The sequence below is a fragment of the Pseudorhodoferax sp. genome, from assembly GCF_047601025.1.
Classification (GTDB): Bacteria; Pseudomonadota; Gammaproteobacteria; order Burkholderiales; family Burkholderiaceae_C; genus Pseudorhodoferax.
The window spans coordinates 2,340,842-2,450,934 of the sequence record NZ_JASGJZ010000001.1 but is presented as its reverse complement, the minus strand read 5'-3'; the positions used below and the strand labels follow the sequence as shown (position 1 = coordinate 2,450,934).

At 68.5% G+C, this 110,093-nt stretch carries 111 protein-coding genes and 2 pseudogenes (2 of these 113 running past the window's edge); 43 read left to right on the top strand and 70 right to left on the bottom strand.

The features are described 5' to 3' along the window. From QM782_RS11605 to QM782_RS11595, 3 genes are all read left to right on the top strand, one after another. On the top strand, positions 1-417 hold the 3' portion of the coding sequence (locus QM782_RS11605; protein ID WP_415203067.1) for an ATP-binding protein. Its footprint begins 945 nt before the window's first position; the window shows 417 of its 1,362 coding nt (coding positions 946-1,362); its start codon lies beyond the left edge, outside the window; its stop codon occupies positions 415-417. Between the two features lie 378 nt (positions 418-795). After that, positions 796-1,167: a YgiW/YdeI family stress tolerance OB fold protein gene (locus QM782_RS11600; RefSeq protein ID WP_415203066.1), complete on the top strand. Its 372-nt coding sequence runs from the start codon at positions 796-798 to the stop codon at positions 1,165-1,167. Positions 1,168-1,227: 60 nt separating this feature from the next. Next, positions 1,228-1,668 (top strand): DUF2501 domain-containing protein, encoded by a 441-nt coding sequence (locus QM782_RS11595; protein ID WP_415203065.1) that lies wholly within the window; start codon positions 1,228-1,230, stop codon positions 1,666-1,668. A gap of 9 nt (positions 1,669-1,677) precedes the next feature. On the opposite strand, the gene QM782_RS11590 is transcribed toward QM782_RS11595, so the two are convergent. Then, the gene (locus QM782_RS11590; protein ID WP_415203064.1) at positions 1,678-2,157 is read right to left on the bottom strand and encodes a YqaA family protein; all 480 of its coding nucleotides are present in this window, start codon (positions 2,155-2,157) and stop codon (positions 1,678-1,680) included. A gap of 121 nt (positions 2,158-2,278) precedes the next feature. On the opposite strand from QM782_RS11590, the gene dusB reads away from it, so the two are divergent. From dusB to purH, 3 genes are read left to right on the top strand one after another with little or no spacing between them, the layout of a single operon-like run. Then, entirely contained in the window at positions 2,279-3,316 is a 1,038-nt protein-coding gene (dusB, locus tag QM782_RS11585) for a tRNA dihydrouridine synthase DusB (protein WP_415203063.1), read from the top strand. Continuing rightward, complete coding sequence (locus tag QM782_RS11580) at positions 3,313-3,549, top strand: Fis family transcriptional regulator (protein WP_415203062.1); 237 nt, start codon at positions 3,313-3,315, stop codon at positions 3,547-3,549. The genes dusB and QM782_RS11580 overlap by 4 nt, the downstream gene beginning before the upstream one ends. Positions 3,550-3,563: 14 nt before the next feature. Continuing rightward, complete coding sequence (purH, locus tag QM782_RS11575; protein ID WP_415203061.1) at positions 3,564-5,168, top strand: bifunctional phosphoribosylaminoimidazolecarboxamide formyltransferase/IMP cyclohydrolase; 1,605 nt, start codon at positions 3,564-3,566, stop codon at positions 5,166-5,168. 64 nt (positions 5,169-5,232) lie between these two features. On the opposite strand, the gene QM782_RS11570 is transcribed toward purH, so the two are convergent. From QM782_RS11570 to thiD, 3 genes are all read right to left on the bottom strand, one after another. Beyond that, positions 5,233-5,940, bottom strand: a complete 708-nt coding sequence (locus tag QM782_RS11570; protein WP_415203060.1) for a glycine zipper 2TM domain-containing protein — start codon at positions 5,938-5,940, stop codon at positions 5,233-5,235. 85 nt (positions 5,941-6,025) lie between these two features. Beyond that, on the bottom strand, positions 6,026-7,318 hold the full coding sequence (gene hemL, locus QM782_RS11565) for a glutamate-1-semialdehyde 2,1-aminomutase (protein ID WP_415205631.1): 1,293 nt from the start codon (positions 7,316-7,318) through the stop codon (positions 6,026-6,028). Positions 7,319-7,323: 5 nt separating this feature from the next. Next, positions 7,324-8,235 (bottom strand): bifunctional hydroxymethylpyrimidine kinase/phosphomethylpyrimidine kinase, encoded by a 912-nt coding sequence (gene thiD / locus QM782_RS11560; RefSeq protein ID WP_415203059.1) that lies wholly within the window; start codon positions 8,233-8,235, stop codon positions 7,324-7,326. A 118-nt stretch (positions 8,236-8,353) separates the two neighbouring features. Here thiD and QM782_RS11555 point away from each other — a divergent pair, with 118 nt between their 5' ends. Together QM782_RS11555 and QM782_RS11550 are read left to right on the top strand one after the other, a co-directional pair. Further along, positions 8,354-8,527 (top strand): rubredoxin, encoded by a 174-nt coding sequence (locus QM782_RS11555; protein ID WP_415203058.1) that lies wholly within the window; start codon positions 8,354-8,356, stop codon positions 8,525-8,527. Positions 8,528-8,673: 146 nt separating this feature from the next. Beyond that, positions 8,674-9,012: a PRC-barrel domain-containing protein gene (locus QM782_RS11550; RefSeq protein WP_415203057.1), complete on the top strand. Its 339-nt coding sequence runs from the start codon at positions 8,674-8,676 to the stop codon at positions 9,010-9,012. A 9-nt stretch (positions 9,013-9,021) separates the two neighbouring features. On the opposite strand, the gene QM782_RS11545 is transcribed toward QM782_RS11550, so the two are convergent. After that, a complete protein-coding gene (locus tag QM782_RS11545; protein ID WP_415203056.1) occupies positions 9,022-10,518 on the bottom strand; it encodes a cryptochrome/photolyase family protein in 1,497 nt (498 codons plus the stop codon). 42 nt (positions 10,519-10,560) lie between these two features. Here QM782_RS11545 and QM782_RS11540 point away from each other — a divergent pair, with 42 nt between their 5' ends. The 6 genes from QM782_RS11540 (at position 10,561) to QM782_RS11515 (ending at position 15,271) form a co-directional block, all read left to right on the top strand. Further along, positions 10,561-11,160: a YqgE/AlgH family protein gene (locus QM782_RS11540; protein ID WP_415203055.1), complete on the top strand. Its 600-nt coding sequence runs from the start codon at positions 10,561-10,563 to the stop codon at positions 11,158-11,160. Then, positions 11,157-11,579, top strand: coding sequence for a Holliday junction resolvase RuvX (gene ruvX, locus QM782_RS11535; RefSeq protein WP_415203054.1), 423 nt, complete (start codon positions 11,157-11,159; stop codon positions 11,577-11,579). Before QM782_RS11540 ends, ruvX begins: the two co-directional genes overlap by 4 nt. After that, positions 11,576-12,073 (top strand): bifunctional pyr operon transcriptional regulator/uracil phosphoribosyltransferase PyrR, encoded by a 498-nt coding sequence (gene pyrR, locus QM782_RS11530; protein ID WP_415203053.1) that lies wholly within the window; start codon positions 11,576-11,578, stop codon positions 12,071-12,073. The genes ruvX and pyrR overlap by 4 nt, the downstream gene beginning before the upstream one ends. A 2-nt stretch (positions 12,074-12,075) precedes the next feature. Then, entirely contained in the window at positions 12,076-13,038 is a 963-nt protein-coding gene (locus QM782_RS11525) for an aspartate carbamoyltransferase catalytic subunit (protein WP_415203052.1), read from the top strand. Between the two features lie 192 nt (positions 13,039-13,230). Then, on the top strand, positions 13,231-14,526 hold the full coding sequence (locus QM782_RS11520) for a dihydroorotase (protein WP_415203051.1): 1,296 nt from the start codon (positions 13,231-13,233) through the stop codon (positions 14,524-14,526). A 4-nt stretch (positions 14,527-14,530) separates the two neighbouring features. After that, positions 14,531-15,271: a lysophospholipid acyltransferase family protein gene (locus tag QM782_RS11515; protein ID WP_415203050.1), complete on the top strand. Its 741-nt coding sequence runs from the start codon at positions 14,531-14,533 to the stop codon at positions 15,269-15,271. An 82-nt stretch (positions 15,272-15,353) separates the two neighbouring features. Here the strand turns inward: QM782_RS11515 and QM782_RS11510 are convergent, their stop codons facing one another. After that, positions 15,354-16,214: a MurR/RpiR family transcriptional regulator gene (locus tag QM782_RS11510; protein WP_415203049.1), complete on the bottom strand. Its 861-nt coding sequence runs from the start codon at positions 16,212-16,214 to the stop codon at positions 15,354-15,356. A 134-nt stretch (positions 16,215-16,348) separates the two neighbouring features. Here QM782_RS11510 and QM782_RS11505 point away from each other — a divergent pair, with 134 nt between their 5' ends. From QM782_RS11505 to QM782_RS11495, 3 genes are read left to right on the top strand one after another with little or no spacing between them, the layout of a single operon-like run. Then, positions 16,349-17,680: an aspartate aminotransferase family protein gene (locus tag QM782_RS11505; protein ID WP_415203048.1), complete on the top strand. Its 1,332-nt coding sequence runs from the start codon at positions 16,349-16,351 to the stop codon at positions 17,678-17,680. 37 nt (positions 17,681-17,717) lie between these two features. After that, the gene (locus tag QM782_RS11500) at positions 17,718-18,611 is read left to right on the top strand and encodes an amino acid ABC transporter substrate-binding protein (protein WP_415203047.1); all 894 of its coding nucleotides are present in this window, start codon (positions 17,718-17,720) and stop codon (positions 18,609-18,611) included. Positions 18,612-18,615: 4 nt separating this feature from the next. Next, positions 18,616-19,260: an aspartate/glutamate racemase family protein gene (locus QM782_RS11495; RefSeq protein WP_415203046.1), complete on the top strand. Its 645-nt coding sequence runs from the start codon at positions 18,616-18,618 to the stop codon at positions 19,258-19,260. A 100-nt stretch (positions 19,261-19,360) separates the two neighbouring features. On the opposite strand, the gene QM782_RS11490 is transcribed toward QM782_RS11495, so the two are convergent. Then, a complete protein-coding gene (locus tag QM782_RS11490; RefSeq protein ID WP_415203045.1) occupies positions 19,361-20,425 on the bottom strand; it encodes an ABC transporter ATP-binding protein in 1,065 nt (354 codons plus the stop codon). 97 nt (positions 20,426-20,522) lie between these two features. On the opposite strand from QM782_RS11490, the gene QM782_RS11485 reads away from it, so the two are divergent. Beyond that, positions 20,523-22,133: an ABC transporter permease gene (locus QM782_RS11485; protein ID WP_415203044.1), complete on the top strand. Its 1,611-nt coding sequence runs from the start codon at positions 20,523-20,525 to the stop codon at positions 22,131-22,133. Positions 22,134-22,195: 62 nt separating this feature from the next. Here the strand turns inward: QM782_RS11485 and infA are convergent, their stop codons facing one another. Next, on the bottom strand, positions 22,196-22,438 hold the full coding sequence (gene infA / locus QM782_RS11480; protein ID WP_415203043.1) for a translation initiation factor IF-1: 243 nt from the start codon (positions 22,436-22,438) through the stop codon (positions 22,196-22,198). 298 nt (positions 22,439-22,736) lie between these two features. Next, the gene (locus tag QM782_RS11475; protein ID WP_415203042.1) at positions 22,737-24,329 is read right to left on the bottom strand and encodes an IclR family transcriptional regulator C-terminal domain-containing protein; all 1,593 of its coding nucleotides are present in this window, start codon (positions 24,327-24,329) and stop codon (positions 22,737-22,739) included. A gap of 147 nt (positions 24,330-24,476) precedes the next feature. Here QM782_RS11475 and QM782_RS11470 point away from each other — a divergent pair, with 147 nt between their 5' ends. Next, positions 24,477-25,304: a ribonuclease activity regulator RraA gene (locus tag QM782_RS11470; protein ID WP_415203041.1), complete on the top strand. Its 828-nt coding sequence runs from the start codon at positions 24,477-24,479 to the stop codon at positions 25,302-25,304. Next, complete coding sequence (locus tag QM782_RS11465) at positions 25,301-25,756, top strand: nuclear transport factor 2 family protein (protein WP_415203040.1); 456 nt, start codon at positions 25,301-25,303, stop codon at positions 25,754-25,756. Before QM782_RS11470 ends, QM782_RS11465 begins: the two co-directional genes overlap by 4 nt. 42 nt (positions 25,757-25,798) lie before the next feature. Here the strand turns inward: QM782_RS11465 and QM782_RS11460 are convergent, their stop codons facing one another. The 4 genes from QM782_RS11460 to mddA all read right to left on the bottom strand — a co-directional run bounded on the left by QM782_RS11460 (position 25,799) and on the right by mddA (position 27,942). After that, positions 25,799-26,362, bottom strand: coding sequence for a DNA-3-methyladenine glycosylase (locus QM782_RS11460; protein ID WP_415203039.1), 564 nt, complete (start codon positions 26,360-26,362; stop codon positions 25,799-25,801). 52 nt (positions 26,363-26,414) lie between these two features. Then, the gene (locus QM782_RS11455) at positions 26,415-26,753 is read right to left on the bottom strand and encodes a hypothetical protein (protein WP_415203038.1); all 339 of its coding nucleotides are present in this window, start codon (positions 26,751-26,753) and stop codon (positions 26,415-26,417) included. 11 nt (positions 26,754-26,764) lie between these two features. Further along, on the bottom strand, positions 26,765-26,977 hold the full coding sequence (locus QM782_RS11450; RefSeq protein ID WP_415203037.1) for a hypothetical protein: 213 nt from the start codon (positions 26,975-26,977) through the stop codon (positions 26,765-26,767). Positions 26,978-27,189: 212 nt separating this feature from the next. Continuing rightward, positions 27,190-27,942 (bottom strand): methanethiol S-methyltransferase, encoded by a 753-nt coding sequence (gene mddA / locus QM782_RS11445; RefSeq protein ID WP_415203036.1) that lies wholly within the window; start codon positions 27,940-27,942, stop codon positions 27,190-27,192. A gap of 96 nt (positions 27,943-28,038) precedes the next feature. On the opposite strand from mddA, the gene QM782_RS11440 reads away from it, so the two are divergent. After that, positions 28,039-29,745, top strand: coding sequence for an alpha/beta fold hydrolase (locus QM782_RS11440; protein WP_415203035.1), 1,707 nt, complete (start codon positions 28,039-28,041; stop codon positions 29,743-29,745). On the opposite strand, the gene QM782_RS11435 is transcribed toward QM782_RS11440, so the two are convergent. The 6 genes from QM782_RS11435 to QM782_RS11410 all read right to left on the bottom strand — a co-directional run bounded on the left by QM782_RS11435 (position 29,691) and on the right by QM782_RS11410 (position 39,687). Beyond that, positions 29,691-31,046 carry an efflux transporter outer membrane subunit gene (locus tag QM782_RS11435; RefSeq protein WP_415203034.1) on the bottom strand — a complete coding sequence of 452 codons (1,356 nt, stop codon included), beginning with the start codon at positions 31,044-31,046 and terminating at the stop codon, positions 29,691-29,693. The genes QM782_RS11440 and QM782_RS11435 overlap by 55 nt on opposite strands. A 68-nt stretch (positions 31,047-31,114) precedes the next feature. Further along, a complete protein-coding gene (locus QM782_RS11430; RefSeq protein ID WP_415203033.1) occupies positions 31,115-34,261 on the bottom strand; it encodes an efflux RND transporter permease subunit in 3,147 nt (1,048 codons plus the stop codon). Positions 34,262-34,268: 7 nt separating this feature from the next. Then, entirely contained in the window at positions 34,269-35,432 is a 1,164-nt protein-coding gene (locus tag QM782_RS11425; protein WP_415203032.1) for an efflux RND transporter periplasmic adaptor subunit, read from the bottom strand. A 93-nt stretch (positions 35,433-35,525) separates the two neighbouring features. Beyond that, positions 35,526-36,215, bottom strand: coding sequence for a response regulator (locus tag QM782_RS11420; RefSeq protein WP_415203031.1), 690 nt, complete (start codon positions 36,213-36,215; stop codon positions 35,526-35,528). Continuing rightward, complete coding sequence (gene baeS, locus QM782_RS11415) at positions 36,212-37,597, bottom strand: sensor histidine kinase efflux regulator BaeS (protein ID WP_415203030.1); 1,386 nt, start codon at positions 37,595-37,597, stop codon at positions 36,212-36,214. The genes QM782_RS11420 and baeS overlap by 4 nt, the downstream gene beginning before the upstream one ends. Before the next feature lie 182 nt (positions 37,598-37,779). Continuing rightward, entirely contained in the window at positions 37,780-39,687 is a 1,908-nt protein-coding gene (locus QM782_RS11410; RefSeq protein WP_415203029.1) for an FAD-dependent monooxygenase, read from the bottom strand. A gap of 105 nt (positions 39,688-39,792) precedes the next feature. Between QM782_RS11410 and QM782_RS11405 the strand changes: the two genes are divergently transcribed. Beyond that, on the top strand, positions 39,793-40,200 hold the full coding sequence (locus QM782_RS11405) for a MarR family winged helix-turn-helix transcriptional regulator (RefSeq protein WP_415203028.1): 408 nt from the start codon (positions 39,793-39,795) through the stop codon (positions 40,198-40,200). Positions 40,201-40,314: 114 nt separating this feature from the next. Here the strand turns inward: QM782_RS11405 and QM782_RS11400 are convergent, their stop codons facing one another. The 5 genes and pseudogenes from QM782_RS11400 to QM782_RS11380 form a co-directional block, all read right to left on the bottom strand. Continuing rightward, positions 40,315-41,520, bottom strand: coding sequence for a Bug family tripartite tricarboxylate transporter substrate binding protein (locus QM782_RS11400; protein ID WP_415205630.1), 1,206 nt, complete (start codon positions 41,518-41,520; stop codon positions 40,315-40,317). Between the two features lie 11 nt (positions 41,521-41,531). Then, a pseudogene (locus tag QM782_RS11395) lies at positions 41,532-41,579 on the bottom strand (hypothetical protein); the annotation flags it as partial. Positions 41,580-41,640: 61 nt separating this feature from the next. Beyond that, positions 41,641-42,324, bottom strand: a pseudogene (locus QM782_RS11390) (NAD(P)-dependent oxidoreductase); the annotation flags it as partial. A 28-nt stretch (positions 42,325-42,352) separates the two neighbouring features. Further along, on the bottom strand, positions 42,353-43,549 hold the full coding sequence (locus tag QM782_RS11385) for a mandelate racemase/muconate lactonizing enzyme family protein (protein ID WP_415203027.1): 1,197 nt from the start codon (positions 43,547-43,549) through the stop codon (positions 42,353-42,355). 19 nt (positions 43,550-43,568) lie between these two features. Next, positions 43,569-44,540 (bottom strand): Bug family tripartite tricarboxylate transporter substrate binding protein, encoded by a 972-nt coding sequence (locus QM782_RS11380; protein WP_415203026.1) that lies wholly within the window; start codon positions 44,538-44,540, stop codon positions 43,569-43,571. A gap of 116 nt (positions 44,541-44,656) precedes the next feature. Here QM782_RS11380 and QM782_RS11375 point away from each other — a divergent pair, with 116 nt between their 5' ends. Continuing rightward, entirely contained in the window at positions 44,657-45,343 is a 687-nt protein-coding gene (locus QM782_RS11375) for a FadR/GntR family transcriptional regulator (RefSeq protein ID WP_415203025.1), read from the top strand. A 22-nt stretch (positions 45,344-45,365) separates the two neighbouring features. Here QM782_RS11375 and QM782_RS11370 read toward each other — a convergent pair whose 3' ends face one another. Both QM782_RS11370 and QM782_RS11365 read right to left on the bottom strand, forming a co-directional pair. Next, the gene (locus tag QM782_RS11370; RefSeq protein WP_415203024.1) at positions 45,366-46,640 is read right to left on the bottom strand and encodes an FAD-dependent oxidoreductase; all 1,275 of its coding nucleotides are present in this window, start codon (positions 46,638-46,640) and stop codon (positions 45,366-45,368) included. Between the two features lie 3 nt (positions 46,641-46,643). Continuing rightward, positions 46,644-47,630, bottom strand: a complete 987-nt coding sequence (locus QM782_RS11365; protein WP_415203023.1) for a Bug family tripartite tricarboxylate transporter substrate binding protein — start codon at positions 47,628-47,630, stop codon at positions 46,644-46,646. Positions 47,631-47,747: 117 nt separating this feature from the next. Between QM782_RS11365 and QM782_RS11360 the strand changes: the two genes are divergently transcribed. Further along, a complete protein-coding gene (locus tag QM782_RS11360; protein ID WP_415203022.1) occupies positions 47,748-48,644 on the top strand; it encodes a LysR family transcriptional regulator in 897 nt (298 codons plus the stop codon). Positions 48,645-48,653: 9 nt separating this feature from the next. Here the strand turns inward: QM782_RS11360 and QM782_RS11355 are convergent, their stop codons facing one another. Both QM782_RS11355 and QM782_RS11350 read right to left on the bottom strand, forming a co-directional pair. After that, entirely contained in the window at positions 48,654-49,847 is a 1,194-nt protein-coding gene (locus QM782_RS11355; RefSeq protein WP_415203021.1) for an L-talarate/galactarate dehydratase, read from the bottom strand. 44 nt (positions 49,848-49,891) lie between these two features. After that, entirely contained in the window at positions 49,892-50,860 is a 969-nt protein-coding gene (locus tag QM782_RS11350; RefSeq protein WP_415203020.1) for a Bug family tripartite tricarboxylate transporter substrate binding protein, read from the bottom strand. 205 nt (positions 50,861-51,065) lie between these two features. Between QM782_RS11350 and QM782_RS11345 the strand changes: the two genes are divergently transcribed. Continuing rightward, positions 51,066-52,040, top strand: a complete 975-nt coding sequence (locus QM782_RS11345; RefSeq protein ID WP_415203019.1) for a LacI family DNA-binding transcriptional regulator — start codon at positions 51,066-51,068, stop codon at positions 52,038-52,040. A gap of 30 nt (positions 52,041-52,070) precedes the next feature. After that, positions 52,071-52,526: a nucleoside deaminase gene (locus tag QM782_RS11340; protein ID WP_415203018.1), complete on the top strand. Its 456-nt coding sequence runs from the start codon at positions 52,071-52,073 to the stop codon at positions 52,524-52,526. Positions 52,527-52,542: 16 nt separating this feature from the next. Here the strand turns inward: QM782_RS11340 and QM782_RS11335 are convergent, their stop codons facing one another. Then, positions 52,543-52,878, bottom strand: coding sequence for a DMT family protein (locus QM782_RS11335; RefSeq protein WP_415203017.1), 336 nt, complete (start codon positions 52,876-52,878; stop codon positions 52,543-52,545). Positions 52,879-53,333: 455 nt separating this feature from the next. Between QM782_RS11335 and QM782_RS11330 the strand changes: the two genes are divergently transcribed. After that, positions 53,334-54,491, top strand: a complete 1,158-nt coding sequence (locus QM782_RS11330; protein WP_415203016.1) for an STY4528 family pathogenicity island replication protein — start codon at positions 53,334-53,336, stop codon at positions 54,489-54,491. A gap of 314 nt (positions 54,492-54,805) precedes the next feature. Next, positions 54,806-57,442: an AAA family ATPase gene (locus tag QM782_RS11325; protein WP_415203015.1), complete on the top strand. Its 2,637-nt coding sequence runs from the start codon at positions 54,806-54,808 to the stop codon at positions 57,440-57,442. A gap of 224 nt (positions 57,443-57,666) precedes the next feature. On the opposite strand, the gene QM782_RS11320 is transcribed toward QM782_RS11325, so the two are convergent. Together QM782_RS11320 and QM782_RS11315 are read right to left on the bottom strand one after the other, a co-directional pair. Further along, positions 57,667-58,710 carry a hypothetical protein gene (locus QM782_RS11320; protein WP_415203014.1) on the bottom strand — a complete coding sequence of 348 codons (1,044 nt, stop codon included), beginning with the start codon at positions 58,708-58,710 and terminating at the stop codon, positions 57,667-57,669. Positions 58,711-58,759: 49 nt separating this feature from the next. Beyond that, positions 58,760-59,593, bottom strand: a complete 834-nt coding sequence (locus QM782_RS11315) for a hypothetical protein (protein ID WP_415203013.1) — start codon at positions 59,591-59,593, stop codon at positions 58,760-58,762. Positions 59,594-60,407: 814 nt separating this feature from the next. Here QM782_RS11315 and QM782_RS11310 point away from each other — a divergent pair. After that, a complete protein-coding gene (locus tag QM782_RS11310) occupies positions 60,408-61,271 on the top strand; it encodes a phage integrase N-terminal domain-containing protein (RefSeq protein ID WP_415203012.1) in 864 nt (287 codons plus the stop codon). Positions 61,272-61,575: 304 nt separating this feature from the next. Continuing rightward, entirely contained in the window at positions 61,576-62,073 is a 498-nt protein-coding gene (locus tag QM782_RS11305; RefSeq protein ID WP_415203011.1) for an RNA polymerase sigma factor, read from the top strand. 252 nt (positions 62,074-62,325) lie between these two features. Here the strand turns inward: QM782_RS11305 and QM782_RS11300 are convergent, their stop codons facing one another. From QM782_RS11300 to QM782_RS11220, 17 genes are all read right to left on the bottom strand, one after another. Then, complete coding sequence (locus QM782_RS11300; protein ID WP_415203010.1) at positions 62,326-63,297, bottom strand: Abi family protein; 972 nt, start codon at positions 63,295-63,297, stop codon at positions 62,326-62,328. Between the two features lie 69 nt (positions 63,298-63,366). Further along, positions 63,367-63,663, bottom strand: a complete 297-nt coding sequence (locus tag QM782_RS11295) for a DUF2274 domain-containing protein (protein WP_415203009.1) — start codon at positions 63,661-63,663, stop codon at positions 63,367-63,369. After that, entirely contained in the window at positions 63,660-64,928 is a 1,269-nt protein-coding gene (locus QM782_RS11290) for a TrbI/VirB10 family protein (protein WP_415203008.1), read from the bottom strand. The genes QM782_RS11295 and QM782_RS11290 overlap by 4 nt, the downstream gene beginning before the upstream one ends. Positions 64,929-64,930: 2 nt before the next feature. Continuing rightward, positions 64,931-65,935 carry a P-type conjugative transfer protein TrbG gene (gene trbG, locus QM782_RS11285; RefSeq protein ID WP_415203007.1) on the bottom strand — a complete coding sequence of 335 codons (1,005 nt, stop codon included), beginning with the start codon at positions 65,933-65,935 and terminating at the stop codon, positions 64,931-64,933. Further along, on the bottom strand, positions 65,932-66,636 hold the full coding sequence (trbF, locus tag QM782_RS11280) for a conjugal transfer protein TrbF (RefSeq protein ID WP_415203006.1): 705 nt from the start codon (positions 66,634-66,636) through the stop codon (positions 65,932-65,934). The genes trbG and trbF overlap by 4 nt, the downstream gene beginning before the upstream one ends. Positions 66,637-66,667: 31 nt before the next feature. Next, the gene (trbL, locus tag QM782_RS11275; RefSeq protein WP_415203005.1) at positions 66,668-68,011 is read right to left on the bottom strand and encodes a P-type conjugative transfer protein TrbL; all 1,344 of its coding nucleotides are present in this window, start codon (positions 68,009-68,011) and stop codon (positions 66,668-66,670) included. A 9-nt stretch (positions 68,012-68,020) separates the two neighbouring features. After that, positions 68,021-68,761 carry a P-type conjugative transfer protein TrbJ gene (gene trbJ / locus QM782_RS11270; RefSeq protein ID WP_415203004.1) on the bottom strand — a complete coding sequence of 247 codons (741 nt, stop codon included), beginning with the start codon at positions 68,759-68,761 and terminating at the stop codon, positions 68,021-68,023. Next, on the bottom strand, positions 68,758-71,208 hold the full coding sequence (trbE, locus tag QM782_RS11265) for a conjugal transfer protein TrbE (RefSeq protein WP_415203003.1): 2,451 nt from the start codon (positions 71,206-71,208) through the stop codon (positions 68,758-68,760). The genes trbJ and trbE overlap by 4 nt, the downstream gene beginning before the upstream one ends. Before the next feature lie 9 nt (positions 71,209-71,217). Beyond that, positions 71,218-71,490: a VirB3 family type IV secretion system protein gene (locus tag QM782_RS11260; RefSeq protein ID WP_415203002.1), complete on the bottom strand. Its 273-nt coding sequence runs from the start codon at positions 71,488-71,490 to the stop codon at positions 71,218-71,220. Next, positions 71,487-71,876 carry a TrbC/VirB2 family protein gene (locus QM782_RS11255; RefSeq protein WP_415203001.1) on the bottom strand — a complete coding sequence of 130 codons (390 nt, stop codon included), beginning with the start codon at positions 71,874-71,876 and terminating at the stop codon, positions 71,487-71,489. The genes QM782_RS11260 and QM782_RS11255 overlap by 4 nt, the downstream gene beginning before the upstream one ends. Continuing rightward, complete coding sequence (gene trbB, locus QM782_RS11250) at positions 71,873-72,925, bottom strand: P-type conjugative transfer ATPase TrbB (protein WP_415203000.1); 1,053 nt, start codon at positions 72,923-72,925, stop codon at positions 71,873-71,875. Before trbB ends, QM782_RS11255 begins: the two co-directional genes overlap by 4 nt. Then, positions 72,922-73,395 carry a CopG family transcriptional regulator gene (locus QM782_RS11245; RefSeq protein WP_415202999.1) on the bottom strand — a complete coding sequence of 158 codons (474 nt, stop codon included), beginning with the start codon at positions 73,393-73,395 and terminating at the stop codon, positions 72,922-72,924. The genes trbB and QM782_RS11245 overlap by 4 nt, the downstream gene beginning before the upstream one ends. Beyond that, positions 73,392-75,407, bottom strand: a complete 2,016-nt coding sequence (locus QM782_RS11240; protein ID WP_415202998.1) for a conjugal transfer protein TraG — start codon at positions 75,405-75,407, stop codon at positions 73,392-73,394. The genes QM782_RS11245 and QM782_RS11240 overlap by 4 nt, the downstream gene beginning before the upstream one ends. A 236-nt stretch (positions 75,408-75,643) precedes the next feature. After that, on the bottom strand, positions 75,644-75,925 hold the full coding sequence (locus tag QM782_RS11235; RefSeq protein ID WP_415202997.1) for an entry exclusion lipoprotein TrbK: 282 nt from the start codon (positions 75,923-75,925) through the stop codon (positions 75,644-75,646). 15 nt (positions 75,926-75,940) lie between these two features. Then, positions 75,941-76,852: a LysR substrate-binding domain-containing protein gene (locus QM782_RS11230; protein WP_415202996.1), complete on the bottom strand. Its 912-nt coding sequence runs from the start codon at positions 76,850-76,852 to the stop codon at positions 75,941-75,943. Positions 76,853-76,979: 127 nt separating this feature from the next. Further along, complete coding sequence (locus QM782_RS11225; protein ID WP_415202995.1) at positions 76,980-78,362, bottom strand: MFS transporter; 1,383 nt, start codon at positions 78,360-78,362, stop codon at positions 76,980-76,982. A gap of 9 nt (positions 78,363-78,371) precedes the next feature. Further along, positions 78,372-79,589 (bottom strand): alpha-hydroxy acid oxidase, encoded by a 1,218-nt coding sequence (locus QM782_RS11220; RefSeq protein WP_415202994.1) that lies wholly within the window; start codon positions 79,587-79,589, stop codon positions 78,372-78,374. A gap of 104 nt (positions 79,590-79,693) precedes the next feature. Between QM782_RS11220 and QM782_RS11215 the strand changes: the two genes are divergently transcribed. Beyond that, entirely contained in the window at positions 79,694-80,593 is a 900-nt protein-coding gene (locus tag QM782_RS11215) for a LysR family transcriptional regulator (protein WP_415202993.1), read from the top strand. A gap of 51 nt (positions 80,594-80,644) precedes the next feature. Here the strand turns inward: QM782_RS11215 and QM782_RS11210 are convergent, their stop codons facing one another. From QM782_RS11210 to parA, 7 genes are all read right to left on the bottom strand, one after another. Further along, complete coding sequence (locus QM782_RS11210; RefSeq protein WP_415202992.1) at positions 80,645-81,793, bottom strand: alpha-hydroxy acid oxidase; 1,149 nt, start codon at positions 81,791-81,793, stop codon at positions 80,645-80,647. Positions 81,794-82,058: 265 nt separating this feature from the next. Further along, positions 82,059-84,017, bottom strand: coding sequence for a relaxase/mobilization nuclease domain-containing protein (locus tag QM782_RS11205; protein WP_415202991.1), 1,959 nt, complete (start codon positions 84,015-84,017; stop codon positions 82,059-82,061). Next, positions 84,014-84,457, bottom strand: coding sequence for a hypothetical protein (locus tag QM782_RS11200; protein ID WP_415202990.1), 444 nt, complete (start codon positions 84,455-84,457; stop codon positions 84,014-84,016). The genes QM782_RS11205 and QM782_RS11200 overlap by 4 nt, the downstream gene beginning before the upstream one ends. After that, positions 84,454-85,053, bottom strand: a complete 600-nt coding sequence (locus QM782_RS11195) for a S26 family signal peptidase (protein ID WP_415202989.1) — start codon at positions 85,051-85,053, stop codon at positions 84,454-84,456. Before QM782_RS11195 ends, QM782_RS11200 begins: the two co-directional genes overlap by 4 nt. Continuing rightward, positions 85,050-85,583 carry a DUF2840 domain-containing protein gene (locus tag QM782_RS11190; RefSeq protein WP_415202988.1) on the bottom strand — a complete coding sequence of 178 codons (534 nt, stop codon included), beginning with the start codon at positions 85,581-85,583 and terminating at the stop codon, positions 85,050-85,052. Before QM782_RS11190 ends, QM782_RS11195 begins: the two co-directional genes overlap by 4 nt. Beyond that, the gene (locus QM782_RS11185; RefSeq protein WP_415205629.1) at positions 85,580-85,864 is read right to left on the bottom strand and encodes a chromosome partitioning protein ParB; all 285 of its coding nucleotides are present in this window, start codon (positions 85,862-85,864) and stop codon (positions 85,580-85,582) included. Before QM782_RS11185 ends, QM782_RS11190 begins: the two co-directional genes overlap by 4 nt. Further along, positions 85,861-86,499 carry a ParA family partition ATPase gene (gene parA, locus QM782_RS11180; RefSeq protein ID WP_415202987.1) on the bottom strand — a complete coding sequence of 213 codons (639 nt, stop codon included), beginning with the start codon at positions 86,497-86,499 and terminating at the stop codon, positions 85,861-85,863. The genes QM782_RS11185 and parA overlap by 4 nt, the downstream gene beginning before the upstream one ends. Between parA and QM782_RS11175 the strand changes: the two genes are divergently transcribed. After that, the gene (locus QM782_RS11175; RefSeq protein ID WP_415202986.1) at positions 86,498-86,635 is read left to right on the top strand and encodes a hypothetical protein; all 138 of its coding nucleotides are present in this window, start codon (positions 86,498-86,500) and stop codon (positions 86,633-86,635) included. The genes parA and QM782_RS11175 overlap by 2 nt on opposite strands. A 153-nt stretch (positions 86,636-86,788) precedes the next feature. Here QM782_RS11175 and QM782_RS11170 read toward each other — a convergent pair whose 3' ends face one another. The 3 genes from QM782_RS11170 to QM782_RS11160 form a co-directional block, all read right to left on the bottom strand. After that, positions 86,789-87,646 carry a replication initiator protein A gene (locus tag QM782_RS11170; RefSeq protein WP_415202985.1) on the bottom strand — a complete coding sequence of 286 codons (858 nt, stop codon included), beginning with the start codon at positions 87,644-87,646 and terminating at the stop codon, positions 86,789-86,791. A 26-nt stretch (positions 87,647-87,672) separates the two neighbouring features. Further along, positions 87,673-87,954 carry a helix-turn-helix transcriptional regulator gene (locus QM782_RS11165; RefSeq protein WP_415202984.1) on the bottom strand — a complete coding sequence of 94 codons (282 nt, stop codon included), beginning with the start codon at positions 87,952-87,954 and terminating at the stop codon, positions 87,673-87,675. A gap of 116 nt (positions 87,955-88,070) precedes the next feature. Then, positions 88,071-88,808: a DUF2285 domain-containing protein gene (locus QM782_RS11160; RefSeq protein WP_415202983.1), complete on the bottom strand. Its 738-nt coding sequence runs from the start codon at positions 88,806-88,808 to the stop codon at positions 88,071-88,073. 513 nt (positions 88,809-89,321) lie between these two features. Here QM782_RS11160 and QM782_RS11155 point away from each other — a divergent pair. Then, positions 89,322-89,669: a helix-turn-helix domain-containing protein gene (locus QM782_RS11155; protein WP_415202982.1), complete on the top strand. Its 348-nt coding sequence runs from the start codon at positions 89,322-89,324 to the stop codon at positions 89,667-89,669. 60 nt (positions 89,670-89,729) lie between these two features. Here QM782_RS11155 and QM782_RS11150 read toward each other — a convergent pair whose 3' ends face one another. Further along, positions 89,730-90,044: a DUF736 domain-containing protein gene (locus tag QM782_RS11150; protein ID WP_415202981.1), complete on the bottom strand. Its 315-nt coding sequence runs from the start codon at positions 90,042-90,044 to the stop codon at positions 89,730-89,732. An 881-nt stretch (positions 90,045-90,925) separates the two neighbouring features. Between QM782_RS11150 and QM782_RS11145 the strand changes: the two genes are divergently transcribed. Both QM782_RS11145 and QM782_RS11140 read left to right on the top strand, forming a co-directional pair. Next, positions 90,926-92,023, top strand: a complete 1,098-nt coding sequence (locus QM782_RS11145; protein WP_415202980.1) for a nucleoid-associated protein — start codon at positions 90,926-90,928, stop codon at positions 92,021-92,023. Next, positions 92,020-93,006: a GTP pyrophosphokinase gene (locus QM782_RS11140; RefSeq protein WP_415202979.1), complete on the top strand. Its 987-nt coding sequence runs from the start codon at positions 92,020-92,022 to the stop codon at positions 93,004-93,006. Before QM782_RS11145 ends, QM782_RS11140 begins: the two co-directional genes overlap by 4 nt. Before the next feature lie 239 nt (positions 93,007-93,245). Here the strand turns inward: QM782_RS11140 and QM782_RS11135 are convergent, their stop codons facing one another. The 5 genes from QM782_RS11135 to QM782_RS11115 all read right to left on the bottom strand — a co-directional run bounded on the left by QM782_RS11135 (position 93,246) and on the right by QM782_RS11115 (position 97,312). Next, the gene (locus tag QM782_RS11135) at positions 93,246-95,309 is read right to left on the bottom strand and encodes a ParB/RepB/Spo0J family partition protein (protein ID WP_415202978.1); all 2,064 of its coding nucleotides are present in this window, start codon (positions 95,307-95,309) and stop codon (positions 93,246-93,248) included. A gap of 536 nt (positions 95,310-95,845) precedes the next feature. Then, entirely contained in the window at positions 95,846-96,109 is a 264-nt protein-coding gene (locus QM782_RS11130; RefSeq protein ID WP_415202977.1) for a hypothetical protein, read from the bottom strand. A gap of 105 nt (positions 96,110-96,214) precedes the next feature. Further along, positions 96,215-96,412 carry a DUF6900 domain-containing protein gene (locus QM782_RS11125; RefSeq protein WP_415202976.1) on the bottom strand — a complete coding sequence of 66 codons (198 nt, stop codon included), beginning with the start codon at positions 96,410-96,412 and terminating at the stop codon, positions 96,215-96,217. After that, positions 96,399-96,668 carry a hypothetical protein gene (locus QM782_RS11120; protein WP_415202975.1) on the bottom strand — a complete coding sequence of 90 codons (270 nt, stop codon included), beginning with the start codon at positions 96,666-96,668 and terminating at the stop codon, positions 96,399-96,401. Before QM782_RS11120 ends, QM782_RS11125 begins: the two co-directional genes overlap by 14 nt. Further along, complete coding sequence (locus QM782_RS11115) at positions 96,665-97,312, bottom strand: DNA methyltransferase (protein ID WP_415202974.1); 648 nt, start codon at positions 97,310-97,312, stop codon at positions 96,665-96,667. Before QM782_RS11115 ends, QM782_RS11120 begins: the two co-directional genes overlap by 4 nt. Positions 97,313-97,981: 669 nt before the next feature. Between QM782_RS11115 and QM782_RS11110 the strand changes: the two genes are divergently transcribed. After that, complete coding sequence (locus QM782_RS11110) at positions 97,982-98,695, top strand: abortive infection family protein (protein WP_415202973.1); 714 nt, start codon at positions 97,982-97,984, stop codon at positions 98,693-98,695. A 148-nt stretch (positions 98,696-98,843) separates the two neighbouring features. On the opposite strand, the gene QM782_RS11105 is transcribed toward QM782_RS11110, so the two are convergent. The 5 genes from QM782_RS11105 to QM782_RS11085 all read right to left on the bottom strand — a co-directional run bounded on the left by QM782_RS11105 (position 98,844) and on the right by QM782_RS11085 (position 101,678). Further along, on the bottom strand, positions 98,844-99,116 hold the full coding sequence (locus QM782_RS11105) for an addiction module antidote protein (protein WP_415202972.1): 273 nt from the start codon (positions 99,114-99,116) through the stop codon (positions 98,844-98,846). Between the two features lie 52 nt (positions 99,117-99,168). Then, positions 99,169-99,489, bottom strand: a complete 321-nt coding sequence (locus QM782_RS11100; protein WP_415202971.1) for a helix-turn-helix domain-containing protein — start codon at positions 99,487-99,489, stop codon at positions 99,169-99,171. Between the two features lie 16 nt (positions 99,490-99,505). Further along, positions 99,506-100,030: a helix-turn-helix transcriptional regulator gene (locus QM782_RS11095; protein ID WP_415202970.1), complete on the bottom strand. Its 525-nt coding sequence runs from the start codon at positions 100,028-100,030 to the stop codon at positions 99,506-99,508. A 4-nt stretch (positions 100,031-100,034) separates the two neighbouring features. After that, positions 100,035-100,313 (bottom strand): hypothetical protein, encoded by a 279-nt coding sequence (locus tag QM782_RS11090; protein WP_415202969.1) that lies wholly within the window; start codon positions 100,311-100,313, stop codon positions 100,035-100,037. Between the two features lie 144 nt (positions 100,314-100,457). Then, entirely contained in the window at positions 100,458-101,678 is a 1,221-nt protein-coding gene (locus QM782_RS11085) for a tyrosine-type recombinase/integrase (RefSeq protein WP_415202968.1), read from the bottom strand. 260 nt (positions 101,679-101,938) lie between these two features. On the opposite strand from QM782_RS11085, the gene QM782_RS11080 reads away from it, so the two are divergent. The 7 genes from QM782_RS11080 (at position 101,939) to QM782_RS11050 (ending at position 109,584) form a co-directional block, all read left to right on the top strand. Further along, on the top strand, positions 101,939-103,102 hold the full coding sequence (locus QM782_RS11080; protein ID WP_415202967.1) for a FecR family protein: 1,164 nt from the start codon (positions 101,939-101,941) through the stop codon (positions 103,100-103,102). A gap of 226 nt (positions 103,103-103,328) precedes the next feature. Beyond that, positions 103,329-105,803, top strand: coding sequence for a TonB-dependent siderophore receptor (locus QM782_RS11075; protein WP_415202966.1), 2,475 nt, complete (start codon positions 103,329-103,331; stop codon positions 105,801-105,803). Between the two features lie 69 nt (positions 105,804-105,872). Next, positions 105,873-106,145 (top strand): hypothetical protein, encoded by a 273-nt coding sequence (locus QM782_RS11070; protein WP_415202965.1) that lies wholly within the window; start codon positions 105,873-105,875, stop codon positions 106,143-106,145. Continuing rightward, a complete protein-coding gene (locus QM782_RS11065; protein ID WP_415202964.1) occupies positions 106,138-106,431 on the top strand; it encodes a hypothetical protein in 294 nt (97 codons plus the stop codon). Before QM782_RS11070 ends, QM782_RS11065 begins: the two co-directional genes overlap by 8 nt. Positions 106,432-106,441: 10 nt before the next feature. Next, complete coding sequence (locus tag QM782_RS11060) at positions 106,442-108,100, top strand: PepSY-associated TM helix domain-containing protein (protein ID WP_415202963.1); 1,659 nt, start codon at positions 106,442-106,444, stop codon at positions 108,098-108,100. Between the two features lie 81 nt (positions 108,101-108,181). Further along, positions 108,182-108,667, top strand: a complete 486-nt coding sequence (locus QM782_RS11055; RefSeq protein ID WP_415202962.1) for a Fur family transcriptional regulator — start codon at positions 108,182-108,184, stop codon at positions 108,665-108,667. Between the two features lie 20 nt (positions 108,668-108,687). After that, positions 108,688-109,584 (top strand): LysR family transcriptional regulator, encoded by an 897-nt coding sequence (locus QM782_RS11050; RefSeq protein ID WP_415202961.1) that lies wholly within the window; start codon positions 108,688-108,690, stop codon positions 109,582-109,584. Positions 109,585-109,696: 112 nt separating this feature from the next. On the opposite strand, the gene QM782_RS11045 is transcribed toward QM782_RS11050, so the two are convergent. Continuing rightward, positions 109,697-110,093: the 3' end of a tyrosine-type recombinase/integrase gene (locus tag QM782_RS11045; protein ID WP_415202960.1), read on the bottom strand. Its footprint extends 815 nt past the window's final position; the window shows 397 of its 1,212 coding nt (coding positions 816-1,212); the start codon falls outside the window, past its right edge; it ends in the stop codon at positions 109,697-109,699.

The window sequence follows — 110,093 nt, the reverse complement described above, 5'->3', positions numbered from 1 at the left end:
CTGTTCGACGGCCTGGACCGCTCCGCCGCGCAGGCGCGCGGCATGGCCGTGCAGGCCGTGGCCCGCGCCGCCACGCTGCAGGCGCAGCCGGCGCTGCTGGCCAGCGCGCTGCGCAACCTGCTGGACAACGCGGTGCGCTACGGCCGCCACGGCGGGCAGGTGGCGATCGGCGCCGAGCCGCTGCCCGGCGGCGGCGTGCGCATCGCCGTGCGCGACGACGGCCCGGGCGTGCCGCCGGCGCAGCACCCGCGGCTGGGCGAGCGCTTCTTCCGCGTGCTCGGCACCGGCGAGAGCGGCAACGGGCTGGGCCTGTCGATCGTCGCGCGCATCGCGGCGCTGCATGGCGCCACGCTGCGCTTCGAGGACGGACTGGGCGGCCGCGGGCTCGCGGTGGTGCTGGACTTTCCGCCGGCGTGAGAAGCGGTGAACCTAGAAACGGCAGTTGACTGGTCGGAACACAGGCACGCGCTTGCCGTCCCCCTGGAATTGAGCGACTTTGCGACTCCCCCATTTGGAACTGCTCCGCAATTGCCGAAAACAGACGTAACCCCCTGCCAGAATTTGATTTTCTTTGTTTTCGGCATCACCCAACTGCCGTTTCCTGGGTGGCATGCGCCAGGGTGGCGGCCTGCGCGTGCGCCCCGGCGCACCCCGTCGTGGACGCGATCGATGCGTTCCCTGTTTCTGAGCGTGGCCGCCAGGGCGGTCGGGAGGCATCAGGCCCGCTTCATCTTCGCGGCGCCCAATGCAGGCATGCGGCAACGGTGCCGCGATCCACGAAAGGAAGACCCGCCGATGCACACCGCCCTCCCCGCCTTCGCCCTCGCCGCCCTGCTGGCCACCGGCACCGCAGCGTTCGCACAGGCCCAGCCGCCGTCCGGCTACACCGGCCCGAGCAGCGTGCCGCTGACGACGGTCCAGCAGCTGCTGGCAGCCGGCCGCGACGACCAGCCCGCGCGACTGCAGGGCCGCCTGGTCTCGCACGACGGCGGCGACCGCTACACCTTCGCCGACGACACCGGCCGCATCACGGCGGAAATCGACGCCAAAGACTTTCCGCCCGGCCAGGCCATCGGCGCCGAGCAGCGCGTGGAGCTGCACGGCGAGTTCGAGAAGGGCCGGCGCACGACGAAGTTCGAGGTCGACCGGATCGTCGTGCTGCCGTAGGCCGACGGCCGGAACCGCGGGCCAGTAAGATCGTCCCTCGGCTTTTCGAGGAGCTCCGACATGATGGACCGTGTTCTCCGTACCGCGCTCGCCGCAGTGCTGGCCGCCGCCTCGGCCACCCACGCCGCCGGCCTGATGGACAGCCTCAAGGGCGCCGCCACCGAGCAGCTCGGCGGCGGCTCCGGCGGCGGATCGTCGCTGCTCGGCAACCTGGGCCTGCCCAGCATCGGCAGCGGCACGGCCAGCAATGCGGCCGGCGTGCTGCAGTACTGCGTCGAGCGCAAGTACCTCTCCGGCGGCGCGGCCGGCGTCAAGGACGCGCTGCTGAACAAGATCGGGCTCTCCGGCGGCAAGGAGCAGCAGGACGCGGGCTACCAGAGCGGCCTCTCCGGCCTGCTGAGCGGCAGCGACGGCAAGTCCTTCGACCTGAACAAGATCCAGGACCAGATCAAGGACAAGGCCTGCGACTACGTGCTGGACAACGCCAAGTCGCTGCTGTGACCGGCGCCGTCAGTGCCAGGTGCCGGGAAAGGCCCAGACCAGCGACCCGGTCATGACCAGGTAGCGCAGGAACTTGCCGATGGCCATGTAGCACAGGCAGGGCCAGAACGGCAGCCGCAGCCAGCCGGCCACCGCGCACAGCGGGTCGCCGACCGCCGGCAGCCAGGACAGCAGGCAGGCCCTGGGCCCCAGCTTCTGCAGCCAGCCCAGCACGCGCACGTGGTGCGCCGAATGGCGGTAGCGGTCCGCCACCTTGTGCGCGCCGTAGCCCAGCCACCAGTCCACGGCGCCGCCCAGCGTGTTGCCGGCCGTCGCCGTCAGGATGGCCGGCCAGAACATGCCGGGATTGAGCTTCACCAGCCCGAACACCACGGGCTCGGACCCCAGCGGCAACAGCGTCGCCGAGATGAACGACACCACGAACACCGTGCTCAGGCCGAACTCGGGCAGGGCCAGCGCGGTCAGCAGTTGGTTGAGCCAGGCTTCCATGGGCGCGGCAGTATAGGCGCCGGCACCGGCGCGCCGGCGCGTGCACGAACCGTTTCAATTGCTGAAATTTCGGGCAGCTAGAATCCGTCCCCCGCTTCGCCCACCCCTGCCCTCCCACACCATGCACATCGGCCAGTACGCCCTGGCGAACCGCGTGTTCGCCGCCCCCATGGCCGGGGTGACGGACCGCCCGTTCCGCCAGCTGTGCAAGCAGCTCGGCGCGGGCTATGCGGTCAGCGAGATGGTGACCTCGCGGCGCGACCTGTGGGATTCGCTGAAGACCTCGCGCCGCGCCGACCATGCCGGCGAGGCCGCGCCGATCGCGGTGCAGATCGCCGGCACCGAGCCGCGAATGATGGCCGAGGCCGCCGCCTACAACGTCGACCGTGGCGCCCAGATCATCGACATCAACATGGGCTGCCCGGCCAAGAAGGTCTGCAACAAGTGGGCCGGCTCGGCGCTGATGCAGAACGAGGCGCTGGCGCTGGCCATCGTGGAGGCCGTGGTCGCCGTCTGCGCGCCGCGTGGCGTGCCGGTCACGCTGAAGATGCGCACCGGCTGGTGCGCCGCGCACCGCAACGCCGTGGCCATCGCGCGCGCCGCCGAGAGCGCCGGCGTGCAGATGCTGACCGTGCACGGCCGCACCCGCGAGCAGGGCTACGGCGGCCAGGCCGAATACGACACCATCGCCGCCGTCAAGGCCGCCGTGCGCGTGCCGGTCGTGGCCAACGGCGACATCACCACGCCCGAACGCGCCCGTGACGTGCTGGCGGCCACGGGAGCGGACGCCGTCATGATCGGCCGCGCCGCGCAGGGCCGGCCCTGGATCTTCCGCGAGGTGGTGCACTTCCTGGCCACCGGCGAGCACCTGGCGCCGCCGCTGGCGGCCGAGGTGCGCCGGCTGCTGCTGGCCCACCTGCAGGAACACTACGCGCTGTACGGGGAATACACCGGCGTGCGCTCGGCGCGCAAGCACATCGGCTGGTACGTACGCGCGCTGCCGGGCGGCGAGGCCTTCCGCCAGCGCATGAACCGGCTGGAGCATCCGGCCGAGCAGTTGGCGGCCGTCGCCGATTTCATGGACATGCTGGGCAGCCGCCACGAGCGCCTGCCGGCCGCCGCGCCCACCGGCGCAGAACTCCTGGAGACCGCAGCGTGAGCAAGAAGAGCATCGAAGAGTGCGTGCGCAGCAGCCTTGAGACCTATTTCAAGGACCTGCACGGCATCGAACCCAACGGCGTGTACGAGATGATGATCCGCGCGGTCGAAAAGCCCATGCTCGAGGTCGTCATGCAGCACGCCGACCACAACCAGTCGCGCGCGGCCGAATGGCTGGGCCTGAACCGCAACACGCTGCGCAAGAAGCTGGTCGACCACAAGCTGATCAAGTAATCCCCTCCCGATCCATGAACGCACTGATCTCCGTTTCCGACAAGACCGGCGTGCTCGCGCTGGCCCAGGGCCTGCACGCGCTGGGCGTCAAGCTGCTGTCCACTGGCGGTACCGCCCGGCTGCTGGCCGAGGCCGGCCTGCCGGTGACCGAGGTGGCCGACCACACCGGCTTTCCCGAGATGCTGGACGGCCGCGTCAAGACGCTGCACCCGGTGGTCCACGGCGGCCTGCTGGCCCGGCGCGAGCTGCCGGCCCACATGGCCGCGCTGGCGCAGCACGGCATCGCCACGATCGACCTGCTGGTCGTGAACCTGTACCCGTTCGAGGCCACCGTGGCCCAGGCCGGCTGCACGCTGGAGGACGCGATCGAGAACATCGACATCGGCGGGCCGGCCATGGTGCGCAGCGCCGCCAAGAACTGGAAGGACGTGGCGGTGCTGACCGACGCCGCCCAGTACCCGGCCGTGCTGGCCGAGCTGCAGGCCGGCGGCGGCAAGCTGTCGGACAAGACGCGCTTCGCGCTGTCGGTCGCCGCGTTCAACCGCATCGCCGACTACGACGGCGCGATCAGCGACTTCCTCTCGTCCGTGGACTTCGAGGCCAGCGCCGGCCAGCCGGCGCCGGTGCGCACGCCGTTCCCGGCGCAGAGCAACGGCCGCTTCGTCAAGCTGCAGGACCTGCGCTACGGCGAGAACCCGCACCAGCAGGCCGCCTTCTACCGCGACCTGCACCCGGCGCCGGGCTCGCTGGTCTCCGCCCGCCAGCTGCAGGGCAAGGAGCTCTCCTACAACAACATCGCCGACGCCGACGCCGCCTGGGAATGCGTCAAGAGCTTCGAGCAGCCGGCCTGCGTGATCGTCAAGCACGCCAACCCCTGCGGCGTGGCCATCGGGAAGGACGCGCTGGAGGCCTACGCCAAGGCCTTCCAGACCGACCCCACGTCGGCCTTCGGCGGCATCATCGCCTTCAACCGCCCGGTGGACCTGGCCGCGGCCGAGGCCGTGAACAAGCAGTTCGTCGAGGTGCTGATGGCACCCGGCTACACGCCCGAGGCGCTGGCCGTGTTCCAGGCCACCAAGGCCAAGCAGAACGTGCGCATCCTGCAGATCGACCTGCCCCAGGGCGGCCGGACCGACTGGGAGAACGGCCGCAACGCGATGGACGTCAAGCGCGTGGGCTCGGGCCTGCTGATCCAGACCGCCGACAACCACGAGCTGCAGCTGGCCGACCTGAAGGTCGTGACGCAGCGCCAGCCGACGCCCGAGCAGCTGCAGGACCTGCTGTTCGCCTGGAAGGTGGCCAAGTACGTCAAGAGCAACGCCATCGTGTTCTGCAGGGACGGACAGACCTGCGGCGTCGGCGCGGGCCAGATGAGCCGGCTCGACTCGGCCCGCATCGCCAGCATCAAGGCCGAGCACGCCAAGCTGTCGCTGGCCGGCACGGCCGTGGCGAGCGACGCGTTCTTCCCGTTCCGCGACGGGCTGGACGTGGTGGTCGACGCCGGCGCGAGCTGCGTGATCCAGCCGGGCGGCTCGATGCGCGACCAGGAGGTCATCGACGCGGCCGACGAACGCGGCGTGGCCATGGTGTTCTCGGGCGTGCGGCACTTCCGCCACTGACCACCACCAGTCCCTCCAGCAAAAAGCCCGCCGCATGCGGCGGGCTTTTTCTTTTCGTTCCCGGTCAGTAGCGGTGGCGCCAGCCCGGCGGCGGTGGCGGCGGCCGGTAGGCGCGCGGCGGCGGACCGTAGTAGCGGGGCCGCGACAGGTGGCCACCGATGTAGCCCAGCGTCAGGCCGATGGCCAGCGGCGCGACATAGGACGGCGCCGAATACACAGGCTCGTCGCGGTACACGGTGACCGGCGGCGCCGGCGGCACGTAGGCCGGCGCCTGGATGGGCTGCAGGGGCGCCTGCACCGGCGGCAGGCTGCCGACCGGGCTGACCTGCAGCGGCAGCGTCGGCCCCGGGTCGTGCGCCAGCTGCACCCGGTAGCGCCGCCCCGCGTACTCGTAGACCACGTCGTAGTAGGCCGGCTGGGTCTGGTAGAAGGTCTGGGTGCTGCAGTTCTGCACGGTCCGCGTCTGCACCGGCTGGTTCGCTTCGGCCTGGTTGCCCAGCACCGCGCCGCCGACGGCGCCCAGCGCCGTGGCCGCCGCATGTCCGCTGCCGCCGCCTAACGCGCTGCCGATCACGCCGCCGGCGATCGCTCCGATCACCGCGCCGGCACCGCTGGGCTGGGCGGCCGCCACCACCTGCTGGTCCTGGCAGACCAGGCGCGGCACGGCCACCTGCTGCATCACCGGCGTGGACGAGATCACGGTTCCCAGTTCCTGGGCCGCCACCGCCGTGCCCAGCAGGCTGGCGGCGGAGATGAGCAAGATCTGTTTCATGATGGCTCTCCGACTCGCGGGTGCGCGAAAAGTTTGGAGCTTTACATGCACTGCGCAACGCGGCCGCGGCAGGCCGCGTTGACGGTCAGAACGACGCGAACACCGCGCGTGCGGCCGCCACCGTCTCGGCGATGTCGCCGGCACCGTGCGCGGCGCTGACGAAGCCGGCCTCGTACAGCGCCGGCGCGATGTAGACGCCGCGCTCCAGCAGGCCATGGAACAGGCGGTTGAAGCGCGCACCATCGGTGGCCATGACGGCACGGTAGTTCTGCGGCAGCGCATCGAGCAGGAAGAAGCCAAACATGCCGCCCTCGCTGTCGCCGCTGAACGGCACGCCTTCGGCCGCCGCGGCCTCGCGCAGGCCCTGCACCAGTTCGGCCGTGCGCTGCGCCAGCCCTTCGTAGAAGCCGGGCCTGGCGACCTCGCGCAGCGTGGCCAGGCCGCAGGCCGTGGCCACCGGGTTGCCCGACAGCGTGCCGGCCTGGTAGACCGGCCCCAGCGGCGCCAGCTGCTCCATCACCGCGCGCCGCCCGCCGAAGGCGGCCAGCGGCATGCCGCCGCCGATCACCTTGCCCAGCACCGTGAGGTCCGGCGCGAAGCCGGCAATGGCGGCCGCGTAGACGCTCTGCGCGCCGCCGAGCGCCACGCGGAACCCCGTCATGACCTCGTCGAACACCAGCAGCGCGCCATGCTGCGTGCACAGCTCGCGGCAGCGCCGGATGAAGGGCACGCTGGCGCGCACGAAGTTCATGTTGCCGGCGATCGGCTCGATCATCAGGCAGGCCAGGTCGCCGCCGTGCTCGGCGAAGGCCTGCTCCAGCCCGGCCAGGTCGTTGTATTCCAGCACCAGCGTGTGCTGCACGACCTCGGGCGGCACGCCGGCGCTGGTGGGGTTGCCGAAGGTCGCCAGGCCCGAGCCGGCCTTGACCAGCAGCGCGTCGGCATGGCCGTGGTAGCAGCCCTCGAACTTGATGATCTTGCGGCGGCCGGTGGCACCGCGCGCCAGCCGGATCGCGCTCATCGCGGCCTCGGTGCCGGAGCTGACCAGCCGCACCATGTCCATGGACGGCAGGTGCGCGAGGATGGCCTCGGCCAGCTCGACCTCGCGCTCGGTGGGCGCACCGAACGAGAAGCCCTGGCCGACGGCCTGCTGCACGGCCTCGACCACGGCCGGATGGCCGTGGCCCAGGATCATCGGCCCCCAGGAGCCGATGTAGTCGATGTAGCGCCGGCCCTCGGCGTCCCAGAAGTACGCGCCCTGCGCACGCTGCACGAAGCGCGGCGTGCCGCCCACGGCGCGGAAGGCGCGCACCGGCGAGTTCACGCCACCCGGGATCACGCGCTGCGCGCGTGCAAACAACTGCTCGTTCGTCGACATGTCGTTCATGGGCGCGGTGCGCCCTCCTCCTTGTCCGTCGGCTCGGGGTCGTCCTCGTCGTCCTCGGGCTGGGCCCAGGCCATGCGGTCGGGCAGCACGTGGCCCATGCCGGGACGGAAGCCGCCATCCAGGCTCTGGTCCAGGTAGCCCAGCGCCTCGACCACGGCCTCGCCCAGTTCCGCGCCGCCGGCCAGCAGCGCCGCCAGCGCGGCCGACAGCGTGTCGCCGGCGCCGGTGAACTGCGCCTCGAACAATTCGAAGCGCGCACTGGCGAGCACGGTCTGCGGCGTGGCCAGCACGTTGTCCACGTGCTGCTCGGGCAGCAGCACGCCGGTCACCAGCGTGTAGGGCGCGCCCTTGTCGGCCGCGGCCTTGGCGATGTCGCGCGGCGACGGGCTGCGCTGGGTACTCCAGTCCGGCAGCAGCCAGCGCCACAGCGTGCTGTGGTTGCCCACCAGCACCGTGGTCTGCGGCAGCATCAGTTCGAGGAAGGCGTCCAGGTAGCCGTCGATCTGCGGTTCGTCCCACCACGACAGGTCGGGCATGTAGGCGACCACCGGCAGGTCGGCGTAGTCGGCCGTCAGCTCGGCGATGGTCGAGACGTTCTCTGGGCTGCCGACGAAGCCGACCTTGATGACCTGCACCGCCATGTCCTCCAGCACCGCGCGCGCCTGCTCGGCCACGGCCTCCTCGTCCAGCGCGAAGTGCTCGAAGATCGCCGCGCTGTCGCGCGCGTAGGTGCCGGTGACCACGGGCGCCGCATGGCCGCCCACCGAGGCGATGGCCACGGCGTCGGCCGCGAGGCCGCCGGCGCCGCTGGGGTCGTTGGCGTTGAAGACCAGCACGCAGGCCGGGCCGGCCGCGTCTGCGGCGGCCTCGTCGGGTGCGGGATCGGGGCGGGCGTCGGAGTCGTTCATGCGGCGGCCCCGAGGGGCGGGAGTGGGTGCCGAGGCGTGGTCCGGACCAGTCTCCACCGGGCATTGCGCCCGGGACGCCTCTATACAATCCCGGCATTCTATAAGCCGCCTCGACACCGTGACCGACCCCAAAACCTGGATGTGCCTGATCTGCGGATGGATCTACGATGAATCCACCGGCGCGCCCGAACACGGCATCGCGCCCGGCACCCTCTGGGCCGACGTTCCGATGAACTGGACCTGCCCCGAATGCGGTGCCCGCAAGGAAGACTTCGAGATGGTCCAGATCTGAACCGAGGGGGCCTTTCCCCGGGGCGTGGCCGTGCTGGACGGTCCTACGCCCCCCGTGGGCCGGCACCGACAGGCGCGGCCGCGGCCGCGTGCGACAACCAGGGCATCGGAGCCGCCCCGGCTCCGCCAACCCTCTGGAGATCCACCATGGCCAGTCCCACCATTGCCTCCGACAAGGTCGAGGGCACGACCGTCTACGACACCAAGGGCGGCAAGCTCGGCAGCATCGACCACCTGGTGATCGACAAGCGCTCGGGCCTGGTGCGCTACGCGGCACTGGAATTCGGCGGCTTCCTGGGCATCGGCACCGACCGCTATCCGATCCCCTGGCCCATGCTGCGCTACGACACGGCGCTGGACGGCTACGTCGTGCCGCTGGACGCCGAGCGGCTGGAGCAGGCGCCGCGCTACACCCGCGACGAGACGCCCGAGTACACCGACGACTACGGCCGCCGCGTGTACGACCACTACGGCGTGGCCTGGTAGGCGTTCCGTTCAGCGCCGCCGCCGCGCGGCCACCTTCCCCCTGGCCACCGGACGCCGGGCCGCGGCGTAGCGTGCCAGTGCGCGCTCGCGCGCCTGGGCCAGGTCGACGAGCGGCAGCGGGTAGTCGCGGCCCAGCACGATGCCCGCGGCCGTCAGGTCCGCCGGCCGAGCCGTCCAGGGCGCATGCAGCAGCGGCGCCGGCAGCCGCGCCAGCCGGGGCAGGTAGCGGCGGATGAAGCGGCCCTCGGCGTCGAAGCGCTGGCTCTGCGCCACCGGGTTGAAGATCCGGAAATACGGCTGCGCGTCGCAGCCGGTGGACGCCGCCCACTGCCAGCCGCCGTTGTTCGCGGCCAGGTCGAAATCGTTGAGCTTCTCGGCGAAATAGCGCTCGCCCCAGCGCCAGTCCAGCCCCAGTTGCTTGGCCAGGAAGCTGGCCGTGAGCATGCGCAGCCGGTTGTGCATGTAGCCGGTCTGGTTCAGCTGCGCCATCGCGGCGTCGACCAGCGGATAGCCGGTGCGCCCCGCGCACCAGGCCGCGAACAGCGCCCGGGCGCGCTTGCCGCGCTCCCACCGGATCGCGTCGCACTCCGGCCTGAAGGCCCTGTCGGCGACGTGCGGGAAATGCGCCAGGATCTGCATGAAGAAGTCGCGCCAGACCAGTTCCGCCAGCCACGCGGCCGGCCCCGCCATGCCCTGCAGCGCCAGCCGGTGCGCGCCGGACGCCAGCTGGCGGATCGACACCGTACCGAAGCGCAGGTGCGCCGACAGGTAGCTCGGCCCCTTGAGCGCCGGGTAGTCGCGCGCCAGGTGGTACTGGTCCATGCGATCGAAGAATTCCTCGAACAGCTGCTGGCCACCGCTGGCGCCCAGCGGCATCCGCAGCGCCGACAGGTTGCTGGGCGCGAAGCCGATGTCGGCCAGGCCCGGCAGCGGACGCTGCTCCGCGTCCGGCCGCGGCGCCAACGACCCGGCGTGCCGCGCCACCGGGTAGGACGAGAGGTAGAACCCATCGGCCTTCTTCAGCCACGCCGCCTTGTACGGCGTGAACACGGTGTAGGGCTGGCCGGCCTGCGTCATCAGCTCGTCGCGCTCGAAGACGGCCTGGTCCTTGCTGGTCACCAGCGCGATGCCCAGGCCGGCCAGCGCGCCGCGCACCCGGGCGTCGCGCGCCAGCGCGAAGGGCTCGTCGTCGTGGTTGGCGAACACGGCCTGGGTGTGCAGCTGCCGCGCCAGCGCCGGCACCTCCTCGCGCGCCGAACCCAGCCGCCAGAGCAGCCCGGCGTCGGGCGCCAGGCGGCGCAGCGCGGCGTCCAGCTCCCCGAGCGCGGCCAGGATGAATTCCACCCGGCGGTCGACGCGCGGCAGCGCGGCCAGGATGTCGGTGTCCAGCACGAACACGCAGTGCAGCTGCCGGCAGGCGCGCAGCGCGTGGTACAGCGCCGCGTTGTCGAAGGCGCGCAGGTCGCGCCGGAACCACATCAGGCCGGTGGCGTACTTCCGGTCCATCGGCAGCAGGCCGGCGCGGCCCGGTCGCTAAAATCACGGCTCATGAGTTCAGATTCTGCGCCGATGAACCTCACGCATCATTTCCTGATCGCGATGCCGGGTCTGGAGGACGAGACGTTCTCGCGCAGCGTGGTCTACCTGTGCGAGCACAGCGCGCGCGGCGCGCTGGGGCTGGTCATCAACAAGCCCAGCGACATCAATCTGAAGCATCTGTTCGACAAGGTCGACCTGCCGCTGGGCCGCACCGACCTGTCGGACGACCCGGTGCTGCAGGGCGGCCCGGTGCAGACCGAGCGCGGCTTCGTGCTGCACGAGCCGCTGCTGGCCCATACGCCGGACGGCGGCGAAAGCGTCTACGCCTCGACCATGACCATCCCCGGCGGCCTGGAGATGACGACCTCCAAGGACGTGCTGGAGGCGCTGTCCACCGGCGCCGGCCCGAAGAAGGTGCTGGTCTCGCTGGGCTATTCGGCCTGGGGCGAGGGCCAGCTCGAATCCGAGCTGGCCGAGAACAGCTGGCTGACCGTCGAGGCCGACGCCTCGGTGATCTTCGACACGCCGATCGAGCAGCGTTACGACCGCGCGCTGCAGCTGCTGGGGCTGCAGGCCTGGATGCTGTCGCCCGAGGCGGGCCACGCGTGAGCGCCACCCCGCCTCCCGATCCCGCCGTCCCGCCCCGTTTCCAATCCTTTCTGGCCTTCGACTACGGGGCCAAGCGCACCGGCGTCGCCAGCGGCAACCGCATCACCCGCACGGCCACGCCGCAGGGCACGATCCGGGCCGAGGGCGACGCGCGCTTCGCGCAGATCGAGGCCCGGCTGCGCGAATGGCAACCCGACGCGCTGGTCGTCGGCGTGCCGTTCCACCCCGACGGCGCGGCGCACGAGAATACCGGCCGCGCCCGCCGCTTCGCGCGCCAGCTGCGCGGGCGCTTCGGGCTCGCGGTCTACGAGGTCGACGAGCGCTACAGCACCACCGAGGCCCACAGCCGGGGCGCGCGCGACGCCGACGCGGCCGCGGCCTGCATCATCCTGGAACAGTTCCTGAACAACCTGCCATGAGTACCCTGACCCTCGACGCCGAGGCGCTGTACGCCGAGCTGCTGCGCGGCGTGCGTCCGCTGTGCGGCCCCGACACGCGGCTGGTCGGCATCGCCTCCGGCGGCGCCTGGCTGGCCGAGCGCCTGCACGCCGACCTGCAGCGCCCGGACCGGCCCGGCCAGATCTCCTCGGCCATGCACCGCGACGACTACGGCCAGCGCGGCATGCTGCCCGCCGCCGGCGCCACGGTCCTGCCCTTCGACGTGCAGGGCGCGCAGATCGTGCTGCTGGACGACGTGCTCTACACCGGCCGCACCATCCGCGCGGCGCTCAACGAGCTGTTCGACTACGGCCGCCCGGCCAGCGTGCGCCTGGCCGTGCTGGTGGACCGCGGCGCGCGCGAGCTGCCGATCCAGGCCGACCTCGCCGCCGCGCGCGTGACGCTGCCGGCCGGCCAGTCGCTGGCGCTGGCGCGCGCCGACGACGGCCGCCTGTCGTTCCAGATCGAGGGCTGAGCATGCTGGCGCGACGCAACCCCCAGCTGAACCGGCACGGCGAGCTGGTCCACCTGCTGTCGATCGAGGGCCTGCCCCGGGACATCCTGACGCAGATCCTGGACACCGCCGCCAACTTCGTCAGCGTGAACGACCGCGAGGTCAAGAAGCTGCCGCTGCTGCGCGGCAAGAGCGTGTTCAACCTGTTCTTCGAGAACAGCACGCGCACGCGCACCACCTTCGAGATCGCGGCCACGCGGCTGTCGGCCGACGTGATCAACCTGGACATCGCGCGCTCCTCGGCGGCCAAGGGCGAGTCGCTGCTGGACACCATCGCCAACCTGTCGGCCATGGCGGCCGACCTGTTCGTGGTGCGGCACAGCGAGTCGGGTGCGCCCTACCTGATCGCGCAGCACGTGGCGCCGCACGTGCACGTGATCAACGCCGGCGACGGCCGGCACGCGCACCCCACGCAGGGGCTGCTCGACATGTACACCATCCGCCACTACAAGCGCGACTTCAGCCAGCTGACGGTGGCCATCGTCGGCGACGTGCTGCACTCGCGCGTGGCGCGCTCGGACATCCACGGCCTGACCACGCTGGGCTGCCCCGAGGTGCGCGTGGTCGGCCCGCGCACGCTGGTGCCGGCGGACCTCGCGCCGATGGGCGTGCGCGTGTGCCACTCGCTGGAGGAAGGCATCAAGGGCGCCGACGTGGTCATCATGCTGCGGCTGCAGAACGAGCGCATGAGCGGCGCGCTGCTGCCGTCCAGCCAGGAGTACTTCAAGAGCTTCGGCCTGACGCCCGAGAAGCTGGCCCTGGCCAAGCCCGACGCCATCGTGATGCACCCCGGCCCGATCAACCGCGGCGTGGAAATCGACTCGGCCGTCGTCGACGGCCGGCAGGCGGTGATCCTGCCCCAGGTCACCTTCGGCATCGCCGTGCGGATGGCGGTGATGGGCATCGTCGCCGGGAACGAAGCATAGGATGAAGCCCACCCCCGTCTGGTCGGCGGAACCTGGTGTGGCCGACCCATTCCCCCTCCAGGGGGCGCACCCGGCGGCCTGGCGGAGCCAGCTGCGCGGGTGCACTGGCATGGCCTGCTCCGCGGCCTTTCGTACAGCGGCTCGCGACCCTCGCTCGTTGCCCCGGGATCGTGCAGCCAAGGGATACCCGACATGAAGACACTGATTCGCAACGGCCGCGTGATCGACCCGGCCTCGGGCCGCGACGCGGTCGGCGACATCGCCATCGCCTCCGGCCGCATCGTCTCCATCGGCCAGGTCTCGGCCGAGTTCAGACCCAACCGCACGCTGGACGCCACCGGCTGCATCGTCATGCCCGGCCTGGTCGACCTGTCGATGCGCCTGCGCGAGCCCGGCCACGAGCACGAGGGCATGCTGGAGAGCGAGCTGGCCGCCGCGGTGGCCGGCGGCGTGACCAGCCTGGTCTGCCCGCCCGACACCGACCCGGTGCTGGACGAGCCCGGCCTGGTCGAGATGCTGAAGTTCCGCGCCGAGAAGCTGCACCAGTCGCGCGTGTTCCCGCTGGGCGCGCTGACGCGCGGCCTGGCCGGCGAGGTGCTGACCGAGATGGTCGAGCTGACCGAGGCCGGCTGCGTCGGCTTCGGCCAGGCCGAGGTGCCGCTGGCCAGCACCCAGGTGCTGCAGCGCGCGCTGCAGTACGCGGCGACCTTCGGCTTCACGGTGTTCCTGCGTCCGCAGGACCGCGACCTGGGCAAGGGCGTGGCCGCCAGCGGCCCGCTGGCCACGCGCATGGGCCTGTCCGGCGTGCCGGTGGCAGCCGAGACCATCGCGCTGCACACCATCTTCGAGCTGATGAAGAGCACCGGCGCGCGCGTGCACCTGTCGCGCCTGTCCAGCGCCGCCGGCGTGGAGCTGGTGCGCCAGGCGCGCGCGGCGGGGCTGCCGGTCAGCGCCGACGTCAGCATCAACTCGCTGCACCTGACCGACCAGGACATCGGCTACTTCGACAGCCGCGCCCGCCTGAACCCGCCGCTGCGCCAGCAGCGCGACCGCGACGCGCTGCGTGCCGCGCTGGCCGACGGCACCATCGCCGCGCTGGTCTCCGACCACACGCCGGTGGACGCCGACGCCAAGACCCTGCCCTTCGCCGAGGCCGAGCCCGGCGCCACCGGCGTGGAACTGCTGCTGAGCCTGGCGCTGAAGTGGGCCGAGGAACAGGGCGTGGCGCTGCCGCGCGCGCTGGCCACCGTCACCAGCCAGCCGGCCGCGCTGCTGGGCACGGCGCTCGGCACGCTGCAGGCCAGCCTGGGCCAGCTGGTCGAGGGCGGCGTGGCCGACGTCTGCGTGGCCGACCCGGCCGCGCGCTGGACCGTCGCCGACGCCGCGCTCAAGAGCCAGGGCAAGCACACGGCGTTCACCGGCTACGAGCTGCCGGGCCGCGTACGCTGGACGCTGGTCGGCGGGCACCTGGCGCACGGCGGCAGCTGAGCCCATGCGCCACGCGCGCGCGCTGTGGCGGCTGCTGTGGCTCGCCGGCCACGGGCTTTCCGGCTGGTGGACCATCCGCAGCCGGTTTCCGCGCTGGGACGCCGCGCAGCGCGCCCAGGCCGTGCAGGCCTGGTCCGCGCGGCTGCTCGTGCTGGCCGGCATCCGGCTGCAGGTCAGCGGCACGCCGCCCGACCGGGGACCGGTGCTGCTGGTCGCCAACCACATCTCCTGGCTGGATATCGTGGCCATCCACGCGGCCGGCTGGTGCCGCTTCGTCGCCAAGGCCGACGTGGCCCACTGGCCGCTGGTCGGCAGGCTGGCCACCGGCGCCGGCACGCTGTACATCGAACGCGCCTCGCGCCGCGACGCCATGCGCGTGGTGCACCACATGCGCGACCGGCTGGCCGCGGGCGACGTGGTGGCGATCTTCCCCGAAGGCACGACCGGCGACGGCCGCGCGCTGCTGCCGTTCCACGCCAACCTGCTGCAGGCCGCGATCAGCGCCGGCGCGCCGGCGCAGCCGCTGGCACTGCGCTTCGCCGACGGCAGCGGCGCGACCAGCTTCGCGCCCAGCTTCGTCGGCGACGAGACGCTGCTCGGCTCGGTCTGGCGCACGCTGGCGGCGCAGGAGCTGGTCGCCCACGTGCACTACGGCGCCCCGCAGCCGCACGCGGCACGAGACCGGCGCGCCTGGGCGCAGGACCTGCGCACCGAGGTCGAGACGCTGCGCCGCCTGACGTTCTGAACGGCTCCCGGGCACGGCGGCGCCCGGCCAGCCCCGCGGTGATCCACATCACCCGATGCGGCCCGGCGCGGGCTGGTGCGGCTCAATCGCCGCGCGGCGCCGGCAGGTAGGCCCCGGACTCGAGCAGTTGGCGCTCGGCGTCGCCGATGCGCCGCACCACGGCCTTGCCGGCGCGGCTGGCCAGCAGTTCCACCAGCGCCTCGGCCAAGGCCAGCCCGGCCGCGACGGACGGGAAGAACGAGGGGCTCGCGATCGTGAACAGCAGCGTCTCCTGCGCCAGCAGCGCCAACGGCGAGGCCGCGCTGTCGGTCAACGCGACGATGCGGCAGCCGGCCGCCTGCGCCGCCTGGGCCACCTGCAGCGCCTCGCGCGAATACGGCGCGAAGCTGGCCACCAGCAGCGCGTCGCCGCGGACCATGGCGCGCTGCTGCATCTCCAGCAAGCCGCCCTGGCCATCCACCAGGTGCACCGACGCCCGGAACAGCCGGTACTGGTAGACGAAGGCGAAGGCGATCGGAAAGCACGCGCGAAAACCCGCGGCGTGCACCGCGCTCGCCTGCTCCAGCAGCGCGCAGACCTTCTCCAGCCGGGACGCGCTCTGGTGCTGCGTGGCCTGCAGGTTGCGGCGCTGTACGGCGAACATCTCCTCGGCCAGGCCCTCCTGGCCCGCGCGGCCGACCAGTTGCTGCGCGCGCGCGCCGTAGGCGTCGCCGCCCAGGCCCATGTCGGCCACGAAGGCCGCCTTCAGCTGCGGCCAGCCCGCGAACCCCAGGTGCTGGGCGAAACGCACCAGCGTGGCCGGCGTGCTGCCCGACTGCACGCCGATATGGCGCATGGAGGACGTGACGACCTCGGCCGGATGGTCGAGCAGATGCCTGGCCACCTGCTGCAAGGCCGGACTGAGTTCGGCGAAGCGCCGGCGGATCTGTTCCTGGATGGTCATGGCCGTTCCGTGTTGCTGGAACGAATGTACCGGCATGCGGAGCGCCAGGCGGCTCAGCCGGATTGACGAAACATTTGTTCCAAACAATAATTCATCCAGAACATTAGTTCCATCCACTCCGTACCGCAGCCGCCATGACGCACATCCTCCACCGCCATCTCCGCCACACCCCGCCCGTCGCCGTCTCGGCCCGAGGCATGCTGGTGCATGACGCCCAGGGCCGGGCCTACCTGGACGCCTGTGGCGGCGCCGCCGTCTCTTCGCTCGGCCACGGCCATCCCGAGGTGCTGGCGGCGATGCACGCGCAGATCGACCGCCTGGCCTATGCGCATACCAGTTTCTTCACGAGCGCGGCGGCGGAGGAACTGGCTGACGAGCTGGTGCAGAGCGCCCCGCCGGGGCTGGAGCATGTCTACCTCGTCAGCGGCGGCTCCGAAGCCGTGGAAGCCGCGCTGAAGATGGCGCGCCAGTACTTCGTGGAGATCGGCCAGCCCCAGCGCACGCACTTCATCGCCAGGCGCCAGAGCTACCACGGCAACACGCTGGGCGCGCTGGCCGTCGGCGGCAACGCCTGGCGGCGCGAGCCCTTCGCCCCGCTGCTGACGCCGGCCACGCATGTCGCCCCCTGCTATCCCTACCGCGAGCAGCGCGCCGACGAAACGCCCCGGCAGTACGGCCAGCGCCTCGCGCGCGAACTGGAGGAAGCGATCCTGGCGCAAGGCGCGGACCGCGTGATCGCCTTCGTGGCCGAGACGGTGGGGGGCGCCACGGCCGGCGTGCTGACGCCGGTGCCCGGCTACTTCCAGGCCGTGCGCGAGGTCTGCGATCGGCACGGCGTGCTGCTGATCCTGGACGAGGTCATGTGCGGCATGGGCCGCACGGGCACGCTGTACGCCAGCGAACAGGAGGACGTCGTGCCGGACCTGGTCACCATCGCCAAGGGGCTGGGCGGCGGCTACCAGCCGATCGGCGCGGTGCTGGCCCATCGGCGCATCGTCGAGGCGATGTCGCGCGGCAGCGGCTTCTTCCAGCACGGCCACACCTACCTGGGCCACCCGGTGGCCTGCGCCGGGGCCCTGGCGGTGCAGCGCGTGATCCGGCGCGATGGCCTGCTGGCCAAGGTGCGCGACGACGGCGCGCATTTCGGCACCCTGCTGCGCCAGGCACTGGGTGAGCACCCGCACGTGGGCGACATCCGCGGCCGCGGCTTCTTCTGGGGCGTGGAACTGGTGGCCGACCGCGCCGGCAAGACGCCGTTCGACCCGGCGCACCAGGTGCACGCCCAGGTCAAGAAGGCGGCCATGGCGCGCGGCCTGATGGTCTACCCGATGGGCGGCACGGTGGACGGCCGGCAGGGCGACCACGTGCTGCTGGCGCCGCCGTTCATCGCCACGCGCGCCGACCTGGAACGCATCGCCGGCCTGCTGGCCGAATCGATCGACGCGGCCACGAACGCTCCCCGCTGATTTCCCGCCCACCCCACCCTCGCCTCAGGATCCCTCCATGAACAGCTCCCGCATCGCTTCCCGCATTGCCGCCGCCGCAGTCGCGGTCCTGGCCTTGACCGCGCAGGCCCAGGAAGCCACGCTGAAAAAGATCAAGGACAGCGGCGCCATCACGCTGGGCCACCGCGAATCCTCGTTCGGCTTCTCGTACAACGACGGCAGCGGCAAGCCCGTGGGCTACAGCATCGACATCTGCATGCGCATCGTCGACGCCATCAAGACCGAGCTCGGCATGCCCAGGATCGACGTCAGGTACCAGATGGTCACCTCGCAGAACCGGATCCCGCTGGTGGTCAACGGCACGGTGGATATCGAGTGCGGCTCCACCACCAACCTGATCGAGCGGCAAAAGCTGGTCGCCTTCTCGCCGGACATCTTCCGCTACAACGTCCGCATGCTGGTCAAGGCCGATTCGGGTGTGCGCGGCATCGCCGACCTGCAGGGCAAGAGGGTCGTGACGACTACCGGCACCACCTCGTTCCGCCTGCTGCGCGAAGCCGACAAGGGCCGCAACCTGGAGATCACGCCGATGGCCGGCAAGGACCATGCGGACTCCTTTCTGCTCGTGGAAAGCGGCCGGGCGCACGCCTTCGTGCTGGACGATATCCTGCTGGCCGGCCTGGTCGCGACCGCCAAGAATCCCCAGGACTTCATGATCACCGGCGAGCCGCTGCGCACCGAGAACCAGGCGCTGATGTACCGCAAGGACGAGCCGGCGCTCAAGGCCATCGTGGACCGCGTGGTCGGCGGCATGATGCAATCGGGCGAGATGGAGAAGCTCTACCAGCAATGGTTCATGGCGCCGATCCCGCCCAAAGGCGTGAACATCAACTACCCGCTGAACGCCGAGACGCGCGACGCCTTCGCCCACCCTTCGTCCAAAGGTATCTGAGACCATGCCCCGCGTCGCCCTGATCCACGCCCTCGCCCACTCGGTCGAACCCATCAACACGGCGTTCGCGCGCGACTGGCCCGAAGCCCGGCGCATGAACCTGCTGGACGACAGCCTGTCGGCCGACCTCGCCGAAGGCGGCCAGGGCCTGGACGCCGCGATGCACGCACGCTTCCAGCGGCTGGCCGACTACGCGGTGGACTGCGGTGCCCAGGGCATCTTGTTCACCTGCTCGGCGTTCGGCCCCTGCATCGAGGCGGTGGTGCGGCGCCATGCCGGCATCCCGGTGCTCAAGCCCAACGAGGCCATGGTCCAGGAAGCGGCGCGGGGCCGAGGCCGGCTCGGCCTGATCGCCAGCTTCGCCGGCACGCTGCAGTCCATGCCGCCGGAATTCCCGGCCGCGGTGCCACTGGAACCGGCGCTGGCCGAAGGCGCGCTGCAAGCGCTGAACGCGGGCGACACGGCACGCCACGATGCGCTGGTCGCCGCGCAGGCCCGCACCCTGGCCGCGCGCGGCTGCACACGCATCGCGCTGGCGCAGTTCAGCATGGCACGGGCGCGCGCAGCCTGCGAGCAGGCCACGGGGCTGCCGGTGCTGACGACGGTGGACAGCGCGGTGCAGGCGCTGCGCGAACGGCTCGGCGGCTGAGCAGGACTTGCCGGGCAGCCTCGCCCGTGGCCGTGCACCGCGGCCCGGGCGGCACGACCGCAGGCAGCCGCACCACGGTCCTGCGTGCAGAAGAAGCCGCCTACCCGCCCCGTGGAAACGCCACCACCCGCTCCAGCGCCGGCCGCACGCCGATCCACTCGCCGATGCGGTGCTCGCAGTGGCTGGGCACGTGGGCCAGCACGGTCTCGCCGGAGGCCAGGCGCAGCGTGTACAGGAACTCCGCGCCGCGGAAGGCCTTGCGCACGAGTTCGGCCTTGACCGGCGCGTCCGCGTCGTACACCACGTCGTCGGCGCGCAGCAGCAGGTCCAGCGGGCCGTCCGGCAGCGCGGCGGCCTGGGCCGCCACCGCGCCGTTGAGCGGGCCCAGCGGCGTCTCGATCACGGCGCGCCCGCCGGCGCGCGCGAGCCGGGCCGGCGCGAACACCCCGTGGCCGATGAAGTCGGCGACGAAGCGCGTGGCCGGCCGGTGGTACAGCGTGTGGGCGTCGGCCCACTGGTGCAGCCGGCCCTCGTGCATCACGCCGACGGCGTCGCCGATCGCGAAGGCCTCCAGCTGGTCGTGCGTGACGAACAGCGCGGTGGCGCCGGCGGCCTTCAGGATCTCGCGCACCTCGTGCGCCAGGCGCTCGCGCAGCTCGACGTCGAGGTTGGAGAACGGCTCGTCCAGCAGCATCAGCCGCGGCCGCGGCGCCAGCGCGCGCGCCAGCGCCACGCGCTGCTGCTGGCCGCCGGACAGCTCGTGCGGCGCGCGCCGCTCGGCGCCTTCCAGGCCGACCAGCGCCAGCACCTCGGCCACGCGCGCGGCGCGCTCGGCCCGCGGCAGCGCCTGCAGGCCGAAGCCGACGTTGCGGCCCACGTCCAGGTGCGGGAACAGCGCGTAGTCCTGGAACACCATGCCGATGCGCCGCTGCTCGGCCGGCAGCTGCACGCCGGGCGCGCTGACGCATTCGCCGGACAGCCGGATCTCGCCGGCCTGCGCCGGCTCCAGCCCGGCCACGCAGCGCAGCAGCGTGGTCTTGCCGCAGCCCGACGGGCCGATCAGCACGCCGATCTCGCCGGCGGCCAGGCCGAAGCTCACGTCCTGCACGGCCGGCCGCGCGCGGCCGGGGTATTGCACGACGAGATGGGAGACGTCCAGGAACATGGGCCGCGATTGTAGGCAGGCGTGATGCGTACAATTCTCATCTGGCCCGCGCGCCTGCCTTCCCGTTCCCGCCTCGCCCCCTCCCATCCCCGCACCGATGCCCCGCCGCTGGCTGTCCCTGTCGAGCATGCTGCTGGCCGCCGGGCTGCTGAGCCTGCCGGTGCTGGCGGTGCTGGGCTCCTGGACGCAGTGGGACGCCGAGACCGCCCAGATCCTGCGCGAGCTGCGCCAGACCGTGCTGCCGGGCTACGTCGGCACCACGCTGGCGCTGGCGGCCATGGTCGGCGTGGGCGTGGTGCTGGTCGGCACCGGCGCGGCCGCCTGCGTGACGCTGTTCGACTTCCGCGGCCGGCGCACGCTGGAATGGGCGCTGCTGCTGCCGCTGGCGATGCCGGCCTACGTGGTCGCCTACGCCTACACCGACTTCCTGCAGTTCAGCGGCCCGGCGCAGACCTGGCTGCGCGAGAGCTTCGGCCTGCGCGGGCGCGTGCTGCCCGAGGTGCGCAGCCTGGGCGGGGCGGTCGTGGTGTTCACGTTAGCGCTGTATCCCTACGTCTACCTGCTGGCGCGCACCGCGCTGGCCGAGCGCGCCGCGCACCTGCTGGAGGCGGCCCGGCTGCTCGGCGCGCCGCTGGGGCGGCGCATCCGCCAGGTCGCGCTGCCGATGGCGCGCCCGGCCATCGCCGCCGGCGCCGCGCTGGCGCTGATGGAGACGCTGGCGGACTTCGGCGTGTCCAGCTATTTCGGCATCCAGACCTTCACCGCCGGCATCTACAAGGCCTGGCTGGCCATGGACAACCGCATCGCCGCGGCCCAGCTGTCCACGATGCTGCTGGTGTTCGTGGCCGTGCTGCTGGCGCTGGAGCAGCGCGCCCAGGCGCGCCTGCGCTTCGCCAGCGCGCGCGGCCGCGCCGGCGGCCACGACGCGCGGGCGGTGCCGCTGGCGGGCTGGCGCCAGGCGCTGGCGCAGGCGCTGTGCGCCTTCCCGGTGCTGATGGGCTTCGTGCTGCCGGTGGCCTTCATGCTGCGGCCACTGTCGGCCGACTGGTCGGTGCTGCCCTGGGACCGCTTCGTGCAATGGGCCGGCAACAGCGTCACGCTGGGCGCGCTGACGGCCGTGGCCGCGGTCGCGCTGGCGCTGTTCCTGGCGTACTGCGTGCGCCGCACGCCCGAGCGGCTGCAGCGCGCCGCCGTGCAGCTGGTCGGCCTGGGCTATGCGGTGCCGGGCGCGGTGGTCGTGGTCGGGCTGCTGCTGCCGGTCGGCTGGCTGCAGCAGGCCGCGCCGGAGCTGGGCGCCGCCTACTGGGTCACCGCCACGGTGCTGGGCATCGTCTGGGCCTACCTGGTGCGCTTCTCGGCCGTGGCGCTGCAGTCCATGCAGAGCGGCTACGCGCGCATCCCGCGCAGCTTCGACGACTCGGCCCGCACGCTGGGCGCGGGCGGCGCGGCGCTGCTGGCGCGCGTGCACTGGCCGCTGCTGCGGCGCTCGGCCGCCGCGGCCGCGCTGCTGGTGTTCGTGGACGTGATGAAGGAGCTGCCGGCCACCATGGTGCTGCGCCCCTTCAACATGGACACGCTGGCCGTGGTGGCCTACCAGCTGGCGCGCGACGAGCGCCTGGGCGAGGCCGCGCTGCCCTCGCTGGCGCTGGTGCTGGTCGGGCTGGCGCCGGTGCTGCTGCTGAGCCGCACGCTCCGCAGCCGCGGCTGACCCGCGCCGCAGCGCGCCCGCCGGCCCGCCGCCGCGCGCGACGATGGAATGCCGGTGCCCGCTTACCGCGCGCCCGAGGGGCCGCGCTCCAGGTGGCGGAACTTGATGCGGCCCTTGCTCAGGTCATAGGGCGACATCTCCAGCGACACGCGGTCGCCGGCCAGGATGCGGATGTGGTGCTTGCGCATGCGGCCGGCGCTGTAGGCCACGAGCTGGTGGCCGTTCTCCAGCAGCACGCGGTAGCGCGAATCGGGCAGCACTTCCTCCACCACGCCGCTCATTTCGATCAGATCTTCCTTCGCCATTCGTTAGCTTTCGTTGTGTACGTGCGCATCCGGGGCGGGTGCGGGCCTGGCGGCCCATGCCGCCGGGACATCCATCGCGCCGCCATCCGGCCGGACGGGGTCCAGCGGGCCGTGCAAACCAATCAGCAGGGGTCGATCGCCGCTGCGCCTGGCGCCGCAGGCGGGCGGACCGGTGGCCGATGCGTCCGCCATGGCGGCGGAGGACTGGCGGCGATGGGCGCGCAAGAGTCTACCGGAAGGCGGCCCATGCTGCTGCGGGCACGGCGATCGACCCGCCGGCGCGGCGGGGCTCTCGCCCTCACAGCGCCACCACCAGCAGCCGCCCCGACAGCGGCGCGGCGCCCAGCGCGTCCAGCGGCACGCTGTTGCGCGCGCTGGTGACGTGCAGCCGGCCCTGCGGGCCGTGCGCGTCGAAGGCCAGGTCCGTGGCGCCGGGCACGGGCAGGCCGACCACGCGGTCGAGCTGCCCGTCGGGCGTGAAGCGCACGACCGACCAGCCATCGGCCAGCGCGGCCCAGACGCCGCCCTGCGCGTCGAACGCCAGCCCGCCGAGCCGGCCCGAGCCCCGGGGCACCGTGGCCAGCCGGCGCACCGCCGCCTGGCCGGGCTGCAGCAGCAGGATCGTGCCGGAGCCGGGCGCCGTAGCCAGCAGCGCGCCGTCCTGCGGCCCCGCGCGCCAGCGCAGCGCCGCGACCGGCTCGCCGACGCGCCACTGCACCTGCAGCCGGCCGTCCGCCTGCACGCGGCCGATCGCCGTGCCGGACTCGGGTAGCGCCAGCGCGGCCCAGAGCGCGCCGTCCTCGCCCGCGCAGGCCGCCAGCGTGCGGCCCGGCGGCCAGGGCAGCGTATGCACCACAGCGCCCTCGTTGTCCAACTGCACCGCGGTCTCCTCGGTCACGGCCACCAGCGCGCCGGCGTGCAGCAGCAGGCTGGCCACGGGCGCGGCCACCTCGCACAGCAGCCGGTCCGCGCCGTCCTCCACCACGCGCACCGCCGGCGCCAGCACATCGGCCCAGTACAGCCGCCGGCCGTCGGCGGACCACAGCGGATGCGCGCCGTGGAAGGCCCAGGGCCCGGGCACGGCCTGCACCGCGGCCGGCGCCGGCGCGGCCGGGGCCTCGCGCAGCACGGGCATCTGCGCGCCCACGCGCCGCGCGGCCTCGGCCACCTCCGGGCCGAGCAGCTCCAGCCGCGCGCGCGTCAGCCGCCAGGCCGGCCCGGCCACGCTGATCGCGCCACGCACCGCGCCGGCCGCGTCGACGACGGCCGCGCCCACGCAGCGCACGCCCAGCACGATCTCCTCGTCGTCGATCGCGTAGCCGCGCGCACGCGTGATGCGCAGCTCGGCCTGCAGGCGCCGGCGGTCGGTGATGGTCAGCGGCGTCAGCGCCTTCAGCACCGCTTCGCGCACGATGGCGTCGCGCGCCTCGTCCGGCAACGCGGCCAGGATGGCCTTGCCCTGGCTGGTGCAGTGGACCGGCTTGCGCTGGCCCAGCACCGCGGCCGAGCGCTGGCTGTGCGCGCCGTCGCAGCGCTCCAGCGAGATCACCTCGCGCCCGTCCAGCGTGGCGAGGTAGGTGGTCTCGCCGGTCAGGTCGCGCAGCGCGCGCAGCTCCAGCGCGGCGGCGGCCACGAGGTCGGGCATGGCATAGGCCTGGCGGGCCATCTCGAAGCAGCGAAAGCCCAGGCAGTAGACCTTGCGCAGCGGATCGCGCCGCACCAGCCCGCGCGCGACCAGCGTGGCCAGCAGCCGGTAGACCGTGGTGCGCGGCAGCGCCAGCCGCTCGGCCAGGTCGCTCTGGCTCAGCCCCTCGGGGGCGGCGCCGATCGCGTCCAGCACGTCCAGCGCCTTCTCCAGCGCGCCTGTTCCTTCGCCGCCCGGTGCTGCCATGTTTGTCTCAAATGGTGGGTATCGGGCCGGATCCGGCGGGCGCCGGCACCTGCGCGGAGATTCTATTTTTCAGGGGCGGCGCCTAGGATTCGCGGACACCCGGCCGCCCCCGGCACCCGCCGTTCCATCCCATATGTTGAGACACGCATGAGCCCGAACAACCCGCCACCGCTGGCCCGCATCCCGCAGCGCACACCCGCGCCGCACGTGCCCGACGCGGTGCTCGACCGCCTGGCCCGCTGCACCAGCGGCTCGCTGACGACGCAGCTGTACATCAAGGGCCTGCGCCAGCCGGTGCTGTGCGGCCTGAAGCCGCTGAACAAGAAGGTCCGGCCCTTCGCCGGCCGCGCCTACACCATGCGCTTCATCCCGGCGCGCGAGGACATCGACGCCTACGGCAACCTGACGACCGAACCCTCGGCCGACAACCTGCAGTGGGTCGGCGTGGAACAGATCGAGCCCGGCCACGTGCTGGTGATCGACAGCAACCGGGACGGCCGCGCCGCCTCGATGGGCAACATGCTGGTCACCCGCATGATGATGCGCGGCGCCCGCGGCGTGGTGACCGACGGCAGCTTCCGCGACGGCACCGAGCTCGCGGAGATGGACTTCCCGGCCTGGTGCACCGGCGTGACGGCGACCACGCGGCTGTCATACCACCACGTGGCCGACCTGCAGGTGCCGATCGGCTGCGCCGGCGTGGCCGTGTACCCGGGCGACGTGATCCACGGCGACGGCGACAACGTCACCGTCATCCCCGCCCACCTGGCCGAGGAGATGGCCGAGCTGTGCGAGCGGCGCGACGACATCGAGGCCTACCTGGCCCTGCGCGTGAAGGCCGGCGAGCCCCTGTGGGGCCTGTACCCGCCGAGCGAGGCCACGCGCCGGCAGCACCGCGACTGGGCCGCGGCCGGCCGCCCAGAGATCGCGCCCGCCCGCCCCGCCGGCACGCCACCGACCCGAGACGCCGCATGACCACCCGCACCCCTGCGTTCTACGACGCGCTGATCCGCCGCTATTTCGACGCCTGCAACGCCGGCGACTACCAGGCGCTGGTCGACTGCTTCACGCCCGACGCCGTGCACTACTTCCCCGCCGGCCTGCCCGAGGTGCCCTGGCGCGGCGCCGGCACCATCGCGCAGCAGTGGGTCTGGTGCGTCGAGACGCTGGGCTCGCAATGGACCATCGAGCGCATCCTCGTCAGCCACGACAAGCCCGAGGCCATGATCGAGTGGACACACTGGAAGAACAGGAGCGGCACCGCGCTGCGCGGCGCCGAGTGGTACCTCTTCGAGGGCGACCGCATCCAGGAGATCCGCGCCTACTACGCCTCGCCGGCCGACAAGGCCGTGGCGGTCAACGAGCTGGTCGGCTTCGACTACGCCGGGCGCGGCTACGCGCTGAAGAGCCCGGACCCGGGCCGGTGATCCGCCACGCCACGCTGCGCCGCCCCGCCGGGCGGCGCGCCGTCACGCGAACCGCCGGCTGACGAAGCGGGACCCGGCCAGCCCGAAGCGCCAGGGCACGTCCCGGGCCTTCGAAATGCCGATGCGCACGCCGACCACCACCGCGGGCGCCGCGGGCGGCGGCCGCAGCGCGAACGGCGCGCGGTCGATCGGCAGCCCGTCGCAGGCCCGGGTGATGCCCAGCGCCTGCCCCACGCGCCCCGGGCCGGCGCACAGCAGCCGGTCTTCCACCGGCCCGCGGCGCCGGCGCATCATCTCCAGGCCGTCGGTGGGCTCCAGCGCGCGGATTAGCACCCCGGCGCCATGGCCGGCTTCGCGGCAGACGAGGTTGAGGCACCAGTGGATGCCGTACGAGCGGTACACGTAGGCATGCCCGGGCGGGCCGAACATGGTGGCGTTGCGCGCGGTGGGACCGCTGTAGCTGTGCGAGGCCGGGTCGTCCGCGTCGTAGGCCTCGGTCTCGACGATGCGGCCGCCGACGCCGTCGACGAGCAGCACCGTGCCGATCAGCGCGCGCGCGACGTCGACCGAGGGGGCTTCGAAATCGATGGTGGCGATGGGCTGCATGGTGGAGGGCCGATGGTACGCAGCCGCCCACCCATGGCAGCGCCGGGGCCGGCTACTCGGTGCGCTCCAGCATGCCGATCAGGAAGGCCGCGCCGGGCCGGCCGGCACGCGCCGCCTGCAGCAGCAGCGCATGCGCGCGCTCCGCGTCGCGCTGCACGCGCGGGCCGTACAGCGGCTCGCCGACCAGCCGCATGAAGCCGGCGCGCTCGGCCGCCACCGGGTCGCCGGCGGCGGCCAGCCGCTCGTAGAGCGCGAGCGAGCGGTCGAACTGCTCGTCGTAGTAGGCGTGGTGGGCCGCGTCCAGGCCGGCCGGCAGCCGCGCCGCGGCCACCGCGCCCAGGGTCGTCGTTGCCGCCACCGCGACGGCGGCCAGCCAGAGGGATCGGCGCATGGTGTGTTCTCCTACAACGTGGTTGACGAAAGGAAGGGACCCGCCTGCGGCGCCCGGGCCATGCCCAGGAAGCACACCAGGCGGTCGTCGACGGCCTGCGCATGCGTCACCGGCCCCAGGTGCCCCATGCCGGGCAGCACCTGGTGGTGCGCCGTGCGCAGCAGGCCGGCGATGCGCGCCGTGGCGGCGTTGGTGCGGCCGCCGGCGAGGCACAGGGGCGGCATGGTCAGGTTGGCCAAGGCGCCGGCCGGCAGCGCTTGCTTGCAGACGAACGTCGAACTGTCGGCCGACGCTCGGCATGCGGCCCGCCACGTCGCGCCGCTGCGCCGGATGGAGGCGCTCCCAGGCGCCCGGCCCGGAGCAGGCCGACGCGGCGCTGGCATGCAGCAGCACGACCGCCTGCCGCTCGGCCGCCGTGGACAGGGCCCCCATGGCCTCAGCGCCCCGCGCGGTCCGCGCGCGCCGCGATGCGCGGCACCAGCATGCCGACCTGCCTGCGGTACGCGCGGTAGCGCTCGCCGAACCGCAGCAGCAGGTCGCACTCCTCGAAGGCGATGCCGACCAGGATGTAGGCGCTCAGCCCGAGTGCGAACAGCAGGTGCCCGAAGGTCATGACGGGCACGGCCCACAGCCCCAGCAGGAAACCCAGGTACAGCGGATGGCGCACGTAGCGGTAGAACAGCGGGGTCCTGAACACGTCCGGCGGCGCGGCGCCCCGCGCCCCGGCCGCGAACACCTGCCGCAGCCCGAACAGCGCGAAGTGGTCGAGCAGGAAGGTGCTGACCAGCGCGACCAGCCAGCCGAGCGCGAACAGGCCCCACAGCAGCGCCGCGGCGCCCTCGTGCGCGACCCGCCACACGACCGGGGTGCCGATCGGCACCCAGAACCGGAACAGCAGCGCCAGGGCCACGCAGCTGGCGACCACGAAGGTGCTGCGCTCGACGGCCGCCGGGACGACCTGCGTCCACCAGCGCTTGAAGCCGCGGCGCGCCATCACGCTGTGCTGCACGCCGAACAGGAGCAGCAGCAGCGCATCCGTGCCCAGGGCCTCGAAGAGGCCGGCGCTGGCGCCGACGTCGACCGACCGGGGCACCAGCAGGTTGCCGCTGAAGCCGATGAAATACAGCAGCGTCGCCATGCACGCCAGGTAGGCGAGCAGGCCATAGAGGATGGAGAACAGCGTGCGCACGGCGGGCTCCTGGTGCAGGGGGAAGCGCCACGGTAGCCGCCGGGCGTCCCTTGCGCGTCCCTGGGCAACGGCACGCCGGACCGCTATAACCCGGCCATGCCTTCCCGCGCCCGTTCCGCCCCCGGTGCCCCGCCCGTCCTGGCGCTGCAGGTCTTCGGCGTGCCCGCGGCCACGGTGCAGGGGCAGGCGGTCCCGCTGTCGCTCCAGCGCGCCGTCGCGCTGCTGGCCTACCTCGCCTTCCACCCGGGGCCGGTGCCGCGGGCGCACCTGGCCGCCCTGCTCTGGCCGGACGCCGGCGAGGCGCAGGCCCGCACGCGCCTGCGCCGGCTGGCCTACACGCTGGAGGAGGCGCTGGGCTGCCCGGTCTTCTCCGCCAGCAACGACTGCCTCGCCCTGCCGGCGGACCGGGTCGAGACCGACGCCCTGCGCTTCGCACGGTTCGCGCGCCACGCCGTCGCCGCGGAAACGCTGGACGACGCCACCCTCGCCGAAGCGCGGCGATGGCTGGACGCTGCGCGCCGCCCGCTGCTGCAGGGCATCGGCTTCGGGTCCGGGCCGTTCGACGACTGGCGCCAGGCCGAGTCCATCGCCCACGAGCACCTGCTGGCGCGCCTGCTGGAACGGGTCGTCGATGCCCTGGCCCGGCGCGGCCGGCCCGCCGAGTTCGCGGCGGCGCTGGACCTGGCCGAGACGCTGCTGGCGCTCGACGCCTGCCGCGAGCCCAGCTACGTCCTGCTGATGCAGCTGCACGCCCTGCAGGGCCACAGCGCCGGCGTCGAGGCCGCGTACACGCGCTGCGCGGAGGTGCTGCGCGCGGAGTTCGGCATCCGGCCCGGCCCGCAGACCGAGGCGGCCTACCTGCGCATGACCGAAGACCTGCGGCGGCTGCAGTCCCACCGCGTCGAGCGGCCCGGCGTGCTCTTCGCCGACAGCGCCGCCGGCGCCATCGCCTACACGGTGCTCGGCGCGGGCGGGCCGCCCCTGGTCGTCTGCCCCGGCTTCGTGGGCCACATCGAGCTGGCGCTGGAGTACCCGCCGTTCCGCACGGCCGTCCAGGCGCTGGCCGGGCGCTTCCAGGTGGTCCTGTTCGACCGGCGCGGGCTCGGCCTGTCCGAGCGCCTGCGCGCCACGGGCACGCCGGCCGCCCTGGCGCAGGACGTCGCGGCGATCCTGGACGACGCGGGCATGCGCAGCGCCTGGCTGTTCGGCTCGTCCGAGGGCGGCCTGGGCGCGATGCGCCTGGCCGTGGACCAGCCGGAGCGCGTCGCCGGACTGTGCCTGTTCGGGGCGCTGGCGCGGGGCTCCGCCGCGCCGGACTATCCGTGGGCGCTGCCGGCCGCCGCCTACGACGTCTGGCTGCAGCGGCTCGTCGCCGCGTGGGGTGGCCCGGTGGGTATCGAGACCTTCGCGCCCAGCGGGCAGGACGATCCCGCGCTGCGCGCCTGGTGGGCCCGCCTGGTGCGGCACGCCGCGTCGCCCGGCGGGCTGCAGGCCATCCTGGCCGGCCTGCGCGATGCCGACATGCGCGCAGATCTGGCGCGCATCCGGGTGCCCACGCTCGTGATGCACCGGCGCGGCGACCGCGCCGTCCGCTTCGAGGCCGGCGAACAGCTGGCCCGGGAGATCCCCGGCGCCGCCTGGCGGCCGCTCGCAGGGATCGATCACTTCTGGTGGTGCGGCGACAGCGACGCCGTCATCCAGGCGATCCTGGCGTTCGCGCGCAGGCAGGATCAAGGACCACTTGCCGATCAGGGCAGCGATGCATCCGGCTGCGCATCCGCGCCACCGCCCAGCACCTTGTAGATCGTCACCCGGTTGGCGGCCTCCTGCAGCTGCAGCGTGACGAGGGCCTGCTGGGCGCTGTAGAGCGAGCGCTGGGCGTCCAATGCCTCCAGGTAGCTGTCCACACCGCGCTGGTAGCGCGCCAGCGCCAGTGCGTGGCGGCGCTGGCTGGCGGCCACCAGCGCGGTCTGGGCATCGATCTGCTCGTTGATGCGCGCACGGGCCGCCAGGGCGTCGGCCGCCTCGCTGAAGGCAGTCTGGATGGCTTTCTCGTACTGGGCGACGTTGATGTCCTTCCCGATCGTCGCAGCGTCCAGCTCGGCCTGCAGCGCGCCGCCCTGGAAGATCGGCACCGTGATGGTGGGGACGAAAGACCACGTGCGCGCGCCGCCGCCGAACAGGCTGGAAAGCTGCGTGCTGCTGCGGCCGGCGGCGGCCGTCAGCGAGATGCTGGGGAAGAATGCGGCGCGCGCCGCGCCGATGTCGGCATTGGCGGCCTTGAGCGTGTGTTCGGCGTACAGCACGTCGGGGCGCAGCAGCAGCACGTTCGAGGACAGGCTGGCCGGCAGCGGCGCAAGACGCACCGCGTCGGCGGCCGCCTGCGGATCCGGCAGCAGCGCCTCAGGCACGGTGGCGCCTGCCACCAGTTCCAGCGCATTGCGCGCCTGTGCCAGCGCGGTGTCGTAGCTGGCGACATCGGCGCGGGCGCTTTCCACGCTGGTCTGCACCTCGGCCAGGTCGAGGCCGGAGGCCGCCCCGCGCGCATGCTTGGCGGCCGTGAGCTTCAGGGTCTCGTTCTGGCTTTCCAGCGCCTTGCGCGCCAGGGCCAGGCGCTGCTGGTAGGCGCCGACGGTCAGCCAGTCGGCAGCGGCCTCGGCGACCAGGCTCATGCGGGTGCTGCGCTGCGTCTGCGCGGTGGCCAGCCAGGTTTCCAGCGCCTGGTCGTTCAGGCTGCGCAGGCGGCCAAACAGGTCCAGCTCCCAGTTGCTGAAGCCGACCTCCGCCGACACGGTGCGGCTGACTTGCGAGCTGCCGTTCACGCTGGCACGCGACGCGGTGCGGCTGGCCGCAGCCTGCACGCTGGGCAGCACCTCGGCCTGCTGGATGCGGTATTGCGCGCGCGCCTTCTCGATGTTGAGCATGGCCACGCGCAGGTCGCGGTTGTTCTGCAGGGCCAGTGCGATCACCTGCTGCAGCCGAGCATCCAGGAACACCTCGCGCCACGCCAGCGAGGCCACTTCCGATGCCGCCGGATCGCTGGTGGGCGCGTCACGGAAATGGGCCGGCACGGGCGATGCCGGCCGGACGTAGCCGGGCGCCATGCTGGCGCATCCGGCCAGTGCCAGGGCACAGGCCGCCAGCGCGAACGGCGTTCGGGCAAACCTGCGTGTCATGCCGCCACCCCGTCGGCCTTCGGCACGGACCGGTCGCGGCGCGGCCGGCCCGGGAACAGGCTGCGCACCAGCACGTAGAACAGCGGCACGAAGAAGATGCCCAGCCCCGTGGAAGCCAGCGTGCCGCCCAGCACGCCGGTGCCCAGCGAATGGCGGCCGCCGGAGCCAGCGCCGGTGCTGACCGCCAGCGGCAGGACACCCAGCATGAAGGCCAGCGAGGTCATCAGGATCGGCCGCAGCCGCAGCCGTGCGGCCTCCAGCGTGGCATCGAGCAGCGGTTTGCCGCGATCCTCCAGCTCCTTGGCGAACTCGACGATCAGGATGCCGTTCTTAGCCGCCAGCCCCACGGTGGCCAGCAGGCCGACCTGGAAGTACACGTCGTTGCTCAGTCCGCGCAGCCAGGTGAACAGCAGTGCGCCCACCACGCCGATCGGTACGGCCAGCATGACCGAGAACGGGATCGACCAGCTCTCGTACAGCGCGGCCAGGCACAGGAAGACGAACAGCAGCGACACCGCGTACAGCAGCGGCGCCTGCGCACCGGACTGTTGTTCCTGGTAGGACAGGCCCGACCAGGCATAGCCGAAGCCGCTGGGCAGTTGCTGCACCAGCCGGGCCATCTCGGCCATGGCCTCGCCCGAGCTGACGCCGGAGGCGGCCTGGCCGCTGATCTCCATGGACGCCGAGCCGTTGAACCGCGCCAGCGAGGCGGGGGCATGGCGCCAACCCGCGCTGGAGAAGGCGGAGAACGGCACCATCTGGCCGTCGCTGTTGCGCACGGACCAGCGGCCGATGTCCTGCGGCAGCATGCGCGAGCCGGGCTCGCCCTGGACGTAGACCTTCTTGATCCGACCGCGGTTGACGAAATCGTTGACATAGGTGCTGCCCAGCGCGGTGGACAGCGTGCTGTTGACGTCGCTTTGCGACAGGCTCAGTGCGCTGGCCTTGGCGTCGTCCAGCGCCAAGTCGAAGGTCGGCGCGTCCTCCAGGCTGGCGTAGCGCACGGATTCCAGCTTGCCGCTCTTGGCGGCCAGCGCCAGCAGTTGGTTGCGCGCGGCCACCAGCGCCTCGTGGCCGGCACCGCCCAGGTCCTGCAGCTGCAGGGTGAATCCAGCGCTCTGCCCCAGCCCCGGGATGCCGGAAGGCGCCATCGCGAAGATCTGGGCGTCGAGGAACCTGCGGCCCATTTCCTGGGTGATGCGCATGCCGATCGAGGCAGCGTCGGCCTGGCGCTCTCCCCAGTCCTTCAAGCGCACGAAGCCCATGCCCGAGTTCTGGCCGCTGCCCCCGGTGCTGAAGCCCGCCACCGCCATCACCGACTCGACCTCCGGCTGGCCGCGCATGTACTCGGACACCTGGTCGATCACCTGGAGCGTCTGCTGCTGGGTGGCGCCCGAGGGCAGCTTGACCTGCACCATCAGCATGCCCTGGTCCTCCTCCGGCAGGAACGACGTGGGCAGGCGCCAGAACAGCAGCGCCATCACCGCCAGGATGGCTGCGAAGGCCAGCATGCCCAGCCGGCGACGCCGGGTCACGCTCGCCACGCCACCGTGGTAGCGGCGCCCGGCGCGGTCGAACCGGTCGTTGAACCAGCCGAAGAAGCGTCCCAGCGGTCCGCGGCGCGTGACGTGTCCGTCCTCGTCGATCGGATTCAGCAGCGTGGCGCACAGCGCCGGCGTCAGCGTCATGGCCACCAGCACCGAGAGGACCATCGCCGCGGCGATGGTCACCGAGAACTGGCGATAGATGGCGCCGGTGGAGCCGCCGAAGAAGGCCATGGGCAGGAACACCGCCGTGAGCACCAGCGCGATGCCCACCAATGCCCCCGTGATCTGGCCCATCGACTGGCGCGTGGCCTCGTAGGGCGAGAGTCCCTCCTCGCTCATCACACGCTCGACGTTCTCGACGACGACGATGGCGTCGTCCACCAGCAGGCCGATGGCCAGCACCATGGCAAACATCGACAGCGTGTTGATCGAATAGCCCAGCACCGACAGCACACCGAAGGTGCCCAGCAGCACCACCGGTACGGCGACGGCCGGAATGAGGGTGACGCGCCAGTTCTGCAGGAACAGGTACATGATCGCCACCACCAGCGCGACGGCCTCGAACAGCGTCTTGACCACCTCCTCGATGGAGATCTTCACGAAGGGCGTGGTGCTGTAGGCCACGTGGTAGCTCAGGCCGCTCGGGAAGAAGGGGGCCAGGTCCTGCAGCCTGGCTTCCACGGCCTTGGCCACGTCCATGGCGTTGGCGCCCGATGCCAGCTCGATCCCCATGCCGGCCGCAGGCTTGCCGTTGAACTTGCTGACCGTCGAATAGTCCTGGCTGCCCAGTTCGACGCGCGCCACGTCCGACAGCCTCACCACCGCGCCGCGGCTGTCGGACTTGACGATGATGGCCTTGAACTGGTCCACGGTCTGCAGCCGGGTGCGCGAGGACACGGTGGCGTTCAGCGCCTGTCCGTCGACCGACGGCAGGGCGCCCAGGGAGCCGGACGAGACGTCGGCGTTCTGCACCTGGATGGCGCTGGTGACGTCCGAGGGCATCAGGGAATAGGTGCGCAGCTTCTCCGGATCGAGCCAGATGCGCATGGCGTACTTGGACCCCATCACCTGCACGTTGCCTACGCCGGAGACGCGGCTGATCGGGTCCTGCAGCGTGGAGACCATGTAGTCGGCGATGTCGGTGCCGTCCATGCTGCCGTTGTCGGAGGTGAAGGCCAGCACCATGAACATGCTGCCGGAGGACTTGGTCACCGTGACGCCGGTGCTCTGCACGGCCTCGGGCAGCATCGACTGGGCCTGCTGCATCTTGTTCTGCACCTGCACCTGCGCGGTGTCCGGATCGGTGCCCGAGGCGAAGGTCAGCATGACCGACGAGCTGCCGGAGGACGAACTGCTGGAGGACATGTAGAGCAGGTTGTCCAGGCCGGTCATCGCCTGCTCGATCACCTGGGTGACCGAGTTCTCGGTGGCCTCGGCCGAGGCGCCGGTATAGGTCGCGCGGACCGATACCGAGGGCGGTGCGATGTCCGGGTACTGCTCCACCGGCAGGGTGGCGACGGCCAGCATGCCCGCCAGCGAAATGACGATGGCGATGACCCAGGCGAAGATGGGGCGGTCGATGAAGAAGCGCGCCATGGTCCGCTTACTCCGCCTGGCCCGGCGCTGCCGCCTGCCCGGTCTTCACCTGCTGGCCGGCGGCAACCCGGCTCGCGCCCTCAACGATCAGTTGCTCGCCGGCCTTCAGGCCGCCGGTGACCACCCATTGGCCCTTCAGCGCATCGCCGGTCTGCACCACGCGCTCCTCGACCTTGCCTTGGGCGTCCACCAGCTTCACCGTCGCCTCGCCCTTGGTGTTGCGGGAGACGGCGCCCTGCGGCACCAGGATCGCCTGCTCGTTGACGGCCATGGGAAGCATCGCCCGCACGTAGGCGCCAGGCAGCAGCAGCCCATCCGGGTTGGGCACCACGGCGCGCAGCATGACGTTGCCGGTACCGGTATCGATCGAGGTGCCCACCATCTCCAGCGTGCCCGTGTGGGCGTAGGTGCTGCCGTCCTCCAGGACGATCCTCACCTGGGCCTTGCCGCCAACGGCCTTCAGGGCGCCGCTGTCGATCTGCCGGCGCAGGGCCAGCAACTGCGCGCTGGACTGGGCGACGTCCACGTAGATCGGGTCGAGCTGCTGGATCGTGGCCAGGGCCGTGTCCTGGTTGGCGGTGACCAGCGCGCCTGGCGTGTAGGTGGAGGTGCCGATGCGCCCGCCGATGGGGGCGGTGACGCGGGTGTAGTCCAGGTTGATCTGCGCCGTTCGCAGCGCGGCCCTGGCGGCCAGGACGGACGCCTGGCTCTCGCGCAGCGCGGCCTCGGCCTCGTCCCCGTCCTGCCGGCTGACGGCGTCGATCTCGGCCAGGTCGCGGTAGCGCTCTGCCTTGGGCCGGGCGGAGAGCACCGCGGCTTCGGCCTTGGCCAGGTCGCCCTGGGCGCTCTCGTGGGCGGCCTGGTAAAGGCGCGGGTCCAGCTCGTACAGCACCTGGCCGGCCTTGACCTGCTGGCCTTCGGTGAACAGGCGCCTGCGGATGATGCCGCCGACCTGGGGGCGCACGTCCGAGACCATGTACGCGACCGTTCGGCCGGGCAGCGACTGCTCCAGCGCCAGGGACTGCGTGGCCAAGGGCTGGACCTTGACGACCGCCTCCTGCATCGGCGGCGGCTGATCGGACGTGCAGGCGGCCAGCACCAATGCCAGCGTGCAGGCCAGCACACCGAACGCGCGCGGCAACACAACAGGACGTGAATCGGGAGGGGGCATGCGGCGACCTCGTGCAAACGGGGAGGCCGCGATGATGCTCAGCGAATGTGCAGCAAATCGCCAGACAGGCCAGCCCGGCCCGCCTGGCGCGGGCTACTCCATGTCGAACCGGTACCCCACGCCGTAGATCGAGGCGATGGGATCGCCAGAAGCGCCGGCCTCGGCGAGCTTGCGGCGCAGGTTCTTCACGTGGCTGTCCACCGTGCGATCGGTGACGATGCGGTGGTCGGTGTAGAGATGGTCCATCAGCCGGTCCCTCGACCAGACGCGGCCCGGCGCGCCGGCCAGCGTGCGCAGCAGGCGGAACTCCACCGGCGTCAGTTCCAGCCACCGTCCATGCAGCGCCGCGCGGCAGCCCGGCTCGTCGATCTGCAGGCCGTCGGGTGCCGCGGCACCGGTGCGCCGGTAGCGGCGCAGCACCACGCCCACGCGCGCGACGACCTCGCGCGGGCTGAACGGCTTGCAGATGTAGTCGTCCGCGCCCACCTCCAGGCCGAGCAGCCGGTCCAGCTCGGCCACGCGCGCGGTGACCATGATCACCGGCACGTCGCTGTCGGCGCGCAGCGCGCGGCACAGGTCCACGCCGTCGGCGCCGGGCAGCATCAGGTCCAGCAGCACCAGGTCGGGCCGCCAGCGGCGGAAAACATCCGGCACCCGCAGGCCGTCCGCCACCCATTCGGTCTCGTGGCGCGCCGCTTTCAGGTAGTCGCACAGCACCGCCGCCAGGCGCGGCTCGTCCTCCACCACCAGGATGCGGGCAGGATGGTCGGCAGGTCGGGTCATGGCAACAGGGGAAGGTGGATGACGATGCGCAGGCCGCCCAGCGAGGACGGCTCGGCCCGGATCTCGCCACCATGCGCCTGGACGATGTGGCGGCAGATGGCCAAGCCGAGCCCGCTGCCGCCGCTGCCGCGGCTGCGCGAGGTCTCGACCCGGTAGAAGCGCTCGAACAGCCGCGACCGCTTGTCGCCCGGCACGCCAGGCGCGCTGTCCTCGATGGCAATCACTGCGCGTGTGTCTTCGCGAAGAACGGCGGCATGTACCCGCCCGCCACGATCGGTATAGCGCAAGGAGTTCTCCAGCAGGTTGGCGAACAGCTGCTGCAGGCGCCGTTCCTCGCCGTGCACGAGCAAGGGAGCGGCCTGCAGTTCGTCAGCCCGCAGGTCCAGGCCGGCGTCGGCGAAGCGGCCCTGCACGCCAGCCAGGGCGGCTTCGAGCACCGCCGCCACGTCGATGGGGGCGAAGCGGTAGGACGGCTCGGCCTGGGTCACCGACAGCTCGTGCAGGTCGTCGACCAGCTTGCCCAGTTGCTGCACCTGCCCCTGCAAGGGCGCCAGGCTGGCCGACTGCATGGGCCGGATGCCGTCCTGGATGGCTTCCAGTTCGGCGCGCAGCACCGCCAGCGGCGTGCGCAGCTCGTGCGAAATGTCGGCCATGAAGTCGCGGCGGCTTTGTTCCGTCTGCTCCAGCACGTCGGCCAGGCGGTTGACGTCCTGCACTAGCCGGCCCAGTTCATCGCCGGTGGTGCCTGCGATGCGGGTCGCGTAGTCGCCGGCCGCCAGCTTGTGGATGCCGCTGGTCAGTGCCCGCAGCCGCCGGGACAGGGCGCGTGAGAGCACCCAGGCCAGCAGCGCGGCCACGCTCACCGACGCCCCGCCGTTGATCCACCATGCGCGCTGCTGCGCCTGGTAGAAGCGCACGTCGCCTGCAGCGACGGCCTGCTCCAGCGGCACCATGCCCAGCCAGCCGACCGTGCGGCCATCCACCACCACGGCCTGTCGGATGGCGTCGGCAGCAGCGGCTGTGGGATTGCCCAGCAGCCGCTCGCCCTGCCCGTCGAACAACGCCAGGCGCATGATCACGCCCGACTGGTCGGACAGCGGTGGAGCATGGTCGAGTACGTCCTCCGCATCCACTTGCGGCGGCCTGAGAAGTTGAAACCATGTCTCGGGCTTGCCCCGCAGGAAGCCCCAGTCGCCATGCTTGCGGTATTCGTTGCCCAGGCGAGCGGCGATCTGCTGCATGCGCTGCACGCCCTGCTCGTTGAGATAGCCCAGGAAGGCGCGCTCGAAGCTCAGGCGCCCGGCGATGCCGTTGATCGCCAGCACCAGGGCGCAGGCGGCCAGCACGGCCAGGAAAAGCTTGGCCGGGATGCTCAGCTTCATCGGAACGTGGGATGCGGCGCCATGCCGCAACTAGGCCACAGAGACACGGCCCAGCGCAACAGCCACGGCGGCACGGGCCGTCAATCTCACGTTTTCCTGCACATTGCGGCGATCGCTCCGGCCCAGGACGCCAGGGTGCCGATCCCTAGCATCCGCAGCGTTCGCGATCCTGGCGTTCGCGCTCAGCCCCGCACGCGCAGGATCCCGCCGAAATACGCCGCCAGCGCCTCGCGCGCCTGCAGCGGCAGGACGTGCCCCACGTACTGGTCCGGCCGCACGATGACCACGCAGCCGGCGGCCCGGTCGATCCCGCGCGCGGCGAAGATGTCCTCGCCGCGCTGCGTGTCGGCGCAGAAGACCTTCTCGTAGTCGCACAGCCCGTAGCGCCCGACCCGCGGGCGCAGCAGCGTGGGCATGGCGCCGTAGTCGAGCGCGCGGAAACCCTGCTGGAACACCGCCCGGGTATCGATCACCGCATCCAGGTCCTCGCCCGGCGCGGTGTGGCGGCGCAGCGGCGAGGCCGGGTCGTGCTCCAGCCAGCCGCACAGCGCGGCCACCGCGCCGCCGGGCCCGCCCGCGTCCTGCGCCGGGGCGAACACGAACAGGCGAAAGCGCGCATCGGCCTCGATGCAGTGGCCCAGCTGCATGGGCTTGGCATCGGCCAGGCGCACGACGGGGGCGGAATGGAAGCGCTTGCCGATGTCGAATCCCGTCGCCAGATGCTGGTGGGTGGGCGCGCCGGTCAGCGCGCTGCGTTCGTACTGGATGGTCAGGCCGCAGGTGAAAGGCAGGTTGTTGACGAACTCGCGCGCCACGCGCGGCAGCCCGTCCGCGGCGTCGTCCTCGGCCCGTGCGCCGACGACGCGGGCCCACTTGTGGTCGAACTCCACCAGGCCCTTGGCCGCGGCGCGGCGTTCGCCGGAATAGCTGTGCAGCAGAGCCGGGTCGGCGCGGCCGGTCAGCACCGAGACCAGCTTCCAGCCCAGGTTGAAGGTGTCGCCCATCGACACGTTCATGCCCTGCCCAGCCTTGGGGCTGTGGGTGTGGCAGGCGTCGCCGGCCAGCAGCACGCGCGGCGCGCGGGTGGCGACCTGGTCGTCGGGCACGTCGTCGAACTTGTCGGTCAGGCGGTGGCCGATCTCGTAGATCGACCACCAGACCACCTCCTTCACCTGCAGTTCGAACGGCCGGAAGATGCGCTGCGACTTGGCGATGATGTCCTCGGCGCCCATGCCGCGGTCGGCGGCGCGCTCGTGCTCGCCCAGGCGGTCGAGCTCGACGTACAGCCGCACCAGATGCCCGCCCTCGCGCGGCAGCACCATCAGGATGCCCTCGTCCTTCGAGCGCACGAAGGACTTCATGCGCCAGTCGGGAAAGTCGGTGACGGCCAGCAGGTCGATGACGCCCCAGGCCTGGTGCGCCGCGTCGCCGTGCAGCGTGCCGCCGATGGCGCCGCGCACGGCCGAGCGCGCGCCGTCGCAGCCGACGACGTAGTTGGCGCGCACGGTCGAGGTCTGGCCCTCGCGGCCGGGGGCGGTGTGCTCCAGCGTGACGGTGACGGGATACTCGGCCGCGGCCGGATCGACCGCCAGGCCCGCCACCCGCACCCCGTAGTCGGGCGCCAGCCGGGTCGGCGCATGGCGCATGCGGTCCAGGAACATGTCGTGCACCCGCGCCTGGTTGATCAGCACGTGGGGCATCTCGGAAGTGCCGTCGGGCACGTCCTGCACGCGCGCGACGCGCGCGAGGGCCGCCCCCTCGCCCGGCGCCCAGAAGGTGGTCTCGTTGATCCAGACCGACTCGCGCATCACCTTCTCGGCGAAGCCGAAGGCCTGGAACATCTCCATCGAGCGCACGCTGATGCCGTCGGCCTGGCCTTTCTCCATCGGGCCCGCCTTGGGCTCCACCAGCATGGTGCGGATCTGCGGCACCTGGGCCAGCTGGGCCGCCAGACACAGGCCGGCCGGGCCGGAGCCGGCGATCAGCACGTCCACCGTCTCCGGCAGCGGATCGCCCGGGCGGCGGTGGCCCGGCGCCGCAGGCAAGATATCGGGATCGCCGGGCTTGAAGCCGTTCACGTGAAATTGCATGGTGTCGCCTCCAGAACGTTCGATGTCTATCGATAAGTTTGCTTATGATATGTATGCTTACTAAAAACGTCAAGCGCACGGAGCACGGGGATGGATAGGGTGGAGATGGCCGGGCACCTGATCCGGCGGCTGCACCAGCAGTCGACGCAGGTCTTCCAGGCACGGACGCGGACCGCCGGCTTCGACATGACCTCGGTGCAGTTCGCCGCGCTCGACGCCATCGCCGAGCAGCCCGGCATCGACCAGGCCAGCTTGGCCGCGGCCATCAGCTTCGACCGCGCCACGATCGGCGGGGTGGTCGACCGGCTGGAGAGCAAGGGCCTGGTGGAGCGCCTGGTCAGCCCGTCGGACCGCCGGGCGCGCCAGTTGCGCCTCACGCCCGGGGGCGAGCAGCTGCTGGCCGCCTGCCGGCCGGTGGTGGAAGCCCTGCAGGCCGACATCCTGGCACCGCTGTCGGCCACGGAGCGCGCCACCTTCCTGGCGCTGGCGCACAAGGCGCTCGGGCTGGACTGAAGCCGAAGACGGGCAACGGGCAACGGGCAGCGGGCAGCGGGCAGCGGGCAGCGGGCAGCGGGCAGCGGGCAGCGGGCAGCCAGCCTCGTGCATCGACGGCCGCCGCGAGCCCCCCTACTCCGCCTTGACGTTGTTCTCCCGGACCACCTTGCCCCAGCGCGCCGTCTCGGCCTGCATCCACGCGGCGATCTGCTGGCGGTTCATGTCCGAGGGCTCGGAGCCCAGTTCCTGCAGCCGCTTGCCGATGTCCGGCCGCGCCACGATGGCCCGGACGGCCGACTGCAGCTTGTCCAGCACCGCCGGCGGCGTGCCGCTCGGGGCCATCAGGCCCTGCCAGGAGCCGGTCACGAAGTTCGGGATCTGCGAGGCCACGGTGGGCACGCCCGGCGCCGCCGCGAACGGCTGGGCGCTGGTGACCGCGATCGCCCGGATCTTGCCGCTGTGCACCAGCGGATTCGTGGCCAGCACGCTGGCCATGGCGGTGTCGATCTGGCCGCCGGCCAGGTCGGCCAGCGCCTGGGCGCCGCCCTTGTAGCCGATCACGTTGAACGCGAAGCCGCGGTCCTGCGCCAGCAGGATGCCGGCCAGCTGGCTGATGGAGGCCAGCGGCGTGCCGAAGCTGGGGGGCCGGCCGGACGTCCTGGCGTAGGCGGCCAGCTCGTCGATGTTCCTGGCCGGCAGGTCCTGGCGCACCACCAGCAGGTGTGGCGAGTACGCGGGAATGGCGACCGGCGTCAGCTCCCTGGCCGGGTCGTAGCCGAGCTGCGGCAGCACGCTGGGGCCGATGGTCAGCACGCTCATGTCCAGCAGCAGCAGGTTGTAGCCGTCGGGCGCGGACTTGGCCACGAACGCCGCGCCGATGTGGCCGTTGCCGCCGGCCTTGTTCTCCACGATCACGGATTGCTTGAACACCTCGCCGAGCTCCCTGGCCAGCAGGCGGCCCAGCACGTCGGAGGTGCCGCCCGCGGGGTTCGGCACGATGATGCGGATCATCCTGTTCGGGTAGCCACCGGCGTCCTGCGCCTGCAGCGGCAGCGCGGCGCAGGCCAGCAGGGCCGCCGCGCCCAGGCCCAGCGCGCGCCGCGACGGGGCGGCCGGAAAAAAGCTCGTCTGCCGTGTCGATGCCATGGGAAGTCTCCTGTCCTGTTGTCGAAAAGGTGGCCTCAGGCCGCCCGGTGGATCACGTTCAGCAGCGGCTCGCCGCGCTGCAGCCGCTGGATGTTCCGGGCCATGCAGTCGTAGCGCCGCTCCAGCAGCGCCGGGGTGATGGCCGAGATGTGCGGCGTGGCGCGCACGTTCGGCAGCGCGTGGAGCGGCCAGCGCGACGGCGCGGCCGGCGGCCGGCCCTTCGCCGGGTACTGGTACCAGACGTCGAGCACGGCGCGGCCCGGGCGCTGCACCCGCAAGGCCTCGTACAGCGCCGAGGTCGTCGACGACCTCGGCGCGCGCGACGTTGACCAGCAGGCCCCGCGGCGGCAGCAGGGCCAGCCGACGCGCGCCGATCAGCCCGCGCGTGCCGTCGTCGAGCGGGCAGCACAGGACCAGCACGTCGGCGCGCGGCAGCACCGCGTCCAGCGCGGCGACGGCCACGGTCTCATGGGCCAGCTCGGCCGCGCCGGACCCGCCACTGCGCGTGACGGCGACCACCCGCATGCCGAACGCCCGCGCGCGCCGCGCGATCTCCTGGCCGATGTGGCCGAAGCCGACGATGGCCACCGTCCGGCCCCAGGCCTCGCCGTGCGGCGCCCGCGCCGCATACGCCTGCGCCCAGGCGTCGGCGTCGAGGCAGGCCGGGTACTGCCACAGCTGCAGGCAGTGCTCCAGGATGGCGTGCAGCGTGAACTCGGCGATCGGCACCTCGTGGCCGTGCACGTTGCAGACCACGGTGCCGGCCGGCAGGGCCTGGCAGGCGACCTGCTCCGCGCCGGCGCCGGGCACCTGCACGAGCCGGCAGCGCAGGCGCGCCGCTTCGCCGGCGGCGATGCTGTTGCCGATGACCACGTCGGCCCGGATCTCGCCCGTGGCCGGCAGGGCGTCCAGGGCCTGCACCTCGTGGCCGGGCCCGAGCAGCGCGCGCAGGCGCGGCGCGTTCGGCGCGTGGAGGCCGACGATCTTGATCTGCATGCGGTGGTGTCTCCCGGGGCGGATGCGTTCAGCGGCTCTCGCGCACGGTCAGCCCGGGCTGCAGCCGCAAGCCGTCCTTCAGGCGCGTGCCGAGGCCGGCGGCGGCCGGCGGCTGGGCCATGCCGTCCGCGATCACCGGCAGGTCGGTCACGATGTCGCGGTACCAGGTGGCCAGCGTCGCGCGCACCACCTCCTGGTAGATCGCGGTCGGCGCGTGCAGGGCCATGTGCAGGCCGGCCATCAGCGTCACGGGGCCGGTGCAGTCGTGCGGCGCCAGCGGCCGGTTCCAGGCCTGGGCCAGCGCGGCGATCTTGCGGCCCTCGGTGAAGCCGCCGCACCAGGCCAGGTCCAGCATCACCACGTCCAGTGCGTCGCCGGCCAGCAGGTCGCGGAACGGGCGCAGGCCGCCCAGCGTCTCGCTGCCGCAGATCGGCACGCGCGTGCGCCGGCGCAGGTCCGCGAGGCCGGCCACGTCGTCCATCTTGTTCAGCGGGTCCTCGACCCAGAACACGCCGACCTCCTCCAGCGCCTGGCAGATGCGCAGCGCCGAGTGGCCGCCGAACAGGCTGTGCAGCTCGCACATCACTTCGATCCGGTTGCCGACGGCCTCGCGGATCCGGCGGAACGGCTGCAGGCCCTTCTCCAGGTCCGGCAGGCTGATCAGGTGGCCGGCGCTGGCCGGCGCGTAGACATCGAACGGCCAGATCTTCATGGCCTTGTAGCCCTCGGCGAGCAGGCTTTCGGCCAGTGCGCCGGCATCGCGCATGAAGGCGATCTGGTCGTCGTAGGGGCCTTCCGGCCGGTCGCCGGCGCCGATGTCGCGGCGCTGGCCGCCGGTGTTGAAGGCATAGCCCGCGCAGGTGTTGTAGACCGGCACGCTGGGGCGCGCGCCGCCCCCCAGCGCCTGGTAGACGGGCACGCCCTGGCGCTGGCCCGCCAGGTCCCACAGCGCGATGTCGACGGCGCTGGCCGCGCGCACCTCGGTGCCCGAGCCGTGGTAGCCCACGTAGGGCGTGAGCAGGTGGCGCGAGATGCCTTCGATGTGCCGCGCGTCGCGGCCCAGCAGCCAGGGCGCGAGCTCCTCGTGCAGGCAGGTCTCGACCGAGGCGGCGCCGCGGAAGGTCTCGCCCAGGCCGACCAGGCCGTCGCTGGTTTCGATCTCCAGCCAGATCAGGCTGGGCCGGCTGGGCAGGCGGTAGGTGCGCAGGCAGCGGATGTCGGGCATGGGAATGGCTCCGGCAAGGTCAATCGACCGTGATGCGGCGGGTTTCGATCAGGTGCTTCCAGCGCGCGAACTCCCGCGCCTGCAGCGCGCTGAACTCCGCCGGCGTGTTGGCCACGATCTCCAGGCCCTGCTCCGTCAGCCGCTGGGCCACCGCGGGGGCGCGCATCGCGGCGGCCGCCGCGGCCGCGGCCTTCTCGCGCACCGCGGGCGGCAGGCCGCGCGGCGCGGCCAGGCCCTGCCAGGAATAGACCTCCGCGCCCTGGACGCCGGCCTCGGCCAGCGTCGGCGTGTCCGGCAGCACGGGCGAGCGCCGGCTGCCGGTCACCGCGATCGCATGCAGCGTGCCGGCACGGATCTGCTGCAGCACGGCGTTGACGTTCTGGAACGAATAGTCGACCTGGTTGCCCAGCAGGTCGTTGATCGCCGGCGCGCCGCCCTTGTAGGGCACGTGCAGGCCGGAGGTCTGCGTCTGCTGCCAGAACAGTTCGGCCGACAGGTGGTCCGACGCGCCGGTGCCCGAGCTCGCGAAGCTCACCCGGCCGGGGCTGGCCCTGAGTTCGGCCAGCACGTCGGCCACCGTGCGGGCCTTCTTGGCCGGCGCGGCGACGAGCACGTTGGGCGCCTGCACCAGCACGCTCAGGTAGTCGAAATCCTTCAGCGCGTCGTACGGCACGGCCTTCATCAGGTGCGGCGCGATCACGTACGGCGCCAGCGACGCCACCATCAGCGTATAGCCGTCGGGCGCCGCGCGCTTCACCAGGCCGGCCCCCAGCGTGCCGGTGGCGCCGGGCCGGTTGTCGACGACGAAGGGCTGCCCCAGCGAGGCCTGCATCTGCGTCGCCATCGCGCGCGCGGCCGCGTCGGTGGCGCCGCCGGCGGGGAACGGCACGACGACCGTGACCGGCCGTTCCGGCCAGGCGGTCTGGGCGGTGGCGGTGCCGGACAGGGGGATCAGGCAGCAGGCGGCCGCCAGGAACAGCAAGGGTTTCATGGGATGTCTCCGGATCGGGTAGCGCATGTTCGGCGGGCCCGGATCGAGATGTCAAACTTCGCCCACTGTTGTAAGACAACCTGGCGATAATCGCTGACAACCCTCGAACGCTGCCCATGCCCGCGACGCTGCTGACCGACACCGTCTACGAACACGTGCTGGCCCTGATCCGGCGCGACAAGCTGTGCGCCGGCGACCGCCTGCCGGGCGAGCATGCGCTGGCCGAGCGTTTCGGCGTCTCGCGCCCGGTAGTGCGCCAGGCCCTGGCCAGGCTGCGCGCGGAGGGGCGCGTCACCGCCACGCACGGCGCGGGCCATTTCGTCGGCGAGGAGCCGGAGGTCAAGACCATCGACTACGGCCCGATCCAGGGCATCCCCGACGTGCGCGGCTTCCTGGAGTTCCGCTGCATCCTGGAAAGCGAGAGCGCGGCGCTGGCGGCCCGGTCGCGCGACGCCCGGCTGCGCGCGGCCATCACCGCGCGGCGCAAGGCCATGGAGGCGGCGCGGCTGCGCGGCGAGCCGGGCATCGAGGAGGACATCGCCTTCCACGCGGCCATCGCGCGCGCCAGCGAGAACCGCTACCTGATCGTGACGATCGCCGCCCTGACGGAACAGACGCGCATCGCCATCCGCCTGGTGCGCGAACTGTCGCCCCAGCCGATGCTGCACCGCGGACGCGACGTGCGCGACGAGCACCTGCGCATCGACGAAGCCATCGCGGCGCGGGACGCCGACGCCGCGCGGGAGGCGATGACGCAGCACCTGCGCAGCGGCATCGCGCGGCTGTTCCCGCGCCAGGCCTGAGGCGCGCGAGCCCGGCGGACGCTCAGGCCAGGCAGGCGCCGTCGGCCAGCAGCCGGCGCCGCAGCGCGTCGACCGGCACCTGCCGCAGCGCGGCGGCCCGCGGCATCCGCACGGCCAGCGCCGCGGCCGTGCCGGCCGCCTGGCCGACCGCCATCGAGATCGTCATCACGCGGATCGCGGCCAGCGCGCGGTGCGTGGCCGAGATGCCGCGGCCGGCGACGATGGCGTTGTCCAGGCCCTGCGGCAGCAGGCTGCGGTACGGGATCTGGTAGGCGTGGTCGGCGCCGAGCGCGGCGTACTCCAGCTCGCCGCCGGCGGCCGGATGGATGTCGATCGGGTAGGCGCCGGCCGCGATCGCGTCGTCGAAGGCCACGGGCTGCAGCAGCTCCTCGGCCGTCAGCAGGTGCTCGCCCTGCACGCGCCGCGTCTCGCGCACGCCGACCTGCGTGCCAAAGGCCAGCAGCCGGCCGGCCTCGCAGCCCGGCACGGCCGCGCGCAGGTACTGCGCGGCGCGCCAGGCCTGGCGCCGGCCCTCGATCTCGGCCCGGCCCAGCGCCAGCGCGTCGGTCGCGTCGATCGCCAGGCGGCTGATGTTGAACCAGCCGTCGCTGGAGAACGGGTCGCGCGCCGCATGCAGCGCGGCGCGCGCCAGATGGCCCTGGGCGAAGCCCTGCTGCGCCAGGCGGGCGACCTCCCCGGCGGGCAGCGCGTCGAAGCGCGCGAAGTCCACGGGGCCGAAGCGGAACATCATCGTGGCCGGCTGCAGCGCCTCGCCGGCGTCGAGTTCCAGGAACGGCGCGCCGGCCTGGCGCATCGCGTCCATGTCGCCCGAGGCGTCGACGACGACCTGCGGCCGCAGCGTGGCGACGCCGCTCCTGGTCGCCACCTGCACGGATGCGATCCGGCGGCCCTGCCGCTCGACCGCCACCAGCACGGCATGCAGCAGGGGCTGCACGCCGGCCTCGGCCACCATGTCGTCGAGCACCAGCTTGAGCACCTCGGGCGCGTATTCGACACGGTCCATGCGGTGTCCGGTCGACATCACGAAGGCATGGTGCTCGCCGGCGGCACCGTAGCGCCGCAGGCGCTCGACCACCTCCTGCGCCAGGCCGGCGACCACGCGGCGGCCGTTGGCGGTCTGCCAGCTGTTGAACTGGGCGACCGCGCCGGCGGTGGCGTTGCCGCCGAGAAAGCCGTAGCGCTCCAGCAGCAGGACCTGCGCGCCCTGCCGCGCCGCCGCCACGGCCGCCATCGCGCCGGCGACGCCGCCGCCGCAGACCAGGATTTCCGCGTCCATGCCCTACTCCGCCCGGATGCCGCGGGCCTTGACGACGGCGGCGTAGCGCGCGGCCTCGTCCTGCAGGAAGCGCGCCGTGGCCGCGCGGTCCAGCACGAAGGGCGCGACGTTCGTGGCGGCGAAGCGGCGCTTGACGGTCTGCGACGCCAGCGCCTGCGCCAGCAGGCCTTCGAGCCGGGCCAGGCCCTCGGCCGGGATGCTCCCCCGGGGCGCCAGCAGCGCGGCCCAGCCCTGCACCTCCAGCGCCGGCTGGCCCAGCGCCCGCACGGTCGGCACGCCCGGCAGCTCCGGCACCGGCTGCGGCGAGGACACCGCCAGCGCGCGCAGCCGACCCGACTGGATGTGCGGCGCCACGCTCGGCAGGTTCAGGAAGCCGAAGTCGATCAGGCCGCTGATCATCTCGGGCAGCAGCGCGCTCTCGCCCTTGTAGGCGACCGGCGTGACGGCGATGCCGGCCTGGCCCGCGAAGATCTCGGACGCGATGTGCGCCAGCGTGCCGTTGCCGCTGTTGCCGGCCGTCAGCGGGCCGGCGCGGCGCTTGCCCAGGGCCACCAAGTCCGCCATGGACCTGGCGGCCGAGCCGGCCGGCACCACCAGCACCAGCGGCTGCGAGGACACCATGCCGACGGCCTCGAAGTCGCGCGCCGGGTCGTAGCCGATCTGCGGATTCAGCAAGGGGTTGATCACCATGCTGTTGCTGGCCATCAGCAGCGTGTGGCCGTCCTTGCTCTGCGCCGCCGCGGCCACGCCGATCGCGCTGCCGGCGCCGGGCTTGTTCTCGACGATCACGGCTTGGCCCAGCCCCTGGCCCAGCAGCTCCGCGAGCACGCGCGCCGAAGCGTCCGCCCCGCCGCCGGGCGCGAACGGCACGATGATGCGCACGGCCTTGCCCGGCCATGCGCCGGCCGCCTGGCCGCGGGGATGGTGCAGCGCCAGGCCGGCAGCGGCCAGCAGGCCGAGGACGGCGCGGCGGTTCGACGGGAAATCCATGCAGCGTGTCTCCTGGGAATCGATGCGCCGATCATCGGCCGCCGCGCGCGGAACGCCCAATACCAAGACGCGCGCGGCCCATAACATCGCGTTATCCGACAGCCCCCAAGCCGTGCCATGAACCTGCGCCAGATCGAAATCTTCCGCGCCGTGATGCTCGCCGGCTCGGTGACCGACGCGGCCCGCATGCTGCACGTGTCCCAGCCCGGCGTCAGCCGCATGCTGAGCCACATCGAGCTGCAGCTGGGCATGCGCCTGTTCGAGCGCGGCCGCGGGCGGCTGCGCCCCACGCCCGAGGCGCAGGCGCTGTACGCGGAGGTCGAGAACGTCTACCGCGGCGTGCGCCGCATCGAGGACCGCGCACGCGAGCTGAGCGCCGGCGGCGGCCTCACGCTGCGCGTGCTGGCCAGCCCGTCCACCGCGCTGGAAGTCGTGCCGCGCGCGGTCGCCGGGCTGGCGGCCGCCTACCCGACGGCACGCGTCTACATGGAGACGCAGCTGGTGCGCGAGATGGTGGGCCAGTTGGTGCGCCACGAGGCCGACATCGCCATCTCCACGCTGCCGATCGACCATGCGCTGCTGGCGAGCGAACCGGTCGGCAGCTGGACGCTGGCCTGCGTGTTCGGCGCCGGCCATGCGTTCGCGGCGCGCCGCAGCGTGCGGCTGCGCGAGGTGATGGCCGAGCGCCTGATCGCGTTCAGCGCCGACACGCCGCAGGGCCGGCTGATCGACGACTGGTGGCGCGAGAACGGCCTGGCGCCCGCGTCGCAGATCGAGGTGCGCTCCGGGCAGGCCGCCTGCGCGCTGGTGGCCTGCGGCGCCGGCGTGGCCGTGGTGGACGACCTGACGGCCCGCGCCTGGGCCGGCGAGCGGCTCGGCTTCGCGCCGCTGGCCAGGCCGCCGTCGTTCGGCGCGTTCGCGGTCACGCTCGCCAGCGCGCCGCGCTCGCGGCTGGCGAACGACTTCGTCGCGCGGGTCAAGGGCGCGTTCAGGGCGGTGCGCGCCGCCGCATAGGCCACGCCCTCACGGCCGCTTGCCGAATTCCGCGGTCTCCGTGGTCCAGCGCAGCGCCTGCGCGCTCAGGCTGAAGCCCAGCCCCGGCCGGTCGGAGACGTGCATGCGGCCGTCCTTGAGCTGCATCTGCTCGTTGAACAGCGGGCCCAGCCACTCGAAGTGCTCCAGCCAGGGCTCGATGCCGTAGGCCGCGGCCAGGTGCAGGTGGATCTCCATCGCGAAGTGCGGCGCCAGCTTGCGCTGCCTGAACTCGCCGAGCGCCATGATCTTCAGGAACGGCGTGATGCCGCCCACGCGCGGCGCGTCGGGCTGGATGAAGTCGGTGCCGGCCATGATCAGCTGCGCGTGTTCGTCGAAGCAGGTCAGCATCTCGCCGGTGGCGATCGCGGTGTCGAAGCGCTCGGCCAGCAGGCCGTGGCCCTCGAAGTCGTGCGCGTCCAGCGGCTCCTCGATCCAGGTCAGGTCCAAGGCCTCGAACGCGCGGCAGGCGCGCGTGGCCTTCTGGCGGTCCCACTGCTGGTTGGCGTCCACCATCAGCGGGAAGCCGTCGCCGAGCAGCTTGCGCACGGCGCCCACGCGCGCGATGTCGATCGACAGGTCGGGCTGGCCGACCTTGAGCTTGATGCCGCCGATGCCACTCTCGCGCGAGATCTCCACGTTCCTGAGCACCTGGTCCAGCGGCGTGTGCAGGTAGCCGCCCGAGGTGTTGTAGCACTGCACGGAGTCGCGCTGCGCGCCGAGCAGCTTGGCCAGCGGCAGGCCGGCGCGCTTGGCCTTCAGGTCCCACAGCGCGATGTCGAACGGCGCGATGGCCTGCGTGGTCAGGCCGCTGCGGCCCATGCTGGCGCCGGCCCACAACAGCCGGGTGAACAGGCGCGGGATGTCGTTGGGGTCCTCGCCCAGCAGGTTGGGCGCCAGTTCCTTGGCGTGCGCGTACATGCCGGGGCCGCCGGCGCGCTTGCTGTAGCCGAAGCCGATGCCCTCGTGGCCGTCGCGCGTGCGGATCTCGGCGAAGACGAAGGCGATCTCGGTCAGCGGCTTCTGCCGGCCGGTCAGCACCTTGGCGTCGCTGACCGGCGTGGCCAGCGGCAGGAAGGTCAGCGAGAGCTTGATCCATTCGATGCGGTCGCCGGTCTCGGCGGCGGTGCGCGCATCGGCGGCGGCCCGGGCGTAGGAAACGATGTTGGATTCGACGGCTTGCATGGCGAGGAGGCTTTCAGGAACGAGGGGGACGGACGGGGCGGGGCTCATTCGGACTTCAGGCCGGCGCTCTGGATCACCTGGGTCCAGCGCGCGACCTCGGACTGCACGAAGGCCGTGAACGCCTCGCGGCGCGAGGCCACCACGACGAAGCCGCTGGCCTCGAGCTTGGCGCGCACGGCCGGCTCGCCGAAGGCGCGGACCATGGCGGCCTCCAGCTTGTCCACGACGGGCTGCGGCGTGCCCCGGGGCGCGGACAGGCCGGTCCACGACACGGCGGTGAAGCCCGGGTAGCCGGACTCGGCCACGGTCGGCACGTCGGGGTACAGCGGATTGCGCTCGGCGCTGGTCACGGCGAGCGCGCGCAGCTTGCCGGCCTTCACGAAGGGCAGCACCACGTCCTGGTTGGTGAACATGCCGGGAATCTGGTTGGCGACCACGTCGTTCAGCGCCGGCGCCCCGCCCTTGTACGGGATGCCGACCATGTCCAGCCCGGCGGTCTGCTTGAGATACTCCGTGGTCAGGTGGCCCGAGGAGGCGGTGACCTGCCCGTAGCTGAACTTGCCCGGATGGGCCTTGACCCAGGCGACGAACTCCTGGAAGGTCTTCGCCGGGAAGCCCGGGTGCACGACCAGCACGTTGGGGCCGGCCGCCAGCTGCGAGATGTGCACGAAGTCGGCCTCGGTGTAGCCGGGCCTGGGCGAGGCGAAGCCGTGGATCACCGCATTGCTGCCGATGCCCGACAGCAGCAGCGTGTAGCCGTCGGGCGCGGCCTTGGCGACCAGGTCGGTGCCGATGGCGCCCCCGGCGCCGCCGCGGTTGTCCACGACGACCGGCTGTCCGATCTGCCTGCCGACCTCCTCCGCGATGATGCGGCCCATCAGGTCGCTGGTGCCGCCGGCCGGGAACGGCACGACGAGCTTGACCGGGCGGTTCGGGTAGTCGGCCTGGGCCAGCGCCGGGCCGGCCAGCGCGAGCGCCAGCGCGGCGCACAGCAGGGAACGCTTGGTGGGCATGGAATGTCTCCGGGAATGAATGAAAGCGCTTCCATTCTTGGCCGGCCAGTCCGCGCCGGACAAGGCGGCGCAGCGCGGCACACGGTGGCGGCGGCACGGGATTCCCGTCATCTGGGACGAAACGGCGGGTTGCCGCCGCACGATGAAAACGCTTCCATCGCGCGGCTATCATGCCGGCGTGACCCGCCCTGCCGCCGCCCCCCGCATGAGCGACGTCGCCCGGCTCGCCGGCGTGTCGCTGGTCACGGTCTCGCGCGTGATCAACGCGCCCGACCGCGTGAAGCCGGACACGCTGCGCGCCGTGCGCGACGCGATCGAGCGGCTCGGCTACGTGCCCAACCTGATGGCCGGCGGCCTGGCCGCGCGGCGCTCGCGCATCGTCGCGGCCATCGTGCCGACGATCTCCAACCTGGTGTTCTCCGAGACCATCGAGGCGCTCTCGCGCACGCTGGCCGGTGGCGGCTACCAGCTGCTGCTGGGCCAGAGCGGCTACCACCCCGCCGAGGAAGAGGCGCTGGCGGGCGCCTTCCTCGGCCGCCGCGTGGACGGCCTGGTGCTGACCGGCCAGGGCCAGCCCTCCGCGCTGCAGCACCGGCTGCGCCGCGCCGGCCTGCCGGTGGTGCAGACCTGGGAGCTGGGCGGCCAGGCCATCGACATGCAGGTGGGCTTCTCGAACCAGGCGGCCGGGCGTGCGGCGGCCGAGCACCTGCTGGCGCGCGGCCACCGCGCGCTGGCCTTCATCGGCGCGCAGGAGACGCGCTCGCAGCAGCGGCTGGCGGGGTTTCGCGCCGCGGCGGCGGCGCACGGCGGCGCCGAGGTCGTGGCCGAGCTGGTCCGCCCGCCGGCGCTGGTGGACGACGCCGGGCCGCGGCTGGCGCAGATCGTCGCGCAGCGGCCGGCGGTCACGGCAGTGTTCTGCAACAACGACCTGCTGGCCGCCGGCGCGCTGTTCGAATGCCGCCAGCGCGGCTGGGACGTGCCGGGCCGCATGGCCGTGATGGGTTTCGGCGACCTGGCGATCGCGCGCGCGGCCTCGCCCAGGCTGTCGACGGTGCAGATCCGGCGCGCCGAGATCGGCGAGCGCGCCGGCCGGATGCTACTGGCCCGGCTGGCCGGCGAGCCGGTGGAGGCGCGCACCGTGGACATCGGTTTCGACGTCATCGCCCGGGCCAGCACCTGAGCCTGCGGCCGGCCTACCATCGCCGCCATCATGCACAGCCCCGACGACCACACCTACCTGCGCCGCGCGTTCGCGGCGGCGCGCACCGCCCGCGCCGCCGGCGACAGGCCGTTCGGCGCCGTGCTGGTCCGCGACGGCCAGGCGGCCTGGACCGCGCGCAACCGCCAGAACACCGCCGGCGACCCGAGCGCGCACGCCGAGCTCGTGCTGCTGCGCGAGGCCTGCGCGGCCGTCGGCGCCGGCGCGCTGCGCGGCGCCACCGTCTACGCCAGCGGCGAACCCTGCGCGATGTGCGCCGGCGCGCTGTTCTGGGCCGGCGTCGCGCGCATCGTCTACGGCGCGCCCACGCCGGAGATCGAGGCGCGCCTGGGCGGCCCGCGGCTGGGCCTGCGCTGCGCCGACGTGCTGGCCGGCGCGCAGCCGCCGGTCGCGGTCGAAGGCCCCGTGCTGCCGGACAAAGCGCTGGCCGCGCTGCAGTCGTCGTAGAGGTGGCGCGGCGGCGTCAGCGCCCCACGAACAGGAAGGCCACGGCGGCCATGATGCAGCCAAAGGCCGCCAGGTGCCGCCAGTGCAGCGGCTCGCCCAGCACCAGCACCATGAACACGCCGAACACGATCAGCGCGATGGCCTCCTGCGCGACCTTGAGCTGCCCGGCGCTCCAGCCGGCCTGGTAGCCGATGCGGTTGGCCGGCACCGCCAGGCAGTATTCGACGAAGGCGATCGCCCAGCTGATCAGGATCACCAGCATCAGCGGCTTGTGCGCGCCGCCCTTGAGGTGCCAGTACCAGGCGGTGGTCATGAAGACGTTGGACAGCGTGAGCAGCAGCAGGGTTTGCATGGAAGCGTGGCGTCGAACTGGGTGGGAACGGCAGACCATGACACGGCGGCGGAATCCGCGACAGGCAGCCGACGGCGACAACGACGTCCGGCCCAGGTCCGCAGCACCGCAGAACCGCCCGCCAGGTACCGCCGGTCGGTACCGGCGCGGCCCGCGTCAGACGTTGATCACACGTTTATACGTTTAAACGTTGATCGGGCGCCTGAAGGCCCATGAACACTAGGTTTCGCGAGGAAGTTCATGACACGGCCTTTGCGGAAATCGTTGGAAGTACCCCCAGTTGTACCCCCAGAGGGGGTACGGGGATCATAGACCGAGCACAGAGGCGACTCCACTGTGCCCGCTCCCTCAACAAACCGGATGCACGCAGATCGTATTGTTGCCTGACGGACAAGGGGGTCTGCGATGAGATGCGAGGCACCGGGCCGTTCTGGCCCATACCTCGGAGACCTCTCATGGCTGCCCATCCTACCCACCACAACCCGCACGGGCATGACGCCTCGTTCACCACGCCAACTGCGCTCATGCTCGATACCCGGCTCACGCCACTGGAGCGCAATGGCTGGCAGGTGCTGCGCATGCTGCGTGCGCCGGACGGCACCAGCCCCTTGGCGAACCTGGGGCAATTGCGCCGCTATCTCACCTCGACGCCGCTGGGGCAGCGTGCCGGCTACGAGACGGCTTGGCGCGTCCTGGTCGTTCTGCGGCTGACCGGCTGGATCAGCCTGTTGGGACAGCAAAGCGACCCCATGACCGGGCATGTCCTGAGCGAGCTGTATCAGGTTCATGAGCAAGCGTTGAGCTTCACGCAAGCCTGCGCGCTCGATGCCAGCTTGCCGCAGCTTCTACGCGAGTCCGTGAACCACACAAACAACCTGGTTGATCGCGTCGCCGTGCATATCCAGCAGACGTTGGAACAAGCGCCGACGTCAGTCAATAACCACGAACACCCCCGCAATGACGATGAGCCACCCACGCCACCCAACCGCACGGATTTGCATCAGGCACCGGCGCCCTCACCCGTCGCAGTAGCCCGCAGCACCAACGGTCTGCAGCAGACCGGCCATGCCTGTCAGACAACACCTGAGCCAGCCAGTACGTATACGACGTATTTGTATAAAAAAGAACGTACGTACCGCACGCACGCGCGTGAAGAGCCAAGTGCAGCGGCGCCGGTGTCCTTGCCGCCTTGCTTGCGCAGTGCCAAGCCTGATCAGCAGAAAGACGCTCTGGTGGCCCTGCGTCGGCTGCCGCCTCAACATCGGCAGGAAGTGCTGGACGAGTTGCAAGCGCGCAGTCAGAACGGCACCGTGCGCAATGTCGTCGCCTATTTCTTTGGCCTGATCAAGCGGGTGCTTGCCGGCGAGTTTCGCTTGTGGGCAGGACGCAGGAAGACGCAGCCAGCCGACCATCCACAGCAGGCCGCGCCGTCCACTGTGCAGAGCGTCCAGTCTGCGCAGCCACGCCACGCACCCGTCTCGCAACCAGCCTCACGCGAAACCGCTCTCGCCTATATCGCCCATATTCGCAAGACGCTGAACATGCCGGTGAACGCCGGAGAGCTTGCCGCGCAGGCAATGGGGGCCAAGGGGTGGCAACCTGGATCAGCCTGATGCAGGGTCAGCTTCGTGCTCCTTCTTGGCATGACGAAGGAATGCGCGTTCATGTGACCGACCGCTATGCAGCGGTTGCGGTCATCGGCGATTAGTCGTTAAGTTCACGCTGCCCGACATAAAGCAGTCGCTAGCGCAGTTGATAGGCTGCTGATGCAATGGCGCCGCGAGCATTTGACTTTGAAGGCTGAGGACGACGACCTCGCGCCGGTGGCGTTGTGAAGCGGTTCATCTCGCTGCGACAGGTCAAGCCGAGCTTTGCTTACATATGGCAATATCTCCTAAAGATGCGAAGAGCGTCAGGGAGCTTGAGGATGCAAATCATCCAGGACATTGGCGGTTGGCTCGCACAGCAGCCACCGTGGCTTAGCGACTGTGCCCGCAGGCTGCTTCAGCAGGGGACGTTGGGCTTAGGCGACAAGGAAGACTTGGTTGCACTGATCAAGGTGCACCATGGCTTCAAAGACCCGAAAGGCCGCCAACCCGCGCCGCTCGACCCGGCACAGATTCCGGCCGCAGCGCAAGAAGGTCTCGACGTCAGCCTTCGTGCGCTAAGAGACCCGCAAAGTCTCAACGCCATTGACCCCCAGCAGAGCCTTACCTTCGTGGCGGATGGGCTCACCGTTGTCTATGGTTACAACGGCGTCGGAAAGTCCGGCTACGCGCGAGCGCTCAAGAAAGCATGTCGAGCCCGGAACGTTGAGGACATTCTTCCCAACGTGTACGTGCAGGGCCAAGGGGACGCCGCGGCGAGCGCAACTATCGACTGGCTGGAAGGCAGCGAGGAAAAATCCGACGGCTGGGCGGCGAACAAGGCGTCGCCGCCGGCGCTGTCTCAAATCTCCGTGTTCGATGCGCATTGCGCCAGGGTGTTCGTCGATAGCCAAGCCAAGGTGCTGTTCGTCCCAGGCGGCCTTGAGGTGATGCATGGCCTGGCCGAGGCGATGAAGACCACCCAAGACCAACTCGAGCTGGAGCGGGCGGCAGGCCGCTTTGACCTCAACCAGCTGGCAACCTTGGTTGGGGAACACGTGGTGGGCCGTGAGATTGCCAAGCTCAGTCGGCAGAGCAAGCTCCAGGAATTTGAGGCGTTGGCGAAGCTCTCGGAGCAGGAGGCGCTTGACTTGGCGGCCCTGCGCAAGCTGTTCAGCGACCAGGACCCAGCCAGGCAGGCCGCCAGTATTCGGCGCTTGCTCACGCGCATGTCCACTCTGACAGGCGAGCTCACCCAACGCACGGCCCCTCTGCAGGACGATGCCATCGAACAGCTGCGGCAGGCCCTTGTCGCGCTGGTCGCAGCCGAGGCTGCCTCGAAGTTGGCCGCCGAGAAATTGCAGGCTGACGGAGCACAAGTCACAGGAACCGGCTCGGAACCCTGGGAAGTATTGCTGCGCAGTGCGATGGACTTTGTGACCAAAGCAGCGTACCCCGGCAGTCCGTTCCCCGGGCCGGAAGACGGTGCCCACTGTGTTCTCTGTCAGCAGCCACTGAGTGACGAGGCTGCTGCGCGGTTGAAGTCTTTCGTCGAGTTCCTTGAGAACGACGCCCAACGGAAGTTCAAAGAACAGCGCGATACGGCTGGGCGGCTGTACTTGGCCATCAAGACGCTGAACTTCGGAACCTTCCCATCGGACACAGCGCTGCTAGAGGAACTCGCTGAGACGCAGCCGGACCTCGTGGCTGGGGTGAAAGCATTCGCGCAGGCGCTGCAGGCCCGCAAGGCCCGGGTAGAGGCGATGGCGCCTGAGCGCAGGCTCGACCCGCTTGAAGCGCTGCCGGAGGCCCCGTTCGCCGCCATAGAGGCGTGGGTCAAAGCGAGGACCACAGAGGCGGACACGCTCGAGAAGGCGATGCCCCCCGAGGAGCGAGCGGCCAAGCTCAAGCTCCTCGCTGACTTGGACGCCAGGGAGCGGCTCGGCCCGTTGTTACCAAAGGTCTTCGAGGCCATCGTGTGGCATAAGCGGGAACATGCATTTGGTGAGGCCATCAAGAGCTGCGGAACCACCGCGGTGACGCGCAAGACGACCGAGCTCTACGACGCCCACGTCACCGAAGAGCTGAGGACTGCGTTCGCGAAGGAACTGGAAACGTTAGGTATCCGTGGCCAGCCCGTCACTTTGGAGATGACAGGTCAGAAGGGCGCTCGGGTCCAGCAGCTCAAGCTTGAAACCATGCCTCGTTTCGCGAAAGCCAAGTTGTCTGCCGTCCTCAGCGAGGGTGAGCAACGCGTCGTGGCTCTGGCCCTCTTCCTCGCGGAGATTGGCATGGAACCGGGGCGCTCGGGCCTAATCTTCGACGACCCGGTCTCGTCTCTCGACCACCTTCGGCGCGAGCGAATTGCCAGGCGGTTGGTGCTCGAAGCAAAGAAGCGCCAGGTCATCGTCTTCACGCATGACCTTGCCTTCGCACTGGCGCTCACCGATTTTGCTGAGGACCAGGGCGTGAAGTTCGCGCATCGCCACTTGGCGGCGACGATGAAGCGCAAGGGCTTGTGTTCAGACGACTTGCCGTTCGAAGGCAAGAAGCTCAAGAACCGCGTCGGCGACCTTCGTGCAATGGCGACAAACGCCAAGAAACTCCTGGAGATGGATGGGAACGTCGAGGGCTACAACGACTTGGTTCGCAACGGCTATCGTCGGTTGCGCGACACCTGGGAGCAGTTGGTCGAGGACGTGCTTCTGCAGAGCACGGTCCGACGCTATCGGGTCTCTGTGGAGACAACGCGGCTGAAGTCAGTGTCGGTGGACGACACCGATGCCAGCGCCGTCTACAACGGGATGACGCGCTGCTCGAAGTTCACCCATGAAGGCGGCGCAGAAGCGCCCCCGGCGCTGCCTGACCCGGCCGAATTCGCCGCTGACGTCGAGGAGCTTGCCGCCTATGCCAAGACGGTGGAAGACCGAGCGAAAGCGACCGAGGCGCGGCGCAAGCTGGCAGGCCTTGGGGCCTAGTACTTCTCGAACGCCTGGTACTCGTCGGAGTATTCATCAACGTGAACTCAGGGTTTTGGAGTTGTTCTGCGTGCCGCTCTCAAACCCAGAAAGCCCATTTTTGGTCGTACATGAGCCAAGCGTGCGCGTCTACTAACTCCTTAACGTAAGCGTCGCGCTGCAGCTATTGGTACTCGGCCGCGACCGTGTACGAATTCTGCTTGACTCGAAAGGGGCGACTAGCCCTACCGTCGCTCCTCGGGAAGCGCGCGCAATTTTTCCACGATGTCGGCGATGTGCTTCGGGTACTCGCCATTGAAGTACTCGAACATCAGCGGATTTGCAGCAAAGAAGTGCGATGACAACTCGACCCAGTCCTTCGTAGTGATCGCGCCGTTCAGTTTGAAGACCTTTTTGGACATCGGCTTCACGTGCCGGGTGTCCTTGTAGGTCATGTTGAAGTCGCTGTCGCGGCGTGCAAAGTACTCCGCCGAGGCCAGATATTGAATGGCGCCGTCAAAATGCCCGAACACGCCTTTTGTCAGATCGAATTCAGCATGCAGGTAGCGAGCCGGATGATGCGGGATGCCTTGGATTGAGATCAAGACAGATTCATCCTTAAGCTCCAAAGCTTGGAAAGTCTTGATGTCACCGGATTGCGCCCATTTGATGTCGACACAGTAGGCGCTCGCAAAAAACATCCCCACGCGAACTTGGCTCAAGTCGCTCGGTGGCCTGAGTTTCATGTTTCCAAGCGCGATCGACGCAATGTCGTCATTGAACGGCGGTCCGTACCAAGTGTCGAATTCACCATACCCCATCCCATCTAGGTCAACACGCACCCTGTCTTCGTCGAGCGCCACTGACTTATCAAGACCCGGCGATTTCAAAGACCAGAAGAGGTCAATGAACCGCGGTGCCCAGTTTGCCTGCGGGTGCATCTGCCGGCGGAAGCTGGGATGCGCCATGGCGATGAAGTCCGGGCTTTCGAGACAGCCTTCGGAACGCCCTGGACAGAGAACTCCAGCGAGCTCAGTCCAGCTGTAGAGCCCATCCCGTCTATTGGGTTGAACGTCCAGCAGCGAGCGCAATACCCCAGGCGCAGACGCTGTCACGCCAAGAGGTGGCGAATAGTTGAAGGCTGCGTCTGAGAGCTGAACACCGCGCGTACCAGCATAAGCCTTAAATTCCTGGATTCGCGTCGATGCGGAACGCAGCACCTCCTGCTCTATCTCCCGCATATGCGCTTGGTGCTGGGCAAGCATCTCTTGGTAGTCGCTCTCTGCCATGCACACTCCTCAGTCTCTAGCAAATATCGCCAGGCCGAGGCCGTAGCGTTCAGTTGAACGTAAAGGCCTTCTCGCCCACGGTGATGACCGTCTTCATCCCACCGGAGATCATCTCAGCCACGAGGTTTCCCGGCATCCGCACCGTGGCTGGAATCAGGCAGGCGTAGACGTCGACACCGCCATAAAAACACAGCCGGTAGGCGATGAGCCCATGTTCGTCGACAGGAAATCGCTGGTAGTAAAACACCTCGGGATTGCCGCCGGTTCGAGGCATTGAATCCGCCTCATACCGGTAACGTGCCTCGATGAGCTTCTGCCACGTTTGGGTGTGCCCCGGTTCGTACTTAATGAATCCTGGAATCAGCCGCACTTCCCCTTCGAAGCGGTGGCCGAAGTCATGAAAGTAGAGCCCGCGCAGCACGTGTTCGAAGCCTCTGTACAGCCTCGTAAAGTCCGGCGTGCCCCAGATCACATCTATGAAAAGGTTGCCTTCGAGCACCAGTCGCTCGATGCGTTTGGGCTTAAGCACCGTGCTATTGAGCACCCTGTACGAACTGCGTCGAAGAGCCCGGTCTACCTTGCCAGTCCAGTGCCGGTAGCCGATAGAGTTGTTGCCGACGATGCCGGCCAGGCTCATCATCAGGAACTCGTCGTCGCAGGACTTGGCGGCGTTGTGGGCGGCACAGGACGGAACTGTGATCAGTTCCTTGCGCAGGTTCAGACCCCCAATGTCCTTCGATTCGGGGAACAGGCATCTGGGCGGGACATGCTCACGCGAGACCGCCAGAGCGGAACACATGTAGCAAGTTTCCTCGAGCTGCCGATCATTCGCCATGGTGGCGAAATTATCCTGCAGCGATCGCAGTGCTTCGACCCGCTCCATGGCCCCTCTTGTTAATTTCCATTTAGAGTGACATGAGCCCCCCGGTAGCTCTGCATCCCGGTTTGAATATTCGCCTGATCTCGAGAAGATGTGCTGGTCAAAGTCAGCTTTTCACTTCTGTAGCTCCTCGACCGGAAAATTCGACCGGCAGCAGCCAGCCTGAAGCCGCCACATGATCTGCTGCAGTGCAGAGCACCCCCTTCACTTGGGCACGACCCTATGACAGGGCCGTCACTGCCCACCGCAGTGACGGTCCCACACACCCCAGCAACAATACGGGCGCGGACGGGTTCCTATTGTGTGCGGCATGCATGATGATGCCCGCTCTACACTGACCGAACAGTTGCCAAGACCGGTGGGCTTCATACACCGGCATCCCCACGACGCAGGTTTCTGCAAGCGTCGGCCCTCAAGGGCGGAACCACTTCCAGGCGTGCTCAGGCTCACTTGCACGCAGTTCCCTACCCACGGGACAGAGCCTTCTTCGTCCGCTCACACCCGTCCCTGCCCCGGCGCACTCTCCCCAGTGGCTTCCGTCTGCGCGTCCTGCGCGGGATGGCAGCCGCTCTCGCTCCACTCACTTCCATCAAGGAGGACTCATCCACGCATATTGCTCTTCATCTTGCTTGCCCTCCGTCCAGCCTTCCAGCAGGAAGCAAGACGGATGCCTCATTCGAGGCCCTGGTGTCCCCTGAACACCATGCCCTTGCCCTCACGGGATCTCGCCTGGCGAGTTGGCACCAACACTAACCAATGACTTTCAGGACAACGCGGCAGTAACACCCACCGGCAACGCATCGCCATGAGACGAATGATGGACGATCTGACTTATACCCTGCGACAGCTTTGCCACCGCAACCGTGACGGCAGCCACACGACGCAGGCAGACCGCATGCGTTCGCTGACACTGGTGGCCCGCCAGTTGCGCGAGACGGGATTCCGGCAGATGACGGCGTCGTCGCTCAAGGGTAGGCACATCCAGGCCTTGCTGGATCGCTGGCAAAGCGAAGGGCTGTCACCTGGCACCATCAAAAACCGTCTCTCCCATCTGCGCTGGTGGGCCGAGAAGACCGGGAAGTCCGGCGTCCTTCCAGCAGACAACACGCAACTTGGCGTGGTCGAGCGCCGGTATGTGACCAACATCAGCAAGGCCCGCGAGTTGGGGGCAGGGCTTGATCAGGTCACCGATACCCATGTCCGCATGAGCTTGCAACTGCAAGCCGCGTTCGGGCTCCGCCGAGAAGAGTCCATCAAGTTCCAGCCCAGCTATGCCGACCGGGGCGATCATCTGGCCCTCAAGGGGTCTTGGACGAAGGGCGGGAAGGCTAGAACCGTGCCAATCACCACGCCCGAGCAGCGCGAGGTGCTCCAGGCCGCACACCGTCTGGCGGGAGCGGGGTCATTGATCCCGGCGAGCAGAAGCTATATCCAGCAGCGGCATGTCTATGACGGTCAGTGCAAGGCGGCAGGCCTGAGCAACATGCACGGACTACGCCACCAGTACGCACAAGCCCGATATGAAGCGCTGACGGGCTGGAAGGCGCCAGTGGTGGGCGGGCCTTTGGCCGCAGCGCTGGCGCCCGCGCAACAAGTACGGGACGCCCATGTACGCCAACAAATCAGCTTGGAATTGGGCCACGAAAGGCGAGAGATCACCTCTGTCTATCTTGGCAGGTAGGAACTTGAGCTATTGCAGAACAGCAGAGCCCACCTGGCACTTTGGCTATAGGTGATTGAACAGCCACCGGGCCAGCACATCAGCGGCGTGGTGCCGGCAGCCCGGTTTCTTGGAACATGGGCCACCAGCGCCGTTTGGCGCGATAGCCTTCTCGAGCGCGACAGCCAGGGTGCCGGCTGATCCCTCCGCGCGTCGGGGATAATGCGAGTCATTCCCATTCTTTTAAGCGCGAGGCCAATGTCGCCTTGCCGCCGCATCCAGCGGCCTGGGGAATGCTTCGTTTCCATTGGGCCTTCGCCTATCCGTGCTCGAACGCTACTACCGCGAACTGCTGAACTTCTGCATGCGCAAGGTGCGAGACCGCGATACCGCGGCCGACCTGGCGCAGGAAAGTTATGCGCGCGTGCTCTCCATGCAGCAGGCCGGGCAAGCCATTCGGGAACCCGCGGCCCTGCTCAAGCAGGTAGCCGTGCACACCAAGATCGACATGGACCGCCGTGCCGCCGTCCGCGAGCACGACGACATCGACGCCCTGGGCGAGGCCGAGCACCCCGCCGCTCCCCAACACCTCCAGCCTGAAGAGGCTTACGCCTCGTCTCAGACCGTCCAGGCTTACCTCGACACCATCGAAGCGCTGCCACCCCGGTGCCGCGAGGCATTCGCCATGTACCTTTTCGACGAATTGCCCAACAAGGAGATCGCCGAACGCATGGGCGTATCGCTGAGCCTGGTGGATCGGTACATCAAGCGCGGCAAACTCGCCTGCATGGCCCGCAGGGAGGCGCTTCGCAATGGCGAATGAAAAATTGCCCCCACGCTCCGCGGCTGCGCCTGCTGCGCTGCCCCCCGAGGGGGCTTTTTCATCTTGGGGCGGCCCGGCGATGAAAAATGGCCGTTGTCAAGCCCCCAGCAGGATTTGACGGCGCCAAAAAGGCTTTTGGAGACAAACAGTTAGCGACGGCTGCGGTCGATTCTCGCAGAAGGCGCTTGTTCGCCAGGAGCCACATGGGAGCGTTGCCAGGGCAAGCCAAGGCAAGGCAAGCAGGAACGGCCGCTATCGCCAAAGTGGATGGCCTTCCCAGCCAGCCGGAAAACCCATGTCGGCCAGTGACAAGCCCGGCGCTGCCGGAAATCCATCGAGCAGTTGGCGCAGCCGCGCCGGCCAGCTCGAATTCGGGCTGACCACGCGCATCATGTGCAGCAGGATGCACAGCATCACGAACAGCCGTGACGCCACGGCGGGCTGGCCGATCACGGGATCGAAAGCCGGCACCGCCCCTGCACGCGGTAGCTTCGGCTGATCCACCAGGTTCTTGTTCCACAGGCGGCTGTGGTGCGCGGCCACGTTACGCACGAAATTCAGCGCCCGCAGCCAGCTTTGCAGAAGCTGGCCATCGGGTAGGCCGTAGCGCGCAGCGATCGCGTCCTTGTCCGCAACCTGCATGCCTTGGTAGAAGGTGGACAACATGCCGAACTCCCACAGCTCGACCGCCACCCAGAGCGGAAAAGGCTCGCCGTACTTCTGCTGGTAGTGCCGCACGAAATCCTCCCGCGAGCGCGCCACCATCTGCTGGTGCTTGTCCAGCCAGTTCTGATAGGCCGTGCGGCCCGTCGCATTGACCTTCTTGGTGAAATTCCCATGCAGCAGGGCCGGGTTCATGTGGGCGAAGGGATCGCGCCGGCCCAGGCGGTAGGACACATCCACCCGCAAAGCCACTTCGATGCGCTCGACGGCATCAAGCACCAGCAGACGAAGGCGCTTGTCGAAGACGTAAAGCGCCAGCACCTGCTCGAAGGTGCTTCCTGGGCGGAACGCATCCGCACGCTGCACGGTGATCTGCGACGAACCGGCCGCTTGCGACAGCACGGTCTGGCGCAGCGGATACCAGTAGGCACTCAGCCGGTAGTAGCCGATGCGCCGCAGGCACGCCAGCGCCGCAGCTTCGTCGGTGACACCCAAGCCCCGGCCCTTCAGAAGGGCCAGTTGCTGCTCGAAGGTGAGATAGGGCTTGTTGTACGTGGACATGGCCGGCACAAAAGAAAACCCACCCGTACATCTTTCGACGCAGAGGGGTGGGCCGTGTTGGGAGTGAGTTTAACCGTTTCCGGCAGATGGCTCAAGCTGCGCTGGCCGCTTGACGCGGCCAGGCAACGGCCCCGTGGCTTCTGTCGCTGGGCTGCGCAGCTTTCTGAAACCCCGGTCTCCCGCCTTGAACGCCTCCAGCATGTACGGGATCAACGTCACGGCATCGACCGCCTCGCCGTAGGTCTGCGCGTGCAGCGCGGCGTAGCGGTCGAGGTCAGCCCGCAGGCTCGCCGGGCACGCGAAGGTCAGCTTCGTGGATTCCACGCGCGGCAGCGGGCCGAGGTGGAGTTTCTTCGGCGTGCTCATCGCGTCCTCCCAAGCTGATAGAACATCGGCTGGTAGGGGCGAAGCTGTAGGTCGTGGACCACGATCAGCCGAACCGGCAGCCCTGGCCGCGCCGTCAGCGTCGGCTGGATGTTCATGTTGCGCCGGGTCAGTTCCTGCCCGACCTGATTGATGCTGTCCTGGGCGCTGTCGCGCCCTGCGATCACGATGCGGTTGCCGTCCTGCCGGTTCTCGGGCGCGGCCAGTTCTGCGCCCACGCCTAGCAGCGTCGTCAGCGCCGCGCCGGCGACGAGGCGGCCCCAGTGATAGTCCACATCGTCCTCCAGGCCCGCATAGCCGGCCGGATCGGTGCCCACCAGGTTGTCCAACGTGAGCGAGGACGTGTCGGGCAGGATGATCCGGTTCCACACCACCTGCACGCGGCTCTGTCCATAGCTCACCTGGCTGTTGTACTTGCCGAGAATGCGCGAGCCCTGCGGAATCAGCAGGAACCTTCTCGTCGCCGAGTCATAGACCGGCTCCGTGACGGTAGCGATCACGTCGCCCGGCAAGTCCGACTTGATGCCTGTTACGAGCGCCCCGGCGATCACCGTCCCGGCCATCACCTGATACGGCGAGGCCGGCATTTGCAGATGGCCGGGATTGCGGGTTTCCGTGGAACCGCCTTTCAGGAACGCCTCCTTCTGATCCTGGCGGTTCTGCGTCGTGGTCGGGTCGGCAGGCTGGGCCGCCGTCGAGACCGGCCCGGCCGCAAGCGGATCGAAGCCCGCCAAGTCGCCAACGCCCGGCCGGGCGGGTGCGCCCTGCGCCACCGCGGCGGCGCCCTTGCCCTGCTGGCCCGAGCGGAAGAACACCGCCGAGGCCGCCGCCGCTTCGGCCTCCTTGCGCAAGGCGTCCTCGGGATCATGGCCCGGTGGCGCATAGGTCGGTGTCACCGGCTGCTGCGAAGCGACGATGGCCGGGCCGAGGTCACCCGGCAGCGGCGGCCCGAGTTCCGGCACCTTCGGCAGCTTCGAGTAGTCCGAAGGCAGGCCGTCCAACCCCTCGGACTTGCTCACGCGATCGACGTTGTAAAGCTCGGTCAAATCGCCCGGGCCGCGCCGATGCGGTTGCAACGACCAGATCGTCGCCCCGAGCACGGCGACCGAGAGTCCGCCGACAAGGACGGCCAGCGTGCGCCGGTTCAGGCGCGTGACCGGGCGCGGCTGCGCGCGTAGCGCCACGGCTTCAGGTGCGACCTTGCCCGCCTGCTGCGCGGCATGGTCGGGGGTGTCGTCCTGGCGCATGGTCAGTTCCTCCGCGCCACGCCGTCCGTGCGCTCGATGCGCACCACGTCGCCCTTGTCTCCACCCAGGCGCAACTCGGCCGCGCCGAACAGCCGGTCCACGATCAGGTACGGCGAGCGGAAGCGGTAGTTGACCAACTGGCCATCGCCCTGCGGGCCGATCACGAACAGCGGCGGCAACTCGCCCTGCGCGATGCCGGCCGGGAACTGGATGTAGACCTTCTCGCCGTCGTCGAAGGCGCGTTGCGGCTTCCACGGCGGATTGCTGCCGCTGATCGCATAGCGGAAGCGCAGCTTCTCCAGCGAAAGACCCGAATCCACGGGTGCGGCGGTCTGCGCGGCCTGGGCCTGGCGCTGCAAGGCCAGCATCCTGTCCTTCGGGTACTCCCAGGACACCGAGGCCATCCACGTCCTGGCCGTGGAGGTCAACTCCAGCAGGTAGGTGCGCCGGCTGGTGGTGATGACCAGATTCGTCTTCAACCCCGAGCGGATCGGCTTGACCATCACGTTCACGCGCAGCGCCTCGCCGCTGCCGCTCGATGTGTCGCCCACGATCCAGCGCACCGTATCGCCGGCAGCCACCGTCACCAGTTCCTCGCCCGGCTGGAGCGCGATCACGGTCACCCGGCCCACGGCCGCATAGACCTGATACAGCGCGCCGTCCGTGAACGGCCAGACCTGAATCGCATTGACGTAGCCCTCGCGCGTGGGCGCGATACGCGCCTCGGCATTGGCCCGTGAGACGCGCACGGTTTCGTCGGCCGGCTCCGGCGCGGCCTTGGCGTCCTCGGCACCTTCCAGCGGCTTCAACTGCGCCGGCAACGCCAGCGGCTCGGGCACCTTGACCACTTCCACCGGCGTAGGCGGCTCTGGCAGCGGCTGGGCCTGCACCGGCTCATCGAGCGCGATCACGGGCGGCGGCGTGCCCTTCGACGCGCAGCCCGAGAACAGGATGGCCGAGGACAACAGGCTCGCCAGCAAGGCGGAATTACGGAAAGACGGTTTCATAGCTTGGCTCCTTCGGAGGAATCGAGTTCACGCGCCCAGGACAGGCCATTGACGTAGATCCCGAGCGGGTTCTTGCGCACGCGCTGCTCGGTGCGCGGTGTCTGCTGCACGATGGACACCACCGCGTTCCAGCGCTCGGTGCGGTCCAGCGCCCCGGTCACGAAGCGCTGCTCGGTCCAGCGCACGTTGAACGACGTGTCGCTCGCACGGGTCACGCTGGTGATCTGCACCGTCACGGATTCCTTGCCGATGCGGCTGAACGGATCGCTGGTGCGCGCGTAGTCGTTCAGCACCACGGCGCCCTTGTCGGTGGTGTAGTCATAGGCGTCCAGCCAGTTCTGGCGCACGACCACCGGATCGATGGACAGCGAACGCACCAGCATGACGAAGCGCGCCAAGTGGTACGCGATCTGCGCATCGCTGGGCTTGTAGGGCGTGGCCGCCTCGCCGACAGCGCGCACCTGGCCCGCGTTGTCCACCTCGATGACGTAGGGCGTCACGATCGACTGCGCCGAGCGCCACACCAGGCCGCCGGCCATCAGCAGCGCCAGCAGCAGGCAGCCGAAGGCCATGAAGCGCCAGTTCTTCGCCTGCACGCGGGCCGAGCCGATGCGCTCGTCCCATGCCTGCGCGGCGGCTTGATACGGCGTGGCGGGCTGCGGCGTGTCGCCGTAGCGCACCAGGGGGCGTTTGAATCGCATGAGCGTTCTCCTTGAAGATCAGGATCGAAGGTCATCCGTCATCCCGCAAGCTCGGCCCTTGGCCCGAACCGCCGCCATCGCCGCCGCGCACCGCGTGGGCGGCGGTGGTCGCGGCATGGGTCAGTTGCTGGCGCCGGTGCAGGCGTCTGGCCCAGGCGGGCTGCTCCTGCGGCGCAGTCGAGGGTGCGGGCGCATCGCCGCTGTCGGCGGCGGATGCAGGTGCCGTCGAAGGTGCAGGTGCGTCGGCGCTGAACACCGCTGCGGCGCGATCGCGCATGGCACGCGCGCCATCCGCCACCTTCTGTCCAGCCGCCTGCGCGCCGGTCCTGGCAACATTGCCCAGACCGGCAGCGGTGCCCTTGAGCCCGCCACCAGCAGAAGCGGAGCCGGCCTGGAACGCCGACCGCGCGCTGCTGGCGGTCGATGCCGCCATGCGTGCCGCGCCGGGCGCCATGCGCGCGCCAGCGGCAACCGCACTGCCCGCGCCCGCTGCCGCCGCGCCCACGGCCACCGTGGCGCCGGCCGCGCCCAGAGCGGCCCCGGCCATCGCCCCCGCGCCAAGCTGCGGCGCCCCGGACACCAGCCCGGTGGCGATCCCTGGCCCGAAGATGCCCAGGGCCAGCATCGACAGCGACGCCAGCATGATGAGCAGCGCCTGGTCGATGGATGGCTCCGCACCGGCAGGAATCGTGAACTCTGCAAACAGGCTGGAGCCGATGCCCACGATCACTGCCAGCACCAGAACCTTGATGCCCGACGCGATCACATTGCCCAGCACCTTCTCGGCCAGAAAGGCGGTCTTGCCCCACAGCGCGAACGGCACCAGTACGAAGCCGGCGAGCGTGGTCAGCTTGAACTCGATCAGCGTGACAAAGAGCTGCACCGCCAGCACGAAGAAGCACACGATCAGCACCAGCCAGGCCAGGGCCAGCACGGCGATGACCGCAATGTTCACGAACACGTCGGGGAAACCCGCCAGGTCCTTGATCTGGCCCAGGATGGGCGCCGCCGCGTCAATGCCGACCTTGGCCAGCCGGCCCGGCCGCAGGAAGCTATCCATGCTCAGCGTCGAACCGCTGGCCGTCAGGCCCAGCCCGGCGAAGGAGCGGAACACGATGCCGGCGAGCTGGTTGAAGTTGCCGATGATGTAGGCGAAGGCGCCCACGTAGAGCACCTTGCGGATCAGCTTGGCGATCACGTCCTCGCCTTGGCCCGTGGCATGGCCCATTGCCCAGAACAGGCCCGCCAGCGTCATGTCGATGACGATCAGCGTGGCCGTCAGGAACGCCACCTCACCGTGCAGCAGGCCAAAGCCCGAGTCGATGTAGCGCGAGAACGTGTCGAGGAAACGGTCGATGACCGAAACGTCGTTCATGGCGGCACGTCAGCGGCCGTAGAAGTCCACGGCCTGCGGCGTGTACGGCGTGCCGCTGCCGAGGAACCGCCGCGTCACCTCGCGCCCGCGCTCGGTGGCCGCCGCCTGCCGCGCCAGTTCCAGCGAGGCCGCCCGGTCCTGCGTGAGCTGGAGCCGCTGGGCCTGAATGGACTGCTTGGCCTGCAAGGCCAGAAGCTGATTGGTCGCCTGCATGGCCTGCAGGGCGCCCACGGCGGACTGGCTCTGGTTCACCAGATCCGCCAGCACGCCCTCGTCATCGTTCAGGTTCTTCGACGCCTGGGCCTGCATCTGCATGGCCGTCTGCAAGCCGTTGAGCGTGTTCTTCCAGCGCTCCTGCGTGTCGCGGTACATCTGGTCGCCGCTGACGGTGGCGGCGTACTGCTCGGGATACAGGCGGGCGAATTCCCGGTCCATCGTCGCCACGTCATAGGCCAGGCCCTTGGCCTGGTCGATCAGCCGCTGGGTCAAAGCCAGGTTGGCGCGCAGCCGGTTCACCACGCTGGAGGGCAGGCTCGCCAGGTTGCGCGCCTGGTTCTCCAGCATCTTGGCCTCGTTCTGCAACTGCTTGATCTGGTTGTAGATCTGCTCCAGCGTCTGGAGGGCAGTGAGCGTGTTCTGGATCAAATTCGCCGGGTCGATGAAGACAAACGCCGATGCGGGCTGCACGGCGCCGAAGGCGAGCGCGCAGGCGACGGCCACGGCGGCAAGCTGGGGATTGCGAGATTTCATGGCGATTTCTCCTGTGGTTGGAAAGGAAAGGAAGGCGCGGGAAACGTGGACAGCAGGTCAGCCGCCCAATCGAGGCCGCGATGGCGCAGCCATGCAGCGGCGAACGGGGAAGAAGACGAGGCCGTGGCGGCGAGCACGGCGTCGATGTCGCGTTGGTCCTGCGGCGAGGAGGCGCCCGCGAAGGCCAGCGTTGCCGCCCCCAGGTCGAGGTCGAACAGGCGGTTGCCCAGGCGGGATTGGTAGTAGTAGTCGCGTTTCGGCTGCGCGGTGGCGACGATCTCGATCTGGCGCGAGTTCAACCCGAAGCCCTCGTAGATCGTGCGAATCTGCGGTTCGGTCGCCTGCGGGTTCGGCAGGAAGATGCGGCTCGCGCAGCTTTCGATGATGGCGGGCGCGATGCTCGAATCCTTGATGTCGGCAAGGCTCTGCGTGGCGAAGATGACGCTGACGTTCTTTTTTCTGAGCGTCTTGAGCCATTGGCGGATGCGCGCGGCAAACACCGGGTCATCGAGAAACAACCAGGCTTCATCGAGGATCAGCAGCGTGGGCGCGCCGTCGAAGCGTTCATCGAAGCGCGCAAAGAGGTAATGCAGCACGGCCATGACAGCGGCCTTGCTGTGCATCAGCTCCTCCATCTCGAAGCACTGCACGTCGGCCATGCCCAGCCGGTCGTGATCGGCGTCCAGCAGCTTGCCGTGCGCGCCGCCCAGCACATAAGGCGCGAGCGCCTGGCGCAGCGCGTTCGATTGCAGCAGCACCGACAAGCCTGTCATCGTGCGCTGCTCCACTGGCGCACCGGCAAGGCTGCCGAGTGCCGACCAGATGGCCGCCTTCTCGTCCGGGCCGACCGCCACGCCCTCGTGCAACAAGCGGCCTTCGATCCATTCGGCGGCCCAGGTGCGGTAGCCTTCGCGGTCGATGCGGGCGAGCGGCTGGAACGCGATTTCTCCATCCGTGCCCAGGTCGTAGTGCTCGCCCCCCAGCCCGAGGATCGCGGCGCGCATCGAGCGCCCCATGTCGAAGGCGAAGATGCGCGAGCCGCGATAGCGGCGAAACTGCATCGCCAGCGTAGCGAGCAAGACCGACTTGCCCATGCCAGTCGGGCCGGCGACCAGCGTATGGCCCACGTCGCCGATGTGCGTCACCAGCCGGAACGGCGTCGCGCCATCGGTGCGGGTGACGATCAGCGGCGGGCCGCCCAGGTGGTCGTTCTTCTCCGGCCCTGCCCACACCGCCGACACCGGCATCATGTGCGCCAGGTTCAGCGTCGAGATGATGGGCTGGCGCACGTTGGCGTAGGCGTTGCCGGGGAGCGAGGACAGCCACGCATCCACCGCGTTGAGCGTTTCGGGGATGGTCACGAAGCCGCGCCCCTGAATGACGCGCTCCACCATGCGCAGCTTCTCGTCGGCTGCGCCGGCATCCTCGTCCATGACGGTGACGGTCGCCGTCAGGTAGCCGAAGGCGACTTGATCGCTGCCCAGCTCCTGCAAGGCGGCATCGGCGTCGGCAGCCTTGTTGTTCGCATCGGTATCGACCAGCGGGCTTTCCTGCTGGAAGATCGTTTCGCGCAGCAGCGCGATGACGTTCTTGCGCTTGGCAAACCACTGGCGGCGCAGGCGCCCCAATTCCCGTTCCGCCTCGGATTTGTCGAGGCACAGAAAGCGCGTACTCCAGCGATACCCAAATCCCAGGCGGTTGAGGTCGTCCAGAATCCCCGGCCAGGTCGAGGTCGGGAATCCGCGCACCGACACCACGCGCAGGTGCTGCTCGCCCAGCATGGGGGCCAGGCCACCGACCAGCGGTGAGTCGGTCAGCAGTGCGTCGATGTGGAACGGCACTTCGGGCACGCCGACGCGGTAGCGCCGCGTCGAGATGGTCGAATGCAGATAGGTCAGCGTCTGGCTGTCGTCCAGCCAGGCGATTTCCGGCATCACGCCGTCGAGCAGGTCGAAGACGCGATCCGTTTCCGCGACGAAGGCTTGCAACCGCTCGCGCCAGTCCACGCCATTCGTCGGCGTGTTCTCGTAGAGCATCTTGGCGGCGCGGGCGCGCGATTCCTCGGGCGGCAGGTACACCAGCGTCAGGTGATAGCCGCTCTCGAAGTGATGGCCGGTATCCTCGAAGGCCGAGCGGCGTTCTTCGTCCACCAGCCACGAAAGCGGCTCGGGAAACTCCGAGTGCGGGTAGTCGGCAGCGGCGCGGCGCTCGGCCTCGATGAACAGTGCCCAGCCCGAACCCAGCCGGCGCAGCGCGTTATTCAAGCGTGCCGACGTGGCGATCAACTCGCCTTGCGTGGCGCTGTCGAGGTCAGGACCGCGAAACCGTGCCGTGCGCTGGAAACTGCCGTCCTTGTTCAAGACCACACCCGGCGCGACCAGCCCGGCCCAGGGCAGCCAGTCGGCAAGCAAGGCCGGGCGCTGGCGGTATTCGGCGAGGTTCAGCATGGCATCACCTCACACGTCCAGCAGCGGGCGGTGCTTGACGTGCCGCGCGAAGACCTGCATGAACTGCGGATCGACGCGTGCCCCCCAAACCGCCAGCGCATGGCCGACGATCCAGAGCGCGGCACCGGGAATCCAGAGTTGCAGGCCCAGCCCGACAGCGGCGGCCAGCGTGCCGTTGGCGATCGCCACGGTGCGCGGTGCGCCGCCCAGCAAGATCGGCTCGGTGAGCGAGCGGTGCAAAGGCACCTCGAACCCGGCCGCGAAGCTGTCCGGGCCGCTCATACGACAGCTCCACCGGAGAAGCTGAAGAACGACAGGAAGAAGCTCGAAGCCGCGAACGCGATGGACAGGCCGAACACGATCTGGATCAGCTTGCGAAAGCCCCCGCTGGTGTCGCCGAACGCAAGTGCGAGGCCGGTAGCGATGATGATGATGACCGCCACGATGCGTGCCACCGGCCCTTGGATCGACTCCAAGATCGACTGCAACGGCCCTTCCCAGGGCATCGAGGAACCGGCGGCCTGCGCAGTTCCGGCCAGGAACAGCAGCAGCGCGGCCAGCATCAGCCCTTGCGCAGCAGGGCGGGCCAGGCTGTGCAGCCGCGCGAGGCTGGACAGGTTGAGATGCGGATTTACGGAATTACGGAAAGCATGGGCGTGCGTCGTCATGGAAGTTCTCCAGAAAGGTCGAGGGACGGGGAAGTCACCGCAGCAGGTGCGGCATCGGGGTGTGGCGGGCGCTCGGGAAACGGCGTCTCCAGCGCGTCCGCCAGTTGGTAGCCCACGCCGTCGAAGCCGACGACGCGGGCGATGCTCTCGATGCGGCGCTTGCGTCCGCGTCCGGCGATGTGGATCACCACGTTGACCGCCTCGGCGATCAACGCACGCGGCGGGTTCACCGCCACTTCGAGAATCAGTTGCTCCATGCGCAGCAGTGCGCCCAGCGCGGAACCGGCGTGGATCGTGGCGATGCCGCCGGGATGCCCGGTGCCCCACACCTTGATGAGATCCAGCGCCTCGGCGCCGCGCACCTCGCCGACGACGACGCGATCAGGCCGCAGGCGCATGGACGAGCGCACCAGCTCGGTCATGGACACCACGCCCGCGCGCGTGCGCAGCGGTACGTGGTCGCGGGCCGCGCATTGCAGTTCCACCGTGTCTTCGAGCACCAGCACGCGGTCGCCCGTGGCGGCTATCTCGGCCAGCAGCGCGTTCGCCAAGGTCGTCTTGCCGCTGCTGGTGGCCCCGGCGATCAGGACGTTCTGGCGCTCGCGCACGGCGCGGACCAGAAAGCCCGCCTGGGCGGCGATCATCATTCCGTCCACCACGTACCGTTCCAGCGGGATCACGCCGATGGCGCGCTTGCGCAGCGCGAAGGCCGGCCCCGGCGCGGCGGGCGGCAGGATGCCCTCGAAGCGTTCGCCGGTTTCGGGCAGCTCGGCGGATAGCAGCGGCTGGCCGCGATGCACCTCCGCGCCGACGTGGGCTGCGACCAGGCGGATGATTCGCTCGCCATCGGCCTCGGGCAACTCCACGCCCATCGGCGCGCGGCCCGACGACAAGCGATCCACCCAAAGGGTGCGATCCGGGTTGAGCATGATTTCCACCACGTCCGGGTCTTCGAGCGCAGTGGCGATCAGCGGCCCCATCGCCGTGCGCAGCATCTGGATGCGCCGGTCGAGCGACGTGGCGCTCATGGATTGGGGAATGGCGCTCATGACGCACGCTCCTGCGCCTGGGCGGCTGCCACTGCGTCCTCCATCCGCATCCCGAACTCACGATCCTGGGGGTGCAGTTCCTCCACCACGTCGCGCACCAGACTGCGCCCGCGCAGCAGGTGGCGGCCAAGCTGCTCCACGAACTGCTCGAAGCGCGCCTTGCCCTGCGCACGGGCCGCGTCTTGGTGCGCTTCGGGAACCGGCGTGCTGACGGTCAGGTAGTAGCGGATGAACAGCGCCAGCGTCTCGATCTGGATGTTTTGGTCGCGCTCCAGCCTCTCGGCCTGGCGCGACAGGCGATCCAGGCGCTTGGCGATGGCCGCCTCGCGCTGGTCTCCAGCATCGGGCGACAGCCACGATGCGAGCGCCGCCGCAACGATGGAGGACTTGGACACGCCTTTCATAGCGGCCAGTTCATCGAGGCGCCGGGCGTGCTCGGGCTGGATAAAGAGGTTCAGGCGGTAGGTCATAGGTCGATGCCGTCGCTGGGGTCGAGGGAAGCCAGCCGGGCCGTGCGCTGCATGGCCGGGTTGAGCTGGCGAGGAAGAGGAAGCGGCAGGTCGTCGTCGTCATCGAGCAGCGCCAGGTCGGCCGCGGGCGCGGCCAGCTCGGGGTCGTAGGCGACGGCTTCGGAAAGTTCGGGCTGACGGCGTGGGCCGCCGTCGTCGGCCGAAGCCCCGAAGCCTTCGACGGCACCGGTCGCAGGCACGGCGGGCATGGCAGGGATCGCCAGCCCGCTCCAGTCATCCGAGCGCGACGGCGGCGCATCCGCATAGCTGCCAGCGGCAAGCGCCGGCGGCGGCAGCACGCGCCGCTTGAAATTGGCGTCGGCGTAGTAGCGCAGCTTCTTCGCCCGGATCGGTGCGACGCTGGAGACCATCACCACGGCCTCGTCCGGCGGAAGCTGCATCACTTCGCCCGGCGTCAGCAGCGGGCGGGCCGTCTCTTGGCGCGAGACCATCAGGTGGCCCAGCCACGGCGCCAGCCGATGGCCCGCGTAGTTGCGCTGCGCTCGCAGCTCGGTGGCCGTGCCCAGCGTCTCGGAGATCCGTTTGGCCGTGCGTTCGTCGTTCGTGGCGAACGTCACGCGCACATGGCAGTTGTCCAGAATCGAATGGTTCTGCCCATACGCCTTGTCGATCTGGTTGAGCGACTGCGCAATCAAAAAGCTGCGGATGCCGTAGCCCGCCATGAACGCCAGCGCCGTCTCGAAGAAGTCCAGGCGCCCAAGGGCCGGAAACTCATCGAGCATCAGCAGCAGCTTGTGGCGGCGCTCGATGCCGTCGCTGCCGTCCAGCGATTCGGTCAAGCGCCGCCCGATCTGGTTGAGGATCAGGCGGATGAGCGGCTTGGTGCGCGATATGTCCGAAGGCGGCACCACCAGGTACAGCGACACCGGATGCTCGGTCGCGATCAGGTCGGCGATGCGCCAATCACAACGCGAGGTGACTTCGGCTACCGTGGGATCGCGGTACAGGCCGAGGAACGACATGGCGGTGCTCAACACGCCGGAACGCTCGTTGTCCGACTTGTTGAGCACTTCGCGCGCCGCCGATGCGACGACGGGATGCGGGCCACCACCTTCCTCGTTCACGAGGTGCGGCGTGGTCATCATCCGATGCAAGGTCAGCTCGAACGGGCTGGCCGGGTCGCTGAGGAAGTTGGCGACGCCGCGCAGCGTCTTGTCCTCGCCCGCGTAGAGCACATGCAGGATGGCCCCGACCAGCAGCGCGTGCGAGGTCTTCTCCCAATGGTTGCGGCGTTCGAGCGCGCCCTCGGGATCGACCAGAATGTCCGCGATGTTCTGCACGTCGCGCACTTCATGCGCGCCGCGCCGCACTTCCAGCAGCGGGTTGTAGGCCGCCGACTTCGCATCTGTGGGGTTGAACAGCAGGCAGTGCGAGAAGCGCGAGCGCCAGCCTGCGGTGATCTGCCAGTTCTCGCCCTTGATGTCGTGTACGACGGCGGACGCAGGCCAGGAAAGCAGCGTTGGCACCACCAGGCCGACACCCTTGCCGCTGCGCGTCGGCGCGAAGGTCAGGACATGTTCCGGGCCTTCGTGGCGCAGGTATTGGCGATCATGCTGGCCGAGAAACACGCCGGCCGGCTGCGTGAGGCCCGCCTTGCGAATGTCCTCCACGTTCGCCCAACGTGCCGATCCGTAGGTCGTGACGAGGCGCGATTGGCGCGAGCGCCCTATCGACATGCCGATGGCAACGAGCACAGCCACCAAGCCGCTGCCGCCCGCAATGGCTCCCCCAATGTCGAAGATGCGGGGCGCATAGGCGTCGAAGAAGAACCACCAATCGAACAGCCGCCACGGGTGATAGACCGGCGTGCCGAAAAAATCGAACCACGGCGAGCCAAGGCGTAGCTGATAACCAAGGGCGGCTGCTGTCCATTGTGTGGCGCCCCACACGCCGGCGATCACGATGCCGAACACCACGGCGATCTGACCGAACAGCACGTTCGTCCCTTGCATGACCTCGCCTCCGATTTCTCCTGCGTTGATTCCTTATGGAAGGCGCGGCACAAGGACGTGCCGCAAGCGTCAGGATCGGTGCCGGGTCAGTGCCGGTCAAAGACCGTTGTCAGCAGGTTGATGCCGAAAAAAAGCATCGTTTCAGGCGGGAAAGAACAGGGGCAAGTCAGCGCCTGCGCTGGCGACTTGCGGCGTATCGAGCAAAAAATGCGGGCCGTGTGGCGGCCGGCGCACGGTCAGAACTTGGGCGGCTCTTTCGGCGGCGTGTAGGGCACCTTGCCGTCGCCGAAGAAGCGCTGGTTCACCGCCTCCGCGACGCGGTTGCACAGCAGGTCGCCCATCGTGGGGCGCTCTGTGATGCAGCGGCGGCGCAGCTCCTTCAGGCGCACCGGGTCGGCGACCAGTTCCTCCACGCTCGGCACGTCGGCGGCCTTGGGGGCGGGTGTGGGCGCGGGCGACGGACCGCAGGCGGCCAGCAGTGCCGCCAGCGGCAGCGCGGCAGTGATCGGCATCTTCATGGTGGTTCCTCCAAGCTAAGGCATGGGCCGTCGGCTAGATGCCCCTGGCCCCAGGGCCTCCACCCGCTCCACGAAGCGGGCCAGCGCCTGCGACGGGTCAGCGTCGCGGCGCAGCAAGTAGGTGGTCAGCATGGGTGGCTTGCCCGCCAGCGGCCGGCCGATCACATTGGGCTCGCGGCTGGCGGCGATGTGCGCCGCGCCGGCCAGCCCCAGGGCAAGGCCGGCCGACACCAAGGTCATCATCACGTCGAACGTGGCGACGTGCTGCACGATCAGGGGCTCGCGCTCCTGCCGGCGCAGGATGCGGTCGATCTGGCGCGCATGGCCCTCGCAGATGGCCGGGTCGCCCAGCACCAGCGGGTGGCGCAGCACCTCGTCCAGCGGCACCTCCTTGTAGGCCAGCAGCGGGTGGCGCGCGGGCACGGCCACCATCAGCTCGTCCTCCCAGGCCGGCTCCACGATGATGCCGTCGCCCGCTTCCTCGGCCATCGAGAACCCGGCGTCGTACAGGTCATCGCGCAGGCCGGCGATCTGCTGGGCCAGCGGCACCTCGAACAGCCGCACCTCGACCTCGGGGTCTTGCTCGCGGCAGCGCGCCAAGAGTGCCGGAAGGCGCGAGGGCGTCACGCCATCGGACAGGGCCACGCGCAACTGCCCGTGAAAGCCGTTGGCGCCGGCCTTCACGCTCTCGCGCGCCTGCTCCAGGGCCAGCATCACGCGGGGCACGTTCTCCATCAGCAGCTTGCCGGCCAGCGTCAGTCGCGTGCTGCGGCTGGTGCGCACGAAAAGCTGCGCGCCCAGTTCCTCCTCCAGCTCCTTGATGGTGCGCGACAGCGGCGACTGCTCGATGTGCAGCTTTCTCGCCGCGCGCGCAAAGTGAAGTTCTTCTGCGACGGCGAGGAAGTAGCGTAAATGACGTAGTTCCATTTCCAGTTACCTCCGCGCCTTCCTCTGATTTATGCCACCCGTAAAAGCACTTTGGATTCACATTCACGCGCACGACAATGATCGACCTTCGTCTCATCACCATTGAGGCTTAGCCATGTAGAGTCCGTCATAGATTCGACGTTTCGGGGCAACGTGTTCGAAAAAAACTGACGACACTGGCGATACCAGAAAGAGCACTTGCAGTCCAGAGCGCTATTCCTGCGCCATGCTCAATGCTCGATGCGAGATGTGCGGCAACCAATGCAGTACCTAATGCCTGACCGAGCAGACGCCCGGTTGGAATGAGGCCACTTGCTGAGCCAATACGCTCTTTGGGAACGCTCATCGCCAGCGCCTTTAGATTCGGAGATTGGAAGAACCCGAAGCCCGCACCGCAAATGGCTAGCGGCCATGCAATGTCAGAGATATCAGCACCGACGTTCAATTGGGATGTACATGCAAGACCTATACACAGAATTAACAGTCCGATGCTGCCCAAAACAGCAGTCGACAGTTTCTCGCAAAGATAACCCGCAATTGGAGCCGTGATCGCAGCGAATATGGGCCATGGCGTGAACAAAAAACCTATTTCAACGGCACTTCGGCCCAGCTTTGTTGCGAATAGAAATGGCAACGCGACAAATGCCATCCCCTGTGCGGCGTAAGACAGGATCGAGGTCAGCATCGAAAGCGAGAAAAATGGCAGGCGAAAAAGATCAACAGGGAGGATCGGGGCTGGATGTCCGCGCTGCCTGCGAAGCAGAAGAACGAAACAGAGCACCACAACGCCGATTTCCATCGCCACATTCGCGGGCGACGCGTGATGCGCAAGTTCACCCAGAGAAAAAACCGTGAGAGACAGCATCGCTGCTAGCAGCATTGCAGCCACTGCATCGAACGTGTGCCGTTGGGTATTGCACGAGTTTGGAGGCAGTACTCGCATGGCCAGTGCGGTAGTGAGCACCCCCAGTGGAATGTTGATCAGGAATAGCCAAGGCCAGCCGGCAAACGAAAGAATGATGGACGTTAGAGTGGGGCCGATGACGAAGAAGATCGCGACGGTCATCGCATTCAACCCCTGCGCCCGTCCCGTTTGATGGGGTGGAAAGATCAGCCTCAGCAGCGCACTGACCACGCCCAGAATTCCGGCGGCACCCACCCCTTGGAGCATTCTGGCTGCCACGAGCATGGAAAACGTCGATGCCAGCCCGCAGGCGAGCGATGCCCCGGTAAAGAGCACCATGCCGAACACATAAATGTTCCGATGCCCGATGCGGTCGCCAAGCGTTGCGAGCGGCACCAACGCAGCCACCATCGACAGTTGGTAAGCGTTGATGATCCACACTGCACGATCTGCGGATATCTGGAGATCGGTAGCGATGGTGGGCAGTGCGATATTGGCGATGGCCGTGTCAAGCGTGGCTACCGCTGCGCCGCACATGAGCGCAGTCACCGCCCAGTATTTCCGTGGGCCGTGCACATGAATATCTGAAGGCGCATCTGTAGGCATGTGCCCCCCTCAGCGCTTGCGAATCAGCAGTCCGGGATGAAGATTGCCGCAGGTGTCTACCCCAAGCATCGCCATGTTTCGATCCACCTCGTCTTTGAGCAGCCGTATTGCATGCGCAACTCCAGCTTCGCCGGCCACGGCTAGCGCATAGTTGAAGGAGCGGCCGAGGAACACCATTCGCGCGCCAAGTGCAAGCGCCTTCAGCACGTCCGAGCCGCGCCGAAAACCACCATCGATCATCACCGGGTATTCAGAAGGCAGGGCCTTCACGACATCTTCCAATATGCGCATCGGAGAAATCGCACCATCCAACTGGCGGCCGCCGTGGTTGGACAGAATGACCCCATCTGCACCGGCGTTACATGCGGCCAGCGCGTCTTCTATGCTTAGGATGCCCTTGACAACCAGGTGGCCCTGCCACTGGTCGCGGATCTGTGCCAAATGCGTCCAATCCAGGTGGTCGCGCGCGGAAAAGTCACGCAGCACGTTTGCCGACAAAATGGGCGCGCCGCGCGTCGCGAACGAGTTCTCGAAATGTGGCATCCCGTGCTTGAGCAGCGTGCGTGCGAAGGTTCCGGTCAACCAGCCGGGCCGCGTCACGCCGTCCCAGGCAAGCCGCAGACTGGGCCGCAACGGCGTGTTGAAGCCGGTGCGCACGTTGTTCTCGCGATTCCCCGAGACGGGAATATCGACCGTGATGACCAGGGTGCGATATCCGGCGCGGGCTACGCGATCGAGCAGCGGGCGAATGCGCCCAAGGTCGCCCGGCAGATAAGCCTGGAACCAAGTCGCGGGCGCTACCGCAGCCACATCTTCGAGTGGAATCAGCGAAGAGCCGCTCATGATCGATGCAATGTCCGCCGCCTGGGCCGCGCGTGCGAGCACGATGTCGCCGCGGTAGCCGGACAGGGCATTGATACCCATCGGCGCGATCCCGAACGGTGCCGAGAAACGTTTCCCGAACAACTCGACCGCCTGTGTGCGTGTGGAAACGTCGCGCAGTACGCGTGTCGTAAAACCGAATTCGTCAAACACGCTGCGGTTGTCGTCGCGCGTCCGATTGTCTTCGGCAGCACCGCTTACGTAACCGAAGATCGGACGCGGCAACACGCGGCGAGCGCCCACCTCGAAATCGTGCAGGCTTAGCGTCTTCTTTAGTACAGAAGGGAGTTTGCTGCTTGCACCATCGTTTGCCCGATGGGTATTGGCATGAGCAACGGTACTCATCCGAAGTACTCCTGTTTCATTGCAGACAGGAGTTCATGCTATGTTGGATGTAACTTGATTAAAAGTGGTATTATTTTCACTAACTTGTTTCATAAAAGCGAACAATGCAGATGCCCACGATCAAGCAGCTCGACGCTTTCTACTGGGCGGCGACCTGTGCCAATTTCGCCACCGCCGCGCAGCGGCTTCATTTGTCCGTCTCGTCACTGTCAAAGCGCATCAACGAGCTTGAACAAGCCATGGGGCAAACGCTGTTCGACCGAAGCGGCCACCGCGCCACGCTGACCCCGGACGGAGAAAGCTTGCTGCCTGCCGCCGTGTCTGTACTGGAATCCGTCGCGGCCATTCAGGACACCTTCGCACAGCACAGAGGGCTCACTGGGCGATTGCGCTTCGGTGTCGGCGAGCTTTCTGCGATGACCTGGTTACCGCGCTTCGTCGCGGCGGTTCAGGAATTGCACAGCCAACTGCAACTTGAGCCACACGTAGACATCGGCGCGGTGTTGGAACGCAAGGTCGATTCGGGAGAGTTGGATTTCGCTGTGATCGCTGGACGCTCGTCGCGCAGTAGCATCGTGTCGCAGCCTGTCGCCGAGGCACGGTTCGCGTGGATGGTTGCGCAGCGGCTCGTTGGCCGTCAGCGAACACTGACGCCGGCATTGCTCGCACGACATGCGTTGGTCACGTTGCCGACTGGCTCCGGCATCACGCGCATTCTTGATGAATGGCTACTTGCACGGGGTGTTGACAACGTGCGCCACATCACCTGCAACAACTGGTACGCGGTGGCTGGCATGCTGCGCGAAGGTGTCGGCATCGGCTTCCTGCCAGCCGCGTGGGATTCCTCGCCATCGAACGGTCCGCTGGTCCGGCTGGCAAGCCAGCCAGGATTGGCGCCGCTGAACTACGCATTCCAGTGGCGAAGAGGCGACACGCGCGCAGTGATTCCGACAATGCTGGCATTGGTTCGGCAATACGCATCTTTTGAGGCACCACTTTCATAGTGGCACAGCCGCTATCCCATCGACATCAAGCCCTGTGCATCGCTTGTACTGTCAGGCGCGAAACCTCAGATTGCTCCTTCCCAGATCGGCCACGCCCCGGGCGCCCATCAGGCGCATGTCGCGCACGATCTCGGCCTTGAGCTGGCCCAGCGCGCGCTCGATGCCGGCCTGGCCTGCTGCCGCCAGCGGGAACAGGTAGTAGCGGCCCAGGCCGACGGCCTTGGCGCCCAGCGACAGCGCCTTGAGCACGTGGCTGCCGCGCTGGATGCCGCCGTCGATCATCACGTCCAGCCGGCCGCCCACGGCCTGCACGATTTCGTCGAGCTGGTCGAAGGCGCTGCGCGAGCCGTCGAGCTGGCGCCCGCCGTGGTTGGACAGCACGATGCCGGTGCAGCCGATGTCGGCGGCACGCCGCGCGTCCTCCACACTCATCACGCCTTTCAGGCAGAACTGGCCGCCCCACTCGGCGACCATGCCCGCCACGTCGTCCCAGTTCATCGAGGGGTCGAGCATCTCGGTGAAGTAGCGGCCGATGGTCAGCGTGTCGCCCTTCATGTCGATGTGGGCGTCGAGCTGGGGCAGGCTGAACTTCTCGTGCGTGACGTAGTTGATGCCCCAGGCGGGCTTGATGGCGAACTGCCACAGGCCGCCCAGCGTGAGCCGGAACGGGATGGAGAAGCCCGTGCGCAGGTCACGCTCGCGGTTGCCGCCGGTGATGCTGTCCACGGTCAGCATCATCACCTGGATGCCGCTTTCCTTGGCCTTCTGCATCATGGCGCGGTTCAGCCCCCGGTCCTTGTGGAAGTAGAACTGGTAGACCTGCGGGTTGCGGTGCTTCTTCGCCAGTTCCTCCATCGACACCGTGCCCAGCGAGGAGACGCCGAACAGGGTGCCGAACTTCTCGGCCGCCGCCGCCGTGGCGCGCTCGCCCTGGTGGTGGAAGAGGCGCTGCAGCGCGGTGGGCGACAGGTACACCGGCAGGTCGATCTTCTGCCCCATCACGGTGACGGACAGATCCACGTCCGACACGCCCTGCAGCACGCTGGGCACGAGGTCGCAATCCTCGAACGCGGCCGTGTTGCGGCGCATCGTCACTTCGTCGTCGGCGCCGCCGTCGATGTAGTTGAAGATCGGCCCCGGCAGCCGGCGCTCGGCCAGGCGGCGGAAGTCATGGAAGTTGTGGCAGTCGTTCAGATTCATGGAATTTTCTCTCTCATTGAATGATCGTCACCTCAAACGACCGCACGTAAACTTTGAATATCTGGACTTCGTTGTAGTGGAAGAATGTGGGGTGGAACTTCTGTCGATGTAGCAAGTGATCGAAAATTCTGTGGCGGGAAGCGTAGCGAGAACCGATAAACAATAAAAGTGAATTAATTTATCAATTGGTTTTCGCTTTTAAGAAAGAGGATTGCATCACCTGCAGAGGTTCGACTCGTTGTGATAGGCATTTAGACGCCACCAATCAACCAATCGTTGGCCCTCGCTGCCGCCCAATCTCCCAAGACACTCCACCACCGCGCACTGTGGCGGCAAGATGCTGGCCCAGGCGCTGCTCGATCACAGGCTTCCACGGTACTAGGCTGAAGCCCAGGCCGTCATCAAGCATCGCGTAGCGCCCGCTGGCGAGCATGACGCTGCGGCGATAGATGCCGGTCACGCGCTGCCCCTCGCCCACCGGCCGATGTTCCAGGCCGGTTTCGGCGGCGATGTCTTTGCCGGCCTGCGCCAGCTCTCGGCTGCGCAGCGTGCCCAGCAGGTTGCGCGCCAGGATCACGCGCTGCCCGCGCCGCTCGGCCAACCCGTGTTCAGCGAGGAAGTCGGCACGCTGCTGCATGGCCCGCCTGGCCTCGGCACCAAAGCCCAGGTCGCCCAGGCCGGTGCCGCCGCCGATCAACTGCTGGTCGAGCCAGGTGGCACCGATCACGCCGGCTTGTCGCTCGATGGGTAGATGCGATTTCAGCTCCACGGCCACCCCGCCCAGGCGCTGCGCGTCGTAGCGGCGGCCCTGCTCGGGCAGGTCGCCCGGCACCTTCCATAGCCCTTCGGCCACACGCTCCACGAAGCCCCCGCGGCGCAGGGCTTCCAACCGGCGCACGTGGGCGGCCACCACTTCCTGCGGATCGCGGTCCTTGCTGGCCTGCCCCTGGGCGATGGCGAGGTGATGGTCGGCGCGGTACAGGCCATCGCTCGCCAGCGCGGCGATGGTCTTGTCGGCCGTGCGCACATCGGCCGAACCTTTCACTTCGACCACCGCGCCCATCGGGTACTGCGCCAGCTCCGTCCTGGGCGGCAGGGCTACGTAGTGCGCCTGGCCGTCGATGCCGTCCACGACGAGATAGCCCTTGTCGTACAGCTCGTCGGCCAGGCCCTTGCCAGTGACGCGGCCGATGATGGTTCGGCCATCCTCGCCGGGCTGGAACACGGCCAGCTCGCGCTGGCGGCCGCCCATTGCCCGCTGCATGGTGCGGATGATGTCGCCGCGCTCGCCCAGGGCGCGCAAGGTCTTCTCTGCATCGGTATGCACGGCCCAGGTGCCGGGCCGGGTCTCGGTCGCCAGGCTCATCGCCTGCAAGCGTTGCAGCCGCCCGACCAACAGCAGGCGCTGGCGTTGCAGCCTGGGTTCGTTGAAGCGCTCGATATGAACCAGGCCGTCCACGGCCTCGCGCTGCAAGGTGCGGTCCAGGCCGGTCCAGCGTTCCTGATCAACCTCGCGGGCCATCGCACGCTGGATCTCCAGCTCGGTGCGCGGCCCCAGCCATTCGGTCGCCAGCTCCATCGCCCGCTCGCGCATGCCGCGTGTGATGTAGTCCTGCGAGACGATGAGGTCCTTGCCTGTGTCGTCCTTGCCGCGCAGCACGACGTGGGTATGCGGGTTGTCGGTGTTCCAGTGATCTACGGCCACCCAGTCCAGCCGGGTGCCCAGGTCGGCCTCCATGCGCTGCATCAGGTGGCGGGTGTAGGTGCGCAGGTCTTCAAGCTGCCCGGCGTCCTCGGGCGAGACGATGAAGCGGAACTGGTGGCGGTCGCCCCGGCCCCGCTCCTCGAAGGCGGCGGTGTCCGCCTCGTCGGTCGCCGACCCGTAGGCATGGCCCGGCTCGCCGTCGCGGCCCACGCCCTCGCGCTCGATGTAGCGCAGGTGCTGGACGGTGGACCGGCCGCTGGCCTGCTGGAGATACACCAGCCGCACCTTGACCGTGGCCCGGCGCGAGAACGGCGTGAGCGGCTGGCCCGTGAAGCGCGCCGCCACATGGCCGCGCCCCAGGCGCGAACCAGGCGCCTTGCCGCGCCTACCGCCGGTCGCATTGGACGCCTTGCCGGCCTGGCGCAGCACTTGCGCGATGAAGGTGTCGCCGCGCTGCTTGGGTTTGCCGGGGCGGATGCGGAAACGGTCTTCTCCGGGGGCGTCTGCGCGCCGGCTCATGGCGTGGCTCCGTCGAACACCATCGCACCCTGGCGGGCGAAGCACGCGACTTCACCAATGGCAGCAAAGCATTGGAGTAACCGGCGGCACGAAGCCGCTCCCTGGCGCGTGCCGCGCCACCCCCACGTGCAGACCGGCTTTGCGCGCACCGTGGTGCCGCGCCCTTCAATCTTGCCTTGCACCCCGGCCTCCCGCATCCGCTCCCGGCCGTGGTGCCCCGGCGCCGCTGCTGCGCGAGCAGCCAGCGCGCCGGGGGACGCGCCAATGGCCGTAGGCCAGGCGCATCCAAGGCAAGATGCCTGCACGTGGGAAGGCAGCGCGAAGTGCAGCGCCCGATACGCAGGATCGGCGCTGGCACTGCACGCGCGGCAACACGTCGGCATGCAGTGGATCGACACGCCCGATAGCACGATGGTGCGCAGCGAATCGGCGACGGTCATGGGCGCTTCTCCAGCCAGACCGGGTGCGCGACGCCGATCACGGCGGACACGCTGACCGGCCCGAAATACCGGCTGTCGAACGACGCCGGGTTGGTCGTGCTCAAGAGGAACAGTTCGCCAGCACGAAGGCGCCGGCACTGCGGCCAGGACGGCAGCGGCCGGCCCAGCCGGTCGGCAGGCCGCACGGCGGCCACCGGCACGCCGTCGATCCACACCAGCGCATCGACCACGCACACGTGCTGCGGCGCGATGGCGCCCACGCGCTTGAGCAGCGGCACACGCGCCGGCAGGTAGCGGCGCTGTGCGGCCAGCGCGGCGGCATTCGGCGGCAGCGAGGCCAGGACGATGCTGTCCACGGACAACGGACGTGGCGGCGAGCCGGGCCGAGGGTGCAACGGACCGACGCGATACCAGCCGACCGCCACGCTGTCGGACGGGTTGTAGATCAGGCGCGGCAGCGGATGCACGAAGGACGCCCAGGCCAGCGCAGCGAGGCCGCAGGCGGCGAGGCCCGCGAGCGCGATGCGAGCGCGCAAGGGTGAACGGGTGCGCGAGCGAGGACGCGGCGCGGTGCCGATGGTGGCAACAGCGGTCATGGCAGCGCCCTCCCGTCCAGCCAGGCGGCGTGCCGCTCGGCGGTGTAGTCGGGTGGCGGCAGGCGCGCGGCGAGCCGGTTGGCGAGCGTGCGCCAGTACGCGGGCGAGACGGCGACAGGCGCGATGCCCCGCGCCTCGATGGCGTCGATGCGCGCCAGCACGGCGCGCACGGCCTTGTCGCCCTCGGCGTGCAGCAGCAGGCGCGCGCCCGGCTGCACGCCGGGGATGCGCTGTGCGCCGTCCAGCGGCGTGCAAGCCTGCATCACCATGAGCTGCCAGCGAATCGTGCCGTAGTCGTTGGCCTGCCAGCGGATGCGGCAGAACACGGCGCCGGGCAGGAATACCGCGCAGCGCCGCCAGCGGTCGAGCCGCACGATGCGCGCCGGTTCGCCGAAGCGCAGATAGAGGTCGAAACGCTGGTCGATGTAGGCCAGCGCCACGCGCGTCAGCGGCGTGTTGGCAGGCTGGCCGATAGGCGCGGCGGCCGGTGACGGCTGCTGCGCAGCCGTATGCGAAGCGGATGCCATCATGGTGTGCTCTCCCTGCGGTTGTCGGGGAACTCCCGTTCGAGCAGGCCGCGCAGCAGGTCGGCCACGGTCACGCCTTGCGTGAAGGCCGAGACCTTGATGCGCGCCCGCATGGCGGGCGTGATGTCGAGGGTGAGGCGGGCCGTGTAGAGGTCGCCCTTGCCCAGCGCATCGGCGTCGCCTTGCCGAATCCACGCCTCGGCGTGTGGATTGGCGGGTGGACGCGCGCCGATGCCGACGCGCTTTGCCGCGCGTTTGCTGTTCGGTGGTGGCTTCGCTGTCATGGCGTCCACCGCAGCAGTTCGTCCACCAGCGCGGTGATTTCGCGGGCGGCAACGCTGTCCGGCGCCGTCTCGCGTGCAAGCCGGCCAGCAGCCACGCTGTCGGCGAACACGATGCGTTGATGCACCTCGGCGCGCAGCGCAGGAAGTGGCTGGTCGGCGAGCGCCTGGCGCGCTTCGCGCCCGATCACGGTGGTGCTGACGCGCCGATTGATGACGAAGGCTGCGCGCAGCAGCGGCCGGAACACCTGGGCCTCGCGGATCAGCGCCACCATCTCGGCGCTGGCCCACAGGTCGTAGGGGCTGGGCTGTACCGGGATCAGCACGCGCTCGGCCGCCAGCAGCGCGGAGCGCGCCAGGGCGGCGATCCTGGGTGGCCCATCGATGACGACGTGATCGGCCCGCCTGGCGAGTTCTGGCGCTTCCTGATGCAGGGTTTCGCGTGCGAGGCCCACGGCGCTGAACAGCCGTGGCAAGCCTTGCTGGCTTCGGCGCTGCGTCCAGTCCAGCGACGAACCCTGCGGGTCGGCGTCCAGCAGCACGACGTGCTGGCCGCGCATCGCCAGCTCGCCAGCGATGTGGGTGGCGAGCGTGGTCTTGCCCACGCCGCCTTTCTGGTTGAGCAGCGCGACGATCATGGCCGAGCTTCCCTTTCTGGAAAACCTGTCTTCGGCTGCGCTGCAAAACCCGGGCGCCGCTGGCAAGGCGCTCTGCCTGGCGCGTGCCGTTCGGCGGTTGTCCACCGTGGCGCGGCGCCTCTACTACCAATGTTAGGAATTAGGTTAGGTAAGTTAAGGGAGGCCGAAACCCGCGCCAGCATTGGCTTTGCGGCCGATTTTGTTGCCTGATAGCACGATAGTTCGTTGCCTGATAGCACGATACTTTTGTTGCCTGATAGCACGAGCCCGTCCACAAGCTGCGCACCGTTTATCCCCGTGCCGTGGGCGGCACGGGCCGGAACGTCAGCAGCGGCGAGTCGATGCCCGGTGCGCGCTCGATGCCCAACTGATAGCCCGGCAGGGCCTGCCGCGCCACCAGCGCGCGCAGGTCGGCGGCGAAGTCGTAGTAGCGCGCCACGCTGCCCGACTTGCGGTACAGGTGCACGAAATCGAACTGCCAGCCCTCGGCCTGGCGCCCGCCGTGCTTGCGCACCAGCCGGTACAGCCAGCGCTCGATTCCGCCCTTCAGGCGGAAGTACGCCGGGTCGATGGTCAGCACCAGTGCCGCATCCAGCACGCCCGCATAGAACCAGTCGGGCAGGATCAATTCGATGCCCAGCGGCGTGCCGCCGGCATCGGCCAGTTCCTTCCACTCGTTGATCCACGAGAAGCGATGCAGGCGCCGCCCGGTCGTCTCGCGGATGGACGTGGCCACCGTGGTCGATTGCAGGCGATCCAGGGCTGCTTTGAGGCGCTGGTAGTCGCGCAGCGACGTACCGCGGCCGATGTAGCGCAGGATCTCGTAGGGCGTGGCCTGCATGAGCCGCGACGGGCGCAGGCCCGCGTCGCGTGCTTCCACGATCTGCGAGGCCGCCCATATCAGCACGTCCGCATCCCAGATCGTGGCGATGCCGTGCTCGGCCGTACCTTCCACGCGGATGGTGACGTTGCTCGCCCGGAAGTCGATGGGCTTGATCCGCTTGGACTTGCCGAGCGAGAAGAACGGAAAGGCCATCAGGTCCTGGCTGTCGCGCGGCGCCATGTCGCCCGGCAAGGCGCGGAACAGGTCGAGCTGTTCGCGTTCCCGCGAGGGCCGCTGCCGGGAAGGCAGCGCAAGGCTGGACATGGCGATGGCCTGCCGCGCGCCGCCGATCAGCGCGCACGGCTGTCCGCCGCATGGTGCTCGGCGTACTCGGGGTCGGAAGTCGTCTCGAAACTGCGGTCGGCGGCCCAGGCATCGAGGTCGGCCACGGCGTACATGACGCGGCGGCCGAACTTGCGAAAGCGTGGGCCGCCGCCCATCACGCGCTGCTTCTCCAGCGTGCGCGGCGACAGCCGCAGGTAGTCGGCAGCCTCGTCGTTGGTCAGGTAGCGCGGGGGCTGCGGAACGGTGAACACGGGAGCGGCGGCAGGCCGCATGGGAGCAGGACGCATGGGATGAACCTCCATCGGTTGTGAAGCTCCGGGCACACAGCGCGACCGGATGGAGGCAGTCTGAGAAAACGAAGCCCTCTTGAGCAGGTCCGATCTTCTGCCCCTTCAAATCGAACCTATCCAGGCGGCGGAATTCGTGCTAGGCGGCGGTAGCCGCCGCGCATCAGCGCATCGCCGCGCCGCACCAGCCGGCGCGTCTTCGAGCGCAGGCCGCCGTTTGTGTACCAATCGGCCGTCGCATCCACGCCGAACAGGCCCTCGGCCACCTCGCGCAGGGACGCGCCCGCGAGGGTCGCGTCGAGGGCTTGCAAGGTGTGCAGTTCCATCAAGGCGCTCGGCGCTGGCCTGGGCCTGGCTGCGGCTGGCGTCGCGCTGCGCGCAGACGCGGCGCCACCGCCGCCACCACTTCCGCGGCAGGCATAGGCGACCGCCATGCCGTCCTCCAGGCCGGGCGCCAGCGCGAAGCGCGCGCAATGGCCGAGGCTGCGCGCGATCAGCGCCAGCCCTTTGCCGTCATGCAGCAGTTGCTTGTGGCCCGGAAGGCTCCAGACTGAGAAGGTCGCCGCATCGCGCGGCGGGTCAGCATCGGGATAAAGCTGCACCACGGCCGGATGGCCGGGTTCCCAGGCCGGATGCGCGTCGCGCGCATCCAGGCCCGGGTCTTCCAGCAGGCGCAGGCCCCAGCGCTGCGCCACCTGCCTGGCGGTGGCCGGGCGGTGATGGTGGCGCAGCCAATCGAGGCGGTAGCCGGGGTGGCGGCGCAGGTACTCCCAGGCGAGCGCAAGGCCGTCCAGATGCAGCACGTACAGGTACGCGGCAGTCGGATACCAAGACTCGGCGCTGCGGTCGCCCATGATGGCCAAGCTCCCGTCGAATCACAGGAACGTCGCCACGGGCGGCGGGCGCGGAGCTACCGGATCGAGACCTTCATCTGCATCTGTTCAAGCTGAGGCATGGGGCGTCAAGACCGATGGGCTCCGGGGTGTTGCATCAATCGTCCGAATGCGACGGCCGCATGACCCAAGAACGTCACACGGCGAGGACCACCTTGCCGCAGCACGGGCAGGCCATCGTGACCATTGCGATCACCAAAGCAGCGCTTCCTGGCATCGATCGGAATCCAGACGGCGCGAGTCTGAGACCAGACTGGAAAAGTCTGGATACGCCCTGGCAGCGGGGGGGACATGGCACCCTTGCGTTCTCACGAATCCGCCGAAGCGTGAAAGCGCATCGGCGGCTTTGGACGAAAGCACGGATGCGGTTTCGTGGCCTCACGCCTTGCCGTAAACCCGAGAAAGCGGCTTTACGTAAAAATGCAAAAGCGGCGGGCTCTCGATAGTGAATACTATAGATTGTAGCCCTATGGGATGCAATCGGCTGTCATCTTGGATTTTGGGAGTCCAAGGTTGGCAGCGGAGAAACACACATTGTCCCAGGCGTTGAAGACGATCCGGGCAGCGCGGGGCTTGAGCCAGGAGGCGTTCTCGGACGTGTCCAGCCGCACCTACATGAGTTCGCTGGAGCGCGACCTGAAAAGCCCGACCTTGAACAAGCTGGGCGAACTGTGCGCGGTGATGGAGGTCCACCCGCTCACGCTGCTGACGCTGGCCTACGGGGGCGCCAGCGCGCGCAAGGCCGATCAGTTGCTGGCGCAGGTGCGCCGGGAGCTGGAGGCGGTATTGAAGGAGCGCGACGCGGCGCAGCCGCGTGCGTGACGTGATGTGCTGCGATCAGCGGCACGGCGCCCCGCCGCAATGGGCGGGGCGCTGCGGCGGCTACGCCGCCTGGGGCTTGCTGCGCGACCAGATCAGGTCGTGCGTGCCGTCCTCGCCCTCGATCATGCGGGCATAGATTGGCGCCGGGAACGAAGGATCGTCAATCGTCACGGACAGGTATTCGCGTCCGCCCTCGCTGGTCTTCTTCCACGCCGCACCCACGTCGTGCCCCGCCACTTGCACGCGGTAGTCCGGGGCTTTCTCGCTGTCCCCCTTGTCGTTGGGAACGAGCTTGGCCTTGACGTTGAGCGTCAGGGTTTGCAGCGCGCCGGAAAAGCCGTTCTTGTCTGCGGTGAAGGTGCCGATGGTGGCCATGATGGATCTCCTTACGGTGGTTGAACAAGGGTCGCGCCCATCGCGTCCTTGTTGTGATCCGGCCGGCGGAGGAAGGGCTGGCTGCACCGCTTGCGGGCGAAACGCAGTGGAGCACCTGGAAGACCCAATAATTTGCCTCGCGAGGAATGCGCGCAGCGCAGGGGAAATTATTTGGTCTGGAAGGTTGCAGACATGAAGCCCGCGCCACCGCCAGGATTCACAACGAGACAAGGACGCCTTGGGCCGAACCCGCCCCCCGCAAGGAGACATGGCCGGCCCGGCATCCCCGCACGAAGGCTGCACCGGCACGCCCCCCTGACACCGGCAAGGCCACTCCCCACGGCTTCGGGACAGCGCCCCCGGCTCCCTGCGGCGGCGGCATTCCAAGCACGGCGTGAAAGCCCCAGCCAGGCCGGACGGCCTGTCCGTGCACCGTCCCTCATGACACGCGGACAACTGCCCGCCAGCGTCGGGGACAGCACGCATTCGTGCAACCTGCCGCAGCAAGCCACGGCGTACTTGCCACGCCCGGCCCACGGCGGCGGGGCGCTGGCCCTGGCCGATCCGGCGATGCCGGTTCGGCAGTATCGAGGGGCGCCAAGCATCGCGCGGCGGGGATAGCCCGCAGGGCTTTCCCCTGGAGGCAAGCGCCAGCGCGCAGCGCCGCAGGCGCGAAGGCGTGAGGGATTGACGCTGAATGGCCGTGACGGCGACGTCGGCACGGAGTGCAGCCCGCAAAGCCCGACGGCGCATCGCACCAACACGCCAACATCCGTGAAAACGTGCAAGCTAAACCGCTTGTCGAGGCCCGTCGCGCAGACATATCGTTGTATCCTTGGTGCAAAATTTGTTGCACCAAGATACATTCAAAATCAATTGCCATGTCCTTTGAAAATCTCTCGATTGGCCGTCTGATCATCCATGAGGTCTTTGCACGCGGTGCAGATAAGGCCTTGGTTCAGCCCAATTACGGGACTCAGCTTTTGACACTCCCGCAAGATGCCCGGGACGCGTTGCAAGCCCGCATCACCAACGCTCTCGGGAAATCATCTCACGGTGTCGAGATGACGATTCGAGAAGTCGGTGCTGACAGCACTTGGCATAAAGCCAAGGAAATCATTGAGGCACAGGGCAATGATGCCGAATTCGTCAATATTTCCCAAAACATTGCCAGTAAGCTAGCAGTTGCTCAGACCAATCGCAGCATCCCTGGCGGCATCGTGGTGGTGATTGAAGGAACTTGCGGTAATCCAGCCAGGTCGTTCATGTGTGTCATCAAGGCAGAGCCTCATGGAGGTTTCACCAAACGGCAAGCGGGCGTGAATTTGACCCTGGAGTACATCAAGGAGCTTATTCTCACGCCACAGGCCAAGCTGTACAAAATCGGAGCTTTCCTACGGTATGACCCTTCAGCAGCCACAGCCCAAGCGCCTGACAATGGCTGGAGGGCTTTTCTGTTTGACGACCTGATTACTCAGGGCAATAAGCTTACTGCTGCGCAGTATTTTTACGAAACATTTTTGGGTTTGGCATTTCCGTCCAACAGTGCATTTCAGACCAAGAAGTTCCACGAACTAACCAAAGACTTTATCCGAAATGCCAATGTCGATGCGGAAAAGAAAATAGACCTTTTGAATGCCCTGACCACCTATCTGAAGACGGATCAGGCCGCAACTATTCAGGTGGACGTTTTTTCACAAAACTACTTGGGAGACGCGGTCCTGCAAGATGCATATACAGCTTATATGGGGCAAAAGAATTTCCCCAACACGGCTATTCACAAGGACCTTTCCGAGGTCCAAAGTCAACTGCGGCTGCGTAAGCTCACCTTCGGGCACGACATCAAGCTCACCGCCCCTGCGGATCAGTTCGAGAGCTACGTCCGAATCGAGTCCATTGACGGCGATGCCGATGAGCATGGTAATGTGCCCAAATGGACCAAGATCACAGTGCGTGACCACATCCGAGACCAAGAGTGAACGAGCAGGAAATCCTTGCGCGGTGGGAAGCCGACAAGCCCTTCTATAGGGCCTGGGCCAAGCTCATCGGCCGGGAAATCGAGGGGCGGCTTATGCCAGCCATAGCTCCTACTCTCCTCGACTACTTCTTGAAGGTTCCCATGGTGCCTCGTCTGAAGGGCGACACCAGCCTGATTGACAAGGCCCTGCACCGCAACAAGCCTTACAAGAACCCGTATGAGGACATCACTGACAAGGTAGGCATGAGGTACGTGGTACTGTTGACCACGCACATCAGCACGTTCTGCTCGATCATCGAAAGCGCCGAGTGCGAGGCCTTCTGGTCATGGTCCAAAGACAAGGACTACGAAGAGGAGCGGCTGGCCAAGCCCTTGGAGTTCTCCTATCAATCGGTCCACTACGTGCTGCGATCCAAAGCAGGGCTAACCATCGATGAGGTGAATCTCCCTGAGGGCCTTGCATGTGAGGTGCAAATCCGTACGCTCTTGCAGCACGCTCACAGCGAACTAACTCACGACACGCTCTACAAGCCCAAGACCACTGCAAAGCCCTCAATCAAGCGTACCGTTGCCAAGAGCATGGCTTTGATCGAGGCTACAGACGAATTCTTTGAGCAAGCCATGAAGGATCTCGCCAGTGCCAGCGAGCCGCAGCGGCAACTCTTGAACTACTTGAGTACGGCCTACAGGAAAGGCACAGGCCTAGAGCCCGGACAAGAGCGATCCAATCAGCTTGTGATTGATACCTTCATAGATTTTTTACCGAAGGATGTCACCATCCAAATCGAGGAATTCTTGACGGCCAAAAACTATGTTTTTGAAAAAATCAAAGAGCAAAATGGCCAGCGACATTTCTTTAATCAACCAGCCGTGCTTCTGGCGTACTTCCTCGCCGAGAGAAAACCTGCCCAAACCCGGGAGAATTGGCCTATCGGCACGGACGATCTAGCCAAGGTGTTTAGTGATTTAGGAGCTGCGTTTTAAAGACTGCGTGCAGCTTTCAGCACGCAACTCTGAAATCCGGGCGATGCGGATATGCTCCAGGCGTGCCACTATGCCCCTTGCATTACACGGGTCAGCGCCTGAAGGCAGTGGCGTAGAGATATGGCTGTTCGGCTTTAACACCGTGCGCGGCCACTGCCGCGCACGGATTTTGATTAGAGATGGATAGGCACGCAGAGCAGCGCCTCAACCGAACCGGGGCGCTGCTCTGCGGATGAGGATCAAGCGGCCAGGGCTTCGGCAGGTTCATCCGCCACGGCTTCGGCATCCTCCGGGGCGTCGTCCTGCCCCTGCGCTTTCTCCTGCGGGGTTTCCACCGCTTCGGCCTTGAAGATCGCGGGCATCCACCCCGTGCCATAGGCCAGCCGCTCGGCTTCGCTGGCAACGTCGGCCTTCTTGAGCTTCGCCAGCCGGTTGACTTCCTGCGGCGCGTACTCGCCCACGGCTTGCAGGATCGCGGCCTTGGGAACGTGCTTGAAGTAGCCTTCCGCGCTCGGCCGCCACCATGCGGCCATGTCCAGGCCCACGGCCTGCGCCAGTTCCTCGCCCGGTTGGCGCGGCATGGCGCGAGGCGTCACCACGTCCACCGTGGACGCCACACACACGGCCAGCAGTTTGACCAGTTCGCCTTGCTCCATTGCCAGCAGCGCGGCGAACAGTTCGGCGCTGTCCTGCGGCAAGGATTGACGGGCTGCCTGCTGCACCGCGCGCAGCGCCACGGCGGCGGGCGCGTCGGACAGGTCCGGGGCCATAGCTTCCAGGCGGTCCCGCACATTCAGGCGCACGCCCACCGGCAGGTCGTGCCCGTGGTAGTGCCCCTGCAAGACCCTCTGCACCATGCCATGCACCAGCGCGGCCAGGGCGACGTGCGGATGGCGGGCGACTTCGATTTGCAGGGCGGTGGTGCGATGCGCGCTCAGACGCTGGGCCAGCCGGTCGGATATGGCGGGGGTTTGCGCTTCGCCTGCCGTGTCGCCTTCGTCGTCGTCCCCGTCCTCGCCGCTGGCACCTTGGCGCAGGCGTTCCAGCGTGCGCAGCGCCTTGGCCTCGGCCTCGCGCATCAGCCCACGATGGATCACGGCCTTGCCGTCGCGGTCGATGGTGACGATGGCCCCGGCGGCGGCCTTCACGTTCGGGCCGTAGTCCAGCAAGCCGTCCTCCAGCGCCTGCAACTGCTCGCCCAGGGCTTCGCCTTCCTCCTGCAAGGTGTCGACCTTGTCCTCGTCCTCGGCTTCCGCCGCAGCGTCGATGGCCTCGGCGATGGCCTGCATCTTCGCTTCCAGCTTCTCGATGCGCTGCGCTTCGCGCTTGGTCGGTTCGCGCCGGGTTCGCGGAGCGCGCTGGAAGGCGTGCAGGTCGGCATGGGTCACGCCCGGCGTGGCGTCCACCCAGGCCCAGCCCTCGGCCTTCGCCTTGTCGGCAATGCCCGCCAGCTTTTCCTGCGCCAGCCGTTCCAGCAGCGCGGCATCGGTCAGGTACACGCCCGCGTCGCCTTCCGCGAACAGGTCACGGCGCACGCCGCCACCTGCGGCCTCGTAGGCGTCCAGGCCCACGAAGCGCACCAGCGGATGCCGGTAGGCGTCGATTTCGCGCTCGGTCAGGCGCTCGCGCAGCGCGGACGGGTGGCGCTGCCACTGTGGCGCATCGTAGAACGCGGCTTCCTGCGCGGCGTGGTCATCGGTGATGGCCAGCGCCATCAACTGATCCAGGCTCACGGCGTCGGCCCGGTAGTCGTCCATCAGGCGCGGCGAGACGTTGGCGAGCTTCAAGCGGCGCTGCACCACCAGCGGCGTGACGCTGAAATCCGCCGCTATGTCCTCGATGGGCCGGCCTTCGGCCACCAGGGCGGCGAACGCCTCGAACTGGTCTGCGGGGTGCATGGCCTCGCGCTGCACGTTCTCGGTGAGGCTGGCGGTGCGGGCGGTGCCATCGGCCACCAGCAGGCAGGGCACGTTCCAATCCTTGGCGATGCGGCGCTTTTTCGCCAGCAGCTTCAACGCGGCCAGCCTGCGGCCACCGGCAACCACCTCGTAATGCTCGCCATCGGCGGCGGCGATCACGATCAGATTTTGCAGCAGCCCCACGCGCTGGATGGATGCGGCCAGTTCGGGGATGGACATGCGCGGCATGGTCTTGCGCACGTTGCGGCCCGTGGGGCGCAGCACCAGCCGCGACAGCGGCACCAGAATCATGTGCTTGCTCGGGTCGGCGGCTTGCAGGACGTTGGCGGCGCTGCTGGCTGCGGTGCTGACGGCTTGGGTTTCGGTACGGGTAACGGCATTCATGGTCTAACTCCTAAAAGTTGGCTGTTGAAGAACCCGCACCGGATTCCTAGATTCGGAGCCCAGCCTTTGTGGCTGTTCGGTGCGGTCGGCACGAAGAACCCGGTTGGCCCTGTTGCCACCGTCTTTCCTGAGTTCATCGCCCGCGGCCAAAGGAGCGCGCGCACGGGGGCCGTCAAGGAGGCAAGCGCAGGGTGGGTGCGGCCCGCAGGCGCAGCCGAGGACACGGCCCTGCGCGCCTTGACGGCACACGGGTGCGGGCTACGGTCGCGGACAAGGTGATGGAGTCAGGGAAGACGGCTGGACACGGCAACGGCCGCCTCGATGTGCCTACCGCACGGCAAGCGCAAGCGCGCAGGCCCGAAGCTGGAAGCCGGGCCGGAGGCGTCAGCCGAGCGGAGCGAGGGGACGATCGAAGCCCGAAGGGGCGAAACCCGCAGGGGTTCGATGCGCAGCACGAGAGCGCGACCGGCCTTCTCCCAGGCGGCCGGGGACGCCCGAACTTCAAAGCTCGATGAACGCCATGCCCAGGACCAGCCTCATGCCACAGGTATCGGCAAGCGGGTCTTGCTGCCCTTGCGGCAGCGGCCTTTCGGCCGATCCGGCATCGCCGGTTCGGCGGCATCGAGGGGCGCCAAGCGCAGCGCGGCGGGGATAGCCCGCAGGGCTTTCCCCTGGAGGGCAAGCGCAGCGTGCAGAAGAACGGGATGGGCCGGAATGCCCGGCCGCTTCAACGCCGCCGCCGGAGCACCGCGAAGGCGGCGGCGTTCCGATATGGCTGTTTGGTTGATGATCTCCGACACCGGGCGCGGCCACTGCCGCGCCCGGATTTTTGAGCGCCAGCGCCAGGCCGTGTCAGTCTCGCGCCGGGCGATCAGCCGCAGGGCCGGCCCTCGCCGGCCCCGTGGTCACTCGCGTTCGCGGTAGTGGTCCACCATGCCCGCCAGGTAGGCCGCTTCAAGCGCCGCCCGGATGTTCCAGACAGCACAGTCATGGAAATCGAGGTAGCCAATCCTGCGGGTTTCGAGGGTGTCGATCTGTAGATGCACGCGCGCAATCTCGGCAATCTCCCGTTGCGCTGCCTCTGAAAGTTCAGGCTTGGCCATGTGGCTGCTCCTTGTCCAGTTCGGCCCGCACCTGCAAGGCGAGCTTGCGCAGGTTCACGTCCCCACTGGCGATCGCTGCCACCTCAATATCGGGCAGGCTGGCGAGGATGGCTGTTACCCGCCGCTCGATTTCCCACTCGGCCGCCTCCGGCCAATGCTTGTAGTCGGCGATCAGGGTGAGCGCGTCGCGGTTCTTGCGCCCGTACCCGGTGAGATAGGCCCGCAGGCCCTCGAAGGTGTCGAATTCGCGGTTCATGCTGCGGCCCTCCTGGCAGGGATGCGGTTCAGGCGTGCCGTGGCGGCGGCGTGGTACTGCGCATCCAGCTCAATGCCCAGGAAGCGGCGGCCGGTCTGACGCGCTGCCACGCATGTGGAACCTGATCCCGCGAACGGGTCCAGCACGATGCCGCGCGAAGGGCAAAACGTCTTGATGAGCGTCGCCATGGAATCGACCGGCTTCTGTGTGGGGTGCAAGCGGTTGCCGCTGTACCTCCAAGGCAGCACGTCGGGCAATGGCTCTTGCGGTTGCGCTGGCCGACCCTTGGCCAGCAGGTAGGCGGATTCATGTTGATAGCGCAGAAACCGCGCCTTCGATTGGTACGGCTTGGCAAACACGATATGCCCGACCACGCGGAACCCGGATGCGCGCCACGCGCTGAAAAACCGGTCCACCCGGCTCCAGCCATAGAACGAGACGCAAAAGGCGTCATCGCGCAGGATGCGGTGAATCTGCTGGAAGGCAGGCGCCAGCCAGCGGTCGTCCTTGTCGTTGGCGATGCGGCGCCCGTCGCGGTCCTGGTAGTCCACCAGATAAGGCGGGTCGGTGAGAACGAAATCCACGGCCCGATCGGGCAGCGTGGGAAGAACGGTCAGGCAGTTCCCGAGAACAATGCGGCTCATGTCATGCTCCTAGATGTGAAAGGTTTGCTGTTCACACCGCACACCGGATTCCTAGATTCGGAGCCCAGCCTTTCGGCTGTTTGGTGCGGTTGGCGCGAGGAACCCGGTTGGCCCTGTTGCCACCGTCTTTCCTGAGTTCATCGCCCGCGGCCAAAGGAGCGCGCGACCGGGGGCCGTCAAGGAGGCAAGCGCAGGATTGGTGCGGCCCGCAGGCGTAGCCGAGGACACGGCCCTGCGCGCCTTGACGGCACATGGGCGCGGGCTACGGTCGCGATGAAGGTGATGGAGTCAGGGAAGACGGCTGGACATGGCAACGGCCTTCCCGCTGCGCAGACCGCACGGCAAGCGCAAGCGCGCAGGCCCGAAGCTGGAAGCCGGGCCGGAGGCGTCAGGGATGTGCAAGGCTGGCGTAGGCCAGTCCCGCCAGGGATGAGCGAGGAGCGAACCTGAAGCAGCCCGGTCCGCGCAGCGGGGACGCCAATACACGCCTTTACGAAGCCGTTGAGTGACGTCGAGAAGCGGTCATTCGACCAGGCCATTCACTGGCCGAGAGTGGTCCCCCATGATCATCAGACCACCTCCGCTGACATAAACTGGATCTCTCTGGCGCAGGATCTTTAAGGAGGTGAAGCCAGGATGGCAAACGAGTTATCTATACAAGCACAAGCCTTGCAGAACCTGCTGATCTCTCAAGCCACGGGTGGAAATGAAGATGACGCAGAGTTCGTTCGTCTGCGACAGGCCCTGCTTTCAAATACGGCGCTGGACTCACTGATTCCGCAATTTCTTCGTACCTGCCGCAGCCTCGCGCAGTTCTGGCAGTTCATCAAATACAAGTACAAGACCTACGCTGAGCGTCGCAACTATCTGTGGGACGAATTCCGTCCAGTATTAGATGCCCTAGAGCGCGGCGGGCTGGCGCCTTCCGATTCCTCGGTAACGATCACCCTGGAAAAGTTCGATGCTGCCCATGTGCAGGCGGCCTGGTCCAAAGCGCTGGATCGGCGCGCATCAGATCCGGAAGGCGCGATCACTTCCGCACGAACACTGATCGAGTCGGTTTGCAAGCACATCTTGGACGAAGCCAAGATCAGCTATGACGATGCTGCCGATCTGCCCAAGCTATACAAGCAGACAGCAGAGGTGCTCAAACTGGCGCCGTCTCAACACACGGAGCAGGTTTTCAAACAGATTCTTGGCGGATGCACGTCGGTGGTCGAAGGCCTCGGGTCACTTCGCAACAGACTGAGCGATGCACACGGAAAGGGGCGGGTCGGCATCAAGCCCGCGCCTCGCCATGCAGAGTTGGCCGTCAATCTGTCAGGCGCGTTGGCCAACTATCTGCTGGCCACGTGGGAAGCACGTAGTGAGGCCGCAGCCTGAGATCAGCTTGGGTTTCCGGGTCGGTATGCTTCGGTGAATCGAATTTCCCAGACACTGTCTAGGAAATTGTCGGCGAAGCCTTCACCATGCAACGCTGGGAATTCTCGTATCGGTGATACGACAATCGGCCCGCACTCTCAGCCCGGCGTCAGGCCGCGTGCGCCGGCTGCACCACCAGCCGCAGGCCCATTCCCTTGAGGATCGCCGCCAGATCGCCGAATGCCAGGTCGCCCTGCGACGCCAGCGCGTGGTCGAGTTGGGCAGGCGCGAGCCCGCTACGCGGAGCCACCGCCTCAGCGCCCCCGAACACCGGCACCAGCTTGCGCAGCACGATCAGCAGTTCGGCCGGATCGCCATCGGCCAGGATGCTGTTCAGGGTCTCCCGGACCAGCGCCGGATCGGCCCGGTACAGCTCGGCCATCGCTTCGTCATGGGGCCTGCTCGCCGGCATTCAAATTACCCTCCAGCGAACATCAGGCCGCGACAAGGATGCCCGGCGCATGCGCCCGCCGCGCGGGCCGCACCACGATCCTGACCTGCTGGTCCAGCGCCACCAGCGCCTGCATCAGCCGCTCCAGCGATATGTTCCGCAGCCTGTAGCGGCGCACCCGCGACATCCCCGGCCGAGTCATGCCGGTGATCGCCGCTGCCTCGGTCTGGCTCAGGCCGCGCTGGTCGATCAGTTCGTTGAGCTTGAGCGCCAGCGCGGCCTTGGCCGCCAGTTCCTTGGCATCGCCAAAGCCAAGATCCTCCAGCACGTTGGCGGTGCCCTGGGTATGGTCCATACGGGTCATCGCGTTCTGCTTCCCCTCAGCCCACCAGCGCTTCCAGTGCCTTGGACGCCGCGCGCGGCAGGCGCCGGCCTTCCTTGGCCACGTTGACCTGCAAGGCCACCCGCGCCACCTCCTGAATGCCCTGGGCCAGCGCATAGCCGCCCCTGGCCTGCATCCAGGCCAGCACGTCCGCCAGATGCCAGATCGACGCGCTGCCCTCATGCACCGGCGCCGGGAAGCTGCCCGCATGGGCCAGCATCAGCTTGCGCATGTTCTGCCGCGACACGCCGACGATCTCGGCCACGTCGGTCAGCCCGACCAGATCGGGCGCCACCTCGACCAGCCGGGCCGACGGCGCAGCGCGGCGCACGTCGGCCAGCGCGCTGCGCACCGCTTCTTCCGCATCGGCCGCCTCGCGCGTGAACTCCAGCGCCAGGCGCCCCGGCTGGCCGATGCCGACCAGGGCATCGTCGCAGCCGGCTTCGCCCAGGCGCTCGACCAGTGCCTGCGAATCGCGGTCGTTATCGGTGAGCTGGTACTTGAGGGTAAAGGTGTATTCCATCGCGCTACTCCTGGGTGCCATCGCCATCCGCCTCGCGCTGCCGGCGGTGCGTGGTGCAGTTGTCCACCACGCGCCGCAAGGCCCGGGCGTGGTTGCCGGGGTTCTTCGGCGTGCTCCACACACTGGTGATGCAGAACTCGCCGCAGCGGCATTCCTCGTCGTTGTAGGGGCAGTACATCCGCCCCCAGGCGTGGCTGCCGCCGACTTCGATGCGCCAGCCTTGCCCCTCGGCATGGCGAAGCGCGTCCTCGACCTCTTTCTTCGGGTGGGAAGCACGGGCCATCGCGTGTCTCCAGTATGGGGATGATGAATAAGGTTGTCAAGTGACAACCAAATGAGGAGAGAAGGATTTCCGAGGCGCTGTCTCGGATTTCTGGACGGCGGCAAGGGCACCAGGCCCGTGACTGCACGTCCAGGCCCGGAAGCCTCACGCCAGCGCCGCTTCTTCCCGCGCCGCCGGCTGGGCGGGCTGCCTGCCCGCCACCACCGTCTTGCGCCGGTTCGACGCCAGGTCGGCGGCCTGGCGCACCGGCGCATCCTCGGTGTGGACGTAGCGCATGAACATGGCCACGGTCTTGTGCGCCGTCAGCGCCATGCCCACCTTCACCGGAATCCCGGAGTTGGCGATGTCCGTGGCCGAGCGGTGGCGGATGCCGTGCGTGCCGACGTGGGCAGCGCCCGCAGCCTTCAAGGCCCGGCTCCAGCCGCCGTAGTATTCGCCCTCGGTCAGGTGCTTGTCCGGGTCGTTGGGCGAGGGCAGGACGTAGGGGCAGCCTTCCCGGCGCGGCGCCGTGGAAAGCAGCCGGTAGGCTTCCTCGCTCATGGGCTTGGACATGCCGCCAGTCTTGCTGTCGGGCCAGACCACGCGGCGGTTGTCCAGATCGACCCAGGCCCATTCGAGGGCGATGATTTCCGAGCGCCGGGCCGCGAACTCGAATTGCAGCCGGATCGCCAGGGGGATGGCGTAGTTCTCCAGCCCTTCGGCCTCCAGATGATCGAGGTGGCGGAACAGCTTGCCCATGTCCTCGTCGCTGATGAGGTGGGTGGCCTTGCCGTTGGGGTACATCGGGACGTGGCGGCACGGGTTGGTGCCGTCGGGCCGATAGCCCCACACCTCGGCCAGGTTGAACATCTTGCGCAGGACGCTGAACGTGTGGTTCGCGTCCGCCGGCTTGTGGGCCATCTTCTTCATCGCTGCGGCAATGTCCGGGCGCTTGACGTCCTGCACCTTCATGCGGCCCAGCAGCGGGATGATGTTGTTGTTGATGGTCTTCCAGTAGCCTTTCTGCGTGCTGGGCTTGTTGCGCTGCTTGGAGTGATCCTCCATGAACCGCATGCACAGTTCCTTGACCGTGGGCGCGGTGCGCGCCGCCGCCTTGTCGGCGGCCGGGTCGCCGCCCCGGCGCACCTGGGCCAGCCACTCCTGCGCCAGCGCGCGGGCTTGCTCGACGGTCAACTCCCCGAACAGGCCCAGGGCGGGCTTGCGCCGCTCGCCGGCGTTCGTGCGGTACTGGAGCATGAACACCCGCCTGCCCGCCGGGGTGATCTTGCACAGGAAGCCGGGTACGATGGTGTCCCGCAGTTCGACGGCCTGCGCCTGGGGTTGCGCCGTCTCGACGGCGGTCTTGGTGAGCTTGGTTTTTGCCATGATGACTCCTTGGAATGACCCGATTCCCAGGAGCCTCATAGGGGCCAGCACAGGGGAAGCCGGGTCAGGTTTCGGAAAGCACCGGCATATGTTGAACTCGCCTAAGTTATTGATAAACCTGCTGTATCGGGCTTGGGCGTAGTCCAGCAAAGTTCGGTGCTGGAGTCATCGTGAAATGAAAAACCGGCGCTGCGCGGGGCATGCATCCATCTACCGCCGGGGTGTAGTTTCTCCCCCTCTCGTGCGTCTATACCCATAAGATGAGCCGTATTTCTCCGCCCCCACGATCTTCCCCAGCCCCGTTCGACGAGGCTGCGGAAGCGCGCGAGCTTGAGGAGTTCTTTCGCCAGCAAGACCCCGTGAACGTTGCCGCGGTGGATTGGCATACCCGCCGCGAACAGGGCCTGAGCGCCGCCGGGCAGGAAGCATTCCAGCAGTGGCTGGCGGCCAGCCCCGCCCATGCCGCCGCCTTCGAGGCGCTGGACCAGGGCATGGCAGCGCTGCGCACTATTCCGGCGGAAGAAGCCGCACGGGTGCGCGCCGGCCATTCGGCAACCTCCAGCAGCGAAGCCCCGCAGCCCACGCCCTCTCCGGCCACCGGCGCCAGGCCCAAGCGGGCGCACGGGCGCAGCGGCGGCTGGCCCTCGCTGGCCGCGCCCACGCCGCGCCGGGCCTGGCTGGCCTTCTGCTGCGTGGCCGTTCTGGCGGCGGGCATGGGCTTGTACCAATGGGACCAGCAGCGCGTGGTCTTCTCGCGCGACTATGCGGTCGAGCGTGGGCAGCGCCAGACCGTGACCTTGCCCGACGGCACCGAATTGGCTTTCGACTCCGAAACACAGGCCCAGGTCGCCTTGTACCGCGACCGCCGCGAAGTGCGCCTTGCGGAAGGGCAGATCATGTTCGCCGTCGCGCCCGACAGCACCAAGCCCTTCCAGGTCCTGGCCGGGCCGGCGCGTGTCACCGTGGTCGGCACGAAGTTCTCCGTGCGGTACCGCCGCACCGGCATGGACGCGAACACCGTCAAAGTGGCGGTGGAAGAAGGCCACGTTCGGGTGGCCGATGTCCGCAGCCCGCCACCGGACGGCTCCACTGCCGAAGTCGATCTGGTGGCAGGCCAGGGGCTCACCGTGTCGGCGGATGGCGCCATCGGCAAGGTGGCCGAGGTCGCGCCCGGCAGCGTCGCGCCGTGGCGCAAGGGCCTAGTACGCTTCGAGAACACTCCGCTGGGCGATGCCCTGCTGGAACTGGAGCGCTACGGCGCCACCGGGCTGACGATCCGCGATCCCGCCGTGGCCGCCATGCCCATCGGCGGCACCTTCCAGATCGGTCGCCCCCAGGCGTTTGCGCAGATGGTGACGCAGATCCTGCCCGTCAAGCTGGTGCAGGGCGCCGCCGGCAAGACGGAAATTGCCCGGGTGCCATAAGAGCGTCTTCAAGGCCCGGCAAGGCCGCGACCGGGTGTTTGAAAACAGCTCCCACGCTCCCCGCTTCGCGGGGTTCGCTGCCCCCCAGGGGGGCGCTTTTCATCTTGGGACGGCCCGGCGATGAAAAAAGTTGAGGTGTGGAGGTGTAGTTTTTAGCGGGCTGGTGCGTCTTTAAGAGTAGTGAGTTTTATTTTCATTCATTACTCGACTCGTAAAGGACGTCTCCATGCGGCTGGTGCACACGCGCTTTCACCCCGTTCCCCTTGCCCTGGCCGTCGCCCTGGCCCTGGCTGCTCCGGCAATCGCCCAGGCACAGGCCGCTGACGGCGCCAAGGCCGTCACCCTCTCCATTGCCGCGCAGCCGCTCGGCTCGGCGCTGAACGAACTGTCGGCCGCCACGGGCACGCCAATCGGGTTTTCGCCGGCACTCGTCGCGGGCAGAACGGCACGCGCGGTCAAGGGGAACCTCACGGCGCGCCAGGCCGTGGACCAACTGCTTGCCGGCAGCGGGCTGGCGGCCGTGCAGGAAGCAGGCGGCCTTGTCATCAAGGCCATGCCGCCGGCTTCGACAGCTGGCGATGCGGCGACGCTGCCGGACGTGACGGTGCGGGCCCAGGCCGAGCGTGCAGATGGCCTACCGGCGCCGTATGCGGGCGGCCAGGTCGCGCGCGGCGGGCAGGTCGGGATGCTCGGCAACAAGGACGTCATGGACACGCCGTTCAGCGTCACCAACTACACGAACCAGACGATTCAGGATCAGCAGGCGCAGACCGTGCAGGACGTGCTGGCCAACGAGCCCTCGATCATCAACGCGTCCAACAGATCCGGTGGCGACTTTGCGTATTTCCGAGGATTTGTAAGTCAGGGAGGCGCGATAAGCCGCAGCCTGAACGGTTTGTCGGGCATGGCACCACCTTTATATCCGTCCATGGATTACGTCGATCGCGTCGAGGTGCAGAGGGGGCCTGGCGCCCTTCTGAAAGGTTTTTCCACGTCGGGGCAGTCCAATCAAGGCGGCTCCGTCAATCTGGTCACCAAGAAGGCGGATGACGAGCCGCTGACGCAGTTGACCACCCGCTATGAGTCTGATTCGGTGTTTGGTGCCCACGTCGATGTGGGCAGGCGCTTTGGCACCGACAACGCGTTTGGCATCCGCTTCAACGGCTCTTTGGATGGTGGCGATACGGCGTTGGATAACCAGCGGTCAAGGTCGCGGGTCGGCGCGCTCAATCTCGACTATCGCGGAGAGCGCGTCCGGTTGTCCGCTGATTTTGTCTATCAACGAGCCAAGGACACTGTTCCTTTTAACCACATTGTGCTTGGCTCCAGACCTGGAGTTGGGCAGCGACTCTCGTCGGTTCCCAGTGCGCCGAGGGCGAGCACAGCGTTAGCTCCTTCGTGGGCATATGACATAAACCAAGTCACGCTGGGCATGGTGCAAGGCGAAGTCGATATGACAGCGAATGTGACGGCATATGCCGCTTTCGGTGCACAACGACACGAAGGCAAGCGTTTGGGTGAAGTTGGGGCCCCTCTACTCGACACAATGGGCACGATCGGTCTGTCAAATCAGTCTAATCGTAGCCGTAACGACATCTCATCCATGCAAGGGGGTGTCCGGATTAAAACCGAGACTGGCCCAGTAGCGCACTCGTTCAGCTTTGACATGGCTCGATTTGAACGAAAGTATAAAAACATCACGCTTGGGCTTGGGAGTGTTTATACGTCCGCTGGCTCTCTCTACGCCCCGGCTTTCCCGGCATTCCCTACGGTGGGCGATGCGGGCGATCCGCCAAAGGTGAACGACGTGGTTGGCTCCAGCATCGCAATTGCCGACAGCATGTCGATGCTGGATGACCGCATCCAGTTCATCATTGGTGCGCGACACCAGAAGATAGAGTCCAGAAACTTCAACACCACGACGGGTGCGCAGACGTCGAGCTACGACAAGGCCAAGTGGACACCCTCTCTGGCGCTGGTGGTCAAGCCGTGGAGCAGCAATGTCTCCCTCTACGCCAACTACATCGAGGATCTGGTGCCGGGAACGACGGTCGGCGACACCTACGCCAACAGTGGCCAGGTATTCGCGCCCTATGCGACCAAGCAATACGAGGTGGGCGCCAAGGTCGATTGGGGCACGGTGACGACAACCCTGGCGGCGTTCCAGATCAGCCAGCCCAGCACCATTGCCAACCCATCCACGTCGGGCGGGCGGCCTACGCTGGCGCTGGATGGTGAACAGCGAAACCGCGGGATCGAACTGAATGCCTATGGCGAACTGGCCAGGGGCGTTCGCTTGCTTGGTGGATTGACTTACCTCGATGCCATTCTGACCAAAACCGCCAATGGCACCTACGACGGCGCAAGAGCCGCTGGTGCGCCACGATTCAGGGCCGTGATTGGCGGTGAATGGGATACACCATTTATCCAGGGAATGACGCTGACCGGTCGGTTGACCTATACCGGCGATGCGGTGGCGGGCAACAATGTCCCGCATCTGATCGTTCCCTCGTGGACGCAGATCGATCTGGGCGCACGCTACACCGTGGCGGGTCCGTGGAATCGCAAACCCATCACCTTCCGCTTCAACGTCGATAACGTCTTCAACAAGAGTTATTGGGTGGTGGGGCATCCTACCCTAGGCTCCCTTTATTTGAGCAGCCCGCGGACGTTCCGGCTCTCTGCCACGATGAATTTCTAATCAGATCGACCTCCGGCGCTTGCCAGTCAAGCGCTGGCAGCTATCTTTCTTGATAACAACACCGAAGCGATGCTGACTCTTCTCGCCCTGGCGCTGACCATTGTTGGCAGCGCTTGCCTCTATCTCGCCAGCCCCAACCAGCGGTGGCTTTCACGCATGCCGCCAGCCCGTCCGCTGCTGGTATTGGGAACTGTGTTGCTGCTCATTGGCCTTGCCTTGTGGATCGCGGCGCTGCGCCCCCTGTCGGGCGTGGCCGTGGCCCTGCACGTGGTGATGGTCTGCCTGTTCGCGCTTCCCTACGCCGCCGCGCTGCGCGGCACCCGGAGGCGTCGGCATGGCTGAACGCATCCGCCCTGACTGGTGGGCCAAGACCAGCGCAGGCGTGATCCTGGGCTTCGGCTTGGCGCTCGCGCTGGCGGGCCTGTATGCGTATCTCGGCCAGGGCGACATCCATGCCCCGAGCGGACGCCCCGCGCTGATGCGCTACATGGTGGCCTTCGTCTGGGTCGCGGTGTTCGGCTTCTGCTTCCTGTTCCGCAGCGGGGCTGCGGCCTGGGCGTGGCTCGGCGTCGCGAACCTGCTCGCCTTCGCTGCATTGTTCGCCTGCCGTTTCTGGCTTTTTGCATGAGGGCCGCCGCATGATCCGCGCCGACATCATCAAGATCTACAAGACCGTCCACACCTGGACGGGCATCATCTGCGGCTTTGCGCTGTTCATTGCCTTCTATGCCGGGGCGCTGACCATGTTCATGGAGCCCATCGCTCGCTGGGCTTCGCCGCCCGGCGTGGGCGTGGCGGCCGTCTCCCTCGACGATGCACCCAGGCTCATCGAGCAGGTGGCCGCCGCGCACCCTGAAGCGAACGAGGAAGGCATCACATTGCATCTGCGCGGCCGTGAGAACGAACCGGCCCGCGTGACCTGGGAAGAGGAACTGCCGCACGACGAGAGTGACCCCAACCACGTGCATGAGCACGTCCACTGGTGGGCCACGCTCAACCCTGACGGCACGCTGATGGCGAAGGAGCAAGAGCCCTCAGAACTGGCGCAGTTCATCAACGAAATCCACATGCGCGTGGGCATTCCACGGCCGTTGGGCTGGTATTTCATGGGCGCCGTCTCGCTGCTCTATGGCGTGGCGCTGATCTCCGGGGTCATCGTGCTGCTGCCCTCGCTGGTGAAGGACTTCTTCGCGCTGCGGCTGGGCAAGAACCTCAAGCGCATGTGGCTGGACGCGCACAACGTGGTCGGCATCACGGGCCTGCCGTTCCACATCGTCATGGCCGTCACCTCCGTTACGTTGTGCCTCATGGGCCCTTTGACGTCCGCGCAGGACAGTGTGATTTATGGCGGCAGGCAGGCAAGCGTGATCCAGCCAGTCTTCGCTTTAGCGAGGCCACCCAAGCCCACCGGCGCGGCGGCGCCCATGCTGTCACCCGCGCAACTGCTGGAACGTCTGCATGCGCATGTGCCGGACTTCGATCCCGCCACGATGACGTTCCACCATACCGGCGACGCAGCGGCCGCCGTGCGATTCAGCGGAAGCGAGTTCGGCTATGTGGGAGACACACGTTTCGCAGGCGTCATCCTCAGTGCCGTGACCGGGGATGTGATCAGCGATTACCGTCCGTCACGGCAGGAGCCGTCGTGGCGCGCCGCTGTGACATTGGCTGCCCTGCACTTCGGCCAATACGGCGGAACGACGATCAAATGGGCCTATTTCCTCCTCGGCCTCGCGGGCGCCTGGCTGTTCTACGGCGGCAACCTGCTGTGGGTGGAAACCCGGCGCAAGGCGCAGCGCAAGAACAGTGAAGAATTGCCCACCCAGCGCCGCGACACGTACTGGCTGGCCGCCGGCACCGTGGGCGTATGCCTGGGCTGCGTGGCCGGCCTCTCGGCCACCATCGTGGCGGCCAAGTGGCTGCACGGCCGCGTGGCCGACCTGAACCACTGGCATGAAGTCATCTACTACGTGGTGTTCTTCGCTTCCATCGCCTGGGCCTTCGCGCGCGGCGCCGCGCGTTCGTCGGTGGAACTGCTGTGGCTGTGCGCCGCCGCCACGCTGGCGATCCCGCTGACCACACTGGCCGCGTTGCTGTTCCCATCGCTGGGCATGTGGGCGCACGGTAGCGCCGCCACCATCGGCGTGGACGTGGTGGCCTTCGTCGGCGCGCTTTGCTTTGCCTGGATGGCCGTTGCCACCGCGCGGCGCGTCAGGCACGGCCCGGTGGACAGCGTGTGGTCGGCCCGCAAGGCGCCCGCAGCCCCGGCAGCGCCAGCCACCGCGCAGGAGGCTTGAACCCATGCAGGCCGCGAACTGCCGCCTGCACTGGTGGCTGGCGCTGGCCGTCGCAAGGGGGCGGCGATGAGCGAGGCGAACGTGATTTCGCGGCTTCGCAGCGCCAAGCTGCGCCTGAGCATTGCCCGCATCGGCGTCATGCAGGTGTTGCAAGTAGCCGAGCCCGAGCCGCTGAGCGCCGAGGACGTGTACCGCCGCATGAGCGAGCGCGGCACGCGCACCAGCCTGGGCACCGTATACCGGGCCACGAAAGAACTGGAAGCGCATGGCCTGCTGCTGCGGGAATGGGGCCGCCACCGCAAGGCGGTGTACCGCATCAAGCCCTCCGGCTTCGACGCGCACCGCCTGCGGCTGGTGTGCCAGGACTGCGGGCACAGCGTGGCGTTCTCGGACGGGGCGCTGCTGAAGGCGCTGAAGCGCGTGGCCCACGCGCAGGGTCTGGCGCTGGCGGGCAAGGCCGTGGCGATTCCCTGTGAATGCCGGGGCTGCGACACCGAGGCGCCCGAACTGCGCTCCTGTTCTCTGGCGAAGTCGAGGGGCCAGCCGGCCGCGGCCAACAGCGGATGACATCTTGGCGGGGGAGAGGCATGGAGTTGAGACACTTGCGATATTTCATGGCTGTGGCGGAGGAACTCCACTTCACCCGCGCCGCAGACCGGCTGAACATCGAGCAGGCGCCGGTGTCGCGCACTATCAAGGATCTGGAAGAACGCCTCGGGGCACGCCTGTTCTACCGGAATCACCATCACACACGTCTGACCCCGGAAGGTGAGGCTTTCAAGCGGGACGTGCCAAGGGTGTTCGAAGCGCTTGAGAAAGCCATCGAGGGGGTTCGGGCGATGGCCAGCGGTCATCGGGGCCTGTTGCGGGTTGCCGTGTCGGACAACGCCTTTCATCCACGTCTGGCTGCGTTGCTGGCGCTGAGCCGCGAGGAAGAGCCGGATGTGGAGATTCACATGTCCGAGGTATCGCTAACGCAACAACTGCACGGGCTGCGCGACGACCTGTTCGACGCCGGTTTGGCGCACACGGGCGACATGGGCGACGAGATCGAAGCGCACCCAGTCTGGCACGACGCACTGGCCGTAGCCGTGCCCCTGCGCCATCCACTGCTCGCCTTCTCCTCGGTCCCGCTGAAGGAGTTGTTGCACCAGCCGTTGGTGTTATGCCACCCGCAGTTCTGCGAGGGCTGTCACCGAGAGCTTGATTGCGTGCTGTCCCAGATGAAGGCCACACCGACCGTAGTCGATGAGGCAAGGTCGCTGGGCATGATGCTGACGCTGGTGGCGGCCGGCTACGGTGTGGGGTTCGTGCCCATGGAGCAGATCGAGGCGTGCCACCATGCTGGCGTGGTGCTGCGGCCGCTGGATCTGGAGGACGCAACGCTCACAACCTACCTGCTGGTGAGGGCCGACCGCGAGCCGTCCGCAAGGCTGCTCCAGTTCATCGAGCGTGCAAAACGAGGGCTGGAGCCGACCGAGTGAATGCCAGACGCCAAAAGGGTTCAAGGGAAGGGGGCTAAGAGTCAATGGCCCTGCCTGGAAAAGGCAAAAGGCCGTCTTTCCCCCGCTGCTACAGCACTCGGCCACAGCACTTCTATTTCGCTCCACCATCCTCCGCCACGCTCAGGTAATCCGCCCAAGCCTGCAACAGTGCCCTTCTCTGATCCAGCAACAGTGCCTTGTTGTAAGTCGCCCGCACTTTGTTGCCCTCCACGTGGGCAAGCTGTCGCTCGATCGCATCGGGCCGGAATCCGTTCTCGTTGGCCCAGGTTGAAAAGGTCGTCCGCCAGCAATGTGGCGTCGTGCCCCGCCCCAGGTTCATGTCGCGCATGGCGTAGGTGAGCCGGTTGGGCGTGGTGAAGCCTGTGCCACTCCGGTGCGGAAACAGGTAGCGCCCACCGCCAGTGATGTGCTGCAAGTCTTTCAGCACGGCAGCGGCCTGCACCGACAGCGGGCAGACATGGTCGCGCCGGGCCTTCATCTTGGCCGCA

Excerpts from the sequence above, each read along its gene's own strand:
- QM782_RS11600 (WP_415203066.1), top strand. The coding sequence starts at position 796 with ATGCACACCGCCCTCCCCGCCTTCGCCCTCGCCGCCCTGCTGGCCACC.
- QM782_RS11595 (WP_415203065.1), top strand. The coding sequence starts at position 1,228 with ATGATGGACCGTGTTCTCCGTACCGCGCTCGCCGCAGTGCTGGCCGCC.
- QM782_RS11590 (WP_415203064.1), bottom strand. The coding sequence starts at position 2,157 with ATGGAAGCCTGGCTCAACCAACTGCTGACCGCGCTGGCCCTGCCCGAG.
- dusB (WP_415203063.1), top strand. The coding sequence starts at position 2,279 with ATGCACATCGGCCAGTACGCCCTGGCGAACCGCGTGTTCGCCGCCCCC.
- purH (WP_415203061.1), top strand. The coding sequence starts at position 3,564 with ATGAACGCACTGATCTCCGTTTCCGACAAGACCGGCGTGCTCGCGCTG.
- QM782_RS11570 (WP_415203060.1), bottom strand. The coding sequence starts at position 5,940 with ATGAAACAGATCTTGCTCATCTCCGCCGCCAGCCTGCTGGGCACGGCG.
- hemL (WP_415205631.1), bottom strand. The coding sequence starts at position 7,318 with ATGTCGACGAACGAGCAGTTGTTTGCACGCGCGCAGCGCGTGATCCCG.
- thiD (WP_415203059.1), bottom strand. The coding sequence starts at position 8,235 with ATGAACGACTCCGACGCCCGCCCCGATCCCGCACCCGACGAGGCCGCC.
- QM782_RS11550 (WP_415203057.1), top strand. The coding sequence starts at position 8,674 with ATGGCCAGTCCCACCATTGCCTCCGACAAGGTCGAGGGCACGACCGTC.
- QM782_RS11545 (WP_415203056.1), bottom strand. The coding sequence starts at position 10,518 with ATGGACCGGAAGTACGCCACCGGCCTGATGTGGTTCCGGCGCGACCTG.
- QM782_RS11540 (WP_415203055.1), top strand. The coding sequence starts at position 10,561 with ATGAGTTCAGATTCTGCGCCGATGAACCTCACGCATCATTTCCTGATC.
- pyrR (WP_415203053.1), top strand. The coding sequence starts at position 11,576 with ATGAGTACCCTGACCCTCGACGCCGAGGCGCTGTACGCCGAGCTGCTG.
- QM782_RS11525 (WP_415203052.1), top strand. The coding sequence starts at position 12,076 with ATGCTGGCGCGACGCAACCCCCAGCTGAACCGGCACGGCGAGCTGGTC.
- QM782_RS11520 (WP_415203051.1), top strand. The coding sequence starts at position 13,231 with ATGAAGACACTGATTCGCAACGGCCGCGTGATCGACCCGGCCTCGGGC.
- QM782_RS11515 (WP_415203050.1), top strand. The coding sequence starts at position 14,531 with ATGCGCCACGCGCGCGCGCTGTGGCGGCTGCTGTGGCTCGCCGGCCAC.
- QM782_RS11510 (WP_415203049.1), bottom strand. The coding sequence starts at position 16,214 with ATGACCATCCAGGAACAGATCCGCCGGCGCTTCGCCGAACTCAGTCCG.
- QM782_RS11505 (WP_415203048.1), top strand. The coding sequence starts at position 16,349 with ATGACGCACATCCTCCACCGCCATCTCCGCCACACCCCGCCCGTCGCC.
- QM782_RS11500 (WP_415203047.1), top strand. The coding sequence starts at position 17,718 with ATGAACAGCTCCCGCATCGCTTCCCGCATTGCCGCCGCCGCAGTCGCG.
- QM782_RS11495 (WP_415203046.1), top strand. The coding sequence starts at position 18,616 with ATGCCCCGCGTCGCCCTGATCCACGCCCTCGCCCACTCGGTCGAACCC.
- QM782_RS11490 (WP_415203045.1), bottom strand. The coding sequence starts at position 20,425 with ATGTTCCTGGACGTCTCCCATCTCGTCGTGCAATACCCCGGCCGCGCG.
- QM782_RS11485 (WP_415203044.1), top strand. The coding sequence starts at position 20,523 with ATGCCCCGCCGCTGGCTGTCCCTGTCGAGCATGCTGCTGGCCGCCGGG.
- infA (WP_415203043.1), bottom strand. The coding sequence starts at position 22,438 with ATGGCGAAGGAAGATCTGATCGAAATGAGCGGCGTGGTGGAGGAAGTG.
- QM782_RS11475 (WP_415203042.1), bottom strand. The coding sequence starts at position 24,329 with ATGGCAGCACCGGGCGGCGAAGGAACAGGCGCGCTGGAGAAGGCGCTG.
- QM782_RS11470 (WP_415203041.1), top strand. The coding sequence starts at position 24,477 with ATGAGCCCGAACAACCCGCCACCGCTGGCCCGCATCCCGCAGCGCACA.
- QM782_RS11465 (WP_415203040.1), top strand. The coding sequence starts at position 25,301 with ATGACCACCCGCACCCCTGCGTTCTACGACGCGCTGATCCGCCGCTAT.
- QM782_RS11460 (WP_415203039.1), bottom strand. The coding sequence starts at position 26,362 with ATGCAGCCCATCGCCACCATCGATTTCGAAGCCCCCTCGGTCGACGTC.
- QM782_RS11455 (WP_415203038.1), bottom strand. The coding sequence starts at position 26,753 with ATGCGCCGATCCCTCTGGCTGGCCGCCGTCGCGGTGGCGGCAACGACG.
- QM782_RS11450 (WP_415203037.1), bottom strand. The coding sequence starts at position 26,977 with ATGCCGCCCCTGTGCCTCGCCGGCGGCCGCACCAACGCCGCCACGGCG.
- QM782_RS11440 (WP_415203035.1), top strand. The coding sequence starts at position 28,039 with ATGCCTTCCCGCGCCCGTTCCGCCCCCGGTGCCCCGCCCGTCCTGGCG.
- QM782_RS11435 (WP_415203034.1), bottom strand. The coding sequence starts at position 31,046 with ATGGCGCCCGGCTACGTCCGGCCGGCATCGCCCGTGCCGGCCCATTTC.
- QM782_RS11430 (WP_415203033.1), bottom strand. The coding sequence starts at position 34,261 with ATGGCGCGCTTCTTCATCGACCGCCCCATCTTCGCCTGGGTCATCGCC.
- QM782_RS11425 (WP_415203032.1), bottom strand. The coding sequence starts at position 35,432 with ATGCCCCCTCCCGATTCACGTCCTGTTGTGTTGCCGCGCGCGTTCGGT.
- QM782_RS11420 (WP_415203031.1), bottom strand. The coding sequence starts at position 36,215 with ATGACCCGACCTGCCGACCATCCTGCCCGCATCCTGGTGGTGGAGGAC.
- baeS (WP_415203030.1), bottom strand. The coding sequence starts at position 37,597 with ATGAAGCTGAGCATCCCGGCCAAGCTTTTCCTGGCCGTGCTGGCCGCC.
- QM782_RS11410 (WP_415203029.1), bottom strand. The coding sequence starts at position 39,687 with ATGCAATTTCACGTGAACGGCTTCAAGCCCGGCGATCCCGATATCTTG.
- QM782_RS11405 (WP_415203028.1), top strand. The coding sequence starts at position 39,793 with ATGGCCGGGCACCTGATCCGGCGGCTGCACCAGCAGTCGACGCAGGTC.
- QM782_RS11385 (WP_415203027.1), bottom strand. The coding sequence starts at position 43,549 with ATGCCCGACATCCGCTGCCTGCGCACCTACCGCCTGCCCAGCCGGCCC.
- QM782_RS11380 (WP_415203026.1), bottom strand. The coding sequence starts at position 44,540 with ATGAAACCCTTGCTGTTCCTGGCGGCCGCCTGCTGCCTGATCCCCCTG.
- QM782_RS11375 (WP_415203025.1), top strand. The coding sequence starts at position 44,657 with ATGCCCGCGACGCTGCTGACCGACACCGTCTACGAACACGTGCTGGCC.
- QM782_RS11370 (WP_415203024.1), bottom strand. The coding sequence starts at position 46,640 with ATGGACGCGGAAATCCTGGTCTGCGGCGGCGGCGTCGCCGGCGCGATG.
- QM782_RS11365 (WP_415203023.1), bottom strand. The coding sequence starts at position 47,630 with ATGGATTTCCCGTCGAACCGCCGCGCCGTCCTCGGCCTGCTGGCCGCT.
- QM782_RS11360 (WP_415203022.1), top strand. The coding sequence starts at position 47,748 with ATGAACCTGCGCCAGATCGAAATCTTCCGCGCCGTGATGCTCGCCGGC.
- QM782_RS11355 (WP_415203021.1), bottom strand. The coding sequence starts at position 49,847 with ATGCAAGCCGTCGAATCCAACATCGTTTCCTACGCCCGGGCCGCCGCC.
- QM782_RS11350 (WP_415203020.1), bottom strand. The coding sequence starts at position 50,860 with ATGCCCACCAAGCGTTCCCTGCTGTGCGCCGCGCTGGCGCTCGCGCTG.
- QM782_RS11345 (WP_415203019.1), top strand. The coding sequence starts at position 51,066 with ATGAGCGACGTCGCCCGGCTCGCCGGCGTGTCGCTGGTCACGGTCTCG.
- QM782_RS11340 (WP_415203018.1), top strand. The coding sequence starts at position 52,071 with ATGCACAGCCCCGACGACCACACCTACCTGCGCCGCGCGTTCGCGGCG.
- QM782_RS11335 (WP_415203017.1), bottom strand. The coding sequence starts at position 52,878 with ATGCAAACCCTGCTGCTGCTCACGCTGTCCAACGTCTTCATGACCACC.
- QM782_RS11330 (WP_415203016.1), top strand. The coding sequence starts at position 53,334 with ATGGCTGCCCATCCTACCCACCACAACCCGCACGGGCATGACGCCTCG.
- QM782_RS11325 (WP_415203015.1), top strand. The coding sequence starts at position 54,806 with ATGCAAATCATCCAGGACATTGGCGGTTGGCTCGCACAGCAGCCACCG.
- QM782_RS11320 (WP_415203014.1), bottom strand. The coding sequence starts at position 58,710 with ATGGCAGAGAGCGACTACCAAGAGATGCTTGCCCAGCACCAAGCGCAT.
- QM782_RS11315 (WP_415203013.1), bottom strand. The coding sequence starts at position 59,593 with ATGGAGCGGGTCGAAGCACTGCGATCGCTGCAGGATAATTTCGCCACC.
- QM782_RS11310 (WP_415203012.1), top strand. The coding sequence starts at position 60,408 with ATGGACGATCTGACTTATACCCTGCGACAGCTTTGCCACCGCAACCGT.
- QM782_RS11300 (WP_415203010.1), bottom strand. The coding sequence starts at position 63,297 with ATGTCCACGTACAACAAGCCCTATCTCACCTTCGAGCAGCAACTGGCC.
- QM782_RS11295 (WP_415203009.1), bottom strand. The coding sequence starts at position 63,663 with ATGAGCACGCCGAAGAAACTCCACCTCGGCCCGCTGCCGCGCGTGGAA.
- QM782_RS11290 (WP_415203008.1), bottom strand. The coding sequence starts at position 64,928 with ATGCGCCAGGACGACACCCCCGACCATGCCGCGCAGCAGGCGGGCAAG.
- trbG (WP_415203007.1), bottom strand. The coding sequence starts at position 65,935 with ATGAAACCGTCTTTCCGTAATTCCGCCTTGCTGGCGAGCCTGTTGTCC.
- trbF (WP_415203006.1), bottom strand. The coding sequence starts at position 66,636 with ATGCGATTCAAACGCCCCCTGGTGCGCTACGGCGACACGCCGCAGCCC.
- trbL (WP_415203005.1), bottom strand. The coding sequence starts at position 68,011 with ATGAACGACGTTTCGGTCATCGACCGTTTCCTCGACACGTTCTCGCGC.
- trbJ (WP_415203004.1), bottom strand. The coding sequence starts at position 68,761 with ATGAAATCTCGCAATCCCCAGCTTGCCGCCGTGGCCGTCGCCTGCGCG.
- trbE (WP_415203003.1), bottom strand. The coding sequence starts at position 71,208 with ATGCTGAACCTCGCCGAATACCGCCAGCGCCCGGCCTTGCTTGCCGAC.
- QM782_RS11260 (WP_415203002.1), bottom strand. The coding sequence starts at position 71,490 with ATGAGCGGCCCGGACAGCTTCGCGGCCGGGTTCGAGGTGCCTTTGCAC.
- QM782_RS11255 (WP_415203001.1), bottom strand. The coding sequence starts at position 71,876 with ATGACGACGCACGCCCATGCTTTCCGTAATTCCGTAAATCCGCATCTC.
- trbB (WP_415203000.1), bottom strand. The coding sequence starts at position 72,925 with ATGAGCGCCATTCCCCAATCCATGAGCGCCACGTCGCTCGACCGGCGC.
- QM782_RS11245 (WP_415202999.1), bottom strand. The coding sequence starts at position 73,395 with ATGACCTACCGCCTGAACCTCTTTATCCAGCCCGAGCACGCCCGGCGC.
- QM782_RS11240 (WP_415202998.1), bottom strand. The coding sequence starts at position 75,407 with ATGCAAGGGACGAACGTGCTGTTCGGTCAGATCGCCGTGGTGTTCGGC.
- QM782_RS11235 (WP_415202997.1), bottom strand. The coding sequence starts at position 75,925 with ATGAAGATGCCGATCACTGCCGCGCTGCCGCTGGCGGCACTGCTGGCC.
- QM782_RS11230 (WP_415202996.1), bottom strand. The coding sequence starts at position 76,852 with ATGGAACTACGTCATTTACGCTACTTCCTCGCCGTCGCAGAAGAACTT.
- QM782_RS11225 (WP_415202995.1), bottom strand. The coding sequence starts at position 78,362 with ATGCCTACAGATGCGCCTTCAGATATTCATGTGCACGGCCCACGGAAA.
- QM782_RS11220 (WP_415202994.1), bottom strand. The coding sequence starts at position 79,589 with ATGAGTACCGTTGCTCATGCCAATACCCATCGGGCAAACGATGGTGCA.
- QM782_RS11215 (WP_415202993.1), top strand. The coding sequence starts at position 79,694 with ATGCAGATGCCCACGATCAAGCAGCTCGACGCTTTCTACTGGGCGGCG.
- QM782_RS11210 (WP_415202992.1), bottom strand. The coding sequence starts at position 81,793 with ATGAATCTGAACGACTGCCACAACTTCCATGACTTCCGCCGCCTGGCC.
- QM782_RS11205 (WP_415202991.1), bottom strand. The coding sequence starts at position 84,017 with ATGAGCCGGCGCGCAGACGCCCCCGGAGAAGACCGTTTCCGCATCCGC.
- QM782_RS11200 (WP_415202990.1), bottom strand. The coding sequence starts at position 84,457 with ATGACCGTCGCCGATTCGCTGCGCACCATCGTGCTATCGGGCGTGTCG.
- QM782_RS11195 (WP_415202989.1), bottom strand. The coding sequence starts at position 85,053 with ATGACCGCTGTTGCCACCATCGGCACCGCGCCGCGTCCTCGCTCGCGC.
- QM782_RS11190 (WP_415202988.1), bottom strand. The coding sequence starts at position 85,583 with ATGATGGCATCCGCTTCGCATACGGCTGCGCAGCAGCCGTCACCGGCC.
- QM782_RS11185 (WP_415205629.1), bottom strand. The coding sequence starts at position 85,864 with ATGACAGCGAAGCCACCACCGAACAGCAAACGCGCGGCAAAGCGCGTC.
- QM782_RS11175 (WP_415202986.1), top strand. The coding sequence starts at position 86,498 with ATGGCCGAGCTTCCCTTTCTGGAAAACCTGTCTTCGGCTGCGCTGCAA.
- parA (WP_415202987.1), bottom strand. The coding sequence starts at position 86,499 with ATGATCGTCGCGCTGCTCAACCAGAAAGGCGGCGTGGGCAAGACCACG.
- QM782_RS11170 (WP_415202985.1), bottom strand. The coding sequence starts at position 87,646 with ATGTCCAGCCTTGCGCTGCCTTCCCGGCAGCGGCCCTCGCGGGAACGC.
- QM782_RS11165 (WP_415202984.1), bottom strand. The coding sequence starts at position 87,954 with ATGCGTCCTGCTCCCATGCGGCCTGCCGCCGCTCCCGTGTTCACCGTT.
- QM782_RS11160 (WP_415202983.1), bottom strand. The coding sequence starts at position 88,808 with ATGGGCGACCGCAGCGCCGAGTCTTGGTATCCGACTGCCGCGTACCTG.
- QM782_RS11155 (WP_415202982.1), top strand. The coding sequence starts at position 89,322 with ATGCAATCGGCTGTCATCTTGGATTTTGGGAGTCCAAGGTTGGCAGCG.
- QM782_RS11150 (WP_415202981.1), bottom strand. The coding sequence starts at position 90,044 with ATGGCCACCATCGGCACCTTCACCGCAGACAAGAACGGCTTTTCCGGC.
- QM782_RS11145 (WP_415202980.1), top strand. The coding sequence starts at position 90,926 with ATGTCCTTTGAAAATCTCTCGATTGGCCGTCTGATCATCCATGAGGTC.
- QM782_RS11135 (WP_415202978.1), bottom strand. The coding sequence starts at position 95,309 with ATGAATGCCGTTACCCGTACCGAAACCCAAGCCGTCAGCACCGCAGCC.
- QM782_RS11125 (WP_415202976.1), bottom strand. The coding sequence starts at position 96,412 with ATGGCCAAGCCTGAACTTTCAGAGGCAGCGCAACGGGAGATTGCCGAG.
- QM782_RS11120 (WP_415202975.1), bottom strand. The coding sequence starts at position 96,668 with ATGAACCGCGAATTCGACACCTTCGAGGGCCTGCGGGCCTATCTCACC.
- QM782_RS11115 (WP_415202974.1), bottom strand. The coding sequence starts at position 97,312 with ATGAGCCGCATTGTTCTCGGGAACTGCCTGACCGTTCTTCCCACGCTG.
- QM782_RS11105 (WP_415202972.1), bottom strand. The coding sequence starts at position 99,116 with ATGGCCGAGCTGTACCGGGCCGATCCGGCGCTGGTCCGGGAGACCCTG.
- QM782_RS11100 (WP_415202971.1), bottom strand. The coding sequence starts at position 99,489 with ATGACCCGTATGGACCATACCCAGGGCACCGCCAACGTGCTGGAGGAT.
- QM782_RS11095 (WP_415202970.1), bottom strand. The coding sequence starts at position 100,030 with ATGGAATACACCTTTACCCTCAAGTACCAGCTCACCGATAACGACCGC.
- QM782_RS11090 (WP_415202969.1), bottom strand. The coding sequence starts at position 100,313 with ATGGCCCGTGCTTCCCACCCGAAGAAAGAGGTCGAGGACGCGCTTCGC.
- QM782_RS11085 (WP_415202968.1), bottom strand. The coding sequence starts at position 101,678 with ATGGCAAAAACCAAGCTCACCAAGACCGCCGTCGAGACGGCGCAACCC.
- QM782_RS11080 (WP_415202967.1), top strand. The coding sequence starts at position 101,939 with ATGAGCCGTATTTCTCCGCCCCCACGATCTTCCCCAGCCCCGTTCGAC.
- QM782_RS11075 (WP_415202966.1), top strand. The coding sequence starts at position 103,329 with ATGCGGCTGGTGCACACGCGCTTTCACCCCGTTCCCCTTGCCCTGGCC.
- QM782_RS11070 (WP_415202965.1), top strand. The coding sequence starts at position 105,873 with ATGCTGACTCTTCTCGCCCTGGCGCTGACCATTGTTGGCAGCGCTTGC.
- QM782_RS11065 (WP_415202964.1), top strand. The coding sequence starts at position 106,138 with ATGGCTGAACGCATCCGCCCTGACTGGTGGGCCAAGACCAGCGCAGGC.
- QM782_RS11060 (WP_415202963.1), top strand. The coding sequence starts at position 106,442 with ATGATCCGCGCCGACATCATCAAGATCTACAAGACCGTCCACACCTGG.
- QM782_RS11050 (WP_415202961.1), top strand. The coding sequence starts at position 108,688 with ATGGAGTTGAGACACTTGCGATATTTCATGGCTGTGGCGGAGGAACTC.